Source organism: Pseudomonas sp. JL27(2026) (assembly GCF_056933555.1).
In genome coordinates this window covers 4,923,876-5,037,506 of record NZ_CM167794.1, presented here as the reverse complement: position 1 = coordinate 5,037,506, position 113,631 = coordinate 4,923,876, and the positions used below count along the sequence as shown (strand labels likewise).

The window sequence follows — 113,631 nt, the reverse complement described above, 5'->3', positions numbered from 1 at the left end:
CAGCAACGTGTCGAGGGCCCCGGCCTGTTCACCCGCGTCTACGAGGTTGCAGTAGAGCTCATCGAAATACTGAGGTTTTTTGCGCAGTGCGGCAGCGAAGCTGTTACCGGCGGCGACTTCCTGTTTTACCTCGTCTACCAGCTTGCGCATGTTCGGGTTATCGAAACCTTCGCCGATGATGTCGAACGACTGCAGCAACGGCACCCCGGCCTTCATCATGGTCGCCATTTGCCGGGTGAACAGGGCAATGTCATGAGCTTTGACGCGTTGACCGGCCCGCAGCAGGGAGGAGGATTTCTTTCGCACCCTGCCGGGGTTGATCCCTTGCTTGCGCAATTGTGCCTTGATCAGCGCCGGGTTATGACCGCTCAGTTCGCCGGTCATTTTCGTGCCTTTTTTATCGATGCCTTCCCAAGCGTAAACGCTGACTTTTACGGCTTTGACCGCCATGACTCAATCCTTGGTTACCCGGTTGACTTCTTCAAGGCTGGTAACGCCTTGCATGGCTTTGAGCAGACCTGAAGTGCGCAGGTCGTTGAAGCCGTCCTTGCGCATTTGCGTGTCGATCTCCAGTGAGTTGCCTTCGGCCATGATCAACCGTTGCAGCTCGGGGGTGTTTTTCACCACTTCATAGATCCCCACGCGTCCTTTGTAGCCGCCAATGCAGAGATCGCAACCGACGGGCTCATAGATCGTGAACGAGCCGATGCGTTCCCCAGGGAATCCTTCCTTGAGCAGCGTCTCTTCGGGAATGTCGATGGCGCGTTTGCAGTGGCTGCACAGTTTGCGCGCCAGGCGCTGGGCGATGATGAGGTTGACCGAAGTGGCGATGTTGAAGCCGGGAATGCCCATGTTATGCAGTCGGGTCAGTGTCTCCGCCGCGCTGTTGGTGTGCAGGGTGGAAAGCACCATGTGCCCGGTCTGGGCTGCCTTGATGGCGATTTCGGCGGTTTCCAGGTCGCGGATTTCGCCCACCATGATCACGTCCGGGTCCTGGCGCAGGAAGGAGCGTAGCGCCTGGGCGAAGTCCAGTCCCTGCTTGGGGTTGACGTTGACCTGATTGATGCCTTCCATGTTGATCTCCACCGGGTCTTCGGCGGTGGAGATGTTGATGTCGACGGTGTTGAGGATGTTCAGACCGGTGTACAGCGAGACGGTTTTGCCCGAGCCGGTCGGCCCGGTTACCAGGATCAACCCTTGGGGTTGCTTGAGCGCCGCCATGTACAGGTCTTTTTGCTCGGGTTCGTAGCCGAGGGCATCGATGCCCATTTGGGCGCTGGACGGGTCGAGAATCCGGATGACGATTTTCTCGCCCCACAGCGTTGGCAGGGTGTTGACCCGAAAGTCGATGGATTTGCTTTTCGACAGGCGCATTTTGATGCGCCCGTCCTGAGGTTTTCGGCGCTCCGAGATATCCAGGCTGGCCATGACCTTGAGCCGCGCAGCGATACGGTTGGCCAACTGGATCGGTGGCTTGGCCACTTCGCACAGCAGGCCGTCGGTACGCACCCGTACTCGATAGGTTTTTTCGTAGGGCTCGAAATGCAGGTCCGAGGCCCCGCCCTTGATTGCATCGAGCAGCATCTTGTTGACGAAGCGCACCACCGGCGCATCGTCGGCGTCTTGCCCGGCGATAGCATCCAGGCGCTTGTCGTCGATCGTCTCGATGTCCAGGCCATCAAGGTCCACATCGGCCATGTCTTCAAGGCCGGTGGTGTGGCTATCGAAGAATCGCTCAATGGCGTCAGTGAGTTTGTCGTCCTCCACCAGGATGGCTTCGGTGGTCAGCCCGGTGCTGAACTGGATGTCGTTGATAGCCTGCTGGTTGCTGGGGTCGCTGATACCGACGAACAACTTGTTGCCACGCCGCCAGAGGGGCAGGGCATGGTGTTGGCGAACCAGTTTTTCGCTGACCAGGTCTCTGGGCTGGGTGTCCTTGTCGAGGCAGTTCAGGTCCAGAAAGGCCACGCCAAAATGTTCCGAGGCGATTTCCGCGACCTGACGACTTTTCGCCAGTTTGTTCTGTACCAGGTAGCTGACGAGGGAAACCCGGCTGCGTTGAGCTTGCTGATACGCCTGTTGCGCGCTTTTTTCAGTGAGCACTTCGGCCAGCACCAATTGCTTGGCCAGGCCGGACAGGGCGATGTCATTCATTCGAGCACCAGACGCAAACCATTGAAGACTTATAGCGTAGTCAACCGGTGGCGCCAAACCAGCGAGGCTTGGGTGACAAAAAATGTCAGATAGTGCGCTTCTTCAGGTCAGGAGCCACGTGAGACCAGGCCCTTAACCCCACAGGGCTGGGCAGAAATGCGTTGGCATGTGCTGTGCTTTGTACTGTCCAGATCATGAGATTTCGCCTCATGCCTGGAGCCGTTTATGAACAGACAACAAGGTTTCACCCTGATCGAGCTGCTGATCGTGGTCGCGATCATCGGCATTCTGGCGACATTTGCCCTGCCGATGTATTCCAAGTATCAAGCGCGGGCCAAGCTGACCGCCGGGCTGGCCGAGATTTCGGCGATGAAGGTTCCGTATGAAGATGTGATCAATCAAGGGACCGCGCCGACCACGGCGAACGTGGGGCCTGGTGGCGCCGCGGCGACCAGCAATTGCACGCTGGTGGTAACGGGCACCGCTTCCACAGGGGCCGGCACCATCGTGTGCACGCTTGTGAATGCACCAGCGCCTGTATTGAGCAAAACCATTACCTTGACCCGTGACGCGACAAACGGCTGGTCGTGTGCGACCACCGCATTGCAGGACTACGCGCCTAAAGGTTGCACCGGCGCCTGATCGTGCAGTGATGAACCCATGCCTCGCCTCTGCGGACGCGGGGCATTTTTTTGCTCGTCATTGGGTGGCGGACTGACCTTGGGGAAGCGTTCAGTCATTCATGGCGTTAAGCCTGAAAAAAAACCGCAACTTGCATGTAGAGAATGGCCGGGTCATGCAATTTGCATGATTCCGATTTTTTGATGATTTTATAAGCTATTGATTTATATGAATTTATTCTTTGTCTTGATGTTGGCACATCCTCTGCAACATCCCTGATAACCCTGCTGGGATCGACTGCAGCAGACTTTCTGGAAAAACAGGAGTTACTCGTATGAAGAAGTTCGCTATCGCTGCCGCAACTGCTACCGCGCTGACCCTGACCCTGGCTAGCGGTGCATTTGCCCAGACCACTCAAACCACCCAATCACCCATGGTGGTGGCTGCCGGTGAAATGACCAAGGCTACCGAAGCCACTTCCGATACCTGGATCACCACCAAAGTAAAAAGCGATCTGATGACCGAGAAAGGCATTCCTGGCACCGACATCAAAGTCGAAACCAACAAAGGCGTTGTGTCACTGTCTTCGACCGTAGTCATTACCGAAGCCCAGAAGACCACCGCAGTGAACATCACCAAAAAAATCAAAGGCGTGAAAGCAGTATCGGCTGACGGTCTGAAAGCCGAGTAACGCGCAAGGCTTCTCGCCTGGACCGGGAGAAGACGCGACAGGTGGGCCGAGTCATACACCTGTCGCTGCTTTTGAGTTCATGCGACCGGCCACAAGGATGTGGTCATTACAGGCTCCGGCATTCGTGTCGGGGCCTGTTCTATTGGCAGCGCCGCAAACCCACTGTGGAAGCGGGCCGGGCGGCGTTCCCACCTTGGTGTTGTGCCTGGTTCAGTTACCGCGTTTGCTGGTGATCTGCACCAGCCTGTTTCCTTCAAAGCGCAGGTACTGGTACATGCCGTTGTTCGGGCCGTAGGTCCATTCCTCGACCTGAAATTCTTCCCGGCGATTGGCGCTGCGCTTGTAGCCCAGGGAGTCCCGGGCAACCGGCTCGCCGCATTTTTGCAGCACTTCGCTGGCGCGATCACCCACGCTGATCAGTTGGCTGGCACAGCGCAACGTATCGGCTGCCCACGCGTGGCTGGTAGCAAACGCCACCAGGCAGATCAGTATTCGGGCGCGCACTTATTCGGCATCCAGGTGCATTGGGGTGACCACGCGGCCGTCACTTTCCGCCTGACCGAGGTTGGCATCGATGAAGTACACACGGTCATCGGCCAGTTGGCCTTTATCCACCAGGTAATCCTTGATGCTGCTGGCGCGGTCCTGGCCCAGTTGACGCAAGAGTACGTCGCTTGACGCCCAGAACTTGATCACGCCTTCGCGCAGTTTGGCTGTGCGTTCATCTTTACTCAGTTGTGCCCATTCGGCCGGTGGCTGGGTTTTCAGGCGTGTGCGGTAAATGCCTTCGAGCAGCGGATTTTTTTCGCCGTCCGGGACCTCCAGCAACGAAGCCTGGGCCGGGACCTTGTCGCCGCGACGCTGGAGTATTTTGTAGTAGTTGTACTGGTATTCGCGTTCCAGTCGCTGCTCGGCAATCAGCGGGCCGTCGCTGCTTTGCGCGGCGGTGCCTTCGATTTCCAGGCGCAGTGCCGGACGCTCCTTGAGCGCACTGGCCAATTTGACCAGTGTGCCTTCGGCGTCCTTGCTCAGGTCACTTGAACCTGGTGCGAACGAAACGCTGCCCAGGTCCTGGGAGTCGCCCCCGGTGACCAGCCCGCCAATGAGTTTGAACGGTGCGGCGGCGGCCTTCACGATCAGGTTACGCAGGGTTTGCCAGATAATCGGCATCACGCTGAACTGCGGGTTGTTCAGGTCGCCGGTAATTGGCAGTTCGATGGAGATCTTGCCGTCGACGTCCTTGAGCAACGCGACGGCCAGTTTCAGTGGCAAGCTCACGGCGTCCGGGCTGTCGACTTTTTCGCCCAACTCCAGTTGTTCCACGACCACTTTGTTTTCAGCTTTGAGCTGGCCCTTGGTGATCAGGTAGTGCACGTCGAGATTGAGCCGGCCCTTGCGGATCCGGTACCCGGCAAATTTGCCGGAGTAGGGCGTGAGGGTTGTGAGCTCTACCCGTTTGAAACTGGTGGCGATGTCCAGCGCGGCCATCGGGTCGAACGGGTTGACGCTGCCCTTGATGGTGACTGGCGCATAGCGGTCGACCTTGCCCTTGACGTCGACGCTGGCCGGTTTGGCCTGGCGGCTGTCGATGGTGCCGATCTGGCCGTTGAGCTGTTGAATGGCGGTGGCGAAGTTCGGGGTCAGGCTGAAGTCGGCGAAGTTCGCCGAGCCGTCATTGATCGCGATGCCACCGATGTGAATGCCCAGCGGTTTGTTCGTGCTCGTTGCAGGTTTCGCCGCAGCGGTCTTGGTGCCGTTACCAGCCGGTTGCGGGATCAGCAGGTCATCGATGTTGGTGGTGCGGTCATCGTTGATCATGAAGCGTACATACGGCTGTTGCAGGTTGATCTTGTCGATCGACAGGCTGTCGCCGTGCTGGTAGTTGATACCGTCGACCACCACTTGCTGCCACTTGAGGAAGTCGCGGGTTTTGAGGGTGTCGAGGGTGTGCAGTTGATCAATCTGCGCTCGGCCGGTGATGTTGAACGCCAACGGCTCGGTGCTTTTGAGGTTGACTGCCAGATCACTGCCGAGCATGCCGCTGCGCAGCTCCAGGCGAATGAACGGACTGATATAGGACTGGGCGACACGCAGGTCGATGTCCTTGGTCTGTACGTTGAGTCTGGCGCTGATCGGCGCCAGATTGACTTCGCCACTCGCCAGGACCTTGCCCTGCTTGCCCAGCCCGGTGTCGAGCTTGAGCGTGAAAGGCGAGCCGTTGAGGCTGTCAAAGTTTTGCAGGTCAAGGTTCAGTGGGCCGACTTCCAGTGCTACGGCCGGTTGTGCCTTGCGATCAGCCAGGTGAACCTGGTAATCGCGCAGTTGCACATCCTTCAACAGGACTTGCCAGGGCTTGCTCGGGGCAACCGGCGCGGCTTTGGGCGAGTCGGCTGCTGCGGGCGCGGCCGCAGGTTCTGCTTTTGCCGCCGGTTTGGCTGGCTGGCTGGCAAAGAGTTTTTGCCAGTCGAGTTGACCGTCTGATTCGAGGGCCGCCCAGGTTTCGAGTTTTTCGCTGCGGACCTTGCCGACCACCACCTGCTGTTTGGCCAGGTCGATCGTGGTTTCGCTGACGTCCAGGCGCGCCAGGCGCACTAGTGGCCGGCCATCCGGGGCCTTGATCGCGAACGGTGCAACGCTGAGCGCGGTATTGCTCAGCAGCAGTTCGGTGCCCTTGGCCAGGCTGAGCTTGTAGTCGGTACTCAGGCTCAGGGTGCCATCTTCAAGGACCAGCGGCACCGCGTCGCGCACGTAGGGCCACCAGGCTTTCATCTTGCCGTTGGTGACTTTGAGTGTGCCTTCGGAGGTGAGAGGGATCAGGCTGACATGGCCGGACCAGTCGATCTGCCCACCCTCGGGGCCGACAGCCACCAGGGTCATGGCGGCGTTGTCGTCGGGCAGGGTGGACAGGTTACTCAGTTCGAAATCGAGTGTGTTGTACAGGAACTCGATGGGCTCGCTGGGGCGCAAGTCCTGGAAGTGGACGTAGCCACCCGCCAGTTTGATGCGCTCGACGCGCACAGGGAAAGGCTTGGCGTTCGGGTCGGCGGGTGTCGGCTCGCTGGCTGGCAGTTTGAACAGGCCCAGCAGGTTGAGCTGGCCGTCCTTGCCAAAGAGAAGCTCGGTCTTGGGTTTATCCAGTTCGATGTCGCTCAGGTGCAGCGCACGTGTCCAGAGGCTGTCGATCTGCAGGTTGGCGTAGAACCGTTCGAAGCCGATCTGCTCTTTGCCCGGCTCGCCAATGTTCAGGCCCCACACGGTCAATTCCAGGCTGAAGGGATTGAGTTCGATCCGCTGGATGTGGGCCGGCACCGTGGCGTAGTGGGCCAATTGTTGGTTGGCGACCCGCAGGGCGATGCCCGGCAAAATCAGAAACCCCAGCAGGCTGTAGAGGGCCAGAGCGGTCAACAAAGCGCCGATAGCGCGAATCAATCCTTTGGGCATGTGGGGCTTCATCTGTCTGGATCGGAGTGCCTTGGAGTATGGCACGCGTTTACGGTTCCGAAGTAATCGCCTTCGAACAGGATTCTTCAGATTTTGTTGTTAGGTTTCAGAGCTTCAGGATCAGGGTTTTCAGTGGTGGCTGTTGATCCATCGACGGGAAGTCGCGGCCAGGTGTCAGCACCGACCACTCCCGAACCGGGCGCCCGGCTTTCTCGGCGCAGCGCAGCACTTGCTCGCGCCAGTCGTCGAGGCTGACTTTCGCCAGGTTGTTGCAGCAGATCAGCACGCCGTTGTCGGCGGTGGCCAGCAATGCCGGTTTGAGCAGGCTTTGATAATCACGCAACAGGTCGACGGTGCCAAACGCACTTTTCGCCCACGCAGGAGGATCGAGCAGGACCAGGTCATATTGGCGCTGTTCCAGGCGTGGATAGCTTGGCAATTTCTGCCCGCGACGCTGGGTGATCGGCAGGCCTGCGAGTTGGCGAATGGCCGGGAAGTAGTCCGATTGCACGAACTGCATGGTCGGCAACTGCGGGTTGAGCAGGCCGTTTTCACGACCCACGGCCAGGTTACCTTCGGCAAAGTCCAGGTTGCAGACTTCGCGGGCACCGCCAGCGGCGGCACTGAGGCCCACGCCGCAGGTGTAGGCAAACAGGTTCAGCACGCTTTTACCGGCGCTGTGGTCCTTGACCCAGCCGCGAGCGTTTCGCAGGTCGAGGAACAGCAGCGGATCTTGCCCGGCGTGGCGGCCACGGACCCGGTAGTTCAGGCCCCATTCGTGACCGACCAAGTCTGCCAGTGCGGCCTCTTCGGCGCGGTAGACCGTGTCTTCGCGATCAATGCGCGAGTTACCCCGCGAGCGGTCGTTGTAGACCAGCAGGGTGTCGAGGTCGAGGTATTGGTTGACGGTGGCATGCAACGCGAGCAAGTCATCGCGTTCCAGCGATTGGTGAAAGCTTTGGACCAGCAACTGCGGGCCGTAGCGGTCGACCGTCAGGCCACCGGCACCTTCCTGGCTGCCATGGAACAGCCGATAGCAGTCGGTGCCTTGCTGGTGCAGCTCGGCGAGCAGGTCTTGGCGATGATCGAGGGCGGCGCGCAGCGCCTGATTCAAGGAAGACATGGACGCGCCTTGCTGGGGAATTTGGCGCGAGAGTTTAACAGCATTGTGAGCGATGGTTCCCCTGTGGCGAGGGCGCTTGCTCCCGCTCGGGCGCGCAGCGGCCGTAAAGTCTTCGACCGGGCTTTGTCTGAAAGGATTCGGCGCAAGGACTTGGGAGTGCTTCGCACTCCAGCGCGAGCAAGCTCCCTCGCCACAGGGTAAGTGTTTGGCGATGATCTGGCGTTCGATCGCCAGCGTCACACATATCAGCTGGATATTCCCATCCGCCGTTTGGCGCGCTGTGCCGAACCATTGCGCACCGCCCAGCGCAGCATCGGGGCACTGCGATTGATGCTGGCGCGGATCAGTTGGCGATGTAACGGGTTCTGGCGGACACCCAGCATGTCACTGGCCCAGTCGGGCAGCAGGTCGATGCCGGCTTGCATCATCAGCCCGCCGAAAGGCTTGGCCAGGCGACTGGGGGACGGTGCGGCGAGGAGCAATCGCAGCACCTCGCGGCTGCGCTCATCGCACAGCAACTGTGGGCGCATTCGCTTAAGGTACTCGGCGATTTCCTGACGTGAGCGCGGAACATTCCGCGCGCCCAGTCGTTCGGCGACCAGGGCGATTTCGGCGTAGTACCGGTCCTGATTGGCCAACGAAAGGTCCGGGTTACGGTAACGCACGTGGGCGGCGAGGAAGCTGCTGACTTCTGCCACATGCACCCAGGTCAGCAAGTCGGGATCGCTGGCGGCGTAGGGTCGGCCGTCGGGCGCGGTGCCAACGACCTGCAGGTGAATGGTGCGCACTTTGTCGATCAGCCATTCGGCGTCCTGGCGTGAGCCGAAGGTCGTGCCCGAGATGAACTGCCCGGTGCGGCGCAGTCGCCCGAGCATGTCTTCACGAAAGTTCGAATGATCCCAGACCCCGGCCAGCGCCAATGGGTGCAAGGCTTGCAGCATCAGTGCGCTGATGCCGCCAATGAGCATGCTGCTGAAGTCACCGTGGACCTGCCAACTGACCGAGTCCGGCCCGAACAGACCTGGGTCGCCCTTGGGGTTTTCCAGGTCGAGTTTGCCCAGCGACAGACCGCTCAGGCTCATGATCTGGGTTTCGATGCGCGTACGGATGAATTCCATGACAACTCGCTGCAACTTCAGTAAGGAGGGCGCGGCATGGGCCGCGCCGGTTCAATGGTTCAGACGCTTGTCGATCAGCCCTTCGACCACGCTCGGGTCAGCCAGGGTCGAGGTATCGCCGAGGCTGTCGAGTTCATTGCAGGCGATCTTGCGCAGGATCCGTCGCATGATCTTGCCTGAGCGGGTTTTCGGCAAGGCCGGTGCCCACTGGATCAGATCGGGCTTGGCGAAACTGCCGATTTCCTGGCTGACGTGGGTCAGCAGGTCTTTCTTCAGTTCGTCATTGGGTTCGATGCCGTTCATGGGGGTGACAAAAGCGTAGATCCCCTGGCCCTTGAGGTCGTGGGGGTAACCGACCACAGCAGCCTCGGCGATACTGTCGTGCAGCACCAGCGCGCTTTCGACTTCCGCGGTGCCGATGCGGTGGCCGGAGACGTTGATCACGTCATCGACGCGCCCGGTGATCCAGTAATCGCCGTCTTCATCGCGGTGTGCACCGTCACCGGTGAAGTAATAACCGGGGTAGGGTTTGAAATAGGTGTCGAGCATGCGCTGCGGATCGCCGTAGACGCTGCGGATCTGTGCAGGCCAGCTTGATTTTATGGCGAGCACGCCGCTGCCGGCGCCGCTGATTTCCTTGCCGTGCTCATCGAGCAGCACCGGTTGTACGCCGAACATGGGTTGGGTGGCGCAGCCGGGTTTGATCCGCTGGGCGCTGACCAGCGGGCTGAGCATGATGCCGCCGGTTTCAGTCTGCCACCAAGTGTCGACAATCGGGCAGCGTTGCTCGCCCACGGCGTTGAAATACCAGTCCCAGGCTTGCGGGTTGATCGGTTCGCCCACGCTGCCCAGCAACCGCAGGCTTGCCCGTGAAGTGCTTTGCAAGGGCCCCGGTCCTTCGCGCATCAGGGCACGCAGGGCGGTGGGCGCGGTGTAGAAAATGTTGACCTTGTGCTTGTCGATTACCTGCCAGAAGCGCGAGCTGTCGGGGTAACTCGGCACGCCTTCGAAAATCAGCGTGGTCGCGCCGTTGGCCAGCGGGCCATAGACGATGTAGCTGTGGCCGGTAACCCAGCCGACGTCGGCGGTGCACCAGAAGACTTCGCCGTCGCGGTAGTCGAACACGTATTTGAAGGTCATTGCTGCTTGCAGCAGATAACCGCTGGTGGTGTGCAAAACGCCTTTGGGTTTGCCGGTGCTGCCGGAGGTGTAGAGGATAAACAGCGGGTCTTCGGCGTTCATCGGTTCGGGCGGACAGTCGTCGCCGACATCGCGCAAGGCCTGGTGATACCAGAGGTCGCGCCCCTCAACCCAGTTCACATCGCCCTGGGTGTGCTCGACCACCACGACCGTGTTGACGTTCGGGCAACTGAGCAGGGCCCTGTCGACGTTGCGCTTGAGGGGCACATATTTACCGCCTCGCACGCCCTCATCGGCGGTGATCACGGTGCGGCAGTCGGCATCCAGGATGCGGTCGCGCAGCGAGTCCGGGGAGAATCCGCCAAACACCACGGAGTGCACGGCGCCAATGCGTGAGCAGGCGAGCATGGCGTAGGCCGCTTCGGGGATCATCGGCATGTAGATGCACACCCGGTCGCCTTTTTTCACGCCACGGCTTTTCAGCACGTTGGCCAGGCGGCAGACGTAGTGATGGAGTTTTTGGTAAGTGATGTGTACCGACTCGGCCGGATCGTCGCCCTCCCAGAGGATTGCAACCTGCTCTCCGCGCTGGGCGAGGTGGCGGTCAATGCAGTTGTAGCTGACGTTTAGCTGGCCACCAGCAAACCATTGGGCGGCACCGGTGTGGATGTCGGTTCGCTGGACGGTTTGCCAAGGCGTCGACCAGTCGAGAAAGCGCTTGGCCTGTTCGGCCCAGAAAGCATCGGGTTGCTCGATGGATTGTCGGTAGAGGCGCTGGTAGTCATCCTGACTCAGTTGCGCAGCCCGGCGGACGGCATCGGCGTTGGGGAACGTGCTGATATCGAACATGACGGTTCCTTATTCTTGTTTTGCGACAAGTGATAAAGATGCGCCGAGTAACTATCGGGTTCAAGTCGTACAACGGACCAATGTGGGAGCGGGCTTGCTCGCGAATGCGGTGGGTCAGTCGCCATCAATGCTGAATGACAAACCGCATTCGCGAGCAAGCCCGCTCCCACAGGGTCTGTGCAGACCTGTGGGAGCGAGGATCAGATCACCCGCGGTGACGACCGCGGAAGTAGTTGATCAGGCCTTGGGTGGAGGCATCGTCAGCCGGGGTTTCTTCGCTGCCGGTCAGGCGGTTGTAGACGCCTTTGCCCAGTTCCTTGCCCAGCTCCACGCCCCATTGGTCGAAGGCGTTGATGCCCCAGATCACGCTTTGCACGAAAACCTTGTGCTCGTACATCGCCACCAGTGCGCCGAGACGACGGGGGCTGATGCGTTCGACCACCAGGGTATTACTCGGACGGTTGCCCGGGATCACCTTGTGCGGTGCGATTTTTTGCACTTCGGCTTCGGGCAGGCCTTTGTCACGCAGTTCGGCTTCGGCTTCGGCGCGGGTTTTACCCAGCATCAGCGCCTGGCTTTGCGACAGGCAGTTGGCATACAACCACTGATGGTGGTCGGCAACCGGGTTGAAGCTGACGATCGGTACGATGAAGTCGGCCGGAATCAGTTGGGTGCCCTGGTGCAGCAACTGGTGATAGGCATGCTGACCGTTGCAACCCACGCCGCCCCAGATAACCGGGCCGGTGTCGGTGGACACCGGCGTGCCGTCCTGGCGCACGCTCTTGCCGTTGGATTCCATGTCCAACTGCTGCAAGTGCTTGGTGATGTTGCGCAGGTAATGGTCGTACGGCAGGATCGCGTGGCTCTGCGAACCCCAGAAGTTGCCGTACCAGACACCCAGCAGCGCCAGCAGCACCGGCATGTTCTGTTCGAACGGCGCGCTCTGGAAATGCTGGTCCATGGTGTAGGCACCGGACAGCAGCTCCTTGAAGTTGGACATGCCGATGGCCAGGGCAATCGGCAAACCGATGGCCGACCACAGCGAGTAACGCCCGCCGACCCAGTCCCACATCGGGAAGATGTTCTCTTCACGAATCCCGAAGGCCACGGCCGCCGCGTTGTTGCTCGATACGGCGATGAAGTGGCGATACAGCTCGGCCTCGGAACCGCCCTGCGCCAGATACCAGGCGCGTGCGGCCTGGGCATTCTTCAGGGTTTCGAGGGTGTTGAAGGATTTCGACGAGACGATGAACAGCGTGGTTTCAGCGCGAATCTTTGCCGAGAGTTCGTGGAACTCACTGCCGTCGATGTTCGCCAGGTAATGGCAGCGCACGCCTTTCTGGGCGTAGGACAACAGCGCTTCGGAGACCAGCTCCGGGCCGAGGAACGAGCCACCGATGCCGATGTTCACCACGTCGGTGATCGGCTTTTCGGTGTAGCCACGCCACAAGCCGTCGTGAATACGGCCGACCAGCTCAGTGATCTGGTTCAGCACCTTGTGGACTTCAGGCATCACGTTGACGCCGTTGACCGACAACTTGTCGCCGACCGGGCGACGCAGGGCGGTGTGCAGTGCCGGGCGGCCTTCGGAGGAGTTGACGATTTCGCCGCTGAACAAGGCTTTGATTGCGTCTTGCAGGCCGACTTCTTTCGCCAGGCCCACCAGCAGATCGCGGGTTTCGCTGTTGATCAGGTTCTTCGAATAATCGAGAAACAGTCCGCAGCTGCTCAGGCTGAATTGATTGAAGCGCTGCGGGTCGGCATTGAACGCTTCGCGCATGCTGAAATCCTGCATGGCCTGGCGGTGGTCATTCAACGCTTGCCAGGCGGGCAGAGCGGTAACGTCTTGAGGAGTGCGGTAGTACGCCATCGCTGCGGGTTTCCTTTTACTTGAACGGCCTTTAGGACACTGAAAAACCCGGAATGTCCTGTGCGCTGACAGGTGAAATCCGGTCGAACTGCGTGAGCACGATTAAATAGCGCAGGGCGATTACAGTAAACCTCGCGTATTGATCTGTCTTGGCTTTGTCTGACCGTGTGCCAGTACTTTTTTATACCGGCACATCTGGCGTGTGCAACAGGCGGGCTTTGAGTGCGAAAGAATAGACGGTTGGTCAGGCGACCTGGACCGGGATGGCATTGCTGGTGTGGCTCAGTTCGTTGCCTGGGGCCATGTAGAGCATGCGCGGCTTGAAGTTGAGCAGTTCGGCTTCGCTGTAATGGGCGTAGGCGCAGATGATCACTCGATCACCGACCTTGGCCTTGTGGGCGGCAGCGCCGTTGACCGAAATCATGCGCGAGCCTTCTTCGCCACGGATCGCGTAGGTGGTGAAGCGTTCGCCGTTGTCGACGTTGTAGATCTGGATCTGCTCGTATTCACGGATTCCGGACAGGTCCAGCCATTCACCATCGATGGCGCAAGAGCCTTCGTAATCGAGTACAGCGTGGGTAACTTCGGCGCGATGCAGCTTGGCCTTGAGCATGATTGCGTGCATGAGTGTTTCCCTGGTCAGATCCGAACGGCGGGCAGTTTGCCCGAAGCCTTGAGGGGCGGCAATATGGCTTGAAATACAATCTCTGACGCAACCTGACCCCTTGTGGGAGCGGGCTTGCTCGCGAATGCAGACTGTCAGTCGACGAAGATGTTGGCTGACACGACGTCTTCGCGAGCAAGCCCGCTCCCACAGGGCAATGGCCGTATTTAAACGGGGGCGTCGAGGTTCAGGTGCAGGTTGTCGATCAACCGCGTGGTGCCCAGGAACGCCGCGACCAGAATCACCAGATCACGATCCTCCACCATCGCGGGACGCAAGGTCAGCGCATGGCGAATTTCAAGGTAGTCCGCACGCAAACCGGCGGTTTGCAGTTGCGCGGTCTGTCGGGCCAGCAGCGCCGGGTAATCCCGTTCGCCCTGTTTGATCGCTTCGGCGATTTCGCTCAGCGTGCGGTACACCACGGGGGCGGTTGCGCGCTGCTCTTCGCTGAGGAAACCATTGCGCGATGACAGCGCCAGGCCATCGGCGGCACGAACGGTCGGCTCGCCGATGATCTGGATCGGCATGTTCAGGTCGTGGACCAGTGCGCGAATCACCGCCAGTTGCTGGAAGTCTTTCTGCCCGAAGATCGCCAGGTCTGGCTGGACCATGTTGAACAGCTTGCTGACCACCGTCGCCACGCCTTCAAAATGCCCGGGGCGGCTGGCGCCACACAGGCCTTCAGACAGCTGCGGGACGCTGACACGGGTTTGACCGGTCATGCCGTCGGGGTACATTTCTTCGACCGTCGGCGCGAACAGCAGGTGACAGCCGGCTTGCAGGAGTTTTTCCTGGTCGGCGGCGAGTGTGCGCGGGTACTTGTCGAGGTCTTCGCCAGCCCCGAACTGCAGCGGGTTAACGAAAATGCTCGCGACCACAAAGTCCACCCGTTGGGTGGCTTTGGTCACCAGGGCAATATGGCCACTGTGCAGGTTGCCCATGGTCGGCACGAAGCCGATACGCTTGCCTTCGCTACGGGCGCGGGCAACGGCGGCACGCAGTTCGCGTACGGTCTTGACGGTGTTCATGCAGAGAATCCGTGTTCGGCGCCTGGGAAGGTCGCGGCTTTGACTTCACTGACGTAAGCGCTCAGGGCGGCATGAATGCTGTCTTTGCCGGCCATGAAGTTCTTCACGAACTTCGGTGAACGGCCGGTCAGGGACAGGCCGAGCATGTCGTGCAACACCAGCACCTGGCCGTCGGTTGCGCTGCCGGCGCCAATGCCGATCACAGGGATCTTCACCGCCTGAGTGATTTCGTGGGCCAGCTCGCTCGGAACACACTCAAGCAGCAGCATGGCGGCGCCAGCCTGTTCCAGGGAGATCGCATCGGCACGCATCTGACGCGCCTGGTTCTCGTTGCGGCCCTGGACTTTATAGCCGCCCAGAATGTTTACCGATTGTGGTGTCAGACCCATGTGCGCGCACACCGGGATACCCCGTTCGGCCAGCAGGCGAATCGAGTCTGCCAGCCACAAGGCACCTTCAACCTTGATCATGTGCGCACCGGCCTGCATCAACAGGGCGCTGTTGTGCATGGCTTGTTCGGTGGTGGCGTAGGCCATGAACGGCAGGTCCGCGAGGATCAGCGCGTCAGTGTTACCGCGCTTGACTGCCGCGACGTGGTAGGCCATTTCGGCCGTGGTGACGGGCAGGGTGCTGTCGTGACCTTGCAGTACCATGCCCAGGGAATCGCCGATCAACAGCACTTCGACACCGGCCTGGTTACAGGCATGGGCGAATGTGGCGTCGTAGCAGGTCAGCATGGTGATTTTTTCACCTTTCTGCTTGAGGCTTTGCAACGTGGTCAAGGTAATAGCTGGCATGAAAAAAGGTCCTCGTTCAGGCGCTTTGGAAACTACTGCGAGTAACGCGCGTGATTCATCAATGTACTCAGGCGCACGCTCTGTTGTCGTGCTTATAAGGCCTGGATTGCGCCCTTCAGCGCCGGGTTGGCGGCAGCGGGACGCCTATAGTCGTGAGGAGAACTCGGGAAGTCAATTGGATGTGTTACCGCCATGTTACGCCTGCGGTGTTACCGGGGTAACTGAGGCGATTCAGCAGTTGCCGATCTTGTATTCGACACAAAATCAATGTGGGAGCGGGCTTGCTCGCGAATGCGCTGGGTCAGTCAACATTGATGCTGAATGACCCAGCGCATTCGCGAGCAAGCCCGCTCCCACAGGGGGATTTGCGTCAGTTCTGGGCGATGCGTTCCAGCCCGATAAACGGGCACGCCGCCAGCAATTCGCTGAGGCGACGACCGTCGGCCAGGTGCAGGCTTTCGGGCGCCAGTTCGGCCAGTGGATAGAGCACAAAGGCTCGGGCCTGCATGTGGTAGTGAGGCACTTTGAGGCGTGGCTCGTCGATCAACCGATCACCGAACAGCAGGATATCCAGGTCCAGCGTGCGCGGGCCCCAGCGTTCGTGACGCTCGCGGCCCTGGTCGATTTCGATGGCTTGCAGCGCATCCAGCAGCTCCAGAGGCGCGAGTTGGCTGTCGAGGGCGGCCACCGCGTTGGTGTAGCGTGGTTGCCCCGGTAGCAGCGAATCGCTTTGATAGAAAGCAGAGACGCCCGCCAGTCGGGTGCGTGGCAACTGCGCCAGCGCTTCAATGGCGCAGCGCAGTTGTTGCTCCGGGGCAGCGAGGTTGCTGCCCAGGCCAATGTAGATCCGTTCCATCGGCTTACTCGCCCGACTCGCCCGAACGTTTACGCTTGGCCCCGCCGCTGCGACGACGCTTGCGCGGGGCACCACTGGCGCCATCGTCCTTGCTGCTGAGGTCGCGGATCATGTCGCGACGTTCGCTGTCGTTGGCGTCTTGGTAGTCGGTCCACCATTCGCCCAGGCCGTTGGTCTGTTCGCCCGCGCTTTCGCGCAGCAGCAGGAAGTCGTAACCGGCACGGAAACGCGGGTTGTCCAGCAACAGGTCGGCGCGTTTGCCGCTGCGTCGTGGCAGGCGTTCCTGCATGTCCCAGATTTCGCGGATCGGCATTGTGAAGCGCTTTGGAATCGCGATGCGTTGGCACTGTTCGGCGATCAACTCGTGCGCAGCTTCCTGCATCGCCGGAATCGGCGGCATGCCACGGTCCTGCAAGCGCAGTACGCGGGCCGGTAGGGCAGGCCAGAGCAGGGCGGCAAACAGGAACGCCGGGGTAACCGGTTTGTTCTGCTTGATGCGCAGGTCGGTATTGATCAGCGCTTCGCTGATGAGCGTGTGGGTGTAGGTCGGGTTGTGTTCCAAAGCATCGGCACTGGCCGGGAACAACGGGTCGAACAGTTGCAGGTCGACCAGCATTTCGAAGGTGTCGGCGGCGTGCCCGGACAGGAACAGCTTCAGGACTTCTTCGAACAGACGTGCCGACGGGATCTCGCGCAGCATCGGCGCCAGGTCGCGGATCGGTGCGGCGGTGTGCTTTTCGATACCAAAATTCAACTTGGCGGCGAAGCGCACGGCCCGCAACATCCGTACCGGGTCTTCCTGGTAGCGCTGGGTCGGGTCGCCAATCAGGCGAATCAGGTGATTGCGAATGTCGTGTACGCCGTTGGCGTAGTCGAGGATGCGCTCGCTGATCGGGTCGTAATACAGGGCGTTGATGGTGAAGTCGCGGCGTTGAGCGTCTTCTTCCAGGGTGCCATAAACGTTGTCACGCAGAATGCGCCCGCTTTCGTTACGTGAGGACTGGTTGCTGTCTTCCTCTTCGTCGTTTTGCGGGTGATTGGCGCGGAACGTCGCAACTTCGATGATTTCGCGACCGAAGTGGATGTGCACCAGTTTGAACCGACGACCGATGATTCGCGCATTGCGAAACTCTGCCCGCACCTGTTCGGGTGTGGCGCTGGTGGCGACGTCGAAATCCTTGGGCGTGATGTTGAGCAACATGTCACGAACGCAGCCACCGACCAGGTAAGCCTGGTAACCGGCGTTCTGCAGGCGTTCGACAATGTTGACCGCGTAACGGCTGAACTGGGCCTTTTGCAGCGAGTGTTGACCGCTGTTGAGCACTTCAGGCGTGCTGCGAATGTGTTGCGTACGACGCAGGGGAGAACGGAATGACTGGAACAGCTTCTTCAGCATGGGATGCACTGTTTGAAGGAATGTTCGGCCATAACGAAGAATGACCGCATGATGGGCCGGGATTCTAGCATTTAGTCGGGGGATGGTGTAGGACGCAGCAGATATGAGCTGCAAGCTGCATGCTAGAGGTGCGGAACAGGGGGGGATTATGGAATGCCGGAAACTACAAGGGGAGCCGAAGCTCCCCCAGAAGTAGTTGCGTGCTCTATTTTTATTATGGTTTTCGGGCTTTTTGTTTTTGTTTAACGCCCTCGCCATGAAGTTTTTCCTTCATGACCCTCCCAATCGGGAGCCAAGAGCAAACGGATTGCTTTGGTCGCTGTGTTGCAGTGATCTGTCGATCCAACCAGTTCAGGCTCTGTCTTAGGACAGTTTTTGTTGTTCTCGGCCTGGTCGTGGGGCAAGCCCCAAATACAACGCCTCTCCAAAAGAATCAGTTAGCTGCGCCTCTCGCCGTCTTGTTTTTATTGTGCGTGAGTCGATTCGTCTTATTTTTATTGTCTTGTGCATTGCTTGTTATTGTTCTTGTACCAAACATATAGCAGGTGCCGTGCCAACTTTTGCGAGGCCTAGTAAAACAAGGGGTTAGGTGTGTGTCCGAGCTTTTCGAGGGCGAAAAAAAGCCGGGGCTTCGTTACCGTAAGCCCCGGCTTTTGTTACGTGAAAACGTTGAGGTAACAGTTTTTTCACACAGTCACGTGTTACCCGCACATTGGACAGGTAACGTTCAGCTTTCGCTGATGGCCCCGGTCTTGCGCCGCGGGATGCCCAGGCGTTGGCGGCGTTCCCACAGGCATTTGCGGCTGACCCCGAGTTTGCGGGCCAGTTCGGTTTCGGTCATGTGGTCCTGGTGTTCAAGGACGAAGTGCTGGAAGTAGTCCTCCAGTGACAGGTCCTCGGTTGGTTCGTGGCTGGTGTTACCGGTACTGCCCTGTTGTGGTGCCAGGCCGATGAAATCGTCATCTTCCAGGTCACTGAGTTCGATATCGATGCCCAGCAGCTCGGCCGAGATTTCCGGGCTTTCGCACAGGATCACGGCGCGCTCGACGGCGTTCTCCAGTTCGCGCACGTTGCCTGGCCAGGAATAGTGACGAATCGCCTGCTCGGCATCAGCGGCGAATTTCAAGTCTGTGCGATTGACCCGCGCGCTTTGGCGAGCGAGGAACGCATTGGCGATTTCATTGACGTCCGTACCGCGCTCACGCAATGCCGGCAGTTTCAGCGCGATCACGTGGAGGCGGTAAAACAAGTCTTCACGGAACTGGCCAATCTTGGACAGGCTCTTGAGGTCGCGGTGGGTGGCTGCGATCAGGCGTACGTCGACTTTCTGCGATTGCACCGAACCCACGCGGCGGATTTCACCTTCCTGCAACACACGCAGCAGGCGCGCCTGGGCTTCGAGTGGCAATTCGCCGATTTCATCGAGGAACAGGGTGCCGCCGTCTGCCGCTTCCACCAACCCCGCGCGTCCGGCGCTGGCACCGGTGAATGCGCCTTTTTCGTGGCCGAACAGTTCGGACTCGATCAGGCTTTCCGGGATCGCCGCACAGTTCACCGAAATCATCGGGGCCTTGGCACGTTTGGACAGGTTGTGCAGGGCGCGCGCCACCAGTTCTTTACCGGTGCCGGACTCGCCCTGGATCAGGACATTGGAGTCGGTCGGCGCGACCTTGCGGATCTTGCTGTACAGGTCCTGCATGGGCGGGCAGGAGCCGATGATGCCGATTTCACCGTTGCTGTTGTCGACACCCGGTTTTGCCGAACCGTTGGCGGCCTTGCCGACCACAGGTTCTGCGCCAGTGCTCTGTGCCGACTGGCGGTCACGCAGGATGCGCGCGACAGCCTGGAGCATTTCGTCGTGATCGAAAGGCTTGGCGATGTAGTCCACCGCGCCCATCTTCATCGAGTCGACCGCCGAGCGCAGGCTGGCGTAGCTGGTCATGATCAGCACCGGCTTGCCCTGGCCCAGTTTGATCAGTTCAGTGCCCGGAGCGCCGGGAAGGCGCAGGTCGCTGACAATCAGGTCGAACGTGGGAATGCTGAAGCGTTCTTGTGCTTCCTGCACTGAACCGGCTTCGCTCACCTGGTACTGGTTACGTTCCAGCAGGCGGCGCAAGGCGGAGCGGATAATTGTTTCGTCTTCGACGATCAAAATGTGCGGCATTGATTCGATTCTCTCGACGGTCTCAGTTCACAGCGGACGTCGCTTCGACATGACGCGGTAAGGTCACCCGGATACGGGTGCCGCGTTGGCTTTGTGTGTCAGCCGGGCTGTCGATGGTGATTTGTCCATAATGCTCTTCAACGATGGAATAGACCAGTGCAAGGCCCAGACCGGTGCCTTCACCCGGATCCTTGGTGGTGAAGAAGGGTTCGAACAATCGATCCATGATGTTCGACGGGATGCCGCTGCCTTCGTCTTCGACGATCAGATCGACCGTGTGTTCGCCGGCTTCACTCTTGACCCGGACCGCGCTGCCGGCCGGCGAAGCGTCGCGGGCGTTGGACAGCAGGTTGATCAATACCTGGGCGAGCCTTTGCGGGTCGCCGTCGACCCAGTGATCGGGGTCGCACAGGTTGAAAAACTGCACCTCGAAATTGCGTCGGTTCAGCGCCAGCAGGCCAATGGCGTCCTGCGCCACTTCAGCCAGGCAGACCGGCTCGTCGTTGTGTTGATGGCTGCCGGCGTGAGCGAAGCTCATCAGCGACTGAACGATGCGGGACACGCGCTTGGTCTGTTCGAGAATCTGCCCGCTGATTTCGGTCAGTTCGGCGTCTTCTTCGCGCTCTTCGCGCAGGTTTTGCGCCAGGCAGGCGATGCCGGTGATCGGGTTGCCGATCTCGTGCGCCACGCCAGCCGCCAGCCGGCCGATACTCGCCAGGCGCTCGGAGTGCACCAGTTTGTCTTCGAGCATCTGGGTTTCGGTGAGGTCTTCGACCAGTAACACCAAGCCGCTGTTACCCGGTGCGAGCGGCTCGTCGATGGCCGCTTTGTGCAGGTTCAGCCAGCGGGTCTGGCCGTCGAGGGCCAGATGCTGTTTGTGCAAATGCTCGTCGGGCAGGTTGATGAAGCCTTGCAGCAAGTCTTTCCACGGCTCGCCCAGGGTGCCCAGGCGCGAACCGACCACGCGTTGTGCGGCGATGCCGGTCAACTCCTCCATGGCTTTGTTCCACATGAGGATTTCCTGGTCCTTGGCCAGCGAGCAGACGCCCATCGGCAGTTCCTGCAAGGTTTGCCGGTGGTAGCGGCGCAGGGCGTCGAGTTCAGCCGCCAGGCCGGTGAGGCGCGAGTGGTAATCCTCGAGACGGCTTTCGATGAAGTGAATGTCTTCGGTGACGTAGTTCTCGCCGCCGGCCTTGTACGGCAGGAAGGTTTCGACCATGTCCTGGGCGACGCTCGGCCCCATCAGGCCGGAAAGGTTGGCTTCGATGCGGTCGCGCAAACGGCGCAAGGCGTACGGGCGGCGTTCGTCGAAGGGCAGGTAAAGGTCGCGCAGCGCCTGCTCGACCTCCTTCTGCGCAGCTTTGGCGCCCAGTGGCTTGGCCAGTTGGGTGGCGAACTCCTGTGGCGAGGCCGCGTGCAGTTCGCGGCGTTGCGGGCGACGCACGTTGTCTACGGCGCAGGCCTCGGCGGCGCTGGTTTCTTCACTGCTGGCGTTGGTGAACAACGAGATCAGGGTGAACATCAGCACGTTCGCCGCGAGCGAGGCGATGGCCGCCATGTGCCAACTGGTGTCGTCGAGCACGTAGATCATGTTCAGCAGCGGGATGTAGAAGCCTTGCAGGTTGCCGACCAGCGGCAACAGCATGGTTACGATCCACACCAGAATCCCCGCCAGCAATCCGGCGATGAAGCCGCGACGGTTGGCGGTCGGCCAATACAGCACGGACAGCACGCCGGGCAGGAACTGCAAGGTGGCGACGAACGCGACGATGCCGAGGTTGGCCAGGTCCTGTTCGGCACCCAGCAGCAGGTAGAAACCGTAGCCGGCCATGATGATCGCGACGATCAGCGCGCGGCGGGTCCACTTCAGCCAGCGGTAGATGTTGCCTTCGGCGGGCGGCTGATATAGCGGCAGCACCAGGTGGTTCAGGGCCATCCCGGACAGCGCCAGGGTGGTGACGATGATCAGGCCGCTGGCGGCCGACAGCCCGCCGACATACGCCAACAGCGCCAGCGCTTTGCTGTTGGCGGCGATGCCGATGCCCAGCGTGAAGTATTCCGGGTTGGTGGTGGCGCCCAGTTTCAGGCCGGCCCAGAGAATCAACGGCACTGCCAGGCTCATCAGCAGCAGGAACAGCGGCAACCCCCAGCTCGCACTGACCAGCGAGCGCGGGTTGAGGTTTTCGGTGAAGGTCATGTGGTACATGTGCGGCATGACGATCGCCGAGGCGAAGAACACCAGCAGCAGGGTGCGCCACGGCCCTTCTTGCAGCGGCGTGTGCAGGGCAGCGAGGGCGGTCTGGTTTTGCAGCAGCCAGAGTTCCAGCTGTTGCGGGCCGTCGAACACGCCGTACAAGGCATACAGGCCGACGCCGCCGATGGCGATCAGCTTGATCACCGATTCAAAGGCAATTGCGAACACCAGGCCTTCGTGTTTCTCGCGGGTCGCGATGTGCCGCGAGCCGAAGAAGATCGTGAACAGGGTGATCAGCGCACAGAAACTCAGGGCGACCCGATGCTGAACCGGTTCGCGGGTGAGGATGCCGATGGAGTCGGCTACCGCTTGAATCTGCAACGCCAGCAGCGGCAGCACGCCGATCAGCATGAAGATCGTGGTCAGCGCACCGGCCCAGGTGCTGCGGAACCGGAAGGCAAACAGGTCGGCCAGGGATGACAGTTGATAGGTGCGGGTGATCTTCAAAATCGGGTACAGCAGCACCGGCGCCAGCAGAAAGGCGCCGGACACCCCGAGGTAACTCGACAGAAACCCATAGCCGTACTGATAGGCCAGGCCGACCGTGCCGTAGAACGCCCAGGCGCTGGCGTAGACACCCAGCGACAAGGTGTAGGTCAGCGGGTGGCGAATGATCGCCCGCGGAATCATTCCGCGTTCGCTGATCCAGGCGACGCCGAACAGCACCGCAAGGTACGCGGCGCTGATCAGGATCATCTGGGTCAGGCTAAAGCTCATCGGCATCTTTTTGGCTCTGCAGGATGAAGGTCACGACGATCAGGATCAGCCACAGCAGATACGGGCGATACCAGGCGCCAGTGGCGTCGATCCACCAGTCCATGATGGCGGGGGAGAATAGATAGATCCCCACTACCAGGAGCAGGACCAAGCGATAGATGTACATCCCGGCCTCTCTTTATTGTGTGTGCCCGAAAACGTGCGGCGATGGTAACGGATGGGCGCCAAGCTGCAAGTGGCGTCAGCGTATTTGCGCTTCGGGTAGCGTCAGTGTGCGCGGGATCAGCGCGGCGTCCCAGTACTTGATGCCCCAGTTCAGCACTTCCTTGGGACTCGCGTCGTCGAGTTCATGAACCGGACTTTGCCCCAGTGCACGCAGGGCGCGCAGCAACAGCGGCGTAGCCTGGTCTTCGGCAAGCGGCGGCGAACGGTAGGATTTGCCGAGTTTGTTGCCGTCCGGTTGGGTAATCAGCGGCAGGTGCAGGTAACGCGGTTGCGGCAGGCCCAGCAGTTCTTGCAGGTACAACTGGCGCGGGGTGGAATCGAGCAGGTCGGCGCCCCGCACGATGTCGGTGATGCCTTGCCAGGCGTCGTCGAGCACCACGGCCAGTTGATAGGCGTAGAGCCCGTCGCGGCGGCGAATCACGAAGTCGCCGACGTCACGGCCCAGGTGCTGGCGGTACTCGCCTTGCACCCGGTCCTGAAAGTGGTATTCCAGTTCTGGAACCCGCAGGCGAATGGCGGCGTTTTCCTGAGCATGCCCGGCGTTGCGGCACAGTCCAGGGTAAATCCCTTGATAAGGTTCCAGTTGCTTGCGCGAGCAGGTGCAGGCGTACGCCAGGCCGTGGTTGAACAGTTGATTCAGCACCTGCGCGTAGGCGTCGTGACGTTCGCTTTGGCGGACCATCTCGCCGTCCCATTCAAAGCCGTAGCTCTCCAGGGCCTTGAGGATCGCGACTTGGGCGCCGGGTTCTTCCCGAGGCGGGTCGAGGTCTTCCATGCGCAGCAGCCAGCGGCCACCGACCGAGCGGGCGTCAAGGTAGGAGGCCAGGGCTGCGACCAGCGAACCGAAGTGCAGGTGCCCACTGGGGGTGGGGGCGAAGCGCCCGATGTAGGCGGGGGAGTTTTTTGCAGTCATGGGGGCGATATTACTGTTCAGGGCTTGCGCACACTACCCTGTGGGGGCGGGCTGGCTCGCGAAAGCAATGTGTCAGCCAACACATATGTTCAGCTGATGGCCCGTTCGCGAGCAAGGCGAATCGTCGCACCGTCGCTCCCACAGAAACAAAAACGGAGCGTTCGCACGCTCCGTTCCTTGTTCAAGTCGGTGGTTACTTACCGACTTGCTTTTCCTTGATTTCAGCAAGGGTCTTGCAGTCGACGCACATGTCGGCAGTCGGGCGGGCTTCGAGACGGCGGATGCCGATTTCAACGCCGCACGACTCGCACCAACCGTATTCTTCGTCTTCGATCAGTTGCAGGGTCTTGTCGATTTTCTTGATCAGCTTGCGCTCGCGGTCGCGGGCACGCAGTTCGAGGCTGAACTCTTCTTCCTGACTGGCACGGTCGGCCGGGTCGGGGAAGTTGGCCGCTTCGTCTTTCATGTGATCAACAGTGCGATCGACTTCCTGCATCAAGTCCTGTTTCCACTTGTTCAGGATCTTGGTGAAGTGTTTGCGCATGGGCTCGCCCATGTACTCCTCACCCTTCTTCTCGACGTAGGGTTCGAAGCCGCTAATCAGTTGGCTGCTCTGTTGCTTTGCTTGGGTGGGCATGAAATGGACCGCCTCTACTCTTGTAATCCATTGCGCAGGATTGCTCCATCACCGACACCTGCCGGCCCTGCGGCTGCAAGCGGGCGAACTTACCAGATCAAATCAGAGCGCGCTACTCCCGGTTGTCGAGGCCGCGGCCTGTATGGCTTGCAAAAGATTGCAAAGCCTTGACTGGTGCATCTGGAGGTCTGCTCAATTATTGATTTTAGTCAAACTTGGGCCTCGCGCCGAACTCATTGTGCGAGCCTTCTGAAGGCTCGGACTGCATTAGGCTCTCGCTCGTTCCACGGCTTGGGTAGAATCGATTTTTTTCCCCGTTGAAGGAAGGCTAATGGCTCAGTCCTACAGTGCGCGCAGCCGCGCAATCGAACCTTTCCATGTCATGGCGCTGCTGGCGCGTGCCAACGAGCTGCAAGCGGCCGGGCACGACGTGATCCACCTGGAAATCGGCGAGCCGGACTTCACCACCGCCGAGCCGATCATCAAGGCCGGGCAGGCGGCGCTGACGGCGGGGAAAACCCGTTACACCGCAGCGCGCGGCATTCCCGAGTTGCGTGAGGCCATTTCGGGCTTTTATCAGCAGCGCTATGGGTTGAACATCGACCCACAGCGGATTTTGATCACGCCGGGCGGTTCCGGTGCGTTGCTGCTGGCCAGTGCCTTGCTGGTCGACCCAGGCAAACACTGGTTGCTGGCCGATCCGGGTTACCCGTGCAACCGGCACTTCCTGCGGCTGGTGGAAGGGGCGGCGCAACTGGTGCCGGTGGGGCCGGAGGTGCGCTACCAACTGACCCCGGGCCTGGTCGAGCGTTACTGGGACCATGACAGTGTTGGCGCACTGGTGGCGTCGCCCGCCAACCCGACCGGGACCATTCTGACCCGCGATGAGTTGGCCGGGTTGTCCGCCGCGATCAAGGAGCGCCACGGCCATCTGGTGGTGGATGAGATCTATCACGGCCTGACTTACGGCACCGATGCCGCCAGTGTGCTGGAAGTCGATGACAGCGCGTTTGTGCTCAACAGTTTCTCCAAGTACTTCGGCATGACCGGTTGGCGTCTCGGCTGGCTGGTGGCGCCGTCGGCCGCGGTGGGCGAGCTGGAAAAACTCGCGCAGAACCTCTACATCAGTGCGCCGAGCATGGCCCAGCACGCGGCGCTGGCCTGTTTTGAGCCCGACACCCTGAGCATTCTCGAAGAGCGCCGCGCCGAGTTCGGTCGTCGACGCGACTTCCTGCTGCCGGCCCTGCGCGAACTGGGTTTTGGTATCGCCGTGGAGCCCGAAGGGGCGTTTTATCTGTACGCCGACATCAGTGCCTTCGGCGGTGACGCGTTTGCCTTCTGCCGGCACTTCCTTGAAACCGAACACGTTGCCTTCACCCCCGGGCTGGATTTTGGCCGTTATCAGGCCGGTCACCACGTGCGGTTTGCCTACACCCAAAGCCTGCCGCGCTTGCAGGAAGCGGTGGAACGCATTGCCCGTGGCTTGCGGAGCTGGCAAGGCTGATGCACTTCAATCCTCCCCTCGAAGAAGGTCGGCTGATCCGCCGTTACAAGCGGTTTCTCACCGATATCGAAACCGTTGACGGCGAGCTGCTGACCATTCACTGCCCCAACACCGGTTCGATGTTCAACTGCATGGTCGAAGGCGGGCAGGTCTGGTTCAGTCGTTCCAACGACCCTAAGCGCAAATTGCCCGGCACCTGGGAAATCAGCGAAACCCCGCAAGGGCGGTTGGCCTGTGTGAACACCGCGCGGGCCAATGGCTTGATTGAGGAAGCGTTGCGCGCCGGGCTGATCACCGAACTCAACGGTTTTACCGGGCTCAAGCGCGAAGTCCCGTATGGCCAGGAAAACAGCCGTATCGATTTTCGCCTCGACTACCCGGATGGCCCGGCTTTTGTCGAAGTCAAAAGTGTCACGTTGGGGTTTGACGGTACAAACGTCGCCGCGTTTCCGGACGCGGTGACTCAGCGCGGTGCCAAGCATTTACGCGAGTTGGCATGCCTGGCACGGGACGGTGTCCGCGCGGTGCTGGTGTATTGCGTCAACCTCACGGGCATCGACGCTGTGCGCCCGGCCGAGGAGATTGACCCAGGTTACGCGGCTGCGCTGCGTGAGGCGAAGGCGGCCGGGGTCCAGGTGCTGGCGTACGGCGTGAGCCTGAACTCGCAAGAGGTTCGGGTCGACCGGCGACTGGACGTGTTGCTCAACCCCTAGGGTTGCACCCAGATGCCCTGATGGTCTTCACGGCTCGTCAGGGCGTTGAGGAACTGCCCGGCGCAGGGGCCGGCAACGCATTCGCCGCTTTCAATCAGAAACAGCGCGCCGTGGGTGGCGCACTGGATCAGGCTGGCGCTGGGGTCCAGAAACTGACCGGGCTGCCAGTCCAACCCTACACCGCGATGCGGGCAGCGATTTTCATAGACGTAGACCTGGCCTTCGCGGCGTACGGCAAACAGCTTCTGGCCGTCGATCTCGAAACCGCGGCTGCCGGCATCGACCAGCTCGGCGCTGGTGCAAAGAAACTTCATGACTATCCTCAAGTGCCGCAGGCTCTGGCCTGTAGCGTGTGTGCGTGTGAGCAAATGTGTCCGTGCTTGACGTGCAAATGCTAACAATTATCAAATGGCCGCTTCGCCTGTGGTGAAGCCGTGCTGACGACGCCTCGATCCCACCGGAAAACTCCTCAAAGGAAACCCTGTTATGCGCCTGAGTACCAGCGCTATCGCATTCTGTGTCGGGCTTTTGGTCAACCATGGGGCCGCAGCGGTCGAGTTGCCGCAACGCTGGGTCAGCGCCGGTGGTGCCTTGTCTGAATGGGTGAGTGCGTTGGGTGGCGAGTCGAAACTGGTCGGTGTCGACACCACCAGCCTGCATCCCGAATCCCTCAAGGCGTTGCCAAGTATCGGTTATCAGCGGCAATTGTCGGCGGAGGGCATTCTGAGTTTGCGTCCGCAAATTCTGGTCGGCACCGAAGAAATGGGCCCGCCACCCGTGCTGTCGCAGATTCGCGGCGCGGGTGTGCAGGTTGAACTGTTCTCCGCGCAGCCGGACTTGCCGACCCTGCAAGGCAACTTGCAACACTTGGGCAAGCTGTTGGGCAGCGAAGCGCAGGCCGCGCAATTGTTCCAGCGTTATCAGCGGCAGCTTGAGCAACAGAGCGCCTGGGTCCGTCAGGCACAGGCCCACCAAAAAGCGCCAGGCGTGCTGCTGTTGCTCGGGCATGCGGGCGGCAAACCGCTGATCGCCGGTAAAGACACCGCGGCAGATTGGCTGCTGCAACAGGCGGGTGGCAAAAATCTGGCGACCCACACGGGCTACAAGCCGTTTTCCGTCGAGTCACTGGCCGGGCTGAGCCCTGAGGTGCTGGTGTTTGCCGACCGGGCGCTGACCGGTGACGCCGCACGCGCCGCGTTGTTCAAGGAAAACCCGATCTTGTCCTCGACCCCGGCGGCCAAGGCCGGCCGGGTGTTCGAACTGGACCCGACGCTGCTGGTCGGTGGCTTGGGGCCGCGCTTGCCGCAGAGCCTGGTGAAGTTGTCTGCCGGGTTTTATCCGGCGGAACCGGCCCAGGCAAACACCGCCCCATGACCACTCTGGTTAAACCGCGTTCGCTGTTCATGGGTTTGAGCCTGTTGTGTGTGCTGGCGATCTGGCTATCGTTGGCGCTCGGGCCGGTCAGCCTTCCGTTGATCGATACGTTACGCGCCGCGTTGCGCATGCTTGGGCTGCCCATCCCCGCCGAGGGGCTGGAGCAGGCCGAGCTGATTCTTGGGCAGATTCGCTTGCCGCGTACCTTGCTCGGGCTGGCGGTGGGCGGGGTGTTGGCGTTGTCCGGCGTGGCGATGCAAGGTTTGTTTCGCAACCCGCTGGCCGACCCTGGGCTGGTGGGGGTTTCCAGTGGTGCGGCGCTGGGTGCGGCGATCGCGATTGTCGGCGGTTCAATGTTCGGCGGTTTGCCGGAGGCCATCGGCCCGTATCTGTTGTCGGTTTGCGCGTTTCTTGGCGGGTTGGGGGTAACGGCGCTGGTGTACCGGCTCGGTCGACGTAACGGCCAGACCAACGTGGCGACCATGTTGCTGGCCGGTATCGCGCTGACGGCGCTGGCCGGTTCGGCGGTGGGGTTGTTCACCTACCTGGCGGATGACGCAACGCTGCGCACGCTAACGTTCTGGAACCTGGGCAGCCTCAATGGCGCCAGTTATGCGCGCCTGTGGCCCTTGCTGCTGGTGAGCGCGGCGGTGGCGCTGTGGTTGCCGCGTCGGGCCAAAGCCTTGAATGCACTGTTGCTTGGTGAGTCCGAGGCCAGTCATTTGGGGATCAATGTCGAGGGGCTCAAGCGTGAATTGGTGTTTTGCACCGCGCTGGGGGTTGGCGCTGCCGTTGCGGCCGCCGGGATGATTGGCTTTGTCGGGTTGGTGGTGCCGCATCTGGTGCGGCTGCTGGCCGGGCCCGATCACCGCGTCTTGTTGCCCGCGTCGGTGCTGGCGGGTGCCAGCCTGTTGCTGTTCGCCGATCTGGTGGCACGCTTGGCGTTGGCCCCGGCCGAGTTGCCGATTGGCATTGTCACGGCATTCATCGGCGCGCCGTTTTTCCTGTACTTGCTGTTACGAGGTCGTGCCTGATGCTGCGAGCGGAAAACCTGCAGATCTGCCGTGGCAAGAAAGTCGTGCTGGCGGACATCGATCTCGAACTCAAACCGGGGGAAGTCCTCGGCGTCCTGGGGCCCAACGGCGCCGGGAAAAGTACGTTGCTCGGTGCTTTGTGCGGCGAGTTGCGTCCTGACCACGGCCGGGTCTGGCTTGATCAGCGAGAACTCAGCCAGTGGAACGGCGCGCAACGGGCACAACGTCTGGCGGTACTGCCACAGGCATCGACCCTGGATTTTGCCTTCCGCGTTGATGAAGTGGTCGGGATGGGGCGTTTACCCCATCAAACCGGGCGTGCGCGTGACGACGAGATTGTCGCCGCAGCCCTGCACGCCGCCGACGCCGGGCATTTGGGCGGGCGCAGTTACCTGGCGCTGTCCGGTGGCGAGCGCCAGCGGGTTCATCTGGCACGGGTGCTGGCGCAGCTCTGGCCGGGAGAGGCGGGGCAGACTCTGCTGCTCGATGAACCGACCTCGATGCTCGACCCGTTGCATCAGCACACCACGTTGCAAGCGATTCGCGAGTTCGCCGATCACGGCGCCGCCGTGCTGGTGATCCTGCATGATCTGAACCTGGCGGCGCGTTACTGTGACCGCATCCTGCTGCTCGAAGGTGGTCGCCCTCATGCGTTGGACACACCGCAACATGTGCTGCGCCCCGAACCGCTGAAAGCCGTGTTCGGCCTGGACGTGCTGGTGCAGCCGCACCCGGAGCGCGGGCATCCGCTGATCATTGCCCGTTGAGGTGAGCCTCGTGCAGGACTATTGCGCGCAAATGCGTCAGTAAGCCGCTGCGGTTTGACCGGGGGAAACACGTTTCAACAGGCAAAAAAAGACCCGGCAAGAGCCGGGTCAAATAACCGTGATTAGCCTGATGAGGAGATAATCTGAGAGTCCGAACCAATGGTCTTTCAGAAAATCGGCTGATCTCGCGACCAGTTGTGATAATCATAACGATTCTCATTTCTAAGTCAACTGCTGTTTCCCGAATTCTTTTGACTTCATTGAAACGCTCGTTTGCAAGTTCCGTAAACATTGGGCTCAAGGGGATTGAAGGCGCGAGTTCAGGGCAGTGATTTGCTTGTTCAGCAGGTCGTGATTGATCAGTGCATCGGCATAGGCCGGTTGCTCCCCGAGTAAATACATGTCGATTGCTGCCCGCTCACATTTTGTGGTGTGACGAGATGGCTTCCAGTTGTTTGTTCAGTGCGTCCTTGCGCTCGGCCGGGATGTCGTTCCAGTGCACGTCCATTAATGCGCCTTCAATTGCATACAACAACACCTTTGACGCGCGAAACCCACGAGTCCGCACGGCGCGATAGGCATCCACCGCTCCCAGTCTGCGCAAGTCCGAGGCACTGTGAATGCCCACGGCATGCAGCCACTGTGCCGATGTTTTGCCGAGGTTTTTCAGGTGTTGCAGTTCATCATTCATCAAGCCTCCTTGCGACAGCCGAATGGTGCGTGGGCGAGCTTCCAAGGAGTGTAGCGGTCAGTAGGAAAAGCGTGATTGTTTGGCAAGTTTCGATGCAAAAGCTTCTAAGCGGTCAGGCCATGGCTTTTGGGAAAGGGCCACAAGGGCAGCAGGAAGGGGAGCGTCTCGCACAGTCCGGAGCAAAGCGGGGGCGCCGGACTTCCAGGTAACAGAAAGGGTGTTACCGGGTGCGATAACGCAGACGCGTACCGAAATTCATCGACATCAGAATCTCGTCGGCCGACAACTCTGGCGGGAAGTAAGCTCCGGAGATTTGCGCATGTGCCAGGCTTGCGCCTTCCAGCGAGGCGTTACGAAAATCGATACCGCGCAAGTCGGCGGAACGGAAGTAGGCGTCAGTGAAGTCAACTTCGTCGGCATTCAGTTCGCGCAGGTCGAGGCCGCGAAAATCACCGCCCGCCATATCGACAGGGCCGTGCTTGGGCCGTTCGCGGTTGAAGCCGGTAATGTCATCTTTGTGCAGCAAAGCGTACAGCGGGGTGTCGAGCAGTTTTGGATGGCTCATGGAACGTCACCTGTTGGTTTTATGACGCCAGTATAGTGCCACTATTTCAAGGCCGTGAAGCCAGATGGGGCTTCACGGCTGAAATACTTTCTTACAGGCCTGGCAGGCGTTGACGGATTTGCGCGACAACGGTGTCCAGGGTCCCGCTTTCATTGGTCTGCACGCGTTTGCTGCACAGAATCTCGGCAGGCGTCAGTGCTTCGCGATGAGTTTGTTGAGCTTCGATGATGGACAGGTTCGCGTCGGACGGATCGTTCTCATCGGTCTGACGTTGCTTCAGCCAGCTCTCGATCACGGCTTGTGGTGCGCTGCAGTCAAGAATCAGGAACGGTGCGCCGGTGGCTTCGGCGATTTTGGCTGCACCATCGCGCTGGTCGCGCTTCAGGTAAGTGGCGTCGATGACCGCCGGGAAACCGGCCCGCAGAATCACGTCGGCGATCTGATGCAGACGGGTGTAGGTGGCCACGCTGGCGTCGGTGCTGTAAATGCCGGCTTCAGGGGTGTTCGGCACTTTTTGTTCGCCGAACATGCGCTTGCGTTCGATGTCCGAGCGCAGACGAATCGCACCCAGGGCTTCAACCAGGCGCATGGCTACGTGGCTTTTGCCGACGGCCGAAACGCCGTGGGTGATGGCCAGGAAGCGTGAAGGAATGGTGCTGTAGCTTTCCGCCAGGTTGGCGTAGTTGCGGTACTGGCGCAGGGTGGTGGCGCGTTGCACCGGGTCGGCTTCGGCCGGCATGCTGAATAGGCTGACCTTAGCGCGCACCAGTGCGCGGTAGGCTTTATAGAAGTTCAGCAGCTCCAGGCCCTGATAGTCGCCGGTCAGTTCCAGGTACTGGCTGATGAAACGCCGCGCCAGGCTCTTGAGGCCGCGGTCTTCCAGGTCCATCGCCAGGAACCCGGTGTCGGCGTACACATCGGTGAAGCGGAACGGTTCGTTGAACTCGATGCAGTCGAAAATCACCACGTTGCCATCGATCAGCGTGGCGTTACCCAGATGGATATCGCCGTGGCATTCACGGATGAAACCGTCGGCCTTGCGCTGGGCAAACAACGGCTTGAGGCGTTCGAAGCTGCTTTCAGCCCAGGCTTGCAGGGCTTCGAGTTGCAGCAAGTCAGCCTTGTCGCTGAGGAACGGCAGGATCTGCTCGAAGTTCTGACGCACAGGTGCCATGACGCTGTCCGGTGTACCGGCTTCGTGAGCGGCCGGAACCTTCGGGGCGTTGAGGTGGAACTGCGCGATCTGGCGGGCCATCTCGTCGATGTGCACGGTGGTCAATTCGCCGTTGGCTTGCAGGGTGCTGAGCAGTTGGCTCTGCGGGAACTGGCGCATCTTCAGTGCGTATTCGATCACCGGGCCAGTACCACCCAGTTGGGGGGCCTCGGCGCTGCCGGTGATTGGCAGTACTTCGAGGTACAAGCCCTGGGTCAGGCGCTGGTTCAAGCGCAACTCTTCGCCGCAGAAATGCTCGCGTGCCTCAAGGCCGGTGAAGTCGAGGAAGCCGAAGTTCACTGGCTTCTTCACTTTATAGGCATAGGGGCCGGTGAGCAGCACCCAGGAAATGTGCGTCTCAATGACCTGGAAGCCTTCTACCGGGTGTGGGTAAAGGGCCGGGTTTTGCAGGGCGGCGATCAGTGACTGGCTCACAGGTGATCCTTCAGAGTCTGGGAAAATTCAAGGGCGTCATTATGGCTGCAAGCTGGGCTAACGCAAACCTCGAGGGGCTCATGTTGATCGCGAATAAAGTGCGTATAATCCGCCGCCATGACTCGTACCCGATCCCCCCGTTCCGCTAAAAAACGTCCTTCTGGTGGCCTGCGTCCCTGGTTAGGCTGGGCCTTGAAGCTCAGTCTGGTCGGCCTCGTGGTTATTGCCGGCTTCGCGGTTTACCTCGATGCCGTGGTCCAGGAGAAGTTCTCCGGCAAGCGCTGGACCATTCCGGCCAAGGTCTACGCACGACCGCTCGAACTGTTCGTCGGACAGAAGCTGAGCAAGGACGACTTTCTCACCGAACTCGATGCCTTGGGCTATCGTCGCGAAAGCGTGGCCAACGGTCCCGGCGCGGCTGCCGTCAGCGGCAACACTGTCGACCTCAATACCCGTGGCTTCCAGTTCTATGAAGGGATGGAGCAAGCGCAGCCGGTGCGTGTGCGCTTCTCGGGCGACTACGTTGCCGAGTTGACGGCAACCAACGGTTCGAAACTCGCGGTGGTACGCCTTGAACCTCTGCTGATCGGCGGCCTGTACCCGAAAAACCTTGAAGACCGCATCCTGATCAAGATCGATCAGGTGCCGCCGTACCTGCTCGAAACCCTGGTGGCCGTGGAAGACCGGGATTTCTACCATCACTTTGGCGTTTCTCCGAAGTCGATTGCCCGGGCCATCTGGGTCAACACGTCGTCCGGGCAAATGCGCCAGGGCGGCAGTACGCTGACACAGCAATTGGTCAAGAACTTCTACCTGACGAACGAGCGCAGCCTCAGCCGTAAGCTGAACGAAGCCATGATGGCCCTGCTGCTGGAGCTGCACTACGACAAGCGCGAGATTCTTGAGGCCTACCTCAACGAAGTCTTCGTCGGTCAGGATGGTCAGCGTGCGGTCCACGGTTTTGGTCTGGCCAGTCAGTTCTTCTTCAGCCAACCGCTTTCCGAACTCAAGTTGCACCAGGTGGCGTTGCTGGTGGGCATGGTCAAGGGGCCGTCCTACTACAACCCGCGTCGTTATCCGGAGCGCGCAATGGAGCGGCGTAACCTGGTACTCGACCTGCTGGAACAGCAGGGTGTCGCCACTGCCGAGCAAGTCGAGGCGGCGAAGAAGATGCCGTTGAGCGTGACCAAGCGCGGCAGTCTGGCCGACAGCTCGTTCCCAGGGTTCCTTGACCTGGTTAAACGCCAGTTGCGCCAGGACTACCGCGACGAAGACTTGACCGAAGAAGGTCTGCGGATCTTCACCAGTTTCGACCCGATTCTGCAGATGAAAGCCGAGGCTTCGGTCAACGACACCTTCAAGCGCCTTGCCGGGCGTAAAGGTTCCGAAGACGTTGAAGCGGCCATGGTCGTGACCAATCCGGAAACCGGTGAAGTCCAGGCAATGATCGGCAGCCGTCAGGCCAGTTTTGCCGGGTTCAACCGGGCGCTGGATGCGGTGCGTCCGATCGGTTCGTTGATCAAGCCAGCGGTGTACCTGACCGCGCTGGAAAAACCGAGCCAGTACACCCTGACCAGTTGGCTCTCTGATGATTCGTTCTCGGTGAAGGGCGCTGACGGTCAGGTCTGGAAACCCCAGAACTATGATCGCCGTTCTCACGGCACGGTCTTCCTGTATCAAGGGTTGGCGCATTCCTACAACCTGTCGACCGCACGCCTGGGTCTGGAAGTCGGCGTGCCGAACGTCCTCAAAACCCTGGCGCGACTGGGTGTCAGCCGCGAGTTCCCGGCGTTCCCGTCAATGCTGCTGGGTGCGGGCGGTTTGAGCCCGATGGAGGTGGCGACCATGTACCAGACCCTGGCCAACGGTGGTTTCAACACGCCGATGCGCGGCATTCGCAGCGTGCTGACGGCCGAAGGCGAGCCGCTCAAGCGCTATCCTTTCCAGATCCAGCAGCGTTTCGATCCGGGGTCGATCTACCTGATCCAGAGTGCCATGCAGCGTGTGATGCGCGAAGGCACCGGCAGCTCGGTGTATAACGTGCTGCCCAAAACGCTGGCGCTGGCGGGCAAGACCGGTACCAGTAACGATTCGCGTGACAGCTGGTTCGCAGGTTTCAGCCAGGACCTGCTGGCGGTGGTCTGGCTTGGCCGCGATGACAACGGCAAAACACCGTTCACCGGTGCGACGGGCGCGTTGCAGGTCTGGACCAGTTTCATGCGCAAGGCCGACCCGCTGCCGCTGGACATGCCGCAGCCGGACAACATTGTTCAGGCCTGGATCGATTCACGCACCGGGCAAGGCTCCGACGCCAACTGCCCTGGCGCGGTGCAGATGCCGTATATTCGCGGCAGCGAACCGCCTCCCGGCGCCGCGTGCGGTGGTGAAAGCCCTGCAACCAGCGAGTCGGTGATGGATTGGGTCAAGGGCTGGACGAATTAAGCAAAGAGGGTTTCAAGTGAACAAGTGGTTGATTCCAGCGGTTTCCGTTCTGGCTTTGCTCAGCGGTTGCTCCAGCGTGCAACGGGGCTCTATCCCGGTCGTCGACTCCGGCACCACGGTGTCCAATAGCGAGCGGGTATCCGCCAACGGCGGTTTCCGTCAGACCACCGTCAAGCGTCCGGCGCAAGCCAAGACCCAGGCCATCCCGCAAGGTGATACCGGCGTGGTGGTGATGATTCCGGGCGGCGGTGCAGCGACGTCGGCACCGATCAGCAGCCAGCCGTTTACCCCCGGCCCAAGCAGTTCGGGTCCGATCACGCCGGGTCCGATCGACACCTCGCCGATCCAGTCGGCGCCGATCAATCAGGGCAACTACAGCATGCCGTCGACACCGAGCGGGATTCCTTCCGCCAGCGCGGGTGGCCTGTCTGCCGACGAGCAGTTGGACGGCCCGGTCCTCGCACTGCTGACCACCGCGCAGCAGCAACAGGCCAGTGGCGACCTGAACGGCGCGTCGTCCAGCCTGGAGCGCGCCCAGCGCGTGGCGCCACGTGAGCCGCAAGTGCTCTATCGTCTGGCTCAGGTGCGCATGGCTCAAGGGGATGCCGCGCAAGCGGAACAATTCGCTCGTCGCGGCCTGACGTTCGCCAACGGTCGTCCGGATCTTCAGGCCAGCCTGTGGGGCTTGATTGCTCAGGCACGCGAGAAGCAGGGCGATGCGGCAGGCGCAGCACTGGCCCGTCAAAAGGCCAAGGTTTCGTTGTGATGGATACCCGTTTCCCAAAGATTGCCGAGCAGTTGCTGCTGATCGAGCGCGAGCTGCGGATTCAGGGCTGGTGGGACGAAGTCGCTCCGAGTGCTGAAGCGCTGGCCAGCGTCGAGCCCTTCTCGGTCGACACCCTGGATTTCGAGCAATGGCTGCAATGGATCTTCCTGCCCCGCATGAAACTCATCCTTGAGAATGACCTGCCACTGCCCAACGCCTCGGGTATCCAGGAAATGGCCGAGATGGTCTTCGCCGCCCGCAATGTTCAGGGCAAGGACCGGCAGTTGCAGGTCCTGCTCAAAGCGTTCGATCAACTGATCGCCGCCTCCCGCTAGATCGGAAACTGCCAGGACTACTGGCAGTTGTCCGCAATCGCTTTCTGCGTCTCGATGATGCGTGCCTGTCGTTGTTCATCGCTCAGGCGCCGCATCTCTCCTTCGGTGTTCTCCCGCAAGCGTGGGTTGTTCTGCAACTGCGCCAGATTGGTTCTGGCCTGATCGCAGAACACTTTGCGTTGCGCTTCCTGCTGCGCAATCTGCTGCTTGACCGTGTTCTCGATGACTTTCGGGTCACTAGGCGCGGTGCTGGCGGGTGCGGGGGCATTTTTTGAGGGGGCGGAGGCAGGTATCGCAATCGTCGTGGCCGGCTGTCCTTGCGGTGGTTGTGCATCGAAATGGGTCACGCCCTGACCATCGACCCATTTGTAGACCTGGCCGGCCATGCACCATGGGCTCAGTCCAATCAGCAGGCTGGCCGTCAAGAAGTACATTCGCATGCTGCTTTCCTTGTCGTGAGTTGCGCAATTGAAGCTAACACACTAGCGGATTAAAGGTTTTTTCTTGCGTTCTCATGCGCTTAGTTCGAATTAGTCACATTGACGGCTTGACTTGCAGAGGGCGAAACAGAAGAATCCAAAGTCCGCTGTAGAGGGACTGCCAGAAGCAGACCCACTCGGTAGATCATGAGGCGCACACCCGCGCCGACCTGTTACACCCGCAACGCGTTACCTCGCGCTGGGTGGGAAAAGCCCGCAACACTTGGGACGATCCCAATACTTGCTCAGTCAGTGCTGACGTAGTCGGCGACCACCGTCGCTCATGCTCTGCCGAGAAGTAAACCTATTAAGACCCGTCCCCTTTTTTGTGGGCGGTATTCTGGCGTTTTAGAGGTGAACAACGTGGAGCTTTTATCTGGCGGTGAGATGCTCGTCCGCTTTTTGCGTGACGAAGGCGTCAAATATATCTACGGGTACCCCGGTGGTGCTCTTCTTCATGTCTATGATGCCCTGTTCAAAGAACCGGAAGTGACCCACATCCTGGTTCGTCACGAGCAGGCTGCGACCCATATGGCTGACGGCTACGCCCGTGCCACCGGCAAGGCCGGCGTGGTACTGGTGACCTCAGGTCCTGGTGCAACCAACGCCATTACCGGTATTGCCACGGCCTACATGGACTCCATTCCGATGGTGATCATTTCCGGCCAGGTGCCTAGCACCATGGTAGGCACCGATGCGTTCCAGGAAACCGACATGATCGGTATCTCCCGGCCAATCGTGAAGCACAGCTTCATGATCAAGCACGCGTCGGAAATCCCGGAAGTCATGAAAAAGGCGTTCTACCTGGCGCAATCCGGTCGTCCCGGTCCGGTCGTTGTCGATATCCCGAAAGACATGACCAACCCGGCCGAGAAGTTCGAATACGTCTTCCCGAAAAAAGCCAAGCTGCGTTCCTACAGCCCGGCCGTTCGCGGTCACTCCGGGCAAATCCGCAAGGCAGCCGAAATGCTCCTGGCGGCCAAGCGTCCGGTGATGTACGCAGGCGGTGGCGTGATCCTCGGTGGTGGCTCCGCGCCGCTGACCGAACTGGCAAAAATGCTCAACCTGCCAGTCACCAATACCTTGATGGGCCTGGGCGCCTTTCCTGGCACCGACCGTCAGTTCATCGGCATGCTCGGTATGCACGGCAGCTATACCGCCAACCTGGCCATGCACCACGCTGACGTGATTCTCGCCGTTGGTGCGCGTTTCGATGACCGTGTGATCAATGGCCCGGCCAAGTTCTGCCCGAATGCCAAGATCATCCACATCGACATCGACCCGGCATCGATCTCCAAGACCATCAAGGCAGACGTACCTATCGTCGGCCCGGTCGAGAGCGTCCTGACTGAAATGGTCGCGATCCTCAAGGAAATCGGCGAGACCCCGAACAAGGAGTCCGTTGCCAGTTGGTGGAAGCAAGTCGACGAGTGGCGCGGTGATCGCGGCCTGTTCCCTTACGACAAGGGCGACGGCAGCGTCATCAAGCCGCAGACCGTGATCGAAACCCTGTGCGAAGTGACCAAGGGCGATGCCTTTGTGACCTCCGACGTGGGTCAGCACCAGATGTTCGCCGCGCAGTACTACACGTTCAACAAGCCGAACCGCTGGATCAACTCCGGTGGCCTGGGCACCATGGGCTTCGGTTTTCCGGCGGCCATGGGCGTCAAGCTGAGCTTCCCGGATGCCGACGTCGCCTGCGTAACGGGCGAGGGCAGTATCCAGATGAACATCCAGGAGCTGTCCACCTGCCTGCAATACGGGTTGCCGGTCAAAATCGTCATCCTGAACAACGGTGTTCTGGGTATGGTTCGTCAGTGGCAGGACATGAGTTACGGCAGCCGTCACTCACACTCCTACATGGAGTCGCTGCCTGACTTCGTCAAGTTGGCCGAGGCCTATGGTCACGTCGGCGTGCGCATCACCGACTCGAAAGATTTGAAGTCGAAGATGGAAGAAGCGTTCGCCATGAAGGATCGCCTGGTGGTGATTGATATTTCGGTCGACACCAGCGAGCACGTCTACCCAATGCAGATCAAAGACGGCTCCATGCGCGATATGTGGCTCAGCAAGACGGAGCGTACTTAATCATGCGGCACATTATTTCCTTGCTTCTGGAAAACGAACCGGGCGCTTTGTCTCGTGTAGTGGGGTTGTTCTCGCAGCGTAACTACAACATCGAAAGCCTGACTGTGGCGCCAACCGAAGACCCGACCCTGTCGCGTCTGACGCTGACCACCGTGGGCCACGATGAGATCATCGAGCAGATCACCAAGAACCTGAACAAGCTGATCGAAGTGGTCAAGCTGGTCGACCTGTCGGAAAGTGCTCACATCGAGCGCGAACTGATGCTGGTCAAGATCAAGGCTACCGGCGCCCAGCGCGCCGAGATCAAACGCACGACCGATATTTACCGTGGGCAGATCGTCGATGTCAGCGCCAGCGTGTATACCGTTCAACTGACCGGTACCAGCGACAAGCTCGACAGCTTCATTCAGTCCATCGGCACTGCCTCGATTCTTGAAACCGTGCGCAGTGGTGTCACCGGGATTGCCCGTGGCGACAAAGTACTCAGCATCTAAACCAAATTGGCTAATGGCCTGAACGGCCTGGATATATAGGGGAATTTCATGAAAGTTTTCTACGATAAAGACTGCGACCTGTCGATCATCCAGGGCAAGAAAGTTGCCATCATCGGTTACGGTTCCCAGGGTCACGCTCAAGCGTGCAACCTGAAAGACTCCGGCGTTGACGTTACCGTTGGCCTGCGTAAAGGCTCGGCCACTGTTGCCAAGGCTGAAGCCCATGGCCTGAAAGTGACCGACGTGGCTTCCGCTGTTGCGGCTGCCGACCTGGTCATGATCCTGACGCCGGACGAATTCCAGTCTTCCCTGTACAAAAACGAAATCGAGCCGAATATCAAGAAAGGCGCCACCCTGGCCTTCTCCCACGGCTTCGCGATCCACTACAACCAGGTTGTGCCGCGCGCTGACCTCGACGTGATCATGATCGCGCCGAAGGCTCCAGGTCACACCGTGCGTTCCGAGTTCGTCAAAGGTGGCGGTATCCCTGACCTGATCGCGATCTATCAGGATGCTTCCGGCAACGCCAAGAACGTTGCGCTGTCCTACGCTGCCGGCGTGGGTGGCGGTCGTACCGGCATCATCGAAACCACCTTCAAGGACGAGACCGAAACCGACCTGTTCGGCGAACAAGCCGTTCTGTGCGGCGGTACCGTTGAACTGGTAAAAGCCGGTTTCGAAACCCTGGTTGAAGCGGGCTACGCGCCAGAAATGGCTTACTTCGAATGCCTGCACGAACTGAAGCTGATCGTTGACCTCATGTATGAAGGCGGTATCGCCAACATGAACTACTCGATCTCCAACAACGCCGAGTACGGCGAGTATGTGACCGGCCCTGAGGTCATCAACGCTGAATCCCGTCAGGCCATGCGCAATGCCCTGAAACGTATTCAGGACGGCGAATACGCCAAGATGTTCATCAGCGAAGGCGCTACCGGCTATCCTTCGATGACCGCCAAGCGTCGTAACAACGCCGCTCACGGTATCGAAATCATCGGTGAGCAACTGCGCTCCATGATGCCGTGGATCGGTGCCAACAAGATCGTCGACAAAGCCAAGAACTAAGTCGCGAGCTTTTACGAAAAACGCGGCCTAGGCCGCGTTTTTTCGTTTGCGGGGTCGGTTCTGGTATAAAGCTGCATCGTTTGTGGCCGAACCGTCGCCACAAGCACCTGTCGAAACTTTCCACCCCGTTGCAAGGTAATGTCCATGAGCGAACGTCCCGAAGAGCCAAATAAGGCCTCTGACGCCGAAAGCCTGCTACCCATCGATGAGCATGTCGAAGAAGGGCATGACGCTGAAGGCCGTAAAGTCCGGCATCGTGGTATCTATCTTCTGCCGAATCTGTTCACCACTGCGAACCTGTTCGCAGGGTTTTATTCCATCATCAACTCCATGAGTGCACAGAGCGCCCTGAGTGCAGGTGATGCAGCCAGCGCGAGCAAGTATTTTGCCTTTGCGGCAATCGCCATTTTCGTGGCCATGGTGCTCGACGGCCTGGATGGTCGAGTGGCTCGCATGACCAATACCCAAAGTGCATTCGGTGCCGAGTACGACTCGCTGTCGGACATGGTTGCCTTCGGTGTCGCGCCGGCGCTTCTGGCCTTCGGCTGGGCGTTGGGCGATATGGGCAAGGTGGGCTGGATGGTTGCCTTTATCTATGTGGCAGGCGCGGCATTGCGTCTGGCGCGCTTCAACACCCAGGTCGGCACGGCAGACAAGCGTTACTTCATCGGTCTCGCCAGCCCGGCCGCTGCCGGTGTGGTGGCGGGCATTGTCTGGGCGTTCAGCGATTACGGTATTCAGGGCTCCAAGATGTCTTTCCTGGTTGCACTGATGGTTGCCGCTGCCGGCATGCTGATGGTCAGCAATATCAAGTACAACAGCTTCAAGGAGCTGGACCTTAAAGGTCGTGTGCCTTTCGTGGCGATTCTGGCCGTTGTGCTGGTGTTTGCCGTGGTGTTCAGTGATCCGCCGCGCATCCTGTTGCTGGTTTTTCTCGCTTACGCAGCCTCTGGCCCGGTGCAGTACTTGTTGCGCCTTCGTCGGCACAAAAAAGCCGAGTGATGTAATTTCCCCCATACTCCGCAGTCTATTGGTGCATCTGTCCTCCAATTCTGCGGAGTTGCCATGTTATTCAAGTTCCCCAAGTCGTCCGACTGCCAAGAGTCGGACGTCACGCCCGAATCCCTTTACCTTTCTCGACGCAGTGTGCTCGGTGGCGCTATCGCGGGTATGACCGTCAGTAGCTTGCCGCGTTGGGCCAGTGCTGCGGATACCGCTCGTTATGCGGGTGTCGAGCCGGGCAGGGCGCCTTCCTGGTTTGCCGAAAAACTTCCCGCCACCCAGTGGGGGGCGGTCACTGTCAAGGATGAAGCAATCACGCCGTTCAAGGACGCCACTCACTACAACAACTTCTATGAGTTCGGTACCGACAAAGGTGATCCTGCGCAGAATGCGGGCGCGTTGAAGACTGAGCCGTGGTCGGTGGTTGTCGATGGTGAGGTGGGGAAGCCGGGGCGCTATGCGCTGGAAGACTTCATGAAGCCTTATCAATTGGAGGAGCGCATCTATCGTCTGCGCTGTGTAGAGGCTTGGTCGATGGTGATCCCGTGGATCGGCTTCCCTCTCTCGGCGTTGCTCAGTCAGGTTGAGCCAACTTCCAAGGCGAAATACATCCGGTTTGAAACCTTGCAGGACCCCAAGAGCATGCCGGGGCAGCGTTCCGGTTTCGCTCTGATTGACTGGCCTTATATAGAAGGGCTTCGTCTGGACGAAGCGATGAATCCGTTGGCGATTCTTGCGGTCGGGATGTACGGACGTGAGTTACCCAATCAGAACGGCGCGCCGTTGCGTTTGGTGGTGCCGTGGAAGTACGGCTTCAAGAGCGTCAAATCCATTGTGCGTATCAGCCTGGTCAGCGAGCAACCAAAGACCACTTGGCAAAGCATTGCGTCCGATGAGTATGGTTTCTACGCCAATGTGAACCCGACGGTCGATCATCCTCGTTGGACCCAGGCGCGGGAGCGTCGTCTACCGAGCGGGCTGTTCAGTCCCAATGTGCGTGAGACCCAGATGTTCAATGGCTACTCGGACGAAGTCGCTTCTTTATACAGTGGCCTCGATCTCAGGAAGAATTACTGATGCGCTATCCGGCTTGGCGTCTTGGCATCTTTTTGGTAGTGGCGATGTGGCCGGTGCTCTGGCTGTATGAGGCGTGGAGTTTTGCCTTGGGGCCAGATCCGGGAAAGGTTCTGGTTGACAGGTTGGGGCTCGGGACGCTGATTCTGTTGTTGGTTACCCTGGGCATGACGCCTTTGCAAAAATTGACGGGTTGGCCGGGCTGGATTGCCGTACGACGGCAGTTGGGCTTGTGGTGCTTTGCCTATGTCGTCTTGCATCTGAGTGCCTATTTGGTTTTTGTCCTGGGTCTTGATTGGTCTCAGTTGGGGGTGGAGTTGCGTAAGCGGCCATACATTATTGTGGGTAGCCTGGGTTTTCTGTCTTTACTGGTGCTCGCGGTGACCTCCAATCGTTACAGTCAGCGACGTTTAGGCGTGCGCTGGAAGAAGTTGCATCGCCTGGTCTATGTGATTCTTGGACTTGGGTTGCTGCATATGTTGTGGATCGTTCGAGCGGATCTGAAGGAATGGACTGTTTATGCCTTTATAGGCGTGCTGCTATTAGTACTGCGAGTACCACCTGTAACCCGTCGAATCCCGCGTTTGATAACCCGCAAAGCCCCTTCTGCAACAAAAGCGTAATTAACCCTTGACGGCAGATTCTGGAAGTCTATAATTCGCCCACTTCCGGCGCAGTCGAAACGGAAAACTCCTTGGTAAACAAAGAGTTACGCAGTTTTCGGCAGTAGGTTGCTTCAGTTCATCGAAGCCTGGAAGGAGTTGAAAGGGCAGGGTTGCATGGCGCTTTTGACGGTTCGATCTTCTCGATCGAAAGCGGAGAAAAAGAGGGGTTGACAGCAGCGAGTAACGCTGTAGAATTCGCCTCCCGCTAACGAGAGATCGGAAGCGCAAGTGGTTGAAGTTGTTGAAGAATTCTTCGAAAACTTCTGAAAATAACCGCTTGACAGCAACAGAGGCTGCTGTAGAATGCGCGCCTCGGTTGAGACGAAAGATCTTAACCAACCGCTCTTTAACAACTGAATCAAGCAATTCGTGTGGGTGCTTGTGCAGTCAGACTGATAGTCAACAAGATTATCAGCATCACAAGTTACTCCGCGAGAAATCAAAGATGTAACCAACGATTGCTGAGCCAAGTTTAGGGTTTCTTAAAAACCCAAAGATGTTTGAACTGAAGAGTTTGATCATGGCTCAGATTGAACGCTGGCGGCAGGCCTAACACATGCAAGTCGAGCGGCAGCACGGGTACTTGTACCTGGTGGCGAGCGGCGGACGGGTGAGTAATGCCTAGGAATCTGCCTGGTAGTGGGGGATAACGCTCGGAAACGGACGCTAATACCGCATACGTCCTACGGGAGAAAGCAGGGGACCTTCGGGCCTTGCGCTATCAGATGAGCCTAGGTCGGATTAGCTAGTTGGTGAGGTAATGGCTCACCAAGGCGACGATCCGTAACTGGTCTGAGAGGATGATCAGTCACACTGGAACTGAGACACGGTCCAGACTCCTACGGGAGGCAGCAGTGGGGAATATTGGACAATGGGCGAAAGCCTGATCCAGCCATGCCGCGTGTGTGAAGAAGGTCTTCGGATTGTAAAGCACTTTAAGTTGGGAGGAAGGGCAGTTACCTAATACGTAATTGTTTTGACGTTACCGACAGAATAAGCACCGGCTAACTCTGTGCCAGCAGCCGCGGTAATACAGAGGGTGCAAGCGTTAATCGGAATTACTGGGCGTAAAGCGCGCGTAGGTGGTTCGTTAAGTTGGATGTGAAATCCCCGGGCTCAACCTGGGAACTGCATTCAAAACTGTCGAGCTAGAGTATGGTAGAGGGTGGTGGAATTTCCTGTGTAGCGGTGAAATGCGTAGATATAGGAAGGAACACCAGTGGCGAAGGCGACCACCTGGACTGATACTGACACTGAGGTGCGAAAGCGTGGGGAGCAAACAGGATTAGATACCCTGGTAGTCCACGCCGTAAACGATGTCAACTAGCCGTTGGGAGCCTTGAGCTCTTAGTGGCGCAGCTAACGCATTAAGTTGACCGCCTGGGGAGTACGGCCGCAAGGTTAAAACTCAAATGAATTGACGGGGGCCCGCACAAGCGGTGGAGCATGTGGTTTAATTCGAAGCAACGCGAAGAACCTTACCAGGCCTTGACATCCAATGAACTTTCCAGAGATGGATTGGTGCCTTCGGGAACATTGAGACAGGTGCTGCATGGCTGTCGTCAGCTCGTGTCGTGAGATGTTGGGTTAAGTCCCGTAACGAGCGCAACCCTTGTCCTTAGTTACCAGCACGTCATGGTGGGCACTCTAAGGAGACTGCCGGTGACAAACCGGAGGAAGGTGGGGATGACGTCAAGTCATCATGGCCCTTACGGCCTGGGCTACACACGTGCTACAATGGTCGGTACAGAGGGTTGCCAAGCCGCGAGGTGGAGCTAATCCCATAAAACCGATCGTAGTCCGGATCGCAGTCTGCAACTCGACTGCGTGAAGTCGGAATCGCTAGTAATCGCGAATCAGAATGTCGCGGTGAATACGTTCCCGGGCCTTGTACACACCGCCCGTCACACCATGGGAGTGGGTTGCACCAGAAGTAGCTAGTCTAACCTTCGGGAGGACGGTTACCACGGTGTGATTCATGACTGGGGTGAAGTCGTAACAAGGTAGCCGTAGGGGAACCTGCGGCTGGATCACCTCCTTAATCGACGACATCAGCTGCTGCATAAGCTCCCACACGAATTGCTTGATTCATTGAAGAAGACGATAGAAGCAGCCCGAAATTGGGTCTGTAGCTCAGTTGGTTAGAGCGCACCCCTGATAAGGGTGAGGTCGGCAGTTCGAATCTGCCCAGACCCACCAATTTTGTGTGGGAAACGCCTGTAGAAATACGGGGCCATAGCTCAGCTGGGAGAGCGCCTGCCTTGCACGCAGGAGGTCAACGGTTCGATCCCGTTTGGCTCCACCACTTACTGCTGTTTGACTGCTGTTTCTGCGTTAAAGCTTAGAAATGAGCATTTCCTTCGGACGAAGGCTAAATGTTGATTTCTAGTCTTTGATTAGATCGTTCTTTAAAAATTTGGGTATGTGATAGAAAGATAGACTGAACGTTACTTTCACTGGTAACGGCTCAGGCTAAGGTAAAATTTGTGAGTTCTCTTAACTGAGAAATTCGAATTTTCGGCGAATGTCGTCTTCACAGTATAACCAGATTGCTTGGGGTTATATGGTCAAGTGAAGAAGCGCATACGGTGGATGCCTTGGCAGTCAGAGGCGATGAAAGACGTGGTAGCCTGCGAAAAGCTTCGGGGAGTCGGCAAACAGACTGCGATCCGGAGATGTCTGAATGGGGGAACCCAGCCATCATAAGATGGTTATCTTACGCTGAATACATAGGCGTAAGAGGCGAACCAGGGGAACTGAAACATCTAAGTACCCTGAGGAAAAGAAATCAACCGAGATTCCCTTAGTAGTGGCGAGCGAACGGGGACTAGCCCTTAAGTGGCTTTGAGATTAGCGGAACGCTCTGGAAAGTGCGGCCATAGTGGGTGATAGCCCTGTACGCGAAAATCTCTTAGTCATGAAATCGAGTAGGACGGAGCACGAGAAACTTTGTCTGAATATGGGGGGACCATCCTCCAAGGCTAAATACTACTGACTGACCGATAGTGAACTAGTACCGTGAGGGAAAGGCGAAAAGAACCCCGGAGAGGGGAGTGAAATAGATCCTGAAACCGTATGCGTACAAGCAGTGGGAGCCCACTTTGTTGGGTGACTGCGTACCTTTTGTATAATGGGTCAGCGACTTATTTTCAGTGGCGAGCTTAACCGAATAGGGGAGGCGTAGCGAAAGCGAGTCTTAATAGGGCGTCTAGTCGCTGGGAATAGACCCGAAACCGGGCGATCTATCCATGGGCAGGTTGAAGGTTGGGTAACACTAACTGGAGGACCGAACCGACTACCGTTGAAAAGTTAGCGGATGACCTGTGGATCGGAGTGAAAGGCTAATCAAGCTCGGAGATAGCTGGTTCTCCTCGAAAGCTATTTAGGTAGCGCCTCATGTATCACTGTAGGGGGTAGAGCACTGTTTCGGCTAGGGGGTCATCCCGACTTACCAAACCGATGCAAACTCCGAATACCTACAAGTGCCGAGCATGGGAGACACACGGCGGGTGCTAACGTCCGTCGTGAAAAGGGAAACAACCCAGACCGTCAGCTAAGGTCCCAAAGTTATGGTTAAGTGGGAAACGATGTGGGAAGGCTTAGACAGCTAGGAGGTTGGCTTAGAAGCAGCCACCCTTTAAAGAAAGCGTAATAGCTCACTAGTCGAGTCGGCCTGCGCGGAAGATGTAACGGGGCTCAAACCATACACCGAAGCTACGGGTATCACTTAGGTGATGCGGTAGAGGAGCGTTCTGTAAGCCTGTGAAGGTGAGTTGAGAAGCTTGCTGGAGGTATCAGAAGTGCGAATGCTGACATGAGTAACGACAATGGGTGTGAAAAACACCCACGCCGAAAGACCAAGGTTTCCTGCGCAACGTTAATCGACGCAGGGTTAGTCGGTCCCTAAGGCGAGGCTGAAAAGCGTAGTCGATGGAAAACAGGTTAATATTCCTGTACTTCTGGTTATTGCGATGGAGGGACGGAGAAGGCTAGGCCAGCTTGGCGTTGGTTGTCCAAGTTTAAGGTGGTAGGCTGGAATCTTAGGTAAATCCGGGATTCTAAGGCCGAGAGCTGATGACGAGTGTTCTTTTAGAACACGAAGTGGTTGATGCCATGCTTCCAAGAAAAGCTTCTAAGCTTCAGGTAACCAGGAACCGTACCCCAAACCGACACAGGTGGTTGGGTAGAGAATACCAAGGCGCTTGAGAGAACTCGGGTGAAGGAACTAGGCAAAATGGCACCGTAACTTCGGGAGAAGGTGCGCCGGTGAGGGTGAAGGACTTGCTCCGTAAGCTCATGCCGGTCGAAGATACCAGGCCGCTGCGACTGTTTATTAAAAACACAGCACTCTGCAAACACGAAAGTGGACGTATAGGGTGTGACGCCTGCCCGGTGCCGGAAGGTTAATTGATGGGGTTAGCTAACGCGAAGCTCTTGATCGAAGCCCCGGTAAACGGCGGCCGTAACTATAACGGTCCTAAGGTAGCGAAATTCCTTGTCGGGTAAGTTCCGACCTGCACGAATGGCGTAACGATGGCGGCGCTGTCTCCACCCGAGACTCAGTGAAATTGAAATCGCTGTGAAGATGCAGTGTATCCGCGGCTAGACGGAAAGACCCCGTGAACCTTTACTATAGCTTTGCACTGGACTTTGAATTTGCTTGTGTAGGATAGGTGGGAGGCTTTGAAGCGTGGACGCCAGTCTGCGTGGAGCCAACCTTGAAATACCACCCTGGCAACTTTGAGGTTCTAACTCAGGTCCGTTATCCGGATCGAGGACAGTGTATGGTGGGTAGTTTGACTGGGGCGGTCTCCTCCTAAAGAGTAACGGAGGAGTACGAAGGTGCGCTCAGACCGGTCGGAAATCGGTCGTAGAGTATAAAGGCAAAAGCGCGCTTGACTGCGAGACAGACACGTCGAGCAGGTACGAAAGTAGGTCTTAGTGATCCGGTGGTTCTGTATGGAAGGGCCATCGCTCAACGGATAAAAGGTACTCCGGGGATAACAGGCTGATACCGCCCAAGAGTTCATATCGACGGCGGTGTTTGGCACCTCGATGTCGGCTCATCACATCCTGGGGCTGAAGCCGGTCCCAAGGGTATGGCTGTTCGCCATTTAAAGTGGTACGCGAGCTGGGTTTAGAACGTCGTGAGACAGTTCGGTCCCTATCTGCCGTGGACGTTTGAGATTTGAGAGGGGCTGCTCCTAGTACGAGAGGACCGGAGTGGACGAACCTCTGGTGTTCCGGTTGTCACGCCAGTGGCATTGCCGGGTAGCTATGTTCGGAATAGATAACCGCTGAAAGCATCTAAGCGGGAAACTAGCCTCAAGATGAGATCTCACTGGAACCTTGAGTTCCCTGAAGGGCCGTCGAAGACTACGACGTTGATAGGTTGGGTGTGTAAGCGCTGTGAGGCGTTGAGCTAACCAATACTAATTGCCCGTGAGGCTTGACCATATAACACCCAAGCAATTTGCTGACCTGAAAAGGCACCAGATTGCGGTGTGTGAAGACGAAATGAACCGAAAGTTCGACTCTTGCAAAACACCGAAACCTACCACATACCCAATTTGCTGAAGCGAGGCCTGCTGGCCACGACTCAGTACCCGAATTTCTTGACGACCATAGAGCATTGGAACCACCTGATCCCATCCCGAACTCAGCAGTGAAACGATGCATCGCCGATGGTAGTGTGGGGTTTCCCCATGTGAGAGTAGGTCATCGTCAAGATTAAATTCCGAAACCCCTATCTGCGTATGCAGGTAGGGGTTTTGTTTTGCCTGCGAAAAAGTTGGCTGTGATATCAACAAATTTGCACAGTTATTTTCGAGCCAGAACACTAGAATAGCTCCCTACCTTTTTAGAGCCTGAGTCTCTTATGACCGATCCGGTTGACGCCTCAGGGCTGTCAGATTTACCGCTGGACGATTTGGTGGCGTGCCATGAGTGCGACTTGCTGATGCGCAAGCCCATACTCGCCCATGGTGAGAAAGCCCTGTGCCCGCGTTGTGGTTACGAGTTGTATGCCCATCGGCACAATGTCGTGGAACGTAGCCTCGCGTTGGTGATTGCCGCTCTGTTGCTGTACATCCCGGCGAACTTTTTGCCCATTATGCAGCTCAATCTACTCGGACAGTCGTCGCACGATACTGTCTGGAGTGGCGTGGTCGGCTTGTTCGATACAGGTATGCAAGGCGTAGCCGTCGTGGTGTTCCTGTGCAGCATGGGTATCCCTCTGCTCAAACTGCTCTGTCAGTTATTCGTCTTGCTGACTATTCGTCTGAATGTCGGACGCAGTTATGGCTTGCTGCTCTATCGCATATACCACCACCTACGCGACTGGGGGATGTTGGAGGTCTACCTGATGGGGGTGCTGGTGGCCATCGTCAAACTGGCGGATATGGCGGCGATCACCATCGGTCTTGGCCTGGTGTGTTTTGTCAGTTTATTGCTGGTTCAGGTCTGGCTGGAGGTGGTGATGTCGCCCCATCAGATCTGGCAAGCCTTGTCGGGAGAAGACGCTCATGCGGGCGATTGATGCGGGCATTCTGATTTGTGCCGAATGCCACGAATTGAACAAGCAGGACCCGGACACCGACGAGCAGGTCTGCACGCGGTGCGGAGCCTTGGTGCATGCGCGTCGGCCGAACAGCCTGATGCGGACCTGGGCACTGCTGATTACCGCCGCGATTCTCTACATTCCGGCGAATGTGCTGCCGATCATGACGGTTAGTGCACTGGGCCAGGGTGATCCGAGCACCATCATGTCCGGGGTGATCCAGTTGGTTCAGCACGGCATGATTCCGATTGCTGCGGTGGTGTTTGTCGCGAGCATTCTGGTACCTACCTTCAAACTTGTCGGTATTGCCTTGCTGTTGTTTTCGGTGCAACGCCACCAACCGTTATCGGCTCGGCAACGCATCGTCATGTATCGGTTTATCGAGTTCATTGGCCGTTGGTCAATGCTGGATATTTTTGTGATCGCCATTCTGGTGGCGGTGGTGAATTTCGGTCGGCTTGCCAGCGTCGAGGCCAATCTTGGCGCGGTGGCTTTTGCCAGTGTGGTGATTTTGACGATGCTTGCCGCAGTAACTTTCGATCCCCGACTGATTTGGGATAACACGGAGTCGGACGACGACCATGACTGATTTGCCTAAAGCTAAAACCCGACCGGCCTCCAACTGGTCGGCTATCTGGGTGTTGCCGTTGATTGCCCTGATTATCGGTGGGTGGTTGGGCTGGCGTGCCTATAACGAAACGGGTATCGAGGTGCATGTCCGTTTTGAAAGTGGTGAGGGCATCCAGGCCAACAAGACCGAGGTGGTCTACAAAGGCATGTCGGTCGGCAAGGTCAAGAGCCTGACGCTTGATGATGAAGGGGCGTCCAAGGGGGTGATTGCCACCGTCGAAATGAACAAGGACGTCGAGCAATACCTCAAGACAGGCACCCGTTTCTGGCTGGTGAAACCGAGCGTTTCCCTGGCCGGGATTACCGGTTTGGAAACCCTGGTGTCGGGTAACTATGTGGCGATTAGCCCAGGCGAAGGTGAGCCGAGCCGCAAGTTCAAGGCCTTGGCCGAAGAGCCGCCGCTGTCGGATTCCAAGCCGGGCCTGCACCTGACCATCAAGGCTGATCGTCTTGGTTCGCTGAGTCGCGGCAGCCCGGTGTTTTACAAGCAGATTCGTGTCGGCCAGGTGAAAAGCTACCTGCTGTCAGAAGATCAGAGCACGGTCGAACTCAAGGTTTTTATCGAACCGACTTACGCCAGTCTGGTTCGCAAACACACGCGCTTCTGGAACGCCAGTGGCATCAGCATCGACGCGAACCTGTCCGGGGTCAAAGTTCGCAGCGAATCGTTGGCGAGCATCGTCGCCGGCGGTATTGCGTTTGCCACGCCGGAGAACCGCAAGGACAGCCCACCGACTGACCCGAGCCTGCCATTCCGCCTGTATGAAGATTTCGACGCGGCACAGGCCGGAATCCGGGTCAAAGTGAAACTCAGCGACTTTGAAGGCTTGCAGGCCGGTCGCACGCCGGTGATGTACAAAGGCATTCAGGTCGGCAGTTTGAAAGCGCTGAAGGTCGACCCTGATCTGTCCAGCGCCAGTGCCGAGTTGACCCTTGATCCGTTGGCCGAGGATTACCTGGTCAGCGGGACTCAGTTCTGGGTGGTCAAGCCGTCGATTTCACTGGCTGGCATCACCGGCCTGGAAGCGTTGGTGAAGGGTAACTACATCGCGATCCGCCCCGGTGACAAGGGGAGCGCACCGCAGCGTGAGTTTGAGGCGCGCGCCAAGGCGCCGCCGCTGGACCTGCGTTCGCCGGGCCTGCACATGGTGCTGTTTACCGAGAACTTGGGCTCACTGGAAGTCGGCAGTCCGATTCTCTACAAGCAGGTCAAGGTCGGTTCGGTGCAGAGTTACCAGTTCTCGCGCACCAAGAAGCAGTTGGTCATCGGTGTGCATATCGAGAAAGAGTACGAAGGGCTGGTCAACGGCTCGACGCGTTTCTGGAATGCCAGTGGCATTACTCTTTCGGGTGGCTTGACCGGTGGGATTCAGGTCAAGAGTGAGTCGCTGCAAAGTCTTATGGCCGGTGGCATTGCCTTCGAAACGCCTATCGCGAATGTTCCGTTGCGCAAGCGCATTCCACGCTTCCGGCTGTTTGCCAGCCGTGAAGAGGCGAGCCAGAAGGGCGCGGTGGTGACCATCAAGGTCGACCGTGCCGATGGTTTGCGCAGTGGCACGCCGATTCGCTTCAAGGGCCTGGACGTTGGCAAAGTTGAAAGCGTCGACTTGAGCGATGACTTGCAGTCGGTCCTGCTCACCGCTCGTATCACCGAGGTGCCGGATCGCATCGCCAGGGTGGGCAGCCAGTTCTGGGTGGTCAAGCCTGAGCTGGGCCTGATCAAAACCTCGAACCTCGAAACCCTGGTGACGGGTCAGTACATCGAAGTGCAGCCAGCGGCGAAGAACCAGGGGCCGCAAAAGAACTTTGTTGCCCTGGAGCAGCCACCGGAAGACTCTGCGCGAGAGGAGGGTTTGAGTCTGGTGCTGAGTGCTGCTCGACGCGGTTCATTGAAGACCGGTGTGCCCGTGACCTACCGCGAAATTACCGTGGGTAAAGTCACCGGTTATGAGTTGGGCCAGACCGCTGACCGGGTGCTGATCCATATCCTGATCGAACCCAAGTACGCACCGTTGGTGCGTGGCGGCAGTCGGTTCTGGAATACCAGCGGTTTTGGCGTGGACTTTGGCCTGTTCAAGGGCGCGACCGTGCGCACCGAATCACTGGAAACCCTGATCGCCGGCGGTATTGCCTTTGCGACCCCGGACGGTGAACGCATGGGGAACCCGGCGCGACCAGAGCAGACGTTCCCGTTGTTCGACAAGTTCGAGGACGAGTGGCTGTTGTGGGCGCCGAAAATCTCACTCGGCAAGTAGTTTACTGGTGTCTGGGATACCGCCATCGCGAGCCTGCTCGCGATGGGGCCCTCAAGACCGCCAGAGAAGCTAATGAATACTCGTAAAAAAGGCCGCGATCCATTGGATCGCGGCCTTTTTTATTGCCTTCGATTAACGCAAATCAAACCGCATCCAGCTCCGGCTCATCGGCTTGTACGTTGACCGCTGGCTTCACTTCATCGTGGCGACGGATGTACTTCCAGTCTGCCTCGTCGATGTAGATGCCGTTCGGTCCGCTGCCGCCTTCCAGGTCGATGGCGACACTGGCGCAAACCTGCGGCTTCACACTGGCCAGGATCGGCACGAAGCCCAGTTGCAGGCTGGTTTCCAGCAAGGCTGCCTGGTTTTTCTCGTCGATGTCCGCGGCCTCGTCGAGGTAGTACGGCAGGCGCACGCGACCGGCCTGGTCGCGGTCCATCAAGTGCAGCAACAAGTACATGTTGGTCAGCGCCTTGATGGTCATGGTGGTGCCGTTGGACGCGGCGCCATCGATGTCGGTGTGAATCACCGGTTGACCGTTGACCTTGGTGATTTCGAACGCGAGCTCGAACAAGTCTTTGAGGCCGAGCTGGTTGTGGTTCGCCGCCACCAGACGCGCCAGGTATTCCTTGGCTTCTTCGTTCTTGTTGTCCTGATCGGCGCTTTGGCTCAGGTCGAACACGGAGAGGGTTTCGCCTTCTTCGTATTGACCGGCGCTGTGGATGATCTGGTCGATGTGCTTGAGGGCTTCCTTGTTCGGCGCGAGCACGATGCGAAAGCTCTGCAGGTTGGAGACCTGACGCTTGTTGATCTCGCGGTTGAACAGCGCCAGTTGGTGCTCAAGGCTGTCGTAATCGCTGCGAATGTTGCGCAGGGTCCGGGCGATGTCGGTTACGGCTGCACGGCGTGCCTTGCCCAGGGTCAGGGCTTCGTCGGTACGGTGCGCGTAAGCGTTGATCAGCAATTGCAGGCGACGCTCGACGTCATCCTCGCTGTCGAACTTGGCCACGCCTTTGAGGCGAACCTGAGCGTACAGCGCTTCGATCTGACCGTCGACGCGCAGCAACCCTTGCCAACTGTCCTGATAGTCATTGAGCAGCGGCAGCAGGTTGTCCATGGAATCGTCGATCGGGTCCATGAACGGCGTGCCGAAGGGCAGGTCAGCCGGCAGCAACTGACGGCGGCGCAGGGCGTCGTCGAGGGTGCGCTGCTTGGCTTCCATGTCGCCGATCTGGCGGCCGACCAGTTGCAGCTTGGCCGACAGTTGCTGGACGCGTTCGGTGAAGGCATCGCTGGAGCGTTTCAACTCGTCCTGCGCGGCTTCCATCTGCGCTAACTGCTCCAGCTTGTCACCCTCTTCGGCGCTCAGGGTTTGCGAGCGACGGAAGTCTTCCAGGGCTTTTTGCGCATCCAGCACTTGCTGGTACAGCGCTTCGGTCTGGGTCTTGCTGGCCGCACGGTCTGCCGCCACGGCTTGCTGTGTCTTAAGCTGCTTGAGTTCTTTGTCCAGCCGCTCTTTTTGATCGCGCAACGCGGCGCGGTCGGCCAAGGCTTGCAGGGCTGGTGGCTCGATGTGCGAGAGGTCGATGGACAGGCCCGGCGCTTCAAAGCGCTCGCCTTTGAAGCTGTCGAGAATCAGCTCCATGGATTTGACCCATTGACCGTCGTCGTCCAGCGCAATGCCATGCTCGCCCAGCGGCAAGCTGAACAGGGCGCTGTTGAACAGGCGCATCAGACGCTCCACATCCTGTTGCGAGAACTCTTCGCGCAGGCGGGCGTAGCTGTTGTTGTCAGCGTGATCGAGTTGCTGCTTGACCGACTTCAGGCGTTTTTCCAGGTCCCGCAGACGCTCTTCGAGGTCTTCGGCGCTGAATTGACGAGACTGCGCCAGCGCACCGGCCAGCTCATCGTGGGCATCCTTGGCGGCCAGCAATTGTTGTTCCAGGACTTTGACGTCATCGACCAACGCGAAGCGATGCTTGAGCACCGACAACTCGCCGAGCCAGCGCTGGATGCCGGTGATCTCGCGCTCCAGGCGCATCAGTTCCTGAGTCCCGCCGCGCTGATCGTTTTGCAGGGCATCCTGCTCGTTGCGGTAGTGTTCGGCCTGGATCGTCAGCTCTTCCTTGCGGGCGCCGGCGTAGTCCGACCAGGTGCCCAGCAAGGAGTCGAGCAGTGGCGAGATGCGGTGCAACTTGCCGCGCAGGATATTGCGCTGGGTGACGCCTGCCGAAAGGGCCTCGACCAAGGGACCGGCGGTGACCAGCGAGTTGTAGTCCTGCTCCATGCGCCGCACATCGCGGAACGCTTCTTCGCACGCGGCGATGTAATCGACGCTGCCAGAACGCAGGCTGTGCTCGAACGCGTCGAGGAACAACTGCTTGAGCTTGGCCGCGGTGATTTCGCGCATGTGCAGCAGGTTGATGAACAGCGCACGGAAGGTCTTCAGGCTCTGCTCGCTGGTGGAGCGCAGCGGGATCAGCGTCAAGTCCAGCGGAACCGAGGTGTGACCGCCCACCAGCAAGCGACGCAGTTCATCGGGCTTGAGTTCGTAGGCTTTCAGGCCCTGGCGCTCAAGGTTGTTGAACAGCTCTTTCTGACGCAGGCAGGTGTCATCTTTCTGGTAGTGCGCCAGGTCGAGTTTGCCGGCGTAGGCGAAGAACTGGTGACCGAAACCACCGCCCGGGCCGCGCCCGACCACGCCGATGACGTGAGGGCCGTGAGGCAGCGAGACTTCGACCAGGATGTAACTGGTGTCCGAGGCAAAGTAGAAGCGCCGGGATTGTTCAAGGCTGTACTTGCCGAAGCTCATGTCCGACATGCGTGCCAGAATCGGGAACTGCAAGGCGTTGATCGAGGCGGATTTACCGAGGTTGTTCGCGCCGTAGACCGACAGCGGTTCTTCCAGCGGGAACAGGCCGAGGCTGTAGCCAGCGGTGTTCAGAAGGGCAAAGCGGCGGATGCCGTAACGTTCCTTGCTCATGCGTCGAGCTCCTGTTCTTCGGCAATGGCACGGGCCATGGCGTCTTCTTCGCTTTCTTCAGCGAAGTCACTAAGGTCCAGCGGGTCATCGGTTTCCAGCAGTTTTTCGTCGCTGTCGTCATCGATCAGCACTGGCACCGGTAGCGGTAGCACGCTGTGCAGGCTGGCGGCCAGGTCGCGGTCCTGCTGGACCGACAGGCAGACGTCGAGGAAGCGGTGCATCGGCGGCAGGAAACGGTAAATACCGTTTTCTTCACCGGCGAACCCCAGCTGCGTCATGCGGCGCATGATTTTTTCTTCCAGCTCTTCCTGGGTCTGTACTTCGGCCTGGATGAACAGGTCACGGTACTTTTCCAGCAAGGAGGGCAGTTCATCGCGACCGAGGCTGCCGCCGTCGAGCACGGCAATCGGGTCGCGGCCCTGGTCGGCCAAGTGTTCGACGAGGATAAAGGTGAACAACGCCAGGCGCTGGGCGGTCTTGTTCACCGCAGCGGCGGCGAGGTCCGGCACAAAGTAGTAGAAACCACGCGTGTCGCAGACCAGTTCAAACCCCAGGGCCTTGAACAGCGTGCGGTATTGGTCCTGAAAGTTCGACAGCTGCGCGTAGAGTTCAGGATCGCGACGGCTGACGTGGTAGCCCTTGAACAGCTCGCGAAAGATCGGCGCCAGCTGAGACAGTTCGGATAGATCAAGATGCATTAGATGTGCTCGCAGAATTCTCGGGCGCGTCATCGCGGGCCGAGAGCAGGGCGAAGGAGCGCAGGCTGACCTGGTGCTCGTGAGTGTGGTAATCGCGGCGTTCCAGACGCTCGCGCTTGAAGCGTTTTTCCCGTGACAGACGGGAGAACCAGTACAGCAACTCGTCGGTCGCGCCGTCCGGTTCCTGTTCCAGCAGCCAGGTCATCAAGTCCGGCATTGGCAGCGCGTCTTCGCAGCGTTCGAGCATTTCCCGGACGGTGCGTGGTGCCCGAGGGGCTTCGCCTTTTTGCGTTTTGTGGGCCTTGGGGAAACGCGCCGGTTTCGGCTCGAAACGCGCCAGGGCATAGACGTAGGCTTCGACCTGGCTGGCGCTGCCGAGGAAGGTGCTTTGCGGTCGGGTGAACATCGGCATGGCCGCTTGCGGCACCGCATCGATGCCCTTGCGACGAATCATCGACAAGGCCAGCGCCGCGCCACGGGTCACGGCGTTGTGACGGCGGGCTTCTTCACGCAGCGGCAGCAGCAGTTCGCGAGCGTGACGCAGGGTCAACTGGGCGCTGGTCTGCATTTCGAGGATGCGCGCATGGGTGCGCAGCAGCATGTCGTCATCGACCAGGTGGCCGAGGCGCTGCTGTTCGCTGAGCATGCGCAACAGCACGTTTTCAACCTTGCGCACGCCTTGCTCGAACGCGCCGTCGGCGTTCACCAGTTGGATCATCGGCTCGACGTATTCGTCCCAGGTCGCCAGGACTTCGGCGTAACGCTGGCGCAGCGGGATCTGCCGGTCGCTGGTCTTGGCCCGTTCGGCGACAGCCACCAGGGCTTGTTCGTCGTTGGCGAGTTTTTTCAGCACATCGCGTACGCGCATGTCGAGCAAGCGCAGTTGGCGCGCCAGGTCGTTGCCATCACGGATGTCGAAGGCGTCCTGGATGTAACCGGCCAGCCGCTCCAGATGGCGCAGGTAGGCTTCGATTTCCAGGCACAGGCCCAAGCGGTGCTCGCGGCGCAGGTAGGCGAGGAAGTCGTGGATCTGCGCGTTCAGTTCAAACCGGTTCGGGCTTTTGGCCACGGGCACCAGAATGTCGAGGCGAATCCACACATCCAGCAGGCTGGTGATGTCCTGTGGTGTGCTGTCCAGTTGCTGGGCGGCCAGTTGCGAGCGCAGTTCGTTGAGGCTCAGGGTGCCTTGGTCGAAGTGCTCGCACAACGGCTCCAGAAGTGCCCAGTGTTCAGCGAGGGCGCGCAAGACGCGCTTGGGTTCGATCATGGTAATGGCCGGTTGGTTGGCGATTAAAAGCGGCGATTGTACTGCATCGCACGCGATGGGAATCCCTCTCGGGCGATCGACGGGACGGACAGTCTGCTTTCTATCGATCAACAGCGGGCGATCTTGAGCGAAGGGCGGTAGAATCCTCGCACTTTAGTTATCCACAAGTGGCCGACCTTTGCTTATCGAGTCCCGTCGCCGCGCCTATTTGACCGCCATGCAGGTGGTCAACTGGCTGCCGCGCACCGAATTGCCCTTTGCCGCGCCATCACGGCCCGAGCTGCTGGAAGCGCCAGAGCCGTTGGTCGAGACGCCGATGATGCCTGCTCAGGTCGCGAAAGCGCCTGCAGAGCCCGCGCCCCGGCCAGCCGAGCGGGTCAAGATCGAGGTCCCGCGCCCGACGCCTTCGGTTGCACGCCCGGTGAGCAAACCGGCCGAAGACGCCGAGCCAGCACCGGTCGTGGTCAAGACGCCGCCCGTACCGCCGCCGCGTTTTGCCCTGCAATTGCTGCGTGCCGGCCGTTGCCTGCTGCTGGTGGAGTTGCCCACAGGCGAAGCGTTCCAGAGTCGCGACCCGGCCTATCTGCTGCTCAAGGACATGCTGCGCGCCGCCGGCCTGCCGGACAGCCCGCAAATTGTCGGCGAGCCGGTGCGCTGGCCGTTGCTGGCACGCGGAACCATGGATCAGGGCCCGGACGCCGCGCGCGACTTCGTGCAGGGTTTCCTCTCGGCTCGCCTGGAAGACGCGCCGTGTGTGTGCGTGTGGCTGATCGGCCTGCCCGCAGTGCGTTTTGCCGGTGAGGCGAATGCCGAGTCTTACAATCGCGAACTTCAGGTCGAAGGCCTGGGGTCGGTCTGGGCCCTGCCTGGCCTGGAATTATTAATGGATGAGCCACAGCGTAAGGCTGATGTCTGGCAAGCCATGCGTCGGCTGATGGCGCGCTGGAAAGAATCAAATGAGTGACGCTGTATCGTTCCGCCCCATGACCGAAGCGGATCTGGACGCTGTTCTGAAAATCGAATACGCGGCGTTCAGCCATCCCTGGACCCGCGGGATTTTTCTCGATGGGTTGGGCAAGTATCAGATCTGGTTGATGTTCGAAGGCCAGCAGCAGGTCGGTCACGGCGTGGTGCAGATCATCCTGGATGAAGCGCACCTGCTCAATATCACGGTCAAACCCGAGAATCAGGGCCGAGGCCTGGGGCTGACGCTGCTTGAGCACCTGATGTCGATTGCCTACAAGGCGCAGGCGCGGGAATGTTTCCTGGAAGTACGCGACAGCAACCGCGCGGCATTTCGGTTGTATGAGCGTTATGGCTTCAACGAGGTCGGCCGTCGCCGTGATTACTACCCGGCGGTGGGCGGGCGTGAAGATGCAGTTGTCATGGCCTGCACGTTGGTGGACTGATACATAACCATTGTGGCGAGGGAGCTTGCTCCCGTTGGGTCGAGAATCGGCCCTGAAATCAGCGACCGCGATTTATCAGACAGAGTGCGTTAGCCGATTTTACGACTGCTTCGCCCGAGCGCTGACCGGCGGGAGCAAGCTCCCTCGCCACAGGATCAACGATTCCCGTCAACAGGATCACGCTCTGCCATTTCCGCCTCATCCAGCCCATTGCCACCGCCAATTTCGTCTTCATCGACAATGCTCAAGTCCCAATCGGGGCTAAAATCTTCCCCGGCTTCGTGAGCATCGCGGGCACCGTCTTCACGGATCAGATTTCCCGGGCTCATGTCGTCTGACGATTCGTCGTCATCCGTCGAGTCCTCGTGCATGCCTGATTCACGCAGGTGTTTGCTGGGGATCGGTTGTGCACGCTGATGCTCGGGGATCAGGTCGCTAATGGTTTCGCCGGGTTCTTCATCGAAATCCAGTTCGCGCATCGTGCCCATGCGGTCTTCGTTGTCGTCGATGGGTTCGGGTTGTACCGCATCGAAAGGACGTCGTGATTCAGTCATGGCAAATCCTCATACTGTGGGCCTTACTACGGTGGACCTACAGCACCCTTGAAGATTCCCCCCGGCATGGACCACCGGGTATCTGCACCGCACGCGTGACCCCGACGGACGGTTGGCTGTCAAAGCTGCGCACCATTCTTGAGGCTTCCGAGCATGAACGAATTACAAGATCTGATTGATAACAACGAGCGTTGGGCCGATGCGATCAAGCAGGAAGATCCTGACTTCTTCGCCAAACTGGCCCGCCAGCAGACGCCTGAATACCTGTGGATCGGTTGTTCGGACGCCCGTGTACCGGCGAACGAGATTGTGGGCATGCTGCCGGGCGACTTGTTCGTGCACCGCAACGTGGCCAACGTTGTGCTGCACACTGACCTCAATTGCCTGTCGGTGATTCAGTACGCAGTGGACGTACTCAAGGTCAAACACATTCTGGTGACCGGGCACTACGGTTGCGGTGGCGTGCGTGCCTCGATGCAGGACCGCCAGTTGGGCCTGATCGACGGCTGGCTGCGCTCGATTCGTGATCTTTATTACGAGCACCGCGAAGCACTCGGGCAGTTGCCGACTGAAGAGGAGCGCGTCGACCGTCTCTGCGAGCTCAACGTGATCCAGCAAGTGGCCAACGTCGGCCACACCAGCATCGTGCAAAACGCCTGGCACCGTGGGCAGAGCCTGTCGATCCACGGTTGCATCTACGGCATCAAGGACGGTCGCTGGAAAAGCCTGAACGCGACCATCAGTGGTTTTGAGCAATTGCCGCCGCAATACCGTTTGCGCCCGGTCGGCGCACTGTAGGCCTCAGTGCCTAGCCGTGATGTCGATGCCTGTGTTGTAGAAACAACAGGCCTTCGGCATTGGGCGGTTCATCGTATCCGGTGATCCAGCCCCGGCAGTCGGGCGAGCCACACTGGCAGGCAAACTGACGCATCAGTTTGTCTTCGGTGCTGGCGTAGTCCATGCACAGCACGCTGCCGGGGGTGATGTCCTTCAAGGCCCATAACCACAGCTCACTCATGTCCAGGAACACGTTCGGGTCGCAGGAGTGCAGCAGCAATCCGGAAAAAAATGGATCGTGAACGTGAACGCCCGGTATCAGTTGCAGGGTGTGCCGTTGGCGAGCATGGGTCAGTAGCCCGGACACCCGGCACATACGGCTGATACGCAGGTAATCGCGCAACGCGGTGATGCCTGCACCCCGCCCATCGGCGGTCTGGATGACCTCAAAGTGCGCCCGGGAAGGGTAGCCCTGGCAGGTGCTGGTTTCTTCGTAAGGGTAAACGCAGTCGTTGAGCTGTGGGCGTGGCTTACCCTCGGCCAGAGATTTCATGACGATCCTTGTCTGTTGGGGGCTGCGACCTCTGGAGGCTGACGATCCTGTCCGCCCTGCAGCACATGGGTTCCCTTGGAGAGTCTCGTAAAAAAATGGAAAGGTCTACTGTCAAATCTGACAGTAGACATAACCTGTCCCCTGCGTAAGCAAACACTTACGCAGGGTCAGCGCTTGCAGGTCTACAGGTGCGGGACTGCCACGGAGGTCTCGGGCGCCGGGGCTTTCAGCTGATCGAGCTGGGTCTTGATCGACGTACTCACGCATTGGGCTTGAGCCTCTTCAGGCGTGAGATTGCGTACTGAAGTAAAGAACAGCTCGCAGGTTTTGACTTTGTCGGTCACCTGCCAGGTTTGTGTGCAACTTTTGAGCAGGGCGCTCGGGTCGCTGGCGGGTTTGCTGCCCATGCCGGCTTGCCAGCATGCGGCGCTGAGGTCTTGCCCCATGACTTTCAAACCTGCGGCATCGGCCTTGGCTTGATCGTTGTCATAGTTGGCCGGATCGGCGGCGTACCAGATGTAGCTTGGATGGTTGGAGCCCAGCACTGGCACCTTGACGCCTGCGCTCGGGCTGATTTGCGCCAGGCCCAGGACATTCACGGTGACACCGTATTGCAGCTTGATCCAGTTGCGCACCGGTGCGCCGAAGGCGACCATCGGCAAGGTCACGCCTGCGGCGGTCTGGCTGAATTGCTTGACCAGCGTGGTCTGGTAGTCGGTGAAGTAGCCGTAAACACCTTCCAGGTCTTTACCGGCGCTGGAGGGCGCGGCAATCGGGGCGATGTCGATGATCGTCTGAAAGGCCGGTGTCTGCTCTGGCGCAATGCCGTTGGCCGTCAGCAGCGTGGCCCAGCGGTCGGTGGTCTTGGACTCCAGATAATCCTGGGCCTGGGTCAGCGAGTAATCCGGTGGAAAGTGCAGCAACTCGACGCTCTTGCGGTTTTCCAGGGCCATGCCCAATGGCAGGAACAAGTACCAGCTGTAGGCCCACTTGCCGTCGGCGTTCAGTTTGCTGGCGCCGGTGTAGGCCAGGTCCCCGGCGTCGAGCAGCGCGGCCAGGGGCTTTTCATAACCGGCCGGTACACCGCTGATGGCGGCGTAGAGCTGATTGTTATCGGTTTTGACGCTGACTTTGGCGGCACTGTAACCGTCGCGCTGCACACTTTGGGTCAGGTAATGCTCGACTGTCTGTTCCAGTGTCCAGTTGCGAAAGCAGATGACGTTGCAATTGTTGGGGTAGGCGAACAGGCGTGTTACCCGCTCGCTGCTGCCCAGCTTCAGGTCGACATCGGCGTGGGCGGTGGCACTCAGCGCGAGCGCAGCGAGGGTGAGGCTCAATCCAGCGAGTTTGAACATGCTCAGATCCTTTTCAGCGATGTCCCGGCAGAGCGGGGGTGAACGCCATACTGGATCAGGATCGTGAGACAGAGAAGTGGGCGATGGCTGAATTTTTCATGGAGCTGAACGTACACATCCAGTGTTTCGGACTGCGCGTCTGTCAGTCCGCCTGACCGGCAGGCGGGCCAACGAATGGCACAGGGCTACAAGAGGCGTAATGCCAATTGGCTGCCCGCGTTCAGGTACTGGACTTGTGCCGCCACAGCATCTTTGACAATGGCTTCACCCGTGTCGCTCAGCTTCGCTCTTTTGGCGTCGATGACGCACAGCTGTAGCAATTGCATGGCCACATCCATTGCTTTTTGGAAGGCTGTGACGTTGTTGTGTTGGCCAAGCTCGCGAATCACGGCTTCCATTCGGCGGTCGGAGTCATCACGAAGTTGTTTGTATTCAGAAAACGAGACACTGCCATCCTTGTAGATTTCAGCCAGCATTTCTTCCAGGGTTTTTGATAGGGGAGACATCGATTGTTCATCCTTGAGGTAATGACTCAGTGGTTTACCCGAGTGGCATACGGTGCATGTGCAGGTCGAAGCTTAATGCAGGGATGAACAGATCGGCGGTAGGGCGCGCCTTTGTTTGATGTCGGGTCACACCGCCCCGCAATGTAAGACAGGGCGCTGTAATGGCTGCGCAGTAGTCACCCAATGATGTGGGATTCATGGAGTGGTCGCTCCTTGGGCGAGGAGCGACTGCCGTTCCGGTCAGGCGGAAAAATCCAGCGCATTGCTCAAATCGCCCATGGGTGTCTGCCCGCGGGCGATCATCGCCTCATCACGCTGCTTGATCCCGTCGAGCGTCTCCAGCTGGAACACCCGGGTGATCAACCGCAGGATCGACGCCGTGTCGTAAACCGTGTGGTCCACCGTGGCTTTGCGGGCGAAGGGTGACACCACCAACGCCGGCACCCGAGTGCCCGGGCCCCAGCGGTCGCCTTGCGGCGGCGCGACGTGGTCCCACCAGCCGCCGTTTTCATCGACCGTGACCACCACCACCATGTTTTTCCACTGCGGGCTCAGTTGCAGCACTTTCAGGGCGCGCACGATGTGCCGGTCGCCGGAGGCCACGTCGGCATAACCGGCGTGCATGTTCAGGTTGCCCTGGGGTTTGTAGAAACTCACTGCCGGCAGTTTGCCGGCCTCGGCGTCGGCGAAGAACCGGTTGGTGCTCGATTCGTCGCCCAGGCCGGCGTCGCGCAGGCGCTTGTTGCGTTCGGCCGGGTTGTGCGGGCCTTGCTGCTGGAAGTAGTTGAACGGCTGATGGTGATACTGGAAGTTGGGGATCTTGGGAATGCCGCCCGAGTCCTTGTACTGCTCCAGCGTCGCCTGCCAGGCGCCGGCGTACCAGGCCCAGTCGACGTTCTTTTTCGACAGTTTGTCGCCGATGTGTTCGTGGCTTTGCGGCACCAGCACGTTGGGCAGGTCGGGTTTTGAATAGTCGGGGCGTTCCAGGTCGCGGATCCAGGTCGGCCAGTAGGGCGGGGCCAGGGTGTTGACTGCGTAGCCATCCGGCGTCAGGGCGCTGGGGCCGAACTGCGGCGGGCCGGTCATGGCGCTGGCCGGCGATGCAGGCAGTGGCTTGAGGCGGGTGTCGAGCGGGTCATCGCTTTGCAGCGAAGCGATTTGCGATTTGGCCACTGAGGTGGCGGCGTCCGGGTAAAACGGCACGGCGGCACTGATCAGGTACTGATGGTTGAGAAACGAGCCGCCGAAGACGCCCTGGAAGAAGTTGTCGCAGAGCACGAAGTCCCGCGCCACATCCCACAGGCGCAGGGAGTAACGGCTTTGGGCGTAATGCCCCATGGTCAGGCCGCCCGAGTCGGCCCAGGCGACAAAGCGGTCGTTCTTGCCGCCGTTGATCTGCATCTGGTTTTGATAGAACACGTGCCACAGGTCCCGCGTCACCAGGCCGAACGGCAAGTCCTCGCCATTCGGGCCTTTGAGGGCGTAAGGCGCATTGGGCAGGTTTTCCTGAAACTGAGTGCCATTGGGGTAGGTCACGCCATCGAGGGTTTGCGGGCCGATCTGCAGCACGCCGCCCCAGGACGGTGGCAGGGTTTGCAGCAGGCTACCGTCCCGGTCGCGCTGTTGATACTCCTCGGGCTTGAGCGCGGACAAGGGTTTTTCAAGGCCCGGGAAATCGCCAAACAAATTGTTGAAACTGCGGTTCTCGGCGTAGATCACCACCACGGTTTTCACTTGATCGTGCAGGGCCTTGTCCAGTTCAGTGGCGGACAGCGGCCGTGCCTGCGGTTTGCCCGGTGCCTCGCTGGCATTGCTGCAACCGCTCAGTGTGGCGCCGACGCCCAGTACTGCCACGCCACCGAGGAAGCGTCGGCGGCTGGTGTCGGTGGGATTGCCGGTAGAAGGTGGTGCGTCGTTGCGGTTGTGGTCGTCGTTCATCCTGAATCCTGATGTTCAAAAAAGTGTTGCCGCATATTTCGGCTGGAGCCTGGCAGCGAAATATGACGGCAAGGTTACACGCGGGTTTCACTCCCGCTGATTTAGGGCATCACCGGCGCCGCATACTTGAGCGTTGTTCCCAGCGCCCACAGCAGCACCAGCACCAGCGGCGTGTGCACCAGCAGTTGCACAAAGGAGAACCCGATCAGGTCCCGCGCCTTAAGGCCCAGTACACCCAGCAGCGGCAGCATGTAGAACGGGTTGATCAGGTTCGGCAGGGCTTCGGCGGCGTTGTAGATCTGCACCGCCCAGCCCAGGTGATAGTTGAGGTCGTTGGCGACTTGCATCACGTACGGCGCTTCGATGATCCACTTGCCGCCGCCCGACGGAATGAAGAAGCCCAGCACCGCCGAGTACACCCCCATCAACACCGCGTAGGTATCGTGGGAGGCGATGCTGACGAAAAACGTCGAGATGTGGTGCGCCAGGGTCTGGCCGTCGGTGCCTTTGACCACGGTCATCAGTGCCGCGATGGAGCCATACAGCGGGAACTGGATCAGCACCCCCGTGGTGGTCGGCACGGCGCGCGTCACCGCATCCAGGAAGCTACGCGGGCGCCAGTGCAGCAAGGCGCCGAGCATCAGGAACAGAAAGTTGTAGGTGTTCAGGCCCGATATCGCACTGATCGCCGGTTTGCTCGAGAACTCATGAAACAACCACCCGGCGGCCAACAGCACCAACGCGAGGGTCAGAATCGGGCTGTGTTCCAACCATTCCCCAGGGCGGGTACGGGGCGCTGGCGCCGGCAGGTTGAAGCTGGGGTCGATGCCGCAGGCCTTGGCATCACGGGCGGAGTTCGGCCCGGGCGCGGTGGCGTAGGCGATGATCAGCGACACCACGATCAGCGCCAGCAGCAGCACGCCGGACTGCCACAGGAAAATTGTCTGGGTAAAGGGAATCACCCCGGTGATCGACAGGATCGACGGCGGCAAACTGGCCGGGTTGGCCTGCAACTGTGCAGCCGACGACGACAGCCCCAGCGCCCAGACCGCACCGAGCCCCAGGTACGCGGCGGCACCGGCGGCGCGGTAATCCATGCGCAAATCGGTACGGCGGGCCAGCGCCCGCACCAGCAAGCCGCCGAACACCAGCGACAGGCCCCAGTTCAACAGCGACGCGACCATGGAAATCAGCGCGACCCAGGCCACGGCCGAGCGGCCGTTTTTCGGGATACGTGCCAAACGGTCGATCAGCTTCACGGCCGGTGGCGAGCTGGCGACCACATAGCCGCCGATGACCACGAAGGCCATTTGCATGGTGAAGGGGATCAGGCTCCAGAATCCGTCGCCAAAGGCCATCGCCGCGTCGGTGGGTTTGGCGCCCATGGCCATTGTCGCCACGGCGACGATGATCACCGCGAGGGCGGCGAACACCCAGGAGTCGGGAAACCAGCGTTCGGCAAAGTTTGAACAGCGCAGGGCAAAACGTGCAGAGCGGCTATCTTCGATATCAGCGGCCACGGGGAAACCTCGAATTTTTATGTTTATTGTGAGGGCGGTCGCAGCGTCAGGCGCCGACCGCGAACTGTGCAAGAATGCGGCAATTGGCAATCACTGAAAAGGACTGACGCGCATGCCATTCCCCGAAACAGAGCGCTCGGCGCTGCTTGAGCTCAAGGGCGTAGGGCCGACGGTGGTCGCTCGTCTTGAGCAACTGGGTTTCGAATCCCTGGCACAACTGGCCACCGCCGATGCACTGGAAATTGTCAGCGCGGCGTCGGCCGTGGTTGGCTCGACGTGCTGGAAAAACAGCCCGCAGGCGCGCTCGGCGATTCAAGCGGTCATTGCCTTGGCCAAGGCCCGCTGAGAGGGAGTTTCGATCTTTGCACAAGCCTTCGGTCTTTGCTTATCAGGGCGTGTATCGCTACCTCGTCGAGTTGATCGACAGTGGTCCGCGTCAGCAGGAGCAAAAGCTCCCGTCGTTGCGTCAGTTGGCGTTGCGCCTGAATGTTTCGGTATCGACCACCAAATACGCCTACGCCTTGCTTGAAGACGAGGGGCGGGTTCATGCCCGGCCCAAGCTGGGTTACTTCACGCGAGCAATGCCGGCGCTGCCTCCGGGGGAGGGCATCGTCAACCTGGTCGACAATGTCTACACCCGTACGCGCCAACCGGGGATGCTGGCGCTGAGTAGCGATGCGCCGGCGATGTTGCTGTCGCTGGAGCAGCCACTGTTGATGGTCGAGCGCGAACTGGCGCGTCGGTACCCACGCACCGCCATTCCGCTGTATCAACCGTTTGGCGAGGATGAACTGCGGCGGGCGTTGGCCGAGCGCTATACCCGTTCCGCCGATCACACCTGGCAGGCTGAGCAGGTGTACATCGGCGCGGACCTGCGCAGTGTGTTCGAGTTGTCGTTGCAGGCCTTGGACCTGGCCGGCAGCGCGGCACTGGTGGAGTCGCCGTGTTCCTGGGCGGTGTTGCGCCAGTTGCAGGCGGCGAACCTGAGGGTGATCGAAATGCCGCTGGGCCTCGATGGCCGTTTTGACCTCCAGCGCCTGCACGATGTGCTGAACCGTGAGCCGGTACGTTTGGCGGTGTTCTCGTCAGGCGTAAGCCTGCCCCACGGCAGCCTCATGCCTGTCTCGGACAAACAACAGGTGTGCGACTGGCTGAGCGAGCGCGGTGTGTGGCTGTTGGAGAACGACATCTATGGCGAGTTCAGCTTCGCGCCTATATCTGCGCGTTACCGTGATGTGGCCGACCCCGAGCGGTTGTTGGTGTTTTCCAGCGCCGACAAGATCATCGGTGCCGAGGCGCCTTTTGGTTATGTGTTGGCGCGTGGGCTGAGGGCGCCCTTGCAGCGGCAATTTCTCGAACGGGCGAGCCGGTTGTCACCGATGCGCCAGAAAGCCGTTGCCCGGTTGTTCAGCACCGGGCGCATCGACACGCATCTGCAACGGCTGCGCGGTCAGTTACAGGTGTGCATGCAGCGGATGAACCGCCTGCTGGAGGAACACACGGCTGGCCAATTGCGGGTGCAGCCCCCGGCCGGTGGCGCGACCTTTTGGGCCGAGGCCATGCACCCGGTGAATATGCGTCGGGTCTACAAGCGGTTGCTGGCCAAGGGCATTGTGATTGTCCCCGGTGAAATATTCAGCCAGCAGGGGCTTTGGCACCAGCACCTGCGCCTGAGCTACACCCTCGACTGGAGCCGGGACATCGCCCAGGCACTGAAACACCTCGGCGAAGCCCTCGAGCACGAGCGTCAGTTGACCCCGTAACAGTGGCGCAACTCAGGGAAGCTGCCGTCCCGCACTTCGCTGGCATAACATTCAAAGGCCTGGCTGAGCAGGGCGCCGGCATCCACGTACTGTTTGACGAAACGCGGCGGCTGCGCGCCGCCCAGTCCCAGCAAATCCTCGGTGACCAACACCTGGCCGTCGCAGGCCGGGGAGGCGCCAATGCCGATGGTCGGCATCGGTGAGAAATCGCTGATGCGCCGGGCCAGCGGTTCGGCCACGCCCTCAAGCACCAGGCTGAAGGCCCCGGCCGCCAGGTGCGCGCGGGCGTCGTCCTCGATGGCTTGCGCGGTGTGGTCGTTCATCCCCTGGGCCTTGAACCCGCCCATGGCGTTGACGTACTGGGGCATCAGGCCAATGTGGGCCATCACCGGAATACCCCGTTGCACCAGAAACTCCACGGTGTCGGCCAGCGCTTTGCCGCCCTCAAGCTTGACCGCATCGCAGCCGGTTCGGGCCAGCATTTGGGCGCAATTGCGGTAGGCCTGTTGTGGCGACTCTTGATAAGTGCCGAACGGCATATCGGCGATCACACAGGCCAGGCGCGTGCTGCTGACCACGGCGCGGGTGTGGCCGATGATTTCTTCCATGCTCATGTCCAGGGTCGAGCTACGACCATAACCGACCATGGCGGTGGAATCGCCGATCAGGATGAAGTCCACGAACGGGTCCATCAGCCGGGCCATGTGGCTGGTATAGGCCGTCAGGGAGACGATTTTCTGCTGGCCTTTCATAGCGACCAGTTGTGGAACGGTCAGGCGACGGGTTCGGGTGTGCAGGCTCATGGCGACTTTCCTTGGGGCAGACTGGGGGTGGAAAGTGCCCGATTATTGGCGTCGCCGAGATGAATTCAATGTACAGATATTGCCTAAAAACCAACCCAGCACTCGGTTCGGGTTGTTCCCGATGGCGTTTGCGTAGACCATTGGCGCCTTGGTTTTTGCCCATTTCAGAGGTCGATTCATGACTGTCACCCCTGCTGCGCGACCGGCACCGTTTTCCCGGTCCGACTACAAGACCCTCGGTCTGGCGGCGCTGGGTGGGGCGCTGGAAATCTACGACTTCATCATTTTCGTATTTTTCGCCCTGACCCTCAGCCAGTTGTTCTTCCCGCCGGAAATGCCCGAGTGGTTGCGGCTGCTGCAAAGTTTCGGGATTTTCGTGACCGGTTACCTGGCGCGGCCGCTGGGCGGAATCCTGATGGCGCACTTCGCCGACCGGATGGGGCGCAAGAAAGTGTTCAGCCTGAGCATCCTGATGATGGCGTTGCCGTGCCTGCTGATCGGGATCATGCCGACCTACGCCCAGATCGGTTACTTCGCCCCGTTGCTGCTGTTGGCATTGCGGGTGCTGCAAGGCGCGGCGGTGGGCGGCGAAGTGCCGAGTGCCTGGGTGTTCGTGGCCGAGCACGCGCCGACCGGGCATCGCGGTTATGCCCTGGGCTTTTTGCAGGCCGGGCTGACCTTCGGCTACTTGATCGGTGCCTTGACGGCGAGCCTGCTGGCGCAACTCTTCAGCCCGGCGGAAATCCTTGATTACGCCTGGCGTTACCCGTTCCTGCTGGGCGGGGTGTTCGGGGTGATCGGTGTCTGGCTGCGACGCTGGTTGAGCGAAACCCCGGTGTTCATGGCGTTACAGGCCCGGCGCGAACAGGACGTCGAACTGCCGCTGCGCACGGTGTTGCGTGAGCATCGGCTGGCGATGTGGCCGGCGATGCTCCTGACCTGCGTGCTGACGTCGGCGGTGGTGGTGTTTGTGGTCATTACCCCGACCATGATGCAGAAAACCTTCGGCATGACCGCCAGCCACACCTTTGCCTTGAGCAGCCTGGGCATTGTGTTCCTGAACATCGGCTGCGTGATTGCCGGTCTGATCGTCGACCGTATCGGTGCCTGGCGCACAGTGATGCTCTACAGCCTGCTGCTGCCGCTGGGCATCGGCGCGCTTTACACCTGCCTGATTGCCGGGGGCGACTGGACCGGCCTGGCGTACGCTGTGGCAGGGTTGGGTTGCGGCGTGGTCGGCGCGGTGCCATCGGTGATGGTTAACCTGTTTCCGGCGCGGATCCGTGTTTCGGGGATCTCCTTCACCTACAACATCGCTTACGCGGTGTGGGCGAGCATCACGCCGTTGCTGCTGATCGGCCTGATGCCGTGGAGCCCGTGGATCTGCGTGATGTTTTGCGCGGTGATGGGCGCGGTGGGCGTCGGCAGTGCGCTGTACTTCGGCGCGCGCATGCCGTTGGCGTGTGGCCGGGCGGCGGTCAGCGCGGCCTGAACCGTCATCGCTGCAAGCCTCGCTTCATCATGAAGCGAGGCGTTTTTTGGTCATCGGGCGCGCTTCGGGTTCATTCGGGGATCAGCGCGACAATCATGTCGACTTCCACCGAGGCGTTCTTGGGCAATTGATACACCCCCACCGACGTGCGCGTGTGCACGCCGACGTCGCCGAAAATGCTGTAGAGCACCTCTGACGCGCCGTCGGCGACTTCACTTTGCAGGGTGAAGTCGGCGGCGCTCTGGACGTAGACGTTGATCCGCAGAATCCGTTTGATCCGGTCAAGGTCACCCAGCATCTGCACGAGCACCGCCAGCGCCCGCATCGTGCAGATCTTAGCCGCGTGCCGGCCTTGCTCCAGCGATACCTCGGCACCGACCCGGCCGACCACCATCACGGTGTTGTCGATGCGCGGGATCTGTCCACTGACGTACACCTCATCGCCGTTTTGTACTGCCGGAACATAGTTGCCGCCGATCCGCAGCGGGCCATCGAAGCGGTGGCCGAGTTGTTGGGCGATGGTGTCGAAAAGCGCCTGGCGAGAGTGCTCCATGCTGTACTCCTGGGGGTAGCTGCGGACGTTGGGACATGGACTATAACCTGTCCCATACCCAGAAAACGCTCCGGTTTCACGGGGATGTTAAGGGTGTTTGGGGCCGCGCCAACTATTTTTGTAGGACAACCTCGAAACGCTCTTCAGAAATGTCCTGCAATGCCGATGGTTAGGCTCAATAAGCCCTCAACTTCTGCCCATCGGTACACCCCCATGTTCAACAAACGCTTGAAGCAGGAGCTGTCGGCTCTTCGCGAGGAACTCTCCAGCCTTCTGCAAGTGAAAGAAAGCCTGGAAAGCGAGATGCTCGTATTGACCCTCGACCCCGATGGCCGGATTCAATCGGTCAATCAGAACTTCACCCAGGAAATGCTCTACAAGAGTCACGACCTGATCGGCCGGGCTATCGAGGACCTTGTCCCGGCCCACGTCAAGGCTGACGATTTCCACCACCGCTTCACATCGGCGCTGACCCGTGGCGAGCACTTCGCTGGCGTGGTTCGCCTGTTGCGCGGGAATGGCGAAGAGGCGTGGCTGCGTTCGATCATGCAACCGGTGCGCAATTCCGAGGGGCGGATCAAGCACTTTTCGATTTTTTCCAGCGACTTGACCCGCACCATCGAAGCGTCCCGCGAACACGAGAACCTGATCGGTGCGCTGGTGCGTTCTACGGCGGTGATCGAGTTCGACCTCAACGGTAACGTGCTGACCGCCAATGACCGGTTTCTCGGCGGCATGGGCTACAGCCTGGCGCAGATCAAGGGCAAGCATCACCGTACGTTCTGTGAACCGCAGGAATACAACAGCCCCGAGTACGAGGCGTTCTGGAGACGCCTGAACGCCGGCGAGTTTGTGGCTGACCGCTTCAAGCGTGTCGACAGCCACGGGCGTGTGGTCTGGCTGGAGGCCTCGTACAACCCGGTGGTCGACGCCAACAACAAGCTCTACAAAGTGGTCAAGTTCGCTACGGTGATCACCGATCAGGTCAATCAGGAACAAGCGGTCGCCGAAGCCGCCAACATCGCTTACAGCACCTCGTTGCAGACTGACAGTTGCGCACAACGTGGCACGACCGTGGTCACTCAGGCTGTGGATGTGATGCGTGACCTGGCCCGGCACATGCAGACCGCAGGCGAAGGGATCGAGGCGCTCAACGAGCAATCGGTGGTAATCGGCACCATCGTCAAGACCATCAGCGGCATTGCCGAACAGACCAACCTGCTGGCGCTCAACGCCGCCATCGAAGCAGCCCGTGCCGGTGAGCAGGGGCGTGGGTTTGCGGTGGTGGCCGACGAAGTTCGGCAACTGGCCTCGCGGACCAGCCAGGCCACCGATGAAATTGTCGGTGTGGTCCGGCAGAACCAGGACATGGCGCGCAACGCCGTGGCACTGATGACCGATGGCAAGCTTCAGGCCGAGCAAGGCCTGGCGCTGGCGGCGGAAGCGGGCACGGTGATCGTCGAGATCCAGGACGGCGCGCAGAAAGTGGTCAACGCGGTAGGGCAATTTGCCAACCAGTTGTCGACGTAAGCCCTGAGCCGAGCCTGTGCCCGCTCGCGGGTGCGGGCGGGTTTGCAGGAGGGCGCGTCGGTTCAGGCGTCAGTTGAAGTCGGCCCGTAACAGTGACAACACCTGCAGATCCTGGTGTTGCCCTTGCCAGAAACCGGCTTCACGCAGGCGCCCTTCCTCTTCAAAACCCAGACGCTTGAGCAGCTTCAGGCAGGCCAGGTTGTCCGGGTGCACGGTGGCTTCCACGCGGTTGAGCTGCATCTGTGCAAAGCCCCACGCCAGTATCGCCGCCAGTGTTTCGTGCATCAGCCCTTGGCCCCAACCCGCGGGGGCGAGGGCGAAGCCCAGTGAGCAACTCTTCCAGGCGCGATTCCATTTGTACAGACCGACATTGCCGACAAGGCTTTCCTGGTGCTTGAACTGGAGGCCCCAGCGTGTGGCGGGGCTGGCGTGGGTCCGCCCCTCGGCGAAGGTATCGACCAGCGCCTGAGCCTCGGCCAGTTCGGTCATCGGGTCGATGCCAAACCACTTCATGGCCTGGGTGTCGCCATGCATCGCCAACAGGTCCGGGGCATCGCCTATGACGATTTCACGCAAGCGCAGGCGCTCGGTTTCCAGGGTGGGGAACGCTTCCATGCTGTGTCCTTATGGGTCAGTCGGGGTAACCGCCGAGGCGGGTTATGGTGAAGGCCAGGTGTTCGCCAATCAATGCCGGGTCGTTCGAGCACACCACGTCCTGGACCTGAATAATCCCGCATTCAACGATCACCGGGCACACGCCGAGCACTTTTCCATAGGCGCGATAGGCCCAGCCACCCAGCGATTGCAGGCCGATCCGCTGATCAGGATTGCCAGCGAATTGCGCGTCCCAGGACTCATCGTCCGCCAGTTCCGCCGAGAACCGGAACTCGAATGCATCGCCCGGTTTCGGCGCGGTATCAGCGCACACGCTGAACTCGTCCATCACGCAGAAGCGAACCCCGTCGATTTCAAGGAGCGCTTCAAGGTAAGGGCCTTGGGTGGAAACCAGCGTGGCGAGGGGCATGTCTTGGGCCTGTCGGGTGGGTGAAGCGTGATCGTCGTGCGTGTCGAGCCAGCCAATGTGCCGGACGCTCACTCAGGAGTATCGGTACAAACGATTACCAGCGAGCCTGCCCCAGTGCCTCGGTAAATGCCATCAGTTTGGGTGAATACTGGCGTGAGGGCGGATAGACCAGCGACAGTGCGCGGCTGCGTCCGGCGTAACCTTCCAGCAGTGGCACCAGCCGTCCTTCGGCGAGAGCGTCTTTCACCGCGAACTCCATCAGTTGGGCCACGCCGTAGCCGCCGAGCACGGCGTCCACCAGGGCATCGCCGATGTCGAAGATCAGGCGGCTGCCGACGCTCACGTCACGTACCTTGCCGTCGAGCATGAACTGCCAGTCCACCAGCCGTCCGCTGCGCAGGTTTCGCACGCTCAGGCAGTTGTGCTGTTGCAGGTCGTCCATGGTCAGCGGCGTACCGTACTTGGCGAGGTAGGCCGGGGAGGCGACAGTGACCCAGCGCAGGGCGTTCAGCGGACGGGCGATCAAGCGCTGGTCCTGAATCTCGCCGGTGCGCAGCACGGCGTCAAAGCCTTCGTCGACGATGTCCACCAGGCGGTCGGTCATCACCGCTTCGATGCACAGTTGGGGGTAACGCTGGGTCAGTTCGCCAATCACCGGCATCACCACGTTGCGCCCGAACAGCGACGGTGTGCTGATCTTCAGCAGGCCGGACGGCGTTGCGCGGCGGTCCAGCAGTTGCCGTTCGGCGTCGGCCAGCTCCAGGAGTAATGGCGCACTGCGTTCGTAAAGCACCTGGCCGTCCGGTGTCAGGCTGACGCTGCGGGTGTTGCGTTGCAGCAAGCGCACGCCCAACTCGCTTTCCAGGCGCGAGATGGCGCGCGACAGGCCGGATTGGGTCAAGCCAAGGTCCCCGGCTGCGCGGGTGAAGCTGCGGGTTTCAGCAACCCGTACCAGCAAGCGGAGGGCGTTTAGATCCATGATTAAAGTCATCACTGAAAGGCTTGGGTCGGTATTTATCATTTAATCGGCATCAAAGACACTGGCGCCTGTTCATTTCTGCACAGGACTCGCCGTGATGCCCATTGCTTCAAAACCTTCTGGCTGGATGCTGACGCTGCTGGCCACCGCCCAACTGATCATCGCGCTGGACGCGACCATCGTGTTTGTCGCCTTGCCGGAAATCGGCAGCCATCTGGGCTTCTCGGCCCAGCAGTTGCAGTGGGTGGTCAGTGCGTACAGCGTGGCATTCGGCGGGTTCCTGTTGCTCGGTGGCCGGGCGGCCGACTTGTTGGGCAAGCGCCGTTTGTACGTGCTTGGGCAGTCGTTGTACGCGTTGGCGTCGCTGGCTGGCGGGCTGGGTGGCAGTGCGTTGCTGCTGGTGTTGGCGCGAGCGGTTCAGGGTGTCGGCGGGGCGATGTTGTTCCCCGCGACGCTGGCGTTGATCAACACCCATTACCCTCAGGGACCGGCACGTAACCGCGCCTTCGCGGTGTGGAGCGCGGCGTCGGCGGCCGGGTTGGCGTTGGGGGCATTGCTGGGCGGGGTGCTCACGCAGTGGTGGGGCTGGGAGGCGGTGTTTCTGGTCAACGTGCCCCTGGCGGGTGCCTGTGCACTGGCGGCGCGGCGCTGGATTCCAGCGGATGGCGAGCGCGAACGCGGGCGCCATTTCGACCTCGGCGGCGCACTGACCGTCACCCTTGGCGGCACGTTGCTGGTGTTCTCCATCGTTCAAGGGCCGGAGTGGGGCTGGACCGCCCCGGCGACGCTTGGCTGCATGGGTTTGGCGCTGGCGCTGCTGGGCGTGTTTGCCTGGCTCGAACACCGTGGCCATGATCCGCTGATGCCGCTGCGATTGTTCGGCTATCGCGAGTTGCGCATGGCGATGGTGCTGACGGCGGTGTTCATGAGCAGCTTTGGCGTGCAGTACTACTTTCTGGCGCTGTACTATCAGCAGGTCTACGGCTACAGCGTGTTGCAGTCGGGCCTGGCGTTTTTGCCGGCGACGCTGTTGTGCACGCTCGGCATATGGCTGGCAGAATGTTCGCTGCCGCGTTTCGGATTGCGCGCCACGCTGGTCAGCGGCTTGCTTGCCGGCGCGGTGGGAATTGCCTGGGTGTACCTGGCGTTGCCTGGTGGTGCGGGTTTCTGGCCGTTGTTGCCGGGGATCGTCATCCTCAGTGTCGGCCAGGGCATGACCTGGACCGCCATGTGGGTCTCGGCCGGGCAGGGCATTGCGGCGGGTGAGCAGGGGGTGGCGGCCGGCATGGCCTCGACCAGTCAGCAGATCGGCGGCGCGCTCGGGCTGGCGCTGCTGGTGTCACTGGCTAACAGTGCCGCAGGGGCCTCCACCCAGGCCCATGGCATCGAACTGGCCTTGCTCGTCAGTGCGCTGATTGCGTTGTCGGGTGCGGTGCTGGCGTTACGTTTGCGCCGTGGCGCGCAGGCCGGGTTGGTAGCGGCGGGCGAACATGCTTGATGTTTGACGTTACCTGCCTCAGGTCGGCAGTGCCTGCCTGGCGCGGGTGATGCGTGCGGTTCCCCGGCAGGCGAGCATGTTGATCACCGGGCGCAGGTGTGGCTTTCTTCTGTCGGCCGGTATTTAACGGGCGGCATCAGATCCACAGGTCATTCTGCGCCGTACGCTCGCCCCCTTCGCTCCCGGTGTTGAGTACTCCCTTGGGTTCGATCAACAGCAGCCTGACTTCCTCTTCGGCAAACGGTTTGTGCTCGATCCCTTTGGGCACCACATACATTTCGCCTGCGTGCACCAGCACCTGTCCATCGCGAAAGTCGATACGCAACTGGCCTTCAAGGACGATAAAAGTTTCGTCGGTTTCGAGGTGTTCGTGCCAGATGAAATCCCCGAGCAGTTTCACCACTTTGAACTGGTAGTCGTTCATTTCAGCGATGACCCGAGGTGACCAGTGCTCGTGAATCAGCTCAAGTTTGTGACGCAAGTTCAGGCTCTGATACAGACTCATGGCGGCGCTCTCAAGGGTTGATCCAGGCGCCACGATAAGCCGGGGAGGTGCGGATATCTTGCACGATTGTGCGTGACTCAGCGCCGATGCATGCTCAGCCAGCGGGCGGGCGACAGGCCGTAGGTCTTGCCGAACTGGCGGGTCATGTGGCTTTGGTCGCTGAAACCGGCAATCAGCGCGGCGTTGGTCAATGACTGGCCCTGGATCAGCAGTGAACGCACCAGGTCCAGGCGCCGCATGCTCAGGTAGCGATAAGGGCTGGTGCCGAACAACAGGCGAAAATCGCGCGACAGGCTCCAGCGGTCACGTCCGCTATGGGCCGCCAGTTCATCCAGGGTCAGGGTGCGGTCGAGGGCGCTGTGGATGAATTCCCGCGCACGTTCGGCTGCCTGATAATCGAACCGCTGGCGATGGGACGTCACGCCAGACACGGCGTTCATCGCCTGGGCCAGGTCGAACAGCGCGTCCTGTTCTTCCAGGGGATCGAGCGGGTTGTCGAGGCTGCGCAGCAGCGCTTGGGTCGCGGCAAGCAAGCGTGGGTCTGCGGACAAGCCGGTCTTGATGAACGGCAACGGCTGGCCCCCCAGCATCTGCTGAATCAGCGCCGGTTCGATGTACATCATTCGGTATTGGAAACCGTCTTCGGTGCCGGCCTCGCCATCGTGTACTTCGTCCGGGTGCAGGACCATGGTCACGCCGGGCTGGCTGTGGCGCCAACCGCCGCGGTACTGAAAGCTCTGCACGCCGGCCAGGGTCCGGCCGATGGCGTAGGTGTCGTGACGGTGCAAGTCATAGCCGTGGCCTGAAAAGTACGCCTCGATACGCTGCACCCCGCCTGCGTCGGGCGCCCGGTGAAACCAGTCAGTGAGGATTTTCTGCTTGCCCATGCTGAGCCTTCGTTGCCGTGAGCGCGGTGGCAAATACGTTAACCCAGCCATTGGCGGCTGTCTGTGTTCGAATTTAAATAGTTGTATTGTGATAATTAATTATTGTTTTGCGATAATTATTTGGCTAGTGTGGCGTCACATTCATCCAGAGGGCTTCACATGACTTCCAATCGACTTGCTCAACTCAGCCAGCGCATGGCATCCGTCACCCTGCTGCTGATCGTTGCGATGCTGCTGCTCAATGCCGCGATGTGGCTGTTCCCTGGCCTGAGTACCGTTGGTGCGGGTTTTGCGTTGACCGAACGCCAGCTCCCGATCATTGCCGACCAAGCGTTGCTGTTTACGTGGTGGCAGGTGTTGGGCGGTATCGTGTTGTCGAGCGTGCCGTTACTCGCTCTGGCAGGTGGGCTTGGTCACTTGCGTCAGTTGTTTCAGGGCTACGCCAAAGGCGTGTATTTTTCCGCTGATTCAGCGCAGCACTTGGGCAAGGTCGGTCGGGCGGTGGCAATCTGGGTACTGCTGGATTTCGTTTGCGAACCGCTGCTCAGCATGTGGGTGACCCTGCACGCCCCTGCGGGTGAACACTTGATCACGATCAGTTTCACCCCGCCGACCTTCGTTGCACTGTTCCTGGCCGCCTGCATTTCGATCATTGCCCGCATCTTGGGTCAGGCCAGTGAAGTCGACTCAGAAAACCGCTCGTTCGTTTGAGATCGCCATGTCAATTGTCATACAGCTGGACGTGATGCTTGCATTGCGCAAAGTCAAATCCAAAGACCTCGCGGCAGCGATCGGTATCACTGAGGCCAATTTGTCCTTGCTCAAGCAGGGCAAGGTCAAAGGTTTGCGGCTTGCGACGCTGGACGCGATCTGTGCGTACTTGAACTGTCAGCCTGGCGACCTGTTGATTCATGTGCCCGAGGTCGAGTAAAACCTGATGGCGTCCTATTGTGGTGATGACGTTGGGGCCCAGTGTCGTCATCGTTGCGCAGCGGGCGGTCCATGGTTGGAAACACGAAGGGAGATGACACAAGGCATGAATACGGGATCAGTTGAACCGCAAATGGACGTGCGTTTTCGGGCCGTCAGTGAGCAGGACATCCCGCGCATCTGTAGCTTTGCGCGCAATGAGCAGGAGCTGTTTTTCTTCTTTCCCGCCGCGACCTGGCCGCTGACCGGGGCGCAGTTGCGGGATTCGATTGCCCAGCGCTCGGACTCGACCGTCATCGAGCTCGATGGCGTCGTCGCCGGTTTCGCCAACTTCATGCGCTGGGAAGACCAGGGCACGTGCACCATCGGCAATGTCATCGTCGACCCGCAACTGCGCGGCGCCGGCATGGCCGGGAAACTCGTCCGGCACATGATCGCCACTGCCCGAGGCAAGCACCGGGCAAGCGAGGTCACGCTGTCGTGTTTCAACACCAATATTGCCGGGTTGTTGCTCTATCCCCGGCTGGGTTTCACGCCCTATGCAATCGACGAGTACGCCGGCAAACAGGGTGAACGACTGGCGCTGATTCGTCTGCGGTTGACTCAGGACCCAGGTCTTTAACCGTTTTACGTCACAGGAGCGCGGTTGATTGGCCGCGCATCTGTCTGCATTTTTCAAGGATTTACCGATGACCGATTCAAGCAACGCGCAGGTGTATCTTTTTTCCTATGGCACCTTGCAGGACAAAGCCGTGCAACTGGCCAACTTCGGCCGCGAGCTGAGCGGCAGCGCCGACGCCATGCTGGGCTACGAGCAATCCTGGGTCGAGATCACCGACCCCGACGTGCTGGCCACCAGCGGCAAGACCCATCACCCGATCCTGCGCCCCGGTAGTGCGGCCAGCGCGCCGATCCCCGGGATGGTGTTCCTGATCACCGCGCAGGAGCTGGCCGCCGCCGACAGCTATGAAGTGTCGGATTACAAGCGGGTCAGCGTGGTACTGGCCTCGGGGATCGAGGCGTGGGTGTATGTGAGCGTTTGAGTCAGTGGGCGGATGTGTGATCTCTCCGAGCCCGACCATGGGCTCGGTGGTTCTGTCATGGCGTCAATAAGATGATGTCAATTTGATGACAAGTCCTTTAAGATCGCCGCGCTTTTGATGGGTGGCACTTGGCTATCATTTTTTGATGTGTAAGGGTGTTGCGTGAGCGTCACGCACGGAAGCGTCTGGATTTTTCTGTAGTTGTTAAGGATGAAGACGTGACGCCAGCTCTCTTTCGCAAGACCCTGCTCTCCCTCGCCATTGCCACCACGGCCAGCACCGCCCTGCCAGTGTGCGCGCAGACGCTGCAACTGACCGACGCCGGCCTGAGCTCGGTATTGCAAACCTACACCGATACCGTTGAAGTCAACGGTACGTTCACCAGCGCCAACAGCGATCTGGATGCCGTCGCCTTCAATGGCTCGACCTTCCAGAAAGACCTGATCCTCAACGCCACCATCGACGCCAAGGGCAACTTCGCCGATGGCGTGGACATGGACCAGGCCGACTCGAACGGCCAACTCAATACCGTTACCGGCAACCTGATCAACAAGGGCAGCATCTCGGCCATTGGCGGCGGCGCCACCGCGCTGCTGATCGACCCGGTTGTGGTCGGCGGCAATGTGATCAACGAAGGCAGCCTGATCGCCAAGGGCGAGCCGATCCAGGACGGTAAGGACCTCGATGTCGCCCGTGCGCTGGAAGTCTCCGGTTCGTCGGTCATCAGTGGCGACCTGGTTAACGCCGCCACTGGCAAGATCATCGCTGAGGGCACGGGTGCCAAAGGCATCTTGCTGATGGGTGGCGAGATCAAAGGCAAAGTGATCAACAACGGCTTGATCCAGGTGACGGGCAAAGATGCAACTGCGCTGGATCTAACATCGAACGAGAAGATCAGCTACAACAATCTTGCGAAAATTGGTGGTTTCGAAAACCACGGCACGATCATTGCCAAGGGCGATGATGCCTCGGGCCTGAAGATTGATGGTGCTTACTTCACGGGCGATACTCCGCAGATCATCAACACCGGGGTGATTCAGGCCGATGATGCCGCAATTGCCATTAACGGTTTCCAATCGGAAAGGATCACGCTGAACATCGTCAACAGCGGCACCATCATCTCCAAGGATGAAGCTATCGATGCCTCTGATGTTCGAGCTCAGATTTACCTGACAATGAAGGACGGCAGCAAAATCACCGGCAACCTGATTGGTCTGGATGGCGCCACTGTCTATGGTCATGCAGTGTTCAATGGCACTGACTCAACCGTTGATGGTGCCAACATCAAAATGCTCGATGGGCGTGGCTGGGTAGACGTTGGTCTGGACATCAATGAAGGTATGCCGGTGGAGGTTGGGCATCTGGAACTCGGTCAGCCTCACACCAGCCTCATTGGCAGCATCGGATTTACAGAAGGTTCGTCTCTGGATCTGAATCTCAGCCGCGCAACGGACCCGAACAAGGCAGTATTGTCAGTCAGTGAAATTGCTCATTTTGACCACGGTTCGCAAATCCGCCTTGCCGCCCAAAGCCAGGATTTCAATCCGCAAGGCACCAGCTACAAGCTGATTCAGGCAAATGAGCTGGAAGACGAAGGTGTAAGCGTCGTCAGCACCTCGGCCTTGCTCAACGTCGACACGTTCACCGTGCGAGACAACCAGATATTCGCCAAGGTAAGCGGTAAAGGTGAAGTCGAAGTCAACGACATCATTGTCAGCCACGGCGCCAACCGCAACACCCAGCAAGCGCTGTCGAGCTTCAGCCGTGACGCGGTCATGAGCAAGCTCAAGGGCGACGACGCGGTGTTCCAGGCATTCGCCAACGCCAGCGAAGCGCAACTGGCCGAACTGGCCAAACAGCTGACACCAGACGTGGACGGTGGCGCGACCCAAGCGGCCACCACCAGCCAGACCCTGATCAGCAACGTCACCGGCAATCGTACGGCGGGCGTGCGCGGTCAGTCGTCGGGTGAAGCCTTCAAGGACACCGGTGTCTGGGTGCAGAGCCTTTACAGCGATGCCACGCAGGACCTGCGTGACGGCGTAGCCGGTTACAACGCTTACAGCCGCGGTGTGGCGGTGGGTGCCGATGGCAAGCTGAACGAGAACGTGACCCTGGGTCTGGCGTACAGCTTCCTGAACACCGACGTCAACGGCAAGACCGGCAACAAGACAGCCGTCGACTCCCAGGCGTTCACCCTGTACGGCGGCTTCGAGCAGGGCAACTACTTCGTCGATGGCAGCCTGACCTACGGCAAGAACGACAACGAAAGCAAACGTCGCATTGCCGGCACCACCGCCAAGGGCGATTACGACAGCAACCTGCTGGGTCTGAACCTGGTCGGCGGCTACACCTATCACCTGAACGATGAAGTGCTGATCGAGCCGCGTGTGGCGGCCCGTTACACCCTGGTCGACATCGACGGCTACCGCGAGAAGGGTTCTTCGGCGGCGCTGAAAATCGATGACCAGCGTTATGAAGCACTGGAACTGGGCGCCGGTCTGCGGGTTGCCGGTAATTATCCGCTGGGCCAGGGCACACTCGTGCCGCAAGCCAAGTTGATGGCGTACCACGACTTCGCGGCGGACAAAGCGTCCAGCACGTCGACCTTCGTGGTCGGTGATACCCCGTTCGTCACCAGCGGTGCCAAGGCTGCGCGTAACAGTTACGAAGCCGGTGTGGGCACCGATTATCGCCTGGGTGCGGTGACTCTGGGCCTGAACTACGACTACGTCGGCAAGTCGGGCTTCGATGCGGACACCTTCACCGCCAAAGTGCGTTACGACTTCTGATGAAGTCCACAACCTTCGGCCCGCGCTCGCGGGCTGGACGTTGGCTGCCACGCGCGGCGCTGTTGATCAGCGCCGCGTTGAGCGGTTGTCAGTCGCCGCAGCAGGCGTTGCAGGCATTGGCCGCAAGCCACGGCCAGCGACTGGAGATCATTTCCACGCAAGCATTCCCCCTGGCCCTGAGCGTTTCGCTACAGCGCCTTGATTCACCCCGAATTCGTATTTACCTGGAAGGCGATGGCCGTGCCTGGGCGACGTCCAGCCAGCCGAGCCTCGACCCGAGCCCGCGTCACCTGTTGATGGCCGAGATGGCGTTCAGCGACCCGACGCCCAGCCTCTATCTGGCCCGTCCTTGCCAGTTCGTCAGCGCACCTGCGTGCCGCCCCGTGCTGTGGACCGACCGGCGCTTCTCGCCTGAGGTGCTGGACAGCCTCGATCAGGCCCTGAGCCAGATCAAGGCGCGTTTCGGCAATCAGGACTTCGAACTGATCGGCTATTCCGGTGGCGCGGCCCTGGCGCTGTTGCTGGCGGCTCGCCGCGACGACATTGCCCAGGTGCAAACCCTGGCCGGCAACCTGAGCCCGCGGCAGTGGGCCGAGTTGCTGCGCCTCAGCCCGTTGCAGGGTTCGCTTGACCCACTGGACTATCGCGAGCGGCTGGCGCGGATACCACAGCGGCACATCGTCGGCCGCGACGACCCGATTGTTCCGCCGGCATTGCTCGACAGCTATCGACGAGCACTGGGCACGGCGACGTGCCTGGAGGCGGTGGTGGTGCCGGGCGTGACCCATGTCGAAGGTTTGGACAGCGCCTGGGCCACATGGCGAGAGCGGCCGATTCGCTGCGCAGAGACTGCAGCACCACAGCCATAAAAAAGGGCCTGCCTCACGGCAAGCCCTTGTGTGTTTCCAGTGTCGCTCAATCCCCCGACGCTTCACCCTCGCGGCGTGGGTCGGCCCCCCCGGCCCAGGAGGCGTTACCTTGCGCATCACGCACCCGGACGATGGCCTGGGTGCCGCTGGTCATGTCAATTTCGTTGACCGCATGGCCCTTGTCCTTGAGTGCCTGAATCAGCGCCGGGCTGAACTGGCCTTTTTCCAGTTCGGTCGGGCCGTTGCGGCTGCCGAAGTTCGGCAGGCTGATGGCAGCTTGCGGGTCGAGGTTCCAGTCGAGCATGCCGACCACTGATTTGGCCACGTACTCGATGATTTGCGAGCCGCCGGGTGAGCCGACGGTGGCGAGGAATTCGCCGCTCTGACGGTCGAAGATCAGCGTCGGTGCCATGGACGAGCGCGGGCGTTTGCCAGGCTCGACGCGGTTGGCCACGGGTTGGCCGTTCTCTTCAGGGATGAACGAGAAATCGGTCATCTGGTTGTTGAGCATGAAGCCCTGAACCATCAGGTGCGAACCGAAGGCCGCTTCCACCGTGGTGGTCATCGAGACCGCGCCACCTTGGTCATCGACCGCCACCACTTGCGAGGTGGAGATACGCAGCGGCGAACGATCCGGCGCATACGCCACTTGAATGCCCGGCGGTGTGCCAGGTTTGGCGGTGCCCATGCTGCGTTCGCCGATCAAGGCTGCGCGGCTGGCCAGATAGGTCGGTGATACCAGGCCTGCGACCGGCACCGGGACGAAGTCCGTGTCGGCGACGTACAGGGCGCGGTCGGCATAGGCCAGACGCTCGGCTTCGGCGATCAGGTGCACCGCCTCGGGTGCGGGTTCCATGCCGGCCGGGGTGTTGGTTTTCTGCGGTTTGAGCGGTGTCAGGGACAGGCGTGGGTCGCGGCCTTCGAGGGCTTGCAAGGTGCCGAGGATTTGCGCCACGGCGATCCCGCCCGACGACGGTGGCGGCATGCCGCAGACCTGCCAGCGTTTGTAGTCGGTGCACAGCGGCGCACGTTCCTTGGCGGCGTAGCCCTTGAGGTCGTTCAGCGACAGGCTGCCGGGGTTGGCGTGGCCCTGGACCTTGGCGACGATCTCCTGGGCAATCGGGCCTTGATACAGCGCATCAGGACCTTCCTTGGCGATGCGCTTGAGAGCGTTGGCCAGCGCCGGGTTCTTCAGCAATGTACCGACGGCTTTCGGGGTGCCATCGCCGTTGAGAAAGTACGCGGCCATGTCCGGCGAGCGCGACAGGAACGGGTCGGTGGCGATCATGGTGTGCAGGCGTGGCGAGATCGCGAAGCCTTTTTCCGCCAGCGCGATTGCCGGTTCGAACAGCGTTGCCCAAGGTAGGCGTCCGTGTTTGCGATGGGCCATTTCCAGGGCGCGCAACACGCCCGGAGTGCCGACCGAGCGCCCGCCAATCTGCGCCTGCGGGAAGGGCATGGGTTTGCCATCGGCTTGCAGGAACAGCTTCTCGGTGGCGCCGGCCGGTGCCGTTTCGCGACCGTCATAGGTGCGCACGGTCTTGCCGTCCCAGAGCACGATCATCGCGCCGCCGCCGATACCCGAAGACTGCGGCTCGACCAGCGTTAGCACCGCTTGCATCGCAATGGCCGCATCGATGGCTGAGCCGCCCTGACGCAGCATCTCCCGGCCGGCCGCTGCTGCCAGCGGGTTGGCGGCTGCTGCCATGTGTTTGGAGGCGTATTGGGTGCGAAGGTCGGTGCGATAACCAGAGGCAATTTCCGGGGCGACCGGCAAGGCTCCGACAGAAGGGGCTGAAGGCGGGGCGTTGCACGCCGCGAGCGTCAGGGTGGCGGCTATCAGCGCTGTGGCGGATAGGCGGTAAGGGTTCACGTGGAAGGCTGAGAACACTCGGTCGCTCCGTGCGTTGGAAAAATGAGAGGTCGACGCTAAACGATTGTCTCGGTTTGGGCCAGATCGAATGCCGTCATCAACGTCGGGATCATCGCCAGCAACCGCTCGGGGCTGACGCCATCGCGGGCCTGCACGGACAACCCGTGCAGCAGCGTCGCGTAGTAATCGCCGAGGGCGGCGGCATCGGTGTCTTCCTTCAATTCACCGGCCTCAATGGCGTGGCGAAAGCGCTGGATGATCGACTCGGTGCGCTGCTGCCGATGCTCCGCCAGCCATTGGCGGACCCCGTCGTTGCCTTGCGAGCAATTGGTGGCCGCCGACACCACCATGCAGCCGTACGGCTGCTCGGGGCGGGTGTACAGGGCAATGGCATCGCGGAACATTCGCTGCAAGCCGTCGCGCAGCAAGGGCTCCTGCTCCAGTGCCAGGGCGGCAAATGCGCCTTCACCGGTTTCGTAGGCTTCGATGGCCTCGCGAAACAGCGCTTCCTTGGAACCGAAGGCGGCGTAGATCCGGGCCGAGGCAATGCCCAGTTCCGTGACGAGGTCGGCCATGGACGTGGCCTCGAAGCCACGTTGCCAGAACAGGTCCCGGGCTTTGTGCAGGGCCAGGGTTCGGTCGAATTGTCGGGGTCTGCCAGCCATTCGGGCGATGCCTTTTGTGCGAGTGAAGGCAGCAGTATCGCTGATTGTTTGTTGATCGACAAAAAAATAAACGGCCACACCTTGACGCGGCTTCTCGATGCTCCCTATTCTTTGTCGACCAACAAAGAATAGGGAGTTCACCATGAAAACCATCAAGGGCCCGAGTTTGCACCTGGCCCAATTCAGCGATGTTCATCCGCCGTTTGACAGCCTGCCCTCGATTGCTGCGTGGGCCGCTGCGCAAGGCTTCAAGGCGTTGCAGATCCCTGCGTGGGACAAACGCTTGCTGGACATCGAGCTGGCCGCCGAGAGCCAGACCTATTGCGACGAAATCACCGGGCTGTTGGCTGAGCACGATCTGGTCGTCAGCGAGCTCACCACGCACATGTTCGGTCAGTCGGTGGCGGTGCACCCGGCTTACGACTCGATGCTCGACGGGTTTGCCCCTGCATCACTGAAAGGCAACGCCCAGGGTCGTAGCGAGTGGGCGGTCGAGCAGTTGAAGAGGGCGGCCAAGGCCTCTCAACGCTTGGGGCTGACGGACATGGGGAGTTTTTCCGGGTCATTCGCATGGCCGTACTTTTTCCCCTTTCCGCAGCGCCCCGAAGGTTTGGTCGAGGCAGCCTTCGATGAGCTCGCCAAGCGCTGGTTGCCGGTGTTGAACAGTTGTGAGGATCACGGCGTCAACCTGTGCTTCGAGATTCACCCCGGCGAAGACCTGCACGACGGCACGACCTTCGAAATGTTCCATGAGCGCGTCGGCCAGCATGAGCGCTGCAAGATGCTCTATGACCCGAGCCACTTCGTGTTGCAGCAGCTCGATTACCTGGATTTTATCGATATCTATCGCGACCAGATCCGCATGTTTCACGTCAAGGACGCGGAGTTCAACCCCACCGGCCGCCAGGGCCTCTACGGCGGTTATCAGCCGTGGGCCGATCGGGCGGCACGCTTCCGTTCGCTGGGTGATGGGCAGGTCGACTTCAAGGCGATTTTTTCGAAGCTGACCCACTACGACTACGCCGGTTGGGCAACGCTGGAGTGGGAGTGCTGCTTGAAGAATCCACAGGATGGCGCTCGCGAAGGCGTGGCGTTTATCAACGACCACATCATTCGGGTCACTGACAAAGTGTTCGATGATTTTGCCGGCGCACCGCTGGAGCGCGAACAGATCCACTCACTGCTGGGCATCTCCAGCGTCACCCCATCTAGCCCGAAGGTTGTTCTATGAGTCTTTCCCGTTTGAATACGTCCGAGTCGCCGGAGCTGACCCATGGCTACGCGTTCGTCGAAGGCGTGCGCCTGCATTACGTCACCCAGGGGCAAGGGCAACCGGTTCTGTTGATACCGGGCTGGCCGCAAACCTGGTTCACCTGGCGCTTCATCCTGTCGGCGCTGGCCGCCAACGGGTTCCAGGCCATTGCGGTGGACCCGCCAGGCACTGGCCTTTCCGACAGGCCGGAGAGTGGCTACGACACCGGCACCGTGGCGCGTCGCCTGCATGGTTTGATGGCTTCGCTGGGGCACAGCCACTATCAGGTGGTGGGGCATGATGTCGGCATGTGGGTCGGTTATGCGCTGGCCAGCGACTACCCACAGGCCATCCGCAAACTGGCGCTCTGCGAAGCGGTCATCCCTGGGTTGGCACCCGCGCCGACGATTTTTGCCGCACCGCAGCAGAACAAGTTCCTGTGGCATTTCATGTTCAATCAGGTTCCGGACTTGCCGCAGGTATTGATCGCCGGCAGGGAGGCGGCGTACCTGACGTACATGTTCGACACCTGGTCTCATCGCCGCGACCGCGTGGCCGTGCAGGTCTACATTGATGCCTATTCGGCGCCGGGTGCATTGCGCGCAGGGTTTGGTTATTACCGGGCGATCCCCGAGACGATTGAGCAGAACCTTCAACGGGCGAAAACGCCACTCTCGATGCCGGTACTGGCGATCGGTGCGCAGCATGCGACGAACGATGCGCCGTTGCTGACGATGCAAGGCAATGCTCACGATTTGCGTGGCGCGGTGATCGCCGATTGTGGGCACTTCGTCACCGAAGAAGCGCCTGAGGAATTCATTGCTCACCTGTTGCCGTTTCTTTCGGCAAACGCCTGAACAGAGGCCCGCCATTGTGCGGGCCGTCTCGCCGATACTCATCCGGTTTGGGTCATGCCGGGATGTTATGGCCGTAAGGTCGGGCGGGAAGGGGGGACTTTTCTGCGGGCATAAAAAAACGGCCTACCTTTCGGTAAGCCGTTTTTAGTACTTGGTGGCTACACAGACATTTGAACTTGATGGCTAAGGTATTGTATTTGCTTGATATTTTTATGTGTGTTTTTTAAAGGGATACACCAAGGGATACACGGCGCTGGCTGCTGGCCCTTCGAGAACCTATTACGTTGACGGAAACGCGGGCCCAAATTCATACCGACGAGCGGTCGGTTGTGGAAGCTATGATTCCAAGATCTGTTTAGTTTCGGTCGACGTCACGTTGCGGATTAATGCAGGCGATTGCTGAATACAAGGAGTGACCATGGCGGCATTTACCGATTTTCAGCTCGAGGAAAAAATCAAATCAGTGCAAGGCGCTATCCAGGATTGGGCGATTTCAAATGATCTATGGCAAAGCACCGGATTTCAAACTTATGCACATCGTGTTGGGGGAGAGCCTGGGAACCAAGCTGTAGCGTTCATTCAGCATTTCGAGGGCCACCTACGCGACGTAGTTGATGGCTCTGCTGATCAGCGGCTTTACTCGGAATATGAAGCAATTGTCGAATCTCATGGCTTTTGGTTTGAGAACATCGATGGTGTTTCCGTCCACTTTTATCCTTCCGAGCAGGACTGGGCTGATGCATTTGATGAATACTTTCATTGGCAGTGGGTGTGCGGGCTGGTGAAAGAGGATTGTGGGGATGTTCATGAAGAACTCTATGCCCATTTTGCCAAGCGCCCGGAAGATCTGCGGCGCCTGGGACACCGCCAGTTCGAGATACTGCTCTTTCGAATATTTCAGAATCACGGATTTGAAGCGGAACTTGGACCGGGCTCTGGAGATGGAGGGGTGGACGTTCGATTGTTTCAGCGAGGGCCGCTAGGTGACGTAATGACGTTGGTTCAGGCGAAGAAGTACGCGCAGCGCCGAAAGATAAATGTGGAGGCTGTCGCCGCCCTTCGAGGGGTAATGGCTGATTCAGGTGTTGACCAAGGCATATTTGTGACTACGTCCGAGTATCTACCAAGCGCTCGAAAGTTCGCTGCGCGGTCAACGGCACAGATTGAGCTCCGAACGTCTAGTGACGTTGCTAATTGGTGTCGTGATGCGACGAACGGCGTGATCGCGGACAAGTCAAAATTGATTTCCGATGATCACGTTCTGAATCAGATTAGACAGGTTGGAGGAGGTCCGGACTATCGGATTGTTCACGCATCGACTGGCTACACGATGATGCAAAACTCCTTCGCTCTCGTGCTGAAAGAGAGCAAACACGCTGCGCTTCTCATGGTCCTGCCTAAGCATCGAATATCAGGTGACGCTCATGGCTTGGAAGGGCACGAAGTGCCAGTGCTAGACGACACAGTTCTAGCATGGAAAACCGAAGCGCACGTTTTGCGGGTGACGCGTGAAGTTGACCCCGGCGGAAATGTTTCTTATTGGACCGGCAGAAATCTTTATACCAAATGGAATGGGACGAGCCAGTTTTTCAGTTGGATCGATTAGTCTGGTTCTATTCTGGAGCACTCCCCTGATACGGGGTGGTGATATCTAGAGGTACTTGTTCTGTGGCTATTTGCATGTCTTGCAATGACAGATCGCCTGGACATTGGCCGCCAACTCCGCCTGTCGCTGCTCGAGGTTCGCGATAAAACTGAGCTCCCATTTCGGTAGGTCAGGTACTGGAAAACTACCGGCATTCCGGTAGTTCGAGCGGGCAGCGCTACAAACGCATTTCCCTGATGACTCGCCTTTGATCAGTTCCCCGCGAAAGGGCGCGCCGGGCATCCTTGGTGAGCTGGTTAAGCGCTTGCTCCTCGAATGCCACCGCCATTGTGCTGGCCTTCCTGACAATCAGCAGCGCCAGCTCCGGCGGAAACACCACCTTGTCGGCGGGTAGATAATCACAAGTAATAACGGACCCGGCTCAGTCCTCGGTGTGCGGCTGAAGCTGGTGCTGTTTGGTAGCTCCAGCTATGACCAGCAGATGTTACCTGTTCCGGCCTGCTGTCAGGTCGGCGGACGCCCCAATAAATACTTGACGAGCACCAAGCTCCAGCGCGCAGCTATCACGCTGGAGACGGCGCAGTGTATGGGCTGCGGACGATTTGAGCGGTATCTGTCGATGAAAATCCGTCAAGGGCCTGTCAAGTATTGATTGGCGCGCTAAGGATTCAGTCGACCAGGTATTTCACCACCCCATCCCGCTGGCGTGGACCTGGCGATTGATCGAGCAGTTACCTTGACGGCCAAGTCTGGAACTTTTGACAAGGCTGGTGCTGGCCAAGCTGCGCGAATGCCCGCAAAGCCATGAACTGCGTGGCTTTCAGCGTTCCAACTAGTGGTGGTGCCGGAGAAATCCGTCAAACCCTGTCAAAAATTTCGTCAAGGCTCCGTCAAGGGTCGTCAGGGATCGAGTTCGCTTCTCCTAGCGTCTTCATGACTCGCCAGCCTCACAAATCACCGTCGTGGACGCTCCCATTTTCTGGACGGGATAGCTGTCCAGTCTGCTGCCCGACCTGCCGCCGCCCATGCTGTCCGTGGCTCCTGGGCGGAGTTGGATTACCTGCCCGCCGCGCTGGCCGTCCAGAGCCTGTCCAGAATCCGTCTGGGGTCTGTCAGGGGGATGAGACGATCAAGCCTGCTTGTTTGACGGCCCCCGCATGTATAAAGCCTCAGACGCCGACCAGGTGCGGGGTTCGTCTCATGCCTGTCTTATATTCCGTCAAAGCGTGGTCAAAGTGAGATGCTGATGATGAGCTTACTTAAACGGCAGGGAAGAGTGGGAAAGCTACAAGCCGTGCTGTTTCAGGAAGCGAATGACCTTTGTTTTAACGTCTGGAGAAGAATCGAATCCTTGCCGAATTCGCAGGAATTCAGAAGCGGAGAATGGATCGTGTGATCTGATTTGGTTTAGCGCTAAGTCTGTCTCCAGCGCATCCGCTCGCCTAATTACAGAGTCACGGTAAACGACCCAGCTATCGTGTCTAACAAAGCGGTGTGAACCCATCGAAAGGATACATGTTGAATCGGCGTATTTACCCTGATAGACAGATGAGATGTTCACCAATAACACGACGTTATCGTTCTGAAATGGGCAAAAAACTGGATCGTTGATCACTATGTGTAAGTGATCAGCGCCGCCTGTGGGGATTAATAACGTTCCTTTCTGAAGTATTGTCCCTGGCATTAAATATACTCAGATATTTTCCTAGCGAGAGCACGGCGTTCTCGAAGATCCTGTGCTTTGATTTCAGCAAGATCCTCACCAACCCCAAGAGCTATGAAGGTAGATTTTGGATCAATATCTACCGACGTACCGTGCGGGTCGTGCCATTCGGGGATGTATTTATGAGTGTAGTCCCGAAGCTGGTATTTGCTCATGTGTCCAAATTGATGCCAAACGGAGTCAAGAACCAAAAAGTCAGATCGGCTCAATTCATCAAGGTCATCAAAGTTTTGTAACTCTCTGGACAGTTTCACTTCATTATCAGCCGGCGGAGAAATCCAGGAGCTCCACTCCTTCGATTCCCGCTTACCTTTGATCAAATTCAAGGTCGCAGACAAAACGGGGCCATGAGGCATCGAAACTGCTCGGTCCTCTGACATTGGGACATCAAACCTACTCATCGACTCTCTATCAGCCAAGTACATCAGCTTGATGAGCTTCAGATTGGGCAGCGAACCTTCGGCACGGGCCAAGAAGAAAGCCGCGATTTGCGCTACTTTCTGTTCACTGAAAATCACGTGTTACCTCTCTTCCCCAGTCCTTGGGGGGTGGTCCTGCGTACAAGTGGTCGCGAATTATCAGCCGGCCTATACGTTAGTCAAGGGGTCTATCCACAGGTTCCGCCCAGCGGTATCGATATCTCCGGTGAATGGCGGAGCAGCTGTGAACGACGCGCATAGATTGCCCTGTTTGCCTTAGCTATAGCACCCCATGAACGCCTACGCACGTCCAACACCATAAAGAATCGACATAACCATTCAGTTCGACTGAGTAAATTGTCGATTGCATGGGGTGTTTCGCAAATGGTGGCAGCAGACTCGTTGCGCCTCCTCCGTGTGTTTGGTTTCGCGAATGACAGAGTTGCCAGTCAAAACACCTGCTTTTGGTGGAAACCACAGTGGAAACCTCGCGCTTGGCAACCGCATGGTCTGGTGGTCGCGCTGGTAACCGCCAGCCAGGTTCGCGCCAGCATCGCGTAGGAAGGTGCGAACTAGAAGTGCGAACCTCGGGTGCGAACTTGGTCGGTACGCACCCGCCAATGCGTACCAATCGTGCGTACCTGGCTGCGTACCACGGCCAAAACGGCCAAGTATTCACGCAGAGCACAAGTGCGCGACAGCACTGCGTGAAGGTCTGCGTGAAACCCCAGTGCGAGATGGCTTCGCGCATTGACCAGATGCGCGACGGACGTGCGCGAAACACTGCGCGAAAACACGCCGATAGGGACTTGACGCGGGCCTTCCATGGGGTAGTTTTCGCAAAGGGGCATTTGATGCGTCAGTGACCAGGGGGAAGTGGTCACCGGTGGTGGTCACAGCACATGGTCACTACCGAGGGTATCCGCGCCGGAGCAGCATCAAACCGTGGATACCGGAGTGGATACCAGCCGACCTGGATATCCTCCGACTACCTAATAAGACCTAACATCTGATCGGCGCGGAAACCTGACAAAACCTGACATTCGCCGAACGGTATCACACAGAAAAACGCTCAATGAAAGCCAGTAACGGCTAGGCTCTTCGGCAGATTGTTAATTCACGCTGGCTTGCGCAAAGCCGCATCCGATAAAAAAGGCTGATGTCTCATGTCAATTTTCTCGAAATTAATGTCAGTGATCAGAGGCGGTAGAGGGGCAAAGACTGCAGGGGCTTCCGCTGCTGAGGGACGAACCGGTTATGCAATTTCAACGGTTAAATTTGATCCTGAGCGGATAACCGAGGCGGTTAAAGTCGACCTTAGAAGCAACATCAAACAAATAAGTGAGTTCGATGAGTCTCATTTCGAGAAAATTTATGATGCTGCTCTGCGTTCAGTGTCTAGTGGGCGAGATCTAGCAACGTTATTTAATTCCATCATGGAACTCGAATTGCCTCGCATGACGAAACGGAGGGCCGGCGAGATAGCTCTCAGCTTAAACAACAAGGCTTCAGCGCTCATGAATCGCGACCAGAAAATATCTCTCGGCATTAAATATGCTGTTTGGTCCTACAGTGGCGCGCCATGCCAAATTAACCCTAAAAAACCTTCCGCGAATGATATTCGTCAGGACGCGGCGCATAAAGCTGCCGACGGCAAGCGATATGAGATCGCCAAAGGAATGCGTCTGAATGGCAAGCTTACGATGCCTGGTCGGGAGGAGGGTTGTAAATGCATTTCCCGAGCCATCATTCCAGCGTTTGATTAGTAAAAGGCATCCCGGCTGGCCATTACTGGCTGATAGATCAGCCACTCAGAAATTAGCAGCCACCAGCTTCTTTGTAGGGACTGCAAAAATCATCAAAGTTGCCTCGCGCCAGCTTATTCTCGATGGCCAGGCGCGCTTTCCCCTGGCCGGCTGGTCGTTCGCGTAAGAGTTGCACATCAGATGGGCCGTCAGATATTGGTAACCGGGCGGAGTGGTTACTTTTGGTGGTTACCAACGTGGTTATCAACCGAACTGGTCAGCGCTAGCGACTTAGCAAAACTTAACATCTGGTCGACGTGAAAACCTGGCATTGAAAGGGCGAACGTTACTGGGAGCCAATAGGGTATGAATATGACTGGCGTGGTATCGAATCAGAGAGTTTTTTTGGAGATTGCCATCACTGCCCTGGAGGAGTCTCGAAGGTTGGCTGACGAGCTAACAACCCCGAAGGACGGAGGTGGAAGCATATTTCGCTACGATCCTGAAATGAAGTCTTTCAAGCAGGCGCTTATATCAATCTCCTTCAGCTGTAGCTTCCTTGAAGCCATGTTGTGTGCCGTGGGTACTGAAGCGCTTGGCAAGAGATATAAAGATGGGGACATCTACGAGGGAAAGTTGAAATCGCTCGGGATAAATGATCCAACCCTTTTGGCCAAAGTAAAGCGGCTACGGACGGTGCGAAGGGAGCTTATGCACCAAAAGGTCATGCCTATAAGTGAACTGAAGTCCGATAACACGTACTTCGCTCAGGATGAGGCGGAGAGGGCCATGGCGCTAGTGCAACAAATAAGGGAAGAGTTGTGCAGACGGCCTCAATAGCACTGAAAAGCTGAGTCAATTGATCTGTCTACGGGTATGAAACGGCCGCCCGGAGAGCGGCCATAGTCAATTGCTCTACATCTGGTCCTCAGCATAAATTGCCGCACTGATGATCGCCCCGCCCACCCGACGCTTGACGAAACAGAGCGGGACCGGGTTGCCAGAGGCGGTGGTGTTCCTAGCACTGCCAAAAGCATAGCCAGGGGTGTTTTCAGGGACGGCGCTGGTCTTCAGACCGCCGGCCTGGGGGCTAAGCATTTGGATGACACCACCTGCGACCATTCCCACACCTGTTGCAAAGAGGGCAGCAGATACCGGCGGTGCCCAAAGCGAGAGGAAGGAGGCGGCAATTAGCAGCGCGCCTACGACCGTCTGCAACACACCAGCACGCTTGCTCCCGACGATTACCGGCGCGATCACAATGTCGCCATCGCCATGCATCTTGAGCTCGCTCTCCCCGATGTTCTTTTTTCCCAGAAACACCGCGAACTCAAGGCCTCTTGATTTCGCATTCGATAGAAAGCGCTCGAAGCCAGGCAGCTGGACACAAAGCGCTTTGATGGCCTCGGCAGGGGTGCGCACGGCGAGCTGGTAAGACTTCCCAAATTGGCGCAACTGTCCATAGAGCTTAACGGTTCTGATTTGGTCGTATTGCGAGGCCTTCATACCTGGTCCTCTGCGTATATGCCGCAGCTAATGATCGCACCGCCCCAGCGGCGCTCACCGATGCAGAGAGGGACCGGGTTTCCGGATGCGGTGGTGTTTCGCGCGCTGCCGAAGGCGTAGCTCGGCATATTTTCGGGGGCGCCGCTTTGCTTCAGTCCAGTAGCTTGTGGGCTGAGCATCTGGATAACGCCGCCGGCAACCATGGCAATGCCTGGGGCGAGTGTCGCTCCGTTGGTAAACGGACTGGCGATAATCAACGCGACACCAATGACGGTCTGCAAGAGCCCTGCGCGCTTGCTGCCGCAAACCACCGGCACAATGCGTATTTCCTTCGCTCCTCCCAGCGCCAGTTCCTTATCGTTAATGTTCCTACGGTTTCGAAAAATCGCGAACTCAAGCCCCATCTGCTTCGCGGTTGCGAGATATCTTGCGAAGCCCGGATGGTTTACATCGATTGCTTTTACCGCTTCGCGCACATCACCGGTCGACAGTTCGAAAAAGTGCTCACGCCCGAACAGCTTTGCTGCTGAGCCGCCGAGCAGAACTCGAGTTTTACCGCCGTAATTGGTAGCCATTGCCATGATTTACCCTTGTGCGCCTTGTGCGCTGTGTTTAGGAATTTCCATACCGAGCTGAGCAGCCAGGATCATTCGGGCGGCCATAGCATCGTCTCGGATCGCGATCTCGCGGTTCACTTCGGGATTCCAGGCCTAGCAGTGCGTCGACTGGTAAGCCCGTGCGCCGCGGTATTCGATGCGCATGAGTTCGGCCGAGATCCGGGCCTCGTCCTCAGTGAAGAAAGGCCCCTCGATATCAACCCTTTCCCCATCCCGCACGCGTTGAACGTTCCACACGACATACCCGCCGATTGTCCCGGGGGCAGTAGTGAAATCCGTGGTCTTGCACGCTTCGGCGAAGCGTATGTGGTGTGACATGTGTTTCCTCCTTCGACGCCTTGGCGCCATTGATGGGCTGGTGACTGGTGCTATTGCTCAATGTCGCGACACGTTTTCGTTATTCGCAAAACGTGTCGCGTACCGATAGGGTCATTTGCCGACGAGGCGCAGGTCGGGCGGCAGCTTTGGGCCGAATGGCGCACCAGGTGCGAACGGGTCGGGCAGCAGGTGCTCGGGGCATTCCCTGATGAAGTTCGCGGTCGCGAGGCGGCAGGCGTTGAACAGCGGTGCGTCGTTCCATTTCTGGCCGCGGCGGGCGGCGCTGTCCTCAAGTGCATAGGCGAACACCAGATCAGCCAGGCTGGCCAAGCCTTCCTTACGCGCCGTCTCGCGCTCCACGGTGTTGATCGCCAGTAGGTCGCACAGCCGATCGAAGCCAAGCCCGTTGGCCAGCCCCTCGGTATCCAGCACCAGCGAGCGCCCGAACCCGACGAGCACTGTGCGGAGGTCGTCCGATTCCACACGGCGGTGGTCCGCGGCCTGCTGTTCGAGCTCGGCGATGGTGCTGGCGGTGAATGGCAGGTATTGGCGCAACTTGCCGGCCTTGCGGCGAATGGCCCGGCGCTCGTCGCGGATCGAATCAAGCCGCGCACCGAAGGCGCGGCAGATCCGTCGGGTGGTGATCAGACTGGTGCTCATGCTGGCGCCGGGCTTCCTGGCGATGTCGACCAGGGCAATGACGAGGCTTGTGCTCATTGGGCTTTCTCCATGGGCGTTGAGTCGTAAGCGGCGCGCAGGTCCGCGCCAGCCGAGCAGTGGCGGCCGGTGGGCGCGTAGCAGGAACGGCAAACCATGATGTGGTTGAGGTACCGGTCGCGGGCCTGTCGCCACTCAGGTGTGGCAGTGGCGGCGCTGGCATGGGGGCCGGTGATGAACTGGGCAGCACGCTCGACGCGGTTGACCAGTGCCAGGCGTGCTGGTGGTCGACTCCACACTTTTGCGGAGTCGGTTCCAGCAATGGCCGGCGGCATGTGATCGAGCAGGGCGGACAGGAGGCTCATAACGCCCTCTCGCCCTGATTACTCGTAATCCAATGTGCCTGTGAATTCAAAAACACCGGCAACAGCGGCAACAATGGCAACAGCCCCGTAAACCGTGGGCCCCAGGTGTTGCCGATGCTTCCAAATTGTTGCCACCGGATTTTTACCGGCAACAGTGATAACCAAACTAAGGGGTTGAGCTGGTCTCTTATGTTGAAAATGAGGTGTGCGTTGCCAGTTGTTGCCACTCTTTTTATAGGGTGGCAACGGCTGCAAGCCACGTCCCACAAGGCCGTTGCCGGTGTTGCCACTGTTGCCAGTGATTCTAGGTTCCTGTGAACTCGGGCAATCCGGGTCGGTGATGTGTTGGTGCCGTTCATGCGCCACCCCCTTCGCGGTCCATTGCCTCGGGATCGACCACGTACAGGCGCGCCTGACCACCACCAGGGAGCCGGTAGTTTTTGGTTTTGCGTTCGTTGTCGCGGCGGGCGAGTACGTTTGCCCCCTCCAGCGCTTTGATGATGCGAGACAGGCCGTAGCCGTGGGCGGCCTCGATCAGTGCCGGCTTGTTGAACAGGTACAGGCGGTTATTGCCCGTCAGTTCCCAATAGCCGGCGCGATTGAATACCTTGGTGTCAGGCGTCACGTCATCGACATCGGAAAAGCGGCTACTGCCATGGCGATCGATGAAGTCGAGAATGCCGGCGAGGATCTGCCGGTCTTCAGCATTCCCGCTGCCCACCCGGCTCAGCCATTCGCCATAGAGCAAGCGGCAGTCGGCGAGGGCGGTGCCCGGTTTCCACGGCAGCAGGCTGTAGGCGATGGCCATCTCGCCCGCCAGCGCAATAACGGCGAACCGATCGGCTACGCGCCCGGCCTGGGCGTTGTCCTCCACAAAGCTGGCGCGTACGCCGGCGAAGTCTTCGAGCAACCCGGCGCGGTCATCACTGGCGAGCAGCTTCTCGACGAACGCAGGCCCGAGGTGGCCATGGTGGGCACCAACGGCCACGGTGAGCTGCCGGTGGAAGTCCGCGCCCTCAAGCCCGTGCAATTCGTCAAAGGCTCGATGCGTGCGGGTGCCGGCGTTCACGTCGACCATGCGCAACTCTGCGCCAGCGTGGGCGGCATTGCCGGATATGGCGGCGTGTTCGGAGAGCGAGCGCTCGCCACTGGAGAGGGTCAGCAGGCGCCAGCTCAACTTGGCGCGGCCTTCACGCTCGCGGGTCATAGTGCCTTTGCCCTGACCGTTGGCGAGCGAGTAGGCCATTTCCTGTACGCGCTTCGGATCGGCGCGCTTGATCTCGTCCAGCGGCAGGATGGTGTCATTGCGGCTCGACGCCTCGATCTCCAGTCCGCCCTTGGTCATGTCCCAACTGGCGGCGAACACGCCCGGGTCACCCCACACCGACGAGCCGATCAGTTGAGCCAGTGATTTGCCGCTCGAGCTGTCTCCCACCAGGTGAACGCCGCCACCCAGCACGCCGACCAGGCTCAACAGCGGGCCGGCCAGCGAGCAGCCGATCGCCAGTGTCAATACCGGGTTACCGGCGCACTTTGCGGCTACTTCCGTTTGCCATAGCGCCAGCTCGCCGCGGCGGCTGAAAAGAACCTGAGCTTTGTTGCTGGCCTGGTACCGCACTTTGTCACTGCCAATCGTCCGCCCGGGCAGCACGAACGCCCCCGACTCATGCCAGCCCGGCCGGCTGGTGGTGGCGAACACCTCGGCTGGGTGCTGGTCGAGCAGGTACTCCATGAAGGTGCCGCGTTTCTTCAGGGCGATAATGACGCCCATGCCGAACAAGGCACGCCGGGCGTCCTCGCCGCTGCCGCCGAACACCTCCATGGCGATGATCCATTCCTTGATGCCGCCCTCGGTGATCAGGCGCAGCAGGCGGCCCTCGCTGCCATCGTCACTGTTGGTGGTGCGGGCCACGACTGTGACGGGGCTGGAGATCCACTCATCGGTGATGGGACGGTCGCCGGTATCGCCCTCGGCGTCGTCCTGGTCGGCGGCCGTGCGTTTGAAGCCATGCCAGTAGACGCCCGGGCGCAGCTTGCGACCTTTCTCGTTGGTCACCCAATGTTCGTAAACGGCCCAGCATGGCCTGTCGGGAGCAACTCTCACTGTCCGGTCAACGTCGAGCTCTGCGAGCTGATCATTGATCTCTCGCTCTCGTCCTACGGCAGTTTGTAACTGCTCCAGATCAATGGCGCTGAGCGCCTCTCCGCGGTCTAGCTGAGCGGCGGCAATAGTCTGGATCAGCCGTGCCTGATTGCGGGCGCTCTCCAGAGACTTTCGCCTGTAGTCGAGTCGTGCCGTGTCGCTCAGATTCCCGGCAAACAAGTCCTTAAGCTCAAGGCCGACTGCGGCGAGAACATCAGAGGTCGAGCAGCCGCCGAAGCAATGAATCAGCACGCGACCGTCAACGCCGGACGCCACGCTTAACGATGGTGACTTGTCCTGGTGCGCAGGACATTTGGCCATGTAGTTATCTGTTGCGGACCGTCTCACTCCATCCAGCCTGGGAAGTACGAGACTGTGAAGCGGATCATCACCGACGATGGTGAGCTTTGGAGTGCCCCTCATGCGGCGCCCTCCGGTTCGTATCGCGCCAACACGCGGCCGATCTGTTTAACGATCGCGTCGGCCTCTTTGTGGCTGTACTCGTTCGCCGCGCTGTCACGCAGTTGCACCAGATCGCTGAATGCGCCGATCAACAAAATCCGACCGTAGTCGTCCATATGCGGCGGCACATCGTCGCGCACGGTGATGGCGCCGAGCTCGAAAGGAATCACGTTACCCACGGTTGGCGCTCCCGGCGAAGGCTCGACAAACCCGGCCGTTGTTCACCGCATGCCAATAGGTCAGCTCGTCGATTGAGTCGACCAGGCAGGCCGTCACTTGGGCGTCAGGACTACGCATAACTACGCGGCCGCACTCGGCGTCGGCCTCGCCCAGGAATGGGCCCAGCAATGCCTTGGGCACCTTTGGGTGGACCAAATAAAACAGCTCGGTGGCTTTCTTTGGGCAAGCCGATCCCGTCGACGCTGGCGCGTCGTTTTGAATTTTCATGTTTAGACTTCCGGCGTTATTTCGTTTCGTCGATGCGCGGCCGCGGCACCGGTGTCGGACAAGTTGCTAATCAGCGTTCCGAGGCTTTCCAGCATCCAGCCGATGTCTGTTACCGCTGTTTCACTGAGGCCTGTTTCGCCATTCGAGGCAGAACAAGCGAGGAGATTGCCAATGCCAGAAATGCCATGGGCCAAAACGGATAGGTAGCGGTCCGATGCTTTCTCCGTCTCCTGTAGTTTCTCGGCCGACATTTTGAAAATGGATTCGTGGTTTGGCAGCAGGTTGTGCCAGTTTCCAGAACTCATTTCGCCACCTCTGCGGAATCCACAGCTTTCTGCATCTTCTCGACCTCGCAATCGACGTAGTTCGCCCAGTCGTAACCCAGGAAGCCACCGAGGTTCGCCAGTTCCTCAATGTCCTGCGACTTGCCGTGCTTCAGGTCTTTGATGATGGAGTTGAACAGCGCCCGCATGTGGTTGATGCGTTCGTGGGTGGCGCGAAGCAGGTCGAGGGCATCATCGGCGATGTTGGCGCTGGTCTGGGTCATTGCGCACCGCCTTGAGCTTCCAGGGTGCGAACGATGGCCATGTGGGCGTTGTAGCGAGTGAGGCGAACGGAGAGGGACGAGTTTGCGCGGAGGGCGCTCAAAGCCATGCGCCGGTGAGCAAAGGCGCGAATTGTGGACAGAATGAGGGCGTGTTTCATAGGTGAAGCTCCCGAATCATGAGAGCCACCACGGCCTGCCGCCAAGCAGAGAAGGGTGGCGAATTGCGCAAGATTGGCGGACCGGTGATTCAGGAACCCGGCGCACCCGAGGGTGCTCCTGCGCAACCCGCCATAACGCGAGAATGCGGACACAAAAAAAGCGCCTGCAATCGTAATGGGGGCGCTGTTGCGCCTGAAATCATTCGACCCGCCAAGGTCGTTGTCAGCAATGTGACGGGGAGAACCATACCGGCGGGCGTGACTACTGGCAAGAAAAGTTATCGACCGTTCATCGCCGATCATGAGCGAGGCGTTCATGCGGCCACCTGACGGCGAGACGCCCCGGGCCCTTTGAGCATAGCCAGGATGTTGAGGGCGCGCTTGTATTCGCTGGCCGGCAAACTGTACCGGGTCACAAGGCAAGGCAGCCCCCAGTGATTTGGCACGCGCTCGGACTGGCGGGCGAACTTCAAGCCGTAACTGTGGGTCAGGCTGCTGATTGTGCTGTGAAGGCAGTGGTCACCCAGGCGCTCAGCTTCGAAGCGGTTGAGGCTGCGATCCTGAAGCATATAGGCCAGGACGCGGCTGATCTTTGTCGGCGCTTTCCCGGTGCTGCTGGTGGTACTATCGGCGTGAGATTTTTCCGGGCTGGCCTTAATGGGTTGGCCTTTTTTTTGGTCGGTCATTTAGGCCGCCTCCCCTCGCAATGCGATGCGTTGGCGCACCCAGGCGTGGACCTCGGCCAGTACAAAGCCAACTGGCGAGCCGCGCGACTTGCTGTTGCTCAGCGGCACAGGGCGGGGGAAGGTCGGATCGTCTTTGAGACGTTTATAGACGGTGGGGCGGGCGAGGCCGGTGATGGCTTCGAGGTCCGGCATACGGATCAGGGTGATTGCCGGGTCGAAGTTCTGCGCTGCCGAGGTAGAAGGCTGATGTGCTGCGTGGATGGTGTGCATTGTACGTTTCCCGATATTGATCTAGACGGGAAACAGGTTGATGGAGCGGCAGCGGGCTCGACAGATCCGTATGCGCGCAGACTGTACAGTTAGCGCGTATACCGTACTGTATGCGCGCAGATGGTAGTCGCTCAGTCAGGTCTTTAAACGCACGTGCGCCGTGACCCACCCATAAAGCGTTCTCTCGGTAACTCCATAATCTTTGTGTTTATTCCGGGCGAAGGCTGTTCGGCTGCTGAAGTTTGATCCGGTGGTATCCCAACACAGTAGAGCTGCTGACCTGCTCTCGCTTGTTTCTCTATGTCGAGCATTTGCTGCGAGACTCGCGGCGAGAGAAACCTTTTTCCTCACCAGTTCATCTACCTGCTCGGGGGGGCTTTTTTCATTGTCTTGCAGAAAAAACTTGATTCTCTTACGCATGTCGTGTTCGTCCTGATACTGCTCCGCTCTACAAACAACCTCCATGATGTCTACTGCATTGTTAGCAATGGAGCTAAGGCACGTCATAGGTAAGTCTTCTTTCAGGACGGGCGGCCACCACTCATCGTCCTGGAATGACAGGATCGCCTGCCCGATGAGGATCAATGCTAAAACGGCGAAGTATTCGTAGGGTTTTGCGTCAGGGAAATTCTCGTCATCAAGGTCGACACCTTTTAGACTTTCATCCAAGGCTTCAAGAGGGCTAGTGTTTTCCTCAGTCGGAAAATCGAACTCATCAGAAATGATGTCAGGGTTGTGATCGACCAGCTCTCTCAGTCCATATTCCGTCCGATCCTCGTAGCGGAGATGCCGGAGTATCGAACCACCAGTCTCTACTTGATGGGTAATCCAGGATTCTTTCGCTGTGTAGAAATATTCGCTGGTGAGCCACTCGATAGTTGAGGCGGCCACTCTCATCTCAATTTCTGATCGTTCCTGAAGCACTAGCTTGGCGCGCGCTTGCATGCCGCGCAGTCGATATATGGGATCGAGCGGCGCCGTGTCCGTAAAAGGATCAAACTCTTTATTTGTATCCACAATAATCGCCTCCCCGGCGGCCGGTAACGAGAAATCGACCAGTCGGGCGGATGGGTGTCCGCTTTTCGCCCCGTCAGGATAGGCTGGCCAAAACGCTGCGTGTCCGGATACTGGCTATCCGAACAGTAATGGCTTTCAGTCTATATCTGTCTGCAAGTAAGAGGGAAGCGCCAGGTCAAGCACGCTTGCCAAAGTCGCCTTGGATGACGACGCCACCGGCAAGCCCGTCGAGGTAGTTCGCATACCATTGCATCATCTTCGTGCGCTGCGGCAGGTATTGGGCCTTGTTGTAGATGCCGGCAACGCCAGGCTTTTTGTGTGAAAGCTGGGCCTCGACGTGGTTCTCGTCAAAGCCGTTCTCGTTGAGCACCGTCGACGCGATATGTCGAAAGCCGTGACCGGTTTGCCGTCCCTCGTAGCCCATCCGGCGCAGAGCCATCAGAAACACGGTGTCGCTCCGTGGTTTGGTGTGGTCACTGCGGCCAGGGAACAGAAGGGGATAGCTGCCGGTGTATTGGCGCAGCTCCTCCAGCGCCTCGATCGCCTGAGAGGAAAGCGGCACCAGGTGTTCAAGGCCTTTTTTACGGCCTTTGCGCTCGACGGGGATCGTCCAGACCTTCTTGACGAAATCGAACTCCGACCACTTTGCCTCGCGTAACTCACTGGGGCGCACGGCGAACAAACTCAGCAGGCGCAGGCCGAGGCGCACATCGTGGGCGTGTGGATAAGCAGCAATGGCACGGATCAGGCCGGGTAGCTCATCGGATGAGACGTGAGCATAGTTCTCGGCCTTACCGGACTGGAGGTATTTTTGCAGTCCCTCAAGCGGGTTGTGGGTTGCCCGGCCAGTTACCCTGGCCAAGTCGTAGGCGTCTCGGCAGTACGAGCGCACCCGGCTCATTTGCTCAAGGATTCCCTGCTGCTCCATGCCGCGCAGAAACTCCATCCACTCAAGCGGAGTGATATCGGCATAGGGGCGCTTGCCGAACACCGGGAAGACGTGACGTTCCAGGGCGCCGATGATTCGCTTGGCCGTCCCAGCGTCCCAGTTGGTGAGACGTGAGGCGTACCACTCTCGCGCCAGCGGCTCGAATGTCTCGCCGGCGATATCCCTCTCTGCTTTTTTGCGGGCTTGTTTGGTTACGATCGGGTTTTTGCCGTCGGCGGCGTCGGCGCGCAATTCGGCAGCTTTCTGTCTGGCAACCGATCCGCTCACCTCGGGGTAGCCGCCAAGCCCAAGCCACGACCATTTGCCGTCGGGCTTCTTGTAGCGAAGCTGCCAGGACTTTTGGCCATCAGGCTTCACGCGGAAATAAAGGCCGCTCCCGTCCAGCTCGCGATACTCGTTGGCATCAGGCTCCAGGCCGGACAATGCGGTATCGGAAAGGGGGCGGCGTTTTATCTCGGATCGCTTCATTTGGGCTTGTATCCCCTTGGTTCAATTATTTGTCGAGGATACACAGGGGGATACACGGAGGGAAGGTATAGGGGGATACAAGGAGAGATAGCCAGAAACAAGAAAGCCCGCACTAGGCGGGCTTCTTGAGGTTGTTTAGAGACTCGTGGAGACATCTGTAAACAGGTACTTGGTGGCTACACAGGGACTTGAACCCCGGACCCCAGCATTATGAATGCTATGCTCTAACCAACTGAGCTATGTAGCCAAGTGGCGCGCATTATTGGCTTGGAATGAAGATGTGTCAAGCATAAATCTAAAATATTTCTCTACGCTTTCAACCGCTTATCGACCTGAGCCGAAAAAACCGGCGTGGCGCGGGCATTAATTGAGCTGAAACCTCCCGGTATTTGCGCTCAAGGCCTTGCTGCCCTGGCTCAGTGTGTCTGCCGCCAGGTTCACGGCCCGTGCGCCTTCCAGCAGGCGTACGGCGGCCTGATCGACCTGTTGAATGTTGCCGCTGACCTCGTCGGCCGTGCAGGCCTGCTCTTCTACCGCCGTGGCGATTTGCGCCAGTGTGTCGGTGACGCTCTGTACCGCGGTGGCAATTTCCCCCAGGCGTTCGCCCAGCCCGGTCACCGCTTGCGCGTCACTTTGCGCCTGACCGCACGCGGCTTCCATCAGGTTCACCGCCTCGTTGACCGTGTTGCGCAGGCTGTCGACCGTACCGGCAATCTGTGCGGTGGACGACTGGGTACGTTGCGACAGGCTGCGCACCTCGTCGGCCACCACCGCAAAACCGCGACCCTGTTCGCCCGCCCGCGCAGCTTCGATGGCGGCGTTGAGCGCCAGCAGGTTGGTCTGCTCGGCGACCCCGCGAATCGTATCGACCACCAGTTGAATCTGCTGGCCTTGTTCGCTGACGCGACCCAGCGCGGCTGCCGTGTCGTTCAGGCGCTGATTGAGCTGTTGAATGCTCGCGGTGGTGCGCTGGCTGTCACGACTGCTGTCGGCAGCGATGCGTTGGGTGTGCTGAGCGCTGCCGGAAGCCTGCTCGCAACTCTGGGCAACCCCTTGAGATGTCGCGGCCAGTTGCGTGGCGGCAGCGGCGATCTGGCTGATCTGCAACTGCTGGGCTTCGACTTCGCCCAGCGCACCGCTGGAATGAGTATTGAGGGTGCGCACTGCGTCGCTCAGTTGCAGGGTTTCGTGATCGACCCCCAGCAGGCTGGCGCGCAATTGCACCACGGCGACGTTGAGCGCGGTGCTGATGGCCGCCAGCTCGTCACGCCCCTGCACCGGCACTTGCAGGCTCAGGTTACCGTCGCGCAGGGCTTCGGCGAGCAAGGTGATGCCGCTGGCGCTGCGGCGGATCGAGGCCTGCAAACAGATGAACAAGTACAGCGCCGCCAGCAGCAGGCAACCGAAGACAGTCGCCACGACGATAAGCTGATGAATCGCGGAGCCATGATAGTGATCGAGTCGTTGGTCCAGCGCGCTCAGGGATTGCTGGCGCAGTGAGGCAAAGTCGCCGAGCAGGGCGTCGAGGCTGCGTTCGAAGTCTTCCGGCTTGAGGTTGATGTTGCCGCCGAACACACCGTCGTCGAGCACTTTCAAGCCGCTGTCGAGGCGCTTGAGGCTGTCCTGATAGTGCGCAGCCCATGCCTGTAATTCGCTGGGCAAACGGGCTTCGAGCAGGCTGCCGGTCTTGATGAGTTGCTCGCGGGCGTCGCCGATGCGGCTTCGCAGGTCGCGCAGTTGCAGGCGGCTTTGCAGGGTGAACTGGCCGGACACCACGGACGCCTGGCCGACACTGGCCAGCCGGCCCACGCGCTCAATCAGGTCGGGCGTGTGTTGGGTGGCGATCTGCGTGAGCAAGTAGGTTTCCAGCCAGGGCGCGAGGGTCAGGCGATTGTCCATGACGATCTGCTCGCGCAACGCTTGCAACGCGCTGAGGGCGGCGGTGAAGCGCTCATAGCCATCGGGCCACCAACCCACGCTGCTCAGGCTTTTGGAGTCCAGGCCCGCGAGCGCGGCTTGCAGGGCTTGATAGCGGCTGAGGGTTTGCGCTTCGGCGCCTTCTGCTTGCAGCGTGCTGCCCAGGTCGATGGCGGCCTGGCTGAGCGCGGGCGAAACCGCGTCGAAGGCAGCCATGGCGGCAAGCGTCGCCGGTGTGGGCTGACGATTGGTTTCGGTGGCGCGCCAGCGGGCGGCGCGATCACGTTGGGCGGCGAGCAGATTGTCCAGGGTGTCGAGGGCCAACAACTGGCTCACCCCGGCACGCTCGCCGGTAATCAGGCTGAGTTTGTCGCGATAATCCTGGCCAATCATCCACAAGCTTCCCGCCAGTGGCAGGATAAACAGCAGAAACAACAACTGGAACTTACGCGCAAAACCAAAACGCCCAAGCAGTCTGATCCCTGGTGATAAAAACGCCTGCATGCCCGACAACTCCCCTGAGCAACACGCACCGTTGGCGTGCGGTGACGGCGCGATGGCCGAAACCTGTGCCCGCAAAAAAAAGGCCTCGAAAGTTCACGGCCACCGGCGGTATCGGCCAGGGCTGGGGTGAAACTTCCCATTCTCGGTGCCCTTGGTAAGGGCCCGCGTTGAAGTGGAGGGACAAGGCAAGATTCAGACCATGGCTTTGCGCTACTAACCGGTCTCGACGGATAACAAGTCGTTAGCAGGCTAAGGGGATGGCGCTGCCGTACTGAAAAATGGCACATTGACGCACCTGCACTGCGCTCCCATCCGTTGTATGGAAACTCTCATGGCAATCAGTAATGTTCAGTCCGCCGCCACGCCGGCGTCCGCTGCTTCGCAAAGCAGCCCCTTGGTCATGCGCATCATCGGTGCGGTAGCGCTGGCGCATTTGATCAACGACCTCATTCAGTCGGTGTTGCCGTCGATCTACCCGATGCTCAAGACCAACTACGGCCTGACCTTCACCCAGGTCGGCCTGATCACGCTGACCTTTCAGCTCACCGCATCGCTGTTGCAGCCGTGGGTCGGTTACCACACCGATCGTCATCCCAAGCCATGGCTATTGCCGGCCGGGACCGTTTGCACACTGATTGGCATTTTGATGATGTCGGTGGTTGGCAGCTTCCCGATGATTTTGCTGGCGGCGGGGCTGATCGGGGTCGGCTCCTCGACCTTTCACCCCGAAGCCTCTCGCGTGGCGCGGTTGGCTTCGGGCGGGCGGTTTGGCTTGGCGCAGTCGACGTTCCAGGTGGGCGGTAATGCCGGTTCAGCTTTCGGGCCATTGCTGGCGGCGGCCATCATTATTCCGTTTGGTCAGGGTAACGTTGCCTGGTTCGGCCTGTTCGCGGTGTTTGCGCTGGTGCTGCTGTATGGCATCAGTCGCTGGTACGCCCATCACTTGAACCTGTTCAAGCTCAAACAAGGCCAGGCGGCGACTCACGGGCTGTCGAAGGGCAGGGTGACCAGTGCGCTGGTGGTGCTTGGTTTGCTGGTATTCTCCAAGTACTTCTACATGTCCAGCCTCACCAGTTACTTCACCTTCTACCTGATCGAGAAATTCGACCTGTCGGTGGCCAGTTCACAGCTGCATTTGTTCCTGTTCCTGGGGGCCGTAGCGGCGGGGACCTTCTTCGGTGGGCCGATTGGCGACAGGATCGGGCGTAAGGCGGTGATCTGGTTCTCGATCCTCGGCGTTGCGCCGTTCACCTTGCTCTTGCCTCACGTCGATTTGTTCTGGACCAGTGTCCTCAGTGTGGTCATCGGTTTTATCCTGGCCTCGGCGTTCTCGGCCATCGTGGTGTATGCGCAGGAACTGGTGCCGGGCAACGTCGGAATGATCGCCGGGATCTTCTTCGGCCTGATGTTTGGTTTCGGTGGGATTGGCGCCGCGTTGCTGGGGCACCTAGCGGACATTCACGGTATCGAGTACGTGTACCTGCTGTGCTCGTTCCTGCCTTTGCTGGGGATTCTGGCGATTTTCCTGCCGCGCACCCAAAAGGCCTGACCTGATACAAAAGCAATGTGGGAGTGAACCTGCGCGCTCCCACGCGTATTTCATTCAGGAAACAGCCGCGCGCAGACGCGGCTTTTTCTTGGGCGCTGTTTTTTTTGCTCAACGCTTCAATGGATTGCGCAGGCCCGTGATCCGTGGGCTTGAGCCCGTGCGGCAGGATTCTTTTTAACGTGGCGAATGAATTATTTTGACAAATTTGGATTTAATGCTTTTCTGAATGATATTGATTTGCATTACACTCCGTCACCTTCAGTGCCCCGTAAAGGTGCATGTTGGCTCAACAAGGACGGTTTGTGATGAAGTACACCCCCTGCCTTTTCAACTCTCTTTTTCTTACCGCCGGCGTACTACTAGCGGCCCCGGCGTTGCAAGCAGAGGAGGTTGGTGAGGTCGATAAACATAACGTGACCGAACTCGACACCTCGTTTGTCACCGCCACTGGCGGTGCGACCGACCTTCGAGATGCACCGGCCAGTGTCAGTGTTATCTCCCGCGAAGAAATCGAACGTCAGCCGGTGTATGACCTCAACACCTTGTTGCGGCGCATTCCCGGTGTCACCGGCGGCTTCGGCCCGGTGGGCGAGCAATCGAAGATCAAGCTGCGGGGCCTCGACGACAAGTACACCCTGATCCTGGTCGATGGCAAACGCATCGGTAGCTCATCGGACTTGAGCTATCGCCGCGACCTGGGTCGCCAGGACCTTAACTGGATCGCGCCGAGCATGATCGAGCGCATCGAGATCGTGCGGGGCCCGATGTCTTCGCTGTATGGCTCGGATGCCATGGGCGGGGTGATCAACATCATCACGCGCAAAGTGTCGAAAACCTGGAGTGGTTCGGCCAACGTCAACACCACCATTCCTGAAGACTCCGACCGTGGCCAGACCACCCAGACCAGCCTCAACCTGTCCGGACCGCTGACCGATTCCCTGGGCCTGCGCCTGGGGGCGAATCTGACGCGTCGCGCGGCCGATGAAGTCGATGCTCGTCGCGACAAGATGGGCGAGTTCATGTATGGCGACGGCGCGGGCGGCTCCAAGGATCAAAGCCTCAACGCGTTGCTCGACTGGCGTATCAACGACGAGCAGAGTTTATCGTTTGAAGCCGTGCACGGCGTTGAGCGGTCCTGGTCGAGCAAAAAGACCTTCGGCGACTGGGGCGAAACGATCGGTGCCAAATTCGGTGCCGGGCGTCTGATCCGCGACAGCTACACCCTTTCCCACACCGGGGACTGGAGTTTCGGTAGCTCGAAAGTGGACATGTACCTGAACAAATTCAAGAACGATATCGATTGGGGCAAGGCCAACTCGGAAGAAAAAATCGTCGAAGGCAGCCTTAACATTCCGTTTGAGTTCTTGCTCAATCAGCGCCTGACAGTGGGCGGGCAGTGGAAGCGCGAAGAGCTGACCAACAGCGATACGCTAGGCACCGTACCGGTGGACTACCAGGGGGCTCCTGTGAGCGGCGCCACGCTGAAAGGGGATTACTCGGCAGCCTTTATCGAGGATGAACTGTTCCTGCTCGACAACCTGACCCTGACCCTGGGCAACCGCTTCGACCACAGCGAGGAGTATGGCAACCACAACAGCCCGCGCGCGTATCTGGTCTACCATCCGCATCCAGACTGGACGGTGCGTGGCGGTGTGTCCAAAGGCTTCCGTGCGCCGAGTCTGAAAGAAGGCAGCGCAGGTGCGGCGACTGAATCCGGTGGTCGCGGTTGTGGCTCGCTGCGACCTCTGGGCTACACCACGGGCAGTTGCTGGATGGCTGGTAACCCGAACCTGGCCCCGGAAACCAGCGTCAACAAAGAAGTGGGCGTGTCCTTCGATCGTGACGGTTGGGAGGCAGGCCTGACCTACTTCCATACTGATTTCGAGGACAAGATCGAGTACGCGCCGTTGGGTTTCTACCAGGGCCGCTGGTGGACCATGCTGGAAAACGTCGAAAAGGCGCGCACCCGTGGTTGGGAAGGTTCGGTTCGCGTACCGCTGACGGACTCCGTGGACTGGCGCACCAACGCCACTTACATGCTTGAAAGCAAAAACCTGTCCACGGGTGAAGACCTGATCAGCGCGCCAAAGCTGTCCGCATTCAGCGCGATCAACTGGCAGGTTACGGACCAGTTGAACACCGAAGTCTCGGCGCAACACGTGGGTAAACAACGTGGCGTTGGCACCGATTTCGTCAAGTCGTACACCACCTATGACCTGACCGCAAATCTGGCCGTGACCAAATGGCTGACGTTGAATGCGGGCGTACAGAACGTCTTGGATGAAGATCTGCGCGATGGCTCGACGACCTTCTATGTGCCTGGTCGGGCGTTCTTTGCGGGGGCTACGACGTACTTCTAAAAAAGTAGGGCGTTGCCAGTCGAGCGCACCAAACGCAGAAAAGCCCGCCACCATCCCTCTGACCTGCAGAGAGTGGTGGCGGGCTTTTCAGTCCGCCTGAGACAGGAGGATTAGCGTTACACGTTAAAGCGGAAGTGCATCACGTCGCCGTCTTTGACGATGTATTCCTTGCCTTCCAGGCGCCATTTACCGGCTTCCTTGGCACCGGCTTCACCCTTGAACTGGATGAAGTCGTTGTAGGCGATCACTTCGGCGCGGATGAAGCCTTTTTCGAAGTCGGTGTGGATCACGCCAGCGGCTTGTGGTGCGGTGGCACCGACGCGGACGGTCCAGGCGCGGACTTCTTCAACACCGGCGGTGAAGTAGGTCTGCAGGTGCAGCATTTCGTAGCCGGCGCGGATTACGCGGTTCAGGCCAGGCTCTTCCAGGCCCAGGGCCTCAAGGAACATGTCTTTCTCTTCGCCGTCTTCAAGCTCGGCGATTTCCGCTTCGATCTTGTTGCAGACCGGAACAACCATTGCGCCTTCTTCTTCGGCGATGGCCATGACCACGTCGAGCAGCGGGTTGTTTTCGAAACCGTCTTCAGCCACGTTGGCGATGTACATGACCGGTTTGGTGGTCAGCAGGTGGAAGCCACGAATCACCGCTTTTTCGTCGGTGCTCATGCTTTTCATCAGGCTGCGCGCAGGCTTGCCGAGGGTGAAGTGAGCAATCAACTGCTCCAGCAGGGCTTTCTGAACGACCGCATCCTTGTCGCCACCCTTGGCGTTGCGAGCGACTTTCTGCAGTTGCTTCTCGCAGCTGTCGAGGTCGGCGAAGATCAGTTCGAGGTCAATGATCTCGATGTCGCGTTTCGGGTCGACGCTGTTGGAGACGTGAATCACGTTTTCGTCTTCGAAGCAGCGGACCACGTGGGCGATGGCATCGGTTTCACGGATGTTGGCCAGGAACTTGTTACCCAGGCCTTCACCTTTCGAAGCGCCGGCAACCAGGCCTGCGATGTCGACGAATTCCATGGTGGTCGGCAGGATGCGCTTTGGATTGACGATGGCTGCCAGGGCGTCCAGACGCTTGTCCGGCATCGGCACGATACCGGTGTTCGGTTCGATGGTGCAGAAGGGGAAGTTTTCGGCCGCGATACCGGATTTGGTCAGGGCGTTGAACAGGGTGGACTTACCGACGTTAGGCAGGCCGACGATGCCGCAATTGAATCCCATGGTGTTTCCCCTCGGGTAAGAGTCAGGCCTTCTGGCTGTGCAGGTTTTTCATCGCGCGGTTCCATTCACCGGCGAAGATATCCGGCAGCACGCCGAGGGCAAAATCGATGCTGGCATCGAGTTTTTCCTGTTCGGCGCGTGGCGCACGACCCAGGACAAAGTTTGAAACCATACTGGCAACGCCTGGGTGGCCAATGCCGAGCCGCAGGCGGTGAAAGGTATTCTGGTTGCCCAGTTGCGCAATGATGTCGCGCAACCCGTTGTGACCGCCATGCCCGCCGCCCTGTTTGAGTTTGGCAACGCCGGGAGGCAAGTCGAGTTCGTCATGCGCCACCAGGATCTCTTCCGGCTTGATGCGGAAAAATCCGGCAAGTGCCGCTACGGCCTGGCCGCTACGGTTCATGTAGGTGGTGGGAATCAGCAGGCGAACATCCTGACCCTGATGCGAGAAGCGCCCGGTCAGGCCGAAATATTTGCGATCAGGCACAAGGTTTACACCTTGGGCGTGCGCGATGCGCTCAACAAAAAGGGCCCCTGCGTTATGCCGGGTCTGTTCGTATTCGGGGCCTGGATTTCCCAGGCCAACGATCAGTTTGATGGCAGTCACGTCAGGGGCCCTTCCTTGGAGTGGTTGATAACATCGCGGCAATGGGGGTGTGCGGCGAAAGTGGACGAAAAATGCTCATTTACCATGATGTAAACTCCGCGTTCCGCCCGCTTTCTCGCTACGTTCCAGTCCGCGATGTTACTGAGTCACTCCGGCGTACAGAGTGAATTACTCTGCAGCGCCTTCTGCAGCTGGAGCAACACGTGGAGCGTGAACGTTGGCAACAGCCAGGTCGTTACCGTGAGCCAGAGCAACAAATTCAACGCCTTTAGGGGCCTTGATGTTGGACAGGTGAATGATCGAGCCGATTTCGGCGTCAGCCAGGTCGACTTCGATGAATTCAGGCAGGTCTTTTGGCAGGCAGGAAACTTCAACTTCAGCAACAACGTGCGAAATTTCGCCGCCTTTTTTCACTGCAGCAGCTTCGTTGATGAAGTGCACAGGAACGTGAGCAGACAGTTTCTGACCAGCAACAACGCGTACGAAGTCAGCGTGCATCACGTGGCCTTTGGCCGGGTGACGTTGCAGAGCTTTGATGATTACGTTTTGCTTGGTGCCGCCAACGTTCAGCTCGATGATGTGGCTGTAAGCCGCTTCGTTTTCGAGCAGTTTGGCAACTTCTTTAGCCAGCATGCTGATGGATTCAGGGGCTTTTTCGCCACCGTAAACTACAGCTGGAACCAGGCTTGCGAGACGACGCAGGCGGCGGCTCGCACCTTTCCCCAGGTCGGAACGCACTTCAGCATTCAGAGTAAATTCGTTCATGTTGTATCTCCAAAATAACCACATTCGCCCCAGCGTTTGCGACCAGCGCTAAAGGCGATATGGGCAAAAAAGCCCCGCCCCGACAGGAATGCCGGGGCGGGGCGCTTTTCGTCAACGAGAAGTCTGCGAAAGGGCAGGGCCCTTAGCGGAACATCGCGCTGATCGATTCTTCATTGCTGATGCGGCGAACCGCTTCGGCAACTACCGGTGCGATATCCAGTTGACGGATACGTGCACAGGCTTGTGCTGCAGCGGACAGCGGGATGGTGTTAGTCACCACCAGCTCGTCCAGCACGGAATTTTCAATGTTTTCGATCGCTCGGCCCGACAGCACAGGGTGTGTGCAGTAGGCAAAGACTTTGGCTGCGCCATGCTCTTTCAAGGCTTTAGCCGCGTGGCACAGGGTGCCGGCGGTATCAACCATGTCGTCGACCAGAATACAGGTACGCCCTTCGACATCACCGATGATATGCATCACTTCAGAGTGATTGGCTTTCTCACGGCGTTTGTCGATGATCCCGAGGTCCACGCCCAGGGATTTGGCAACAGCACGTGCACGCACGACGCCGCCAATGTCCGGGGACACGATCATCAGGTTTTCGAAGCGCTGATCTTCAATGTCATCCACCAGTACTGGGGAGCCGTAGATGTTATCTACCGGAATATCGAAGAAACCCTGGATTTGGTCAGCATGCAAATCAACCGTGAGAACACGATCGATGCCGACTACGGTAAGCATGTCAGCAACGACTTTCGCGCTGATAGCCACACGTGCGGAACGCGGACGGCGATCCTGACGGGCATAACCAAAGTAAGGAATTACAGCAGTGATACGAGTTGCTGAGGAGCGGCGGAAGGCATCAGCCATCACGACGAGTTCCATCAGGTTATCGTTGGTCGGAGCGCAAGTCGGCTGAATAATGAAG

Annotated in this window: 104 protein-coding genes, 3 tRNA genes, 3 rRNA genes and 1 pseudogene (2 of these 111 running past the window's edge); 46 read left to right on the top strand and 65 right to left on the bottom strand. The window is 59.3% G+C overall.

The features are described 5' to 3' along the window. Both AC1Z1G_RS22920 and pilB read right to left on the bottom strand, forming a co-directional pair. Positions 1-450: the beginning of a type II secretion system F family protein gene (locus tag AC1Z1G_RS22920; RefSeq protein WP_483622589.1), read on the bottom strand. 768 nt of this gene lie to the left of the window's left edge; the window shows 450 of its 1,218 coding nt (coding positions 1-450); the start codon lies at positions 448-450; its stop codon lies beyond the left edge, outside the window. Positions 451-453: 3 nt separating this feature from the next. Then, the gene (gene pilB, locus AC1Z1G_RS22915) at positions 454-2,154 is read right to left on the bottom strand and encodes a type IV-A pilus assembly ATPase PilB (RefSeq protein WP_483622588.1); all 1,701 of its coding nucleotides are present in this window, start codon (positions 2,152-2,154) and stop codon (positions 454-456) included. Between the two features lie 225 nt (positions 2,155-2,379). On the opposite strand from pilB, the gene AC1Z1G_RS22910 reads away from it, so the two are divergent. Further along, a complete protein-coding gene (locus tag AC1Z1G_RS22910; RefSeq protein WP_483622587.1) occupies positions 2,380-2,796 on the top strand; it encodes a pilin in 417 nt (138 codons plus the stop codon). Between the two features lie 313 nt (positions 2,797-3,109). Next, a complete protein-coding gene (locus AC1Z1G_RS22905; protein ID WP_483622586.1) occupies positions 3,110-3,466 on the top strand; it encodes a BON domain-containing protein in 357 nt (118 codons plus the stop codon). A 210-nt stretch (positions 3,467-3,676) separates the two neighbouring features. Here AC1Z1G_RS22905 and AC1Z1G_RS22900 read toward each other — a convergent pair whose 3' ends face one another. The 16 genes from AC1Z1G_RS22900 to dksA all read right to left on the bottom strand — a co-directional run bounded on the left by AC1Z1G_RS22900 (position 3,677) and on the right by dksA (position 24,658). Continuing rightward, a complete protein-coding gene (locus AC1Z1G_RS22900; RefSeq protein WP_483622585.1) occupies positions 3,677-3,970 on the bottom strand; it encodes a DUF2845 domain-containing protein in 294 nt (97 codons plus the stop codon). Continuing rightward, positions 3,971-6,919, bottom strand: a complete 2,949-nt coding sequence (locus AC1Z1G_RS22895; protein ID WP_483622584.1) for a DUF748 domain-containing protein — start codon at positions 6,917-6,919, stop codon at positions 3,971-3,973. Positions 6,920-7,013: 94 nt separating this feature from the next. After that, on the bottom strand, positions 7,014-8,030 hold the full coding sequence (locus AC1Z1G_RS22890; protein WP_483622583.1) for a class I SAM-dependent rRNA methyltransferase: 1,017 nt from the start codon (positions 8,028-8,030) through the stop codon (positions 7,014-7,016). Between the two features lie 245 nt (positions 8,031-8,275). After that, on the bottom strand, positions 8,276-9,148 hold the full coding sequence (locus AC1Z1G_RS22885; protein WP_483622582.1) for an oxygenase MpaB family protein: 873 nt from the start codon (positions 9,146-9,148) through the stop codon (positions 8,276-8,278). Positions 9,149-9,199: 51 nt separating this feature from the next. Next, the gene (acs, locus tag AC1Z1G_RS22880; protein WP_483622581.1) at positions 9,200-11,137 is read right to left on the bottom strand and encodes an acetate--CoA ligase; all 1,938 of its coding nucleotides are present in this window, start codon (positions 11,135-11,137) and stop codon (positions 9,200-9,202) included. Positions 11,138-11,342: 205 nt separating this feature from the next. Beyond that, positions 11,343-13,007: a glucose-6-phosphate isomerase gene (gene pgi, locus AC1Z1G_RS22875; protein ID WP_483622580.1), complete on the bottom strand. Its 1,665-nt coding sequence runs from the start codon at positions 13,005-13,007 to the stop codon at positions 11,343-11,345. A gap of 244 nt (positions 13,008-13,251) precedes the next feature. Continuing rightward, positions 13,252-13,632: an aspartate 1-decarboxylase gene (gene panD / locus AC1Z1G_RS22870; RefSeq protein ID WP_003228271.1), complete on the bottom strand. Its 381-nt coding sequence runs from the start codon at positions 13,630-13,632 to the stop codon at positions 13,252-13,254. Between the two features lie 206 nt (positions 13,633-13,838). Further along, positions 13,839-14,699 (bottom strand): pantoate--beta-alanine ligase, encoded by an 861-nt coding sequence (gene panC, locus AC1Z1G_RS22865; protein WP_483622579.1) that lies wholly within the window; start codon positions 14,697-14,699, stop codon positions 13,839-13,841. Then, the gene (gene panB, locus AC1Z1G_RS22860; RefSeq protein WP_483622578.1) at positions 14,696-15,496 is read right to left on the bottom strand and encodes a 3-methyl-2-oxobutanoate hydroxymethyltransferase; all 801 of its coding nucleotides are present in this window, start codon (positions 15,494-15,496) and stop codon (positions 14,696-14,698) included. Before panB (AC1Z1G_RS22860) ends, panC begins: the two co-directional genes overlap by 4 nt. Positions 15,497-15,866: 370 nt before the next feature. Continuing rightward, positions 15,867-16,352, bottom strand: coding sequence for a 2-amino-4-hydroxy-6-hydroxymethyldihydropteridine diphosphokinase (gene folK, locus AC1Z1G_RS22855; protein ID WP_483622577.1), 486 nt, complete (start codon positions 16,350-16,352; stop codon positions 15,867-15,869). Positions 16,353-16,356: 4 nt separating this feature from the next. Next, positions 16,357-17,748, bottom strand: coding sequence for a polynucleotide adenylyltransferase PcnB (locus AC1Z1G_RS22850; RefSeq protein WP_347902060.1), 1,392 nt, complete (start codon positions 17,746-17,748; stop codon positions 16,357-16,359). A gap of 727 nt (positions 17,749-18,475) precedes the next feature. Beyond that, positions 18,476-19,912 (bottom strand): sigma-54-dependent transcriptional regulator, encoded by a 1,437-nt coding sequence (locus AC1Z1G_RS22845; RefSeq protein WP_483622576.1) that lies wholly within the window; start codon positions 19,910-19,912, stop codon positions 18,476-18,478. A gap of 22 nt (positions 19,913-19,934) precedes the next feature. Then, entirely contained in the window at positions 19,935-22,889 is a 2,955-nt protein-coding gene (locus AC1Z1G_RS22840; RefSeq protein ID WP_483622575.1) for a sensor histidine kinase, read from the bottom strand. Then, entirely contained in the window at positions 22,873-23,049 is a 177-nt protein-coding gene (locus tag AC1Z1G_RS22835) for a hypothetical protein (RefSeq protein WP_003176118.1), read from the bottom strand. Before AC1Z1G_RS22835 ends, AC1Z1G_RS22840 begins: the two co-directional genes overlap by 17 nt. Before the next feature lie 75 nt (positions 23,050-23,124). Then, positions 23,125-24,021 (bottom strand): tRNA glutamyl-Q(34) synthetase GluQRS, encoded by an 897-nt coding sequence (gene gluQRS, locus AC1Z1G_RS22830; protein WP_483622574.1) that lies wholly within the window; start codon positions 24,019-24,021, stop codon positions 23,125-23,127. 193 nt (positions 24,022-24,214) lie between these two features. Beyond that, positions 24,215-24,658: an RNA polymerase-binding protein DksA gene (gene dksA / locus AC1Z1G_RS22825; protein WP_483622573.1), complete on the bottom strand. Its 444-nt coding sequence runs from the start codon at positions 24,656-24,658 to the stop codon at positions 24,215-24,217. 331 nt (positions 24,659-24,989) lie between these two features. On the opposite strand from dksA, the gene AC1Z1G_RS22820 reads away from it, so the two are divergent. Further along, positions 24,990-26,162, top strand: a complete 1,173-nt coding sequence (locus AC1Z1G_RS22820; RefSeq protein WP_483622572.1) for a pyridoxal phosphate-dependent aminotransferase — start codon at positions 24,990-24,992, stop codon at positions 26,160-26,162. Continuing rightward, a complete protein-coding gene (gene sfsA, locus AC1Z1G_RS22815; RefSeq protein ID WP_483622571.1) occupies positions 26,162-26,875 on the top strand; it encodes a DNA/RNA nuclease SfsA in 714 nt (237 codons plus the stop codon). The genes AC1Z1G_RS22820 and sfsA overlap by 1 nt, the downstream gene beginning before the upstream one ends. On the opposite strand, the gene AC1Z1G_RS22810 is transcribed toward sfsA, so the two are convergent. Next, the gene (locus tag AC1Z1G_RS22810; protein ID WP_483622570.1) at positions 26,872-27,189 is read right to left on the bottom strand and encodes a Rieske (2Fe-2S) protein; all 318 of its coding nucleotides are present in this window, start codon (positions 27,187-27,189) and stop codon (positions 26,872-26,874) included. The two genes, sfsA and AC1Z1G_RS22810, sit on opposite strands and share 4 nt — an antisense overlap. Positions 27,190-27,361: 172 nt before the next feature. On the opposite strand from AC1Z1G_RS22810, the gene AC1Z1G_RS22805 reads away from it, so the two are divergent. Genes AC1Z1G_RS22805 through AC1Z1G_RS22795 form a run of 3 tightly spaced genes read left to right on the top strand, consistent with a single transcriptional unit; the run spans position 27,362 to position 30,050 of the window. Then, on the top strand, positions 27,362-28,249 hold the full coding sequence (locus tag AC1Z1G_RS22805) for a heme/hemin ABC transporter substrate-binding protein (protein ID WP_483622569.1): 888 nt from the start codon (positions 27,362-27,364) through the stop codon (positions 28,247-28,249). 50 nt (positions 28,250-28,299) lie between these two features. Then, positions 28,300-29,283 (top strand): FecCD family ABC transporter permease, encoded by a 984-nt coding sequence (locus AC1Z1G_RS22800; protein WP_483627973.1) that lies wholly within the window; start codon positions 28,300-28,302, stop codon positions 29,281-29,283. Continuing rightward, positions 29,283-30,050, top strand: a complete 768-nt coding sequence (locus tag AC1Z1G_RS22795) for a heme ABC transporter ATP-binding protein (protein WP_483622568.1) — start codon at positions 29,283-29,285, stop codon at positions 30,048-30,050. Before AC1Z1G_RS22800 ends, AC1Z1G_RS22795 begins: the two co-directional genes overlap by 1 nt. Positions 30,051-30,468: 418 nt before the next feature. Here AC1Z1G_RS22795 and AC1Z1G_RS22790 read toward each other — a convergent pair whose 3' ends face one another. From AC1Z1G_RS22790 to AC1Z1G_RS22780, 3 genes are all read right to left on the bottom strand, one after another. Then, positions 30,469-30,741, bottom strand: a complete 273-nt coding sequence (locus AC1Z1G_RS22790) for a TfoX/Sxy family protein (RefSeq protein WP_483622567.1) — start codon at positions 30,739-30,741, stop codon at positions 30,469-30,471. 220 nt (positions 30,742-30,961) lie between these two features. Beyond that, on the bottom strand, positions 30,962-31,306 hold the full coding sequence (locus AC1Z1G_RS22785; protein WP_483622566.1) for a pentapeptide repeat-containing protein: 345 nt from the start codon (positions 31,304-31,306) through the stop codon (positions 30,962-30,964). Positions 31,307-31,397: 91 nt separating this feature from the next. Further along, positions 31,398-32,954 (bottom strand): bifunctional aminoglycoside phosphotransferase/ATP-binding protein, encoded by a 1,557-nt coding sequence (locus AC1Z1G_RS22780; RefSeq protein ID WP_483622565.1) that lies wholly within the window; start codon positions 32,952-32,954, stop codon positions 31,398-31,400. Positions 32,955-33,071: 117 nt separating this feature from the next. Between AC1Z1G_RS22780 and mrcB the strand changes: the two genes are divergently transcribed. From mrcB to AC1Z1G_RS22765, 3 genes are read left to right on the top strand one after another with little or no spacing between them, the layout of a single operon-like run. After that, on the top strand, positions 33,072-35,396 hold the full coding sequence (mrcB, locus tag AC1Z1G_RS22775; RefSeq protein ID WP_483622564.1) for a penicillin-binding protein 1B: 2,325 nt from the start codon (positions 33,072-33,074) through the stop codon (positions 35,394-35,396). 16 nt (positions 35,397-35,412) lie between these two features. After that, positions 35,413-36,162, top strand: coding sequence for a tetratricopeptide repeat protein (locus AC1Z1G_RS22770; RefSeq protein ID WP_483622563.1), 750 nt, complete (start codon positions 35,413-35,415; stop codon positions 36,160-36,162). Then, entirely contained in the window at positions 36,162-36,497 is a 336-nt protein-coding gene (locus AC1Z1G_RS22765) for a YqcC family protein (RefSeq protein ID WP_483622562.1), read from the top strand. Before AC1Z1G_RS22770 ends, AC1Z1G_RS22765 begins: the two co-directional genes overlap by 1 nt. 17 nt (positions 36,498-36,514) lie before the next feature. On the opposite strand, the gene AC1Z1G_RS22760 is transcribed toward AC1Z1G_RS22765, so the two are convergent. After that, complete coding sequence (locus AC1Z1G_RS22760; RefSeq protein WP_483622561.1) at positions 36,515-36,937, bottom strand: DUF4124 domain-containing protein; 423 nt, start codon at positions 36,935-36,937, stop codon at positions 36,515-36,517. 402 nt (positions 36,938-37,339) lie between these two features. Here AC1Z1G_RS22760 and AC1Z1G_RS22755 point away from each other — a divergent pair, with 402 nt between their 5' ends. From AC1Z1G_RS22755 to AC1Z1G_RS22690, 14 genes are all read left to right on the top strand, one after another. Continuing rightward, on the top strand, positions 37,340-39,064 hold the full coding sequence (locus AC1Z1G_RS22755; protein WP_483622560.1) for an acetolactate synthase 3 large subunit: 1,725 nt from the start codon (positions 37,340-37,342) through the stop codon (positions 39,062-39,064). 2 nt (positions 39,065-39,066) lie between these two features. Further along, positions 39,067-39,558 (top strand): acetolactate synthase small subunit, encoded by a 492-nt coding sequence (gene ilvN, locus AC1Z1G_RS22750; protein WP_103894818.1) that lies wholly within the window; start codon positions 39,067-39,069, stop codon positions 39,556-39,558. Between the two features lie 48 nt (positions 39,559-39,606). Continuing rightward, positions 39,607-40,623, top strand: a complete 1,017-nt coding sequence (ilvC, locus tag AC1Z1G_RS22745; RefSeq protein ID WP_003228216.1) for a ketol-acid reductoisomerase — start codon at positions 39,607-39,609, stop codon at positions 40,621-40,623. Positions 40,624-40,767: 144 nt separating this feature from the next. Then, a complete protein-coding gene (pssA, locus tag AC1Z1G_RS22740; protein ID WP_483622559.1) occupies positions 40,768-41,625 on the top strand; it encodes a CDP-diacylglycerol--serine O-phosphatidyltransferase in 858 nt (285 codons plus the stop codon). Between the two features lie 63 nt (positions 41,626-41,688). Further along, complete coding sequence (gene msrP / locus AC1Z1G_RS22735) at positions 41,689-42,702, top strand: protein-methionine-sulfoxide reductase catalytic subunit MsrP (RefSeq protein WP_483622558.1); 1,014 nt, start codon at positions 41,689-41,691, stop codon at positions 42,700-42,702. Further along, positions 42,702-43,322, top strand: a complete 621-nt coding sequence (gene msrQ / locus AC1Z1G_RS22730; protein WP_483622557.1) for a protein-methionine-sulfoxide reductase heme-binding subunit MsrQ — start codon at positions 42,702-42,704, stop codon at positions 43,320-43,322. Before msrP ends, msrQ begins: the two co-directional genes overlap by 1 nt. Before the next feature lie 544 nt (positions 43,323-43,866). Further along, positions 43,867-45,405: ribosomal RNA gene (locus tag AC1Z1G_RS22725) — 16S ribosomal RNA — on the top strand. A gap of 81 nt (positions 45,406-45,486) precedes the next feature. Beyond that, a tRNA-Ile gene (locus AC1Z1G_RS22720) sits at positions 45,487-45,563 on the top strand. A 30-nt stretch (positions 45,564-45,593) separates the two neighbouring features. After that, positions 45,594-45,669: transfer RNA gene (locus AC1Z1G_RS22715), tRNA-Ala, on the top strand. A 260-nt stretch (positions 45,670-45,929) separates the two neighbouring features. Then, positions 45,930-48,821 (top strand): 23S ribosomal RNA (locus AC1Z1G_RS22710). Positions 48,822-48,978: 157 nt separating this feature from the next. After that, positions 48,979-49,094 (top strand): 5S ribosomal RNA (gene rrf / locus AC1Z1G_RS22705). Together the 16S, 23S and 5S rRNA genes with 2 tRNA genes alongside form the textbook arrangement of a ribosomal RNA operon. 148 nt (positions 49,095-49,242) lie before the next feature. Next, positions 49,243-49,902, top strand: a complete 660-nt coding sequence (locus AC1Z1G_RS22700) for a paraquat-inducible protein A (RefSeq protein WP_483622556.1) — start codon at positions 49,243-49,245, stop codon at positions 49,900-49,902. Then, complete coding sequence (locus tag AC1Z1G_RS22695) at positions 49,889-50,512, top strand: paraquat-inducible protein A (protein WP_483622555.1); 624 nt, start codon at positions 49,889-49,891, stop codon at positions 50,510-50,512. The genes AC1Z1G_RS22700 and AC1Z1G_RS22695 overlap by 14 nt, the downstream gene beginning before the upstream one ends. Next, positions 50,505-52,808 carry a PqiB family protein gene (locus tag AC1Z1G_RS22690; RefSeq protein ID WP_483622554.1) on the top strand — a complete coding sequence of 768 codons (2,304 nt, stop codon included), beginning with the start codon at positions 50,505-50,507 and terminating at the stop codon, positions 52,806-52,808. Before AC1Z1G_RS22695 ends, AC1Z1G_RS22690 begins: the two co-directional genes overlap by 8 nt. Positions 52,809-52,950: 142 nt before the next feature. Here AC1Z1G_RS22690 and mksF read toward each other — a convergent pair whose 3' ends face one another. Genes mksF through mksB form a run of 3 tightly spaced genes read right to left on the bottom strand, consistent with a single transcriptional unit; the run spans position 52,951 to position 57,756 of the window. Further along, the gene (gene mksF / locus AC1Z1G_RS22685) at positions 52,951-55,791 is read right to left on the bottom strand and encodes an Mks condensin complex protein MksF (RefSeq protein ID WP_483622553.1); all 2,841 of its coding nucleotides are present in this window, start codon (positions 55,789-55,791) and stop codon (positions 52,951-52,953) included. After that, positions 55,788-56,489: an Mks condensin complex protein MksE gene (gene mksE / locus AC1Z1G_RS22680; RefSeq protein ID WP_483622552.1), complete on the bottom strand. Its 702-nt coding sequence runs from the start codon at positions 56,487-56,489 to the stop codon at positions 55,788-55,790. Before mksE ends, mksF begins: the two co-directional genes overlap by 4 nt. Continuing rightward, positions 56,479-57,756 carry an Mks condensin complex protein MksB gene (gene mksB / locus AC1Z1G_RS22675; protein ID WP_054598235.1) on the bottom strand — a complete coding sequence of 426 codons (1,278 nt, stop codon included), beginning with the start codon at positions 57,754-57,756 and terminating at the stop codon, positions 56,479-56,481. Before mksB ends, mksE begins: the two co-directional genes overlap by 11 nt. A 217-nt stretch (positions 57,757-57,973) precedes the next feature. On the opposite strand from mksB, the gene AC1Z1G_RS22670 reads away from it, so the two are divergent. Next, on the top strand, positions 57,974-58,720 hold the full coding sequence (locus AC1Z1G_RS22670) for an energy transducer TonB (protein ID WP_483627972.1): 747 nt from the start codon (positions 57,974-57,976) through the stop codon (positions 58,718-58,720). Beyond that, the gene (rimI, locus tag AC1Z1G_RS22665) at positions 58,713-59,165 is read left to right on the top strand and encodes a ribosomal protein S18-alanine N-acetyltransferase (protein WP_095169027.1); all 453 of its coding nucleotides are present in this window, start codon (positions 58,713-58,715) and stop codon (positions 59,163-59,165) included. The genes AC1Z1G_RS22670 and rimI overlap by 8 nt, the downstream gene beginning before the upstream one ends. A gap of 155 nt (positions 59,166-59,320) precedes the next feature. Here rimI and AC1Z1G_RS22660 read toward each other — a convergent pair whose 3' ends face one another. Continuing rightward, positions 59,321-59,719 (bottom strand): serine kinase/phosphatase, encoded by a 399-nt coding sequence (locus AC1Z1G_RS22660; RefSeq protein WP_483622551.1) that lies wholly within the window; start codon positions 59,717-59,719, stop codon positions 59,321-59,323. Positions 59,720-59,872: 153 nt separating this feature from the next. Between AC1Z1G_RS22660 and can the strand changes: the two genes are divergently transcribed. Further along, positions 59,873-60,517, top strand: a complete 645-nt coding sequence (gene can / locus AC1Z1G_RS22655; RefSeq protein WP_483622550.1) for a carbonate dehydratase — start codon at positions 59,873-59,875, stop codon at positions 60,515-60,517. Positions 60,518-60,527: 10 nt separating this feature from the next. Here can and AC1Z1G_RS22650 read toward each other — a convergent pair whose 3' ends face one another. From AC1Z1G_RS22650 to AC1Z1G_RS22630, 5 genes are all read right to left on the bottom strand, one after another. Further along, positions 60,528-61,049 carry a lysine methyltransferase gene (locus AC1Z1G_RS22650; protein ID WP_483622549.1) on the bottom strand — a complete coding sequence of 174 codons (522 nt, stop codon included), beginning with the start codon at positions 61,047-61,049 and terminating at the stop codon, positions 60,528-60,530. 182 nt (positions 61,050-61,231) lie between these two features. Further along, the gene (locus AC1Z1G_RS22645; RefSeq protein ID WP_483622548.1) at positions 61,232-62,404 is read right to left on the bottom strand and encodes a hypothetical protein; all 1,173 of its coding nucleotides are present in this window, start codon (positions 62,402-62,404) and stop codon (positions 61,232-61,234) included. Between the two features lie 185 nt (positions 62,405-62,589). Beyond that, positions 62,590-62,910, bottom strand: coding sequence for a hypothetical protein (locus tag AC1Z1G_RS22640; RefSeq protein ID WP_483622547.1), 321 nt, complete (start codon positions 62,908-62,910; stop codon positions 62,590-62,592). 240 nt (positions 62,911-63,150) lie between these two features. Further along, a complete protein-coding gene (locus tag AC1Z1G_RS22635) occupies positions 63,151-64,848 on the bottom strand; it encodes an acid phosphatase (protein WP_483622546.1) in 1,698 nt (565 codons plus the stop codon). 101 nt (positions 64,849-64,949) lie between these two features. Then, positions 64,950-66,368, bottom strand: a complete 1,419-nt coding sequence (locus tag AC1Z1G_RS22630) for a short-chain fatty acid transporter (protein WP_483622545.1) — start codon at positions 66,366-66,368, stop codon at positions 64,950-64,952. A 112-nt stretch (positions 66,369-66,480) separates the two neighbouring features. Between AC1Z1G_RS22630 and AC1Z1G_RS22625 the strand changes: the two genes are divergently transcribed. Both AC1Z1G_RS22625 and AC1Z1G_RS22620 read left to right on the top strand, forming a co-directional pair. Continuing rightward, a complete protein-coding gene (locus tag AC1Z1G_RS22625) occupies positions 66,481-66,714 on the top strand; it encodes a helix-hairpin-helix domain-containing protein (RefSeq protein WP_483622544.1) in 234 nt (77 codons plus the stop codon). A gap of 16 nt (positions 66,715-66,730) precedes the next feature. After that, positions 66,731-68,131 carry an aminotransferase-like domain-containing protein gene (locus tag AC1Z1G_RS22620; protein WP_483622543.1) on the top strand — a complete coding sequence of 467 codons (1,401 nt, stop codon included), beginning with the start codon at positions 66,731-66,733 and terminating at the stop codon, positions 68,129-68,131. On the opposite strand, the gene panB (AC1Z1G_RS22615) is transcribed toward AC1Z1G_RS22620, so the two are convergent. Further along, positions 68,116-68,934, bottom strand: a complete 819-nt coding sequence (panB, locus tag AC1Z1G_RS22615; RefSeq protein ID WP_483622542.1) for a 3-methyl-2-oxobutanoate hydroxymethyltransferase — start codon at positions 68,932-68,934, stop codon at positions 68,116-68,118. The genes AC1Z1G_RS22620 and panB (AC1Z1G_RS22615) overlap by 16 nt on opposite strands. Before the next feature lie 178 nt (positions 68,935-69,112). Between panB (AC1Z1G_RS22615) and AC1Z1G_RS22610 the strand changes: the two genes are divergently transcribed. Continuing rightward, positions 69,113-70,426 carry an MFS transporter gene (locus tag AC1Z1G_RS22610; RefSeq protein ID WP_483622541.1) on the top strand — a complete coding sequence of 438 codons (1,314 nt, stop codon included), beginning with the start codon at positions 69,113-69,115 and terminating at the stop codon, positions 70,424-70,426. Positions 70,427-70,496: 70 nt separating this feature from the next. Here AC1Z1G_RS22610 and AC1Z1G_RS22605 read toward each other — a convergent pair whose 3' ends face one another. Next, complete coding sequence (locus tag AC1Z1G_RS22605; protein WP_483622540.1) at positions 70,497-70,979, bottom strand: RidA family protein; 483 nt, start codon at positions 70,977-70,979, stop codon at positions 70,497-70,499. 84 nt (positions 70,980-71,063) lie between these two features. Here AC1Z1G_RS22605 and AC1Z1G_RS22600 point away from each other — a divergent pair. Both AC1Z1G_RS22600 and AC1Z1G_RS22595 read left to right on the top strand, forming a co-directional pair. Then, a pseudogene (locus AC1Z1G_RS22600) lies at positions 71,064-71,969 on the top strand (PAS domain-containing protein); the annotation flags it as partial. A 108-nt stretch (positions 71,970-72,077) separates the two neighbouring features. Then, on the top strand, positions 72,078-72,509 hold the full coding sequence (locus AC1Z1G_RS22595; RefSeq protein WP_483627970.1) for a methyl-accepting chemotaxis protein: 432 nt from the start codon (positions 72,078-72,080) through the stop codon (positions 72,507-72,509). A 69-nt stretch (positions 72,510-72,578) separates the two neighbouring features. On the opposite strand, the gene AC1Z1G_RS22590 is transcribed toward AC1Z1G_RS22595, so the two are convergent. From AC1Z1G_RS22590 to AC1Z1G_RS22580, 3 genes are all read right to left on the bottom strand, one after another. Beyond that, on the bottom strand, positions 72,579-73,124 hold the full coding sequence (locus tag AC1Z1G_RS22590) for a GNAT family N-acetyltransferase (RefSeq protein WP_483622539.1): 546 nt from the start codon (positions 73,122-73,124) through the stop codon (positions 72,579-72,581). Positions 73,125-73,140: 16 nt separating this feature from the next. Further along, positions 73,141-73,533 carry a hypothetical protein gene (locus AC1Z1G_RS22585; protein WP_483622538.1) on the bottom strand — a complete coding sequence of 131 codons (393 nt, stop codon included), beginning with the start codon at positions 73,531-73,533 and terminating at the stop codon, positions 73,141-73,143. 94 nt (positions 73,534-73,627) lie between these two features. Then, a complete protein-coding gene (locus tag AC1Z1G_RS22580) occupies positions 73,628-74,512 on the bottom strand; it encodes a LysR family transcriptional regulator (protein WP_483622537.1) in 885 nt (294 codons plus the stop codon). A gap of 127 nt (positions 74,513-74,639) precedes the next feature. Between AC1Z1G_RS22580 and AC1Z1G_RS22575 the strand changes: the two genes are divergently transcribed. Further along, the gene (locus AC1Z1G_RS22575; RefSeq protein ID WP_483627968.1) at positions 74,640-76,010 is read left to right on the top strand and encodes an MFS transporter; all 1,371 of its coding nucleotides are present in this window, start codon (positions 74,640-74,642) and stop codon (positions 76,008-76,010) included. A 136-nt stretch (positions 76,011-76,146) separates the two neighbouring features. Here the strand turns inward: AC1Z1G_RS22575 and AC1Z1G_RS22570 are convergent, their stop codons facing one another. Together AC1Z1G_RS22570 and AC1Z1G_RS22565 are read right to left on the bottom strand one after the other, a co-directional pair. After that, complete coding sequence (locus tag AC1Z1G_RS22570) at positions 76,147-76,515, bottom strand: cupin domain-containing protein (protein WP_483622536.1); 369 nt, start codon at positions 76,513-76,515, stop codon at positions 76,147-76,149. A 77-nt stretch (positions 76,516-76,592) separates the two neighbouring features. Beyond that, the gene (locus AC1Z1G_RS22565; RefSeq protein WP_483622535.1) at positions 76,593-77,402 is read right to left on the bottom strand and encodes an AraC family transcriptional regulator; all 810 of its coding nucleotides are present in this window, start codon (positions 77,400-77,402) and stop codon (positions 76,593-76,595) included. Between the two features lie 159 nt (positions 77,403-77,561). Here AC1Z1G_RS22565 and AC1Z1G_RS22560 point away from each other — a divergent pair, with 159 nt between their 5' ends. The 6 genes from AC1Z1G_RS22560 (at position 77,562) to AC1Z1G_RS22535 (ending at position 83,036) form a co-directional block, all read left to right on the top strand. Then, positions 77,562-78,113 carry a DUF2975 domain-containing protein gene (locus tag AC1Z1G_RS22560; protein WP_483622534.1) on the top strand — a complete coding sequence of 184 codons (552 nt, stop codon included), beginning with the start codon at positions 77,562-77,564 and terminating at the stop codon, positions 78,111-78,113. Positions 78,114-78,120: 7 nt separating this feature from the next. Then, positions 78,121-78,333: a helix-turn-helix domain-containing protein gene (locus tag AC1Z1G_RS22555; protein ID WP_347902015.1), complete on the top strand. Its 213-nt coding sequence runs from the start codon at positions 78,121-78,123 to the stop codon at positions 78,331-78,333. Positions 78,334-78,465: 132 nt separating this feature from the next. After that, entirely contained in the window at positions 78,466-78,954 is a 489-nt protein-coding gene (locus tag AC1Z1G_RS22550) for a GNAT family N-acetyltransferase (RefSeq protein WP_483627966.1), read from the top strand. Between the two features lie 67 nt (positions 78,955-79,021). Next, positions 79,022-79,375, top strand: a complete 354-nt coding sequence (locus AC1Z1G_RS22545) for a gamma-glutamylcyclotransferase family protein (protein ID WP_483622533.1) — start codon at positions 79,022-79,024, stop codon at positions 79,373-79,375. 218 nt (positions 79,376-79,593) lie between these two features. After that, a complete protein-coding gene (locus AC1Z1G_RS22540; RefSeq protein ID WP_483622532.1) occupies positions 79,594-82,167 on the top strand; it encodes an autotransporter family protein in 2,574 nt (857 codons plus the stop codon). After that, positions 82,167-83,036: an alpha/beta hydrolase gene (locus AC1Z1G_RS22535; RefSeq protein WP_483622531.1), complete on the top strand. Its 870-nt coding sequence runs from the start codon at positions 82,167-82,169 to the stop codon at positions 83,034-83,036. The genes AC1Z1G_RS22540 and AC1Z1G_RS22535 overlap by 1 nt, the downstream gene beginning before the upstream one ends. Positions 83,037-83,082: 46 nt before the next feature. Here the strand turns inward: AC1Z1G_RS22535 and ggt are convergent, their stop codons facing one another. Both ggt and AC1Z1G_RS22525 read right to left on the bottom strand, forming a co-directional pair. Continuing rightward, a complete protein-coding gene (gene ggt / locus AC1Z1G_RS22530; RefSeq protein WP_483622530.1) occupies positions 83,083-84,927 on the bottom strand; it encodes a gamma-glutamyltransferase in 1,845 nt (614 codons plus the stop codon). Positions 84,928-84,965: 38 nt separating this feature from the next. Beyond that, positions 84,966-85,574, bottom strand: a complete 609-nt coding sequence (locus tag AC1Z1G_RS22525; protein ID WP_483622529.1) for a TetR/AcrR family transcriptional regulator — start codon at positions 85,572-85,574, stop codon at positions 84,966-84,968. A 142-nt stretch (positions 85,575-85,716) separates the two neighbouring features. On the opposite strand from AC1Z1G_RS22525, the gene AC1Z1G_RS22520 reads away from it, so the two are divergent. The 3 genes from AC1Z1G_RS22520 (at position 85,717) to AC1Z1G_RS22510 (ending at position 89,289) form a co-directional block, all read left to right on the top strand. After that, on the top strand, positions 85,717-86,805 hold the full coding sequence (locus tag AC1Z1G_RS22520; RefSeq protein ID WP_483622528.1) for a sugar phosphate isomerase/epimerase family protein: 1,089 nt from the start codon (positions 85,717-85,719) through the stop codon (positions 86,803-86,805). Next, a complete protein-coding gene (locus tag AC1Z1G_RS22515; protein WP_483622527.1) occupies positions 86,802-87,683 on the top strand; it encodes an alpha/beta fold hydrolase in 882 nt (293 codons plus the stop codon). The genes AC1Z1G_RS22520 and AC1Z1G_RS22515 overlap by 4 nt, the downstream gene beginning before the upstream one ends. A 418-nt stretch (positions 87,684-88,101) precedes the next feature. Next, positions 88,102-89,289 (top strand): restriction endonuclease, encoded by a 1,188-nt coding sequence (locus AC1Z1G_RS22510; RefSeq protein WP_483622526.1) that lies wholly within the window; start codon positions 88,102-88,104, stop codon positions 89,287-89,289. 217 nt (positions 89,290-89,506) lie between these two features. Here AC1Z1G_RS22510 and AC1Z1G_RS22505 read toward each other — a convergent pair whose 3' ends face one another. Both AC1Z1G_RS22505 and AC1Z1G_RS22500 read right to left on the bottom strand, forming a co-directional pair. Further along, on the bottom strand, positions 89,507-89,698 hold the full coding sequence (locus tag AC1Z1G_RS22505; protein ID WP_483627964.1) for a hypothetical protein: 192 nt from the start codon (positions 89,696-89,698) through the stop codon (positions 89,507-89,509). Positions 89,699-90,972: 1,274 nt separating this feature from the next. Continuing rightward, positions 90,973-91,530, bottom strand: coding sequence for a Panacea domain-containing protein (locus AC1Z1G_RS22500; protein WP_483622525.1), 558 nt, complete (start codon positions 91,528-91,530; stop codon positions 90,973-90,975). Positions 91,531-92,597: 1,067 nt separating this feature from the next. Between AC1Z1G_RS22500 and AC1Z1G_RS22495 the strand changes: the two genes are divergently transcribed. Together AC1Z1G_RS22495 and AC1Z1G_RS22490 are read left to right on the top strand one after the other, a co-directional pair. Further along, a complete protein-coding gene (locus tag AC1Z1G_RS22495) occupies positions 92,598-93,197 on the top strand; it encodes a hypothetical protein (RefSeq protein WP_483622524.1) in 600 nt (199 codons plus the stop codon). 345 nt (positions 93,198-93,542) lie between these two features. Further along, positions 93,543-94,016: a hypothetical protein gene (locus AC1Z1G_RS22490; protein ID WP_483622523.1), complete on the top strand. Its 474-nt coding sequence runs from the start codon at positions 93,543-93,545 to the stop codon at positions 94,014-94,016. A gap of 75 nt (positions 94,017-94,091) precedes the next feature. Here AC1Z1G_RS22490 and AC1Z1G_RS22485 read toward each other — a convergent pair whose 3' ends face one another. The 18 genes from AC1Z1G_RS22485 to AC1Z1G_RS22400 form a co-directional block, all read right to left on the bottom strand. Further along, a complete protein-coding gene (locus AC1Z1G_RS22485) occupies positions 94,092-94,682 on the bottom strand; it encodes a tail assembly protein (RefSeq protein ID WP_483622522.1) in 591 nt (196 codons plus the stop codon). Next, positions 94,679-95,263, bottom strand: a complete 585-nt coding sequence (locus AC1Z1G_RS22480) for a tail assembly protein (protein ID WP_483622521.1) — start codon at positions 95,261-95,263, stop codon at positions 94,679-94,681. The genes AC1Z1G_RS22485 and AC1Z1G_RS22480 overlap by 4 nt, the downstream gene beginning before the upstream one ends. Positions 95,264-95,392: 129 nt before the next feature. Then, positions 95,393-95,617 carry a hypothetical protein gene (locus AC1Z1G_RS22475; protein WP_483622520.1) on the bottom strand — a complete coding sequence of 75 codons (225 nt, stop codon included), beginning with the start codon at positions 95,615-95,617 and terminating at the stop codon, positions 95,393-95,395. 111 nt (positions 95,618-95,728) lie between these two features. Beyond that, on the bottom strand, positions 95,729-96,334 hold the full coding sequence (locus tag AC1Z1G_RS22470) for a hypothetical protein (RefSeq protein ID WP_483622519.1): 606 nt from the start codon (positions 96,332-96,334) through the stop codon (positions 95,729-95,731). Further along, a complete protein-coding gene (locus tag AC1Z1G_RS22465) occupies positions 96,331-96,639 on the bottom strand; it encodes a hypothetical protein (protein WP_483622518.1) in 309 nt (102 codons plus the stop codon). Before AC1Z1G_RS22465 ends, AC1Z1G_RS22470 begins: the two co-directional genes overlap by 4 nt. Further along, positions 96,636-96,998, bottom strand: coding sequence for a hypothetical protein (locus tag AC1Z1G_RS22460; RefSeq protein ID WP_483622517.1), 363 nt, complete (start codon positions 96,996-96,998; stop codon positions 96,636-96,638). Before AC1Z1G_RS22460 ends, AC1Z1G_RS22465 begins: the two co-directional genes overlap by 4 nt. Continuing rightward, positions 96,995-99,205, bottom strand: a complete 2,211-nt coding sequence (locus tag AC1Z1G_RS22455; RefSeq protein WP_483622516.1) for a DUF927 domain-containing protein — start codon at positions 99,203-99,205, stop codon at positions 96,995-96,997. The genes AC1Z1G_RS22460 and AC1Z1G_RS22455 overlap by 4 nt, the downstream gene beginning before the upstream one ends. Then, on the bottom strand, positions 99,202-99,423 hold the full coding sequence (locus AC1Z1G_RS22450) for a hypothetical protein (RefSeq protein WP_483622515.1): 222 nt from the start codon (positions 99,421-99,423) through the stop codon (positions 99,202-99,204). The genes AC1Z1G_RS22455 and AC1Z1G_RS22450 overlap by 4 nt, the downstream gene beginning before the upstream one ends. Beyond that, positions 99,416-99,691 (bottom strand): hypothetical protein, encoded by a 276-nt coding sequence (locus tag AC1Z1G_RS22445; protein WP_483622514.1) that lies wholly within the window; start codon positions 99,689-99,691, stop codon positions 99,416-99,418. Before AC1Z1G_RS22445 ends, AC1Z1G_RS22450 begins: the two co-directional genes overlap by 8 nt. A 2-nt stretch (positions 99,692-99,693) precedes the next feature. Next, positions 99,694-99,996, bottom strand: coding sequence for a hypothetical protein (locus AC1Z1G_RS22440; RefSeq protein ID WP_483622513.1), 303 nt, complete (start codon positions 99,994-99,996; stop codon positions 99,694-99,696). Then, complete coding sequence (locus AC1Z1G_RS22435; protein WP_483622512.1) at positions 99,993-100,238, bottom strand: hypothetical protein; 246 nt, start codon at positions 100,236-100,238, stop codon at positions 99,993-99,995. The genes AC1Z1G_RS22440 and AC1Z1G_RS22435 overlap by 4 nt, the downstream gene beginning before the upstream one ends. Beyond that, a complete protein-coding gene (locus tag AC1Z1G_RS22430; protein ID WP_483628013.1) occupies positions 100,235-100,714 on the bottom strand; it encodes a hypothetical protein in 480 nt (159 codons plus the stop codon). The genes AC1Z1G_RS22435 and AC1Z1G_RS22430 overlap by 4 nt, the downstream gene beginning before the upstream one ends. Beyond that, complete coding sequence (locus tag AC1Z1G_RS22425) at positions 100,711-101,082, bottom strand: hypothetical protein (protein WP_483622511.1); 372 nt, start codon at positions 101,080-101,082, stop codon at positions 100,711-100,713. Before AC1Z1G_RS22425 ends, AC1Z1G_RS22430 begins: the two co-directional genes overlap by 4 nt. Next, positions 101,083-101,352 carry a helix-turn-helix transcriptional regulator gene (locus AC1Z1G_RS22420; RefSeq protein ID WP_483622510.1) on the bottom strand — a complete coding sequence of 90 codons (270 nt, stop codon included), beginning with the start codon at positions 101,350-101,352 and terminating at the stop codon, positions 101,083-101,085. It abuts the gene before it with no gap. 135 nt (positions 101,353-101,487) lie between these two features. Then, positions 101,488-102,369: a hypothetical protein gene (locus AC1Z1G_RS22415; RefSeq protein ID WP_483622509.1), complete on the bottom strand. Its 882-nt coding sequence runs from the start codon at positions 102,367-102,369 to the stop codon at positions 101,488-101,490. Between the two features lie 175 nt (positions 102,370-102,544). Next, the gene (locus tag AC1Z1G_RS22410; protein WP_483622508.1) at positions 102,545-103,786 is read right to left on the bottom strand and encodes a tyrosine-type recombinase/integrase; all 1,242 of its coding nucleotides are present in this window, start codon (positions 103,784-103,786) and stop codon (positions 102,545-102,547) included. A gap of 170 nt (positions 103,787-103,956) precedes the next feature. Then, a tRNA-Met gene (locus tag AC1Z1G_RS22405) sits at positions 103,957-104,033 on the bottom strand. A 116-nt stretch (positions 104,034-104,149) separates the two neighbouring features. Continuing rightward, on the bottom strand, positions 104,150-106,207 hold the full coding sequence (locus AC1Z1G_RS22400; RefSeq protein ID WP_483622507.1) for a methyl-accepting chemotaxis protein: 2,058 nt from the start codon (positions 106,205-106,207) through the stop codon (positions 104,150-104,152). Between the two features lie 331 nt (positions 106,208-106,538). Here AC1Z1G_RS22400 and AC1Z1G_RS22395 point away from each other — a divergent pair, with 331 nt between their 5' ends. Beyond that, positions 106,539-107,756 carry an MFS transporter gene (locus AC1Z1G_RS22395; protein WP_483622506.1) on the top strand — a complete coding sequence of 406 codons (1,218 nt, stop codon included), beginning with the start codon at positions 106,539-106,541 and terminating at the stop codon, positions 107,754-107,756. Positions 107,757-108,061: 305 nt separating this feature from the next. Beyond that, complete coding sequence (locus AC1Z1G_RS22390; protein ID WP_483622505.1) at positions 108,062-110,116, top strand: TonB-dependent receptor domain-containing protein; 2,055 nt, start codon at positions 108,062-108,064, stop codon at positions 110,114-110,116. Positions 110,117-110,232: 116 nt separating this feature from the next. On the opposite strand, the gene ychF is transcribed toward AC1Z1G_RS22390, so the two are convergent. From ychF to AC1Z1G_RS22370, 4 genes are all read right to left on the bottom strand, one after another. After that, positions 110,233-111,333 carry a redox-regulated ATPase YchF gene (gene ychF, locus AC1Z1G_RS22385; protein WP_483622504.1) on the bottom strand — a complete coding sequence of 367 codons (1,101 nt, stop codon included), beginning with the start codon at positions 111,331-111,333 and terminating at the stop codon, positions 110,233-110,235. A 22-nt stretch (positions 111,334-111,355) separates the two neighbouring features. Beyond that, positions 111,356-111,940 carry an aminoacyl-tRNA hydrolase gene (gene pth, locus AC1Z1G_RS22380; protein ID WP_483622503.1) on the bottom strand — a complete coding sequence of 195 codons (585 nt, stop codon included), beginning with the start codon at positions 111,938-111,940 and terminating at the stop codon, positions 111,356-111,358. A 168-nt stretch (positions 111,941-112,108) separates the two neighbouring features. Further along, positions 112,109-112,705: a 50S ribosomal protein L25/general stress protein Ctc gene (locus AC1Z1G_RS22375; RefSeq protein WP_145019846.1), complete on the bottom strand. Its 597-nt coding sequence runs from the start codon at positions 112,703-112,705 to the stop codon at positions 112,109-112,111. 142 nt (positions 112,706-112,847) lie between these two features. After that, positions 112,848-113,631, bottom strand: the 3' portion of a protein-coding gene (locus AC1Z1G_RS22370) for a ribose-phosphate pyrophosphokinase (RefSeq protein WP_003171603.1). The gene runs 158 nt beyond the window's last position; only the last 784 of its 942 coding nucleotides appear in the window; the start codon falls outside the window, past its right edge; it ends in the stop codon at positions 112,848-112,850.

Coding starts and splice junctions, on each gene's coding strand:
- AC1Z1G_RS22410 (WP_483622508.1), bottom strand. CDS start 103,786: ATGAAGCGATCCGAGATAAAACGCCGCCCCCTTTCCGATACCGCATTG.
- AC1Z1G_RS22420 (WP_483622510.1), bottom strand. CDS start 101,352: ATGCACACCATCCACGCAGCACATCAGCCTTCTACCTCGGCAGCGCAG.
- sfsA (WP_483622571.1), top strand. CDS start 26,162: ATGCACTTCAATCCTCCCCTCGAAGAAGGTCGGCTGATCCGCCGTTAC.
- rimI (WP_095169027.1), top strand. CDS start 58,713: ATGAGTGACGCTGTATCGTTCCGCCCCATGACCGAAGCGGATCTGGAC.
- msrQ (WP_483622557.1), top strand. CDS start 42,702: ATGCGCTATCCGGCTTGGCGTCTTGGCATCTTTTTGGTAGTGGCGATG.
- AC1Z1G_RS22555 (WP_347902015.1), top strand. CDS start 78,121: ATGTCAATTGTCATACAGCTGGACGTGATGCTTGCATTGCGCAAAGTC.
- panB (WP_483622578.1), bottom strand. CDS start 15,496: ATGCCAGCTATTACCTTGACCACGTTGCAAAGCCTCAAGCAGAAAGGT.
- AC1Z1G_RS22475 (WP_483622520.1), bottom strand. CDS start 95,617: ATGTCACACCACATACGCTTCGCCGAAGCGTGCAAGACCACGGATTTC.
- AC1Z1G_RS22490 (WP_483622523.1), top strand. CDS start 93,543: ATGAATATGACTGGCGTGGTATCGAATCAGAGAGTTTTTTTGGAGATT.
- AC1Z1G_RS22570 (WP_483622536.1), bottom strand. CDS start 76,515: ATGAGTCTGTATCAGAGCCTGAACTTGCGTCACAAACTTGAGCTGATT.
- AC1Z1G_RS22810 (WP_483622570.1), bottom strand. CDS start 27,189: ATGAAGTTTCTTTGCACCAGCGCCGAGCTGGTCGATGCCGGCAGCCGC.
- AC1Z1G_RS22465 (WP_483622518.1), bottom strand. CDS start 96,639: ATGAGCCTCCTGTCCGCCCTGCTCGATCACATGCCGCCGGCCATTGCT.
- AC1Z1G_RS22890 (WP_483622583.1), bottom strand. CDS start 8,030: ATGTCTTCCTTGAATCAGGCGCTGCGCGCCGCCCTCGATCATCGCCAA.
- mrcB (WP_483622564.1), top strand. CDS start 33,072: ATGACTCGTACCCGATCCCCCCGTTCCGCTAAAAAACGTCCTTCTGGT.
- can (WP_483622550.1), top strand. CDS start 59,873: ATGAACGAATTACAAGATCTGATTGATAACAACGAGCGTTGGGCCGAT.
- AC1Z1G_RS22790 (WP_483622567.1), bottom strand. CDS start 30,741: ATGAATGATGAACTGCAACACCTGAAAAACCTCGGCAAAACATCGGCA.
- AC1Z1G_RS22625 (WP_483622544.1), top strand. CDS start 66,481: ATGCCATTCCCCGAAACAGAGCGCTCGGCGCTGCTTGAGCTCAAGGGC.
- panB (WP_483622542.1), bottom strand. CDS start 68,934: ATGAGCCTGCACACCCGAACCCGTCGCCTGACCGTTCCACAACTGGTC.
- panD (WP_003228271.1), bottom strand. CDS start 13,632: ATGCACGCAATCATGCTCAAGGCCAAGCTGCATCGCGCCGAAGTTACC.
- gluQRS (WP_483622574.1), bottom strand. CDS start 24,021: ATGACTGCAAAAAACTCCCCCGCCTACATCGGGCGCTTCGCCCCCACC.
- ychF (WP_483622504.1), bottom strand. CDS start 111,333: ATGGGATTCAATTGCGGCATCGTCGGCCTGCCTAACGTCGGTAAGTCC.
- pssA (WP_483622559.1), top strand. CDS start 40,768: ATGAGCGAACGTCCCGAAGAGCCAAATAAGGCCTCTGACGCCGAAAGC.
- AC1Z1G_RS22435 (WP_483622512.1), bottom strand. CDS start 100,238: ATGACCCAGACCAGCGCCAACATCGCCGATGATGCCCTCGACCTGCTT.
- mksF (WP_483622553.1), bottom strand. CDS start 55,791: ATGAGCAAGGAACGTTACGGCATCCGCCGCTTTGCCCTTCTGAACACC.
- AC1Z1G_RS22840 (WP_483622575.1), bottom strand. CDS start 22,889: ATGCCGATGAGCTTTAGCCTGACCCAGATGATCCTGATCAGCGCCGCG.
- AC1Z1G_RS22430 (WP_483628013.1), bottom strand. CDS start 100,714: ATGAACGCCTCGCTCATGATCGGCGATGAACGGTCGATAACTTTTCTT.
- AC1Z1G_RS22460 (WP_483622517.1), bottom strand. CDS start 96,998: ATGAACGGCACCAACACATCACCGACCCGGATTGCCCGAGTTCACAGG.
- AC1Z1G_RS22575 (WP_483627968.1), top strand. CDS start 74,640: ATGCTGACGCTGCTGGCCACCGCCCAACTGATCATCGCGCTGGACGCG.
- pilB (WP_483622588.1), bottom strand. CDS start 2,154: ATGAATGACATCGCCCTGTCCGGCCTGGCCAAGCAATTGGTGCTGGCC.
- AC1Z1G_RS22595 (WP_483627970.1), top strand. CDS start 72,078: ATGCGTGACCTGGCCCGGCACATGCAGACCGCAGGCGAAGGGATCGAG.
- AC1Z1G_RS22585 (WP_483622538.1), bottom strand. CDS start 73,533: ATGCCCCTCGCCACGCTGGTTTCCACCCAAGGCCCTTACCTTGAAGCG.
- pgi (WP_483622580.1), bottom strand. CDS start 13,007: ATGGCGTACTACCGCACTCCTCAAGACGTTACCGCTCTGCCCGCCTGG.
- AC1Z1G_RS22660 (WP_483622551.1), bottom strand. CDS start 59,719: ATGACTGAATCACGACGTCCTTTCGATGCGGTACAACCCGAACCCATC.
- AC1Z1G_RS22565 (WP_483622535.1), bottom strand. CDS start 77,402: ATGGGCAAGCAGAAAATCCTCACTGACTGGTTTCACCGGGCGCCCGAC.
- ilvN (WP_103894818.1), top strand. CDS start 39,067: ATGCGGCACATTATTTCCTTGCTTCTGGAAAACGAACCGGGCGCTTTG.
- AC1Z1G_RS22895 (WP_483622584.1), bottom strand. CDS start 6,919: ATGAAGCCCCACATGCCCAAAGGATTGATTCGCGCTATCGGCGCTTTG.
- msrP (WP_483622558.1), top strand. CDS start 41,689: ATGTTATTCAAGTTCCCCAAGTCGTCCGACTGCCAAGAGTCGGACGTC.
- AC1Z1G_RS22375 (WP_145019846.1), bottom strand. CDS start 112,705: ATGAACGAATTTACTCTGAATGCTGAAGTGCGTTCCGACCTGGGGAAA.
- AC1Z1G_RS22835 (WP_003176118.1), bottom strand. CDS start 23,049: ATGTACATCTATCGCTTGGTCCTGCTCCTGGTAGTGGGGATCTATCTA.
- AC1Z1G_RS22445 (WP_483622514.1), bottom strand. CDS start 99,691: ATGAAAATTCAAAACGACGCGCCAGCGTCGACGGGATCGGCTTGCCCA.
- panC (WP_483622579.1), bottom strand. CDS start 14,699: ATGAACACCGTCAAGACCGTACGCGAACTGCGTGCCGCCGTTGCCCGC.
- AC1Z1G_RS22590 (WP_483622539.1), bottom strand. CDS start 73,124: ATGGAAGCGTTCCCCACCCTGGAAACCGAGCGCCTGCGCTTGCGTGAA.
- AC1Z1G_RS22805 (WP_483622569.1), top strand. CDS start 27,362: ATGCGCCTGAGTACCAGCGCTATCGCATTCTGTGTCGGGCTTTTGGTC.
- AC1Z1G_RS22640 (WP_483622547.1), bottom strand. CDS start 62,910: ATGTCTCCCCTATCAAAAACCCTGGAAGAAATGCTGGCTGAAATCTAC.
- AC1Z1G_RS22700 (WP_483622556.1), top strand. CDS start 49,243: ATGACCGATCCGGTTGACGCCTCAGGGCTGTCAGATTTACCGCTGGAC.
- AC1Z1G_RS22605 (WP_483622540.1), bottom strand. CDS start 70,979: ATGGAGCACTCTCGCCAGGCGCTTTTCGACACCATCGCCCAACAACTC.
- AC1Z1G_RS22690 (WP_483622554.1), top strand. CDS start 50,505: ATGACTGATTTGCCTAAAGCTAAAACCCGACCGGCCTCCAACTGGTCG.
- AC1Z1G_RS22845 (WP_483622576.1), bottom strand. CDS start 19,912: ATGCCGCACATTTTGATCGTCGAAGACGAAACAATTATCCGCTCCGCC.
- folK (WP_483622577.1), bottom strand. CDS start 16,352: ATGGAACGGATCTACATTGGCCTGGGCAGCAACCTCGCTGCCCCGGAG.
- AC1Z1G_RS22650 (WP_483622549.1), bottom strand. CDS start 61,049: ATGAAATCTCTGGCCGAGGGTAAGCCACGCCCACAGCTCAACGACTGC.
- AC1Z1G_RS22400 (WP_483622507.1), bottom strand. CDS start 106,207: ATGCAGGCGTTTTTATCACCAGGGATCAGACTGCTTGGGCGTTTTGGT.
- AC1Z1G_RS22495 (WP_483622524.1), top strand. CDS start 92,598: ATGTCAATTTTCTCGAAATTAATGTCAGTGATCAGAGGCGGTAGAGGG.
- mksB (WP_054598235.1), bottom strand. CDS start 57,756: ATGATCGAACCCAAGCGCGTCTTGCGCGCCCTCGCTGAACACTGGGCA.
- dksA (WP_483622573.1), bottom strand. CDS start 24,658: ATGCCCACCCAAGCAAAGCAACAGAGCAGCCAACTGATTAGCGGCTTC.
- AC1Z1G_RS22760 (WP_483622561.1), bottom strand. CDS start 36,937: ATGCGAATGTACTTCTTGACGGCCAGCCTGCTGATTGGACTGAGCCCA.
- AC1Z1G_RS22850 (WP_347902060.1), bottom strand. CDS start 17,748: ATGCTGAAGAAGCTGTTCCAGTCATTCCGTTCTCCCCTGCGTCGTACG.
- AC1Z1G_RS22470 (WP_483622519.1), bottom strand. CDS start 96,334: ATGAGCACAAGCCTCGTCATTGCCCTGGTCGACATCGCCAGGAAGCCC.
- AC1Z1G_RS22785 (WP_483622566.1), bottom strand. CDS start 31,306: ATGAGCCATCCAAAACTGCTCGACACCCCGCTGTACGCTTTGCTGCAC.
- AC1Z1G_RS22480 (WP_483622521.1), bottom strand. CDS start 95,263: ATGGCAATGGCTACCAATTACGGCGGTAAAACTCGAGTTCTGCTCGGC.
- AC1Z1G_RS22795 (WP_483622568.1), top strand. CDS start 29,283: ATGCTGCGAGCGGAAAACCTGCAGATCTGCCGTGGCAAGAAAGTCGTG.
- AC1Z1G_RS22535 (WP_483622531.1), top strand. CDS start 82,167: ATGAAGTCCACAACCTTCGGCCCGCGCTCGCGGGCTGGACGTTGGCTG.
- AC1Z1G_RS22610 (WP_483622541.1), top strand. CDS start 69,113: ATGACTGTCACCCCTGCTGCGCGACCGGCACCGTTTTCCCGGTCCGAC.
- AC1Z1G_RS22905 (WP_483622586.1), top strand. CDS start 3,110: ATGAAGAAGTTCGCTATCGCTGCCGCAACTGCTACCGCGCTGACCCTG.
- AC1Z1G_RS22885 (WP_483622582.1), bottom strand. CDS start 9,148: ATGGAATTCATCCGTACGCGCATCGAAACCCAGATCATGAGCCTGAGC.
- AC1Z1G_RS22455 (WP_483622516.1), bottom strand. CDS start 99,205: ATGAGGGGCACTCCAAAGCTCACCATCGTCGGTGATGATCCGCTTCAC.
- AC1Z1G_RS22550 (WP_483627966.1), top strand. CDS start 78,466: ATGGACGTGCGTTTTCGGGCCGTCAGTGAGCAGGACATCCCGCGCATC.
- acs (WP_483622581.1), bottom strand. CDS start 11,137: ATGTTCGATATCAGCACGTTCCCCAACGCCGATGCCGTCCGCCGGGCT.
- AC1Z1G_RS22765 (WP_483622562.1), top strand. CDS start 36,162: ATGGATACCCGTTTCCCAAAGATTGCCGAGCAGTTGCTGCTGATCGAG.
- AC1Z1G_RS22395 (WP_483622506.1), top strand. CDS start 106,539: ATGGCAATCAGTAATGTTCAGTCCGCCGCCACGCCGGCGTCCGCTGCT.
- AC1Z1G_RS22820 (WP_483622572.1), top strand. CDS start 24,990: ATGGCTCAGTCCTACAGTGCGCGCAGCCGCGCAATCGAACCTTTCCAT.
- AC1Z1G_RS22425 (WP_483622511.1), bottom strand. CDS start 101,082: ATGACCGACCAAAAAAAAGGCCAACCCATTAAGGCCAGCCCGGAAAAA.
- AC1Z1G_RS22510 (WP_483622526.1), top strand. CDS start 88,102: ATGGCGGCATTTACCGATTTTCAGCTCGAGGAAAAAATCAAATCAGTG.
- AC1Z1G_RS22440 (WP_483622513.1), bottom strand. CDS start 99,996: ATGAGTTCTGGAAACTGGCACAACCTGCTGCCAAACCACGAATCCATT.
- AC1Z1G_RS22560 (WP_483622534.1), top strand. CDS start 77,562: ATGACTTCCAATCGACTTGCTCAACTCAGCCAGCGCATGGCATCCGTC.
- AC1Z1G_RS22645 (WP_483622548.1), bottom strand. CDS start 62,404: ATGTTCAAACTCGCTGGATTGAGCCTCACCCTCGCTGCGCTCGCGCTG.
- AC1Z1G_RS22525 (WP_483622529.1), bottom strand. CDS start 85,574: ATGGCTGGCAGACCCCGACAATTCGACCGAACCCTGGCCCTGCACAAA.
- AC1Z1G_RS22485 (WP_483622522.1), bottom strand. CDS start 94,682: ATGAAGGCCTCGCAATACGACCAAATCAGAACCGTTAAGCTCTATGGA.
- AC1Z1G_RS22545 (WP_483622533.1), top strand. CDS start 79,022: ATGACCGATTCAAGCAACGCGCAGGTGTATCTTTTTTCCTATGGCACC.
- AC1Z1G_RS22515 (WP_483622527.1), top strand. CDS start 86,802: ATGAGTCTTTCCCGTTTGAATACGTCCGAGTCGCCGGAGCTGACCCAT.
- AC1Z1G_RS22390 (WP_483622505.1), top strand. CDS start 108,062: ATGAAGTACACCCCCTGCCTTTTCAACTCTCTTTTTCTTACCGCCGGC.
- AC1Z1G_RS22635 (WP_483622546.1), bottom strand. CDS start 64,848: ATGAACGACGACCACAACCGCAACGACGCACCACCTTCTACCGGCAAT.
- AC1Z1G_RS22670 (WP_483627972.1), top strand. CDS start 57,974: ATGCAGGTGGTCAACTGGCTGCCGCGCACCGAATTGCCCTTTGCCGCG.
- AC1Z1G_RS22910 (WP_483622587.1), top strand. CDS start 2,380: ATGAACAGACAACAAGGTTTCACCCTGATCGAGCTGCTGATCGTGGTC.
- mksE (WP_483622552.1), bottom strand. CDS start 56,489: ATGCATCTTGATCTATCCGAACTGTCTCAGCTGGCGCCGATCTTTCGC.
- AC1Z1G_RS22520 (WP_483622528.1), top strand. CDS start 85,717: ATGAAAACCATCAAGGGCCCGAGTTTGCACCTGGCCCAATTCAGCGAT.
- AC1Z1G_RS22695 (WP_483622555.1), top strand. CDS start 49,889: ATGCGGGCGATTGATGCGGGCATTCTGATTTGTGCCGAATGCCACGAA.
- ilvC (WP_003228216.1), top strand. CDS start 39,607: ATGAAAGTTTTCTACGATAAAGACTGCGACCTGTCGATCATCCAGGGC.
- AC1Z1G_RS22580 (WP_483622537.1), bottom strand. CDS start 74,512: ATGGATCTAAACGCCCTCCGCTTGCTGGTACGGGTTGCTGAAACCCGC.